This window comes from Pseudomonas sp. NPDC088890 (assembly GCF_044900155.1).
Lineage (GTDB): Bacteria > Pseudomonadota > Gammaproteobacteria > Pseudomonadales > Pseudomonadaceae > Aquipseudomonas > Aquipseudomonas urmiensis.
Map to the genome: position 1 here is coordinate 945371 of NZ_JBJDNG010000001.1, position 112484 is coordinate 1057854.

Annotated in this window: 100 protein-coding genes and 2 pseudogenes (2 of these 102 running past the window's edge); 45 read left to right on the forward strand and 57 right to left on the reverse strand. The window is 62.6% G+C overall.

The genetic code is table 11. The annotated features are described in order from the left end of the window. Positions 1–872, forward strand: a pseudogene (locus tag ACI2JX_RS04315) (LysR family transcriptional regulator); it begins 2 nt to the left of the window's first position. A gap of 76 nt (positions 873–948) precedes the next feature. On the opposite strand, the gene ACI2JX_RS04320 reads toward ACI2JX_RS04315, so the two are convergent. Both ACI2JX_RS04320 and ACI2JX_RS04325 read right to left on the reverse strand, forming a co-directional pair. Continuing rightward, the gene (locus tag ACI2JX_RS04320; protein ID WP_404689468.1) at positions 949–2235 is read right to left on the reverse strand and encodes a CitMHS family transporter; all 1287 of its coding nucleotides are present in this window, start codon (positions 2233–2235) and stop codon (positions 949–951) included. A 108-nt stretch (positions 2236–2343) separates the two neighbouring features. Beyond that, complete coding sequence (locus tag ACI2JX_RS04325) at positions 2344–3276, reverse strand: SMP-30/gluconolactonase/LRE family protein (RefSeq protein WP_264233550.1); 933 nt, start codon at positions 3274–3276, stop codon at positions 2344–2346. A gap of 390 nt (positions 3277–3666) precedes the next feature. Here ACI2JX_RS04325 and ACI2JX_RS04330 point away from each other — a divergent pair, with 390 nt between their 5' ends. The 4 genes from ACI2JX_RS04330 (at position 3667) to ACI2JX_RS04345 (ending at position 8205) form a co-directional block, all read left to right on the forward strand. Beyond that, positions 3667–4608: a hydroxymethylglutaryl-CoA lyase gene (locus ACI2JX_RS04330; RefSeq protein ID WP_404689469.1), complete on the forward strand. Its 942-nt coding sequence runs from the start codon at positions 3667–3669 to the stop codon at positions 4606–4608. Further along, positions 4605–5807 carry a CaiB/BaiF CoA transferase family protein gene (locus ACI2JX_RS04335; protein ID WP_404689470.1) on the forward strand — a complete coding sequence of 401 codons (1203 nt, stop codon included), beginning with the start codon at positions 4605–4607 and terminating at the stop codon, positions 5805–5807. Before ACI2JX_RS04330 ends, ACI2JX_RS04335 begins: the two co-directional genes overlap by 4 nt. Before the next feature lie 176 nt (positions 5808–5983). Beyond that, the gene (locus tag ACI2JX_RS04340) at positions 5984–7303 is read left to right on the forward strand and encodes an MFS transporter (protein WP_264233557.1); all 1320 of its coding nucleotides are present in this window, start codon (positions 5984–5986) and stop codon (positions 7301–7303) included. A 134-nt stretch (positions 7304–7437) separates the two neighbouring features. After that, a complete protein-coding gene (locus ACI2JX_RS04345) occupies positions 7438–8205 on the forward strand; it encodes an IclR family transcriptional regulator (protein ID WP_264233559.1) in 768 nt (255 codons plus the stop codon). Positions 8206–8361: 156 nt separating this feature from the next. Here the strand turns inward: ACI2JX_RS04345 and dkgB are convergent, their stop codons facing one another. Together dkgB and ACI2JX_RS04355 are read right to left on the reverse strand one after the other, a co-directional pair. Beyond that, a complete protein-coding gene (gene dkgB, locus ACI2JX_RS04350; protein ID WP_404689471.1) occupies positions 8362–9165 on the reverse strand; it encodes a 2,5-didehydrogluconate reductase DkgB in 804 nt (267 codons plus the stop codon). A 125-nt stretch (positions 9166–9290) separates the two neighbouring features. Continuing rightward, the gene (locus ACI2JX_RS04355) at positions 9291–9629 is read right to left on the reverse strand and encodes a hypothetical protein (RefSeq protein ID WP_404689472.1); all 339 of its coding nucleotides are present in this window, start codon (positions 9627–9629) and stop codon (positions 9291–9293) included. Positions 9630–9860: 231 nt separating this feature from the next. On the opposite strand from ACI2JX_RS04355, the gene ACI2JX_RS04360 reads away from it, so the two are divergent. Continuing rightward, positions 9861–10442, forward strand: a complete 582-nt coding sequence (locus ACI2JX_RS04360) for a flavin reductase family protein (RefSeq protein ID WP_186555182.1) — start codon at positions 9861–9863, stop codon at positions 10440–10442. A gap of 54 nt (positions 10443–10496) precedes the next feature. On the opposite strand, the gene ACI2JX_RS04365 is transcribed toward ACI2JX_RS04360, so the two are convergent. Genes ACI2JX_RS04365 through glcD form a run of 4 tightly spaced genes read right to left on the reverse strand, consistent with a single transcriptional unit; the run spans position 10497 to position 14685 of the window. Beyond that, positions 10497–10895 (reverse strand): heme-binding protein, encoded by a 399-nt coding sequence (locus ACI2JX_RS04365; protein WP_368972711.1) that lies wholly within the window; start codon positions 10893–10895, stop codon positions 10497–10499. Between the two features lie 2 nt (positions 10896–10897). Continuing rightward, positions 10898–12124: a glycolate oxidase subunit GlcF gene (gene glcF / locus ACI2JX_RS04370; RefSeq protein ID WP_404689473.1), complete on the reverse strand. Its 1227-nt coding sequence runs from the start codon at positions 12122–12124 to the stop codon at positions 10898–10900. A 9-nt stretch (positions 12125–12133) separates the two neighbouring features. After that, positions 12134–13186, reverse strand: a complete 1053-nt coding sequence (gene glcE / locus ACI2JX_RS04375) for a glycolate oxidase subunit GlcE (RefSeq protein ID WP_404689474.1) — start codon at positions 13184–13186, stop codon at positions 12134–12136. Continuing rightward, positions 13186–14685, reverse strand: coding sequence for a glycolate oxidase subunit GlcD (gene glcD / locus ACI2JX_RS04380; protein WP_404689525.1), 1500 nt, complete (start codon positions 14683–14685; stop codon positions 13186–13188). The genes glcE and glcD overlap by 1 nt, the downstream gene beginning before the upstream one ends. A gap of 228 nt (positions 14686–14913) precedes the next feature. On the opposite strand from glcD, the gene glcC reads away from it, so the two are divergent. Next, positions 14914–15678: a transcriptional regulator GlcC gene (gene glcC / locus ACI2JX_RS04385; protein ID WP_404689475.1), complete on the forward strand. Its 765-nt coding sequence runs from the start codon at positions 14914–14916 to the stop codon at positions 15676–15678. A gap of 8 nt (positions 15679–15686) precedes the next feature. On the opposite strand, the gene ACI2JX_RS04390 is transcribed toward glcC, so the two are convergent. The 3 genes from ACI2JX_RS04390 to ACI2JX_RS04400 are packed head-to-tail and all read right to left on the reverse strand — an operon-like array spanning position 15687 to position 18678. Continuing rightward, entirely contained in the window at positions 15687–16616 is a 930-nt protein-coding gene (locus tag ACI2JX_RS04390) for a 2-hydroxyacid dehydrogenase (protein ID WP_404689476.1), read from the reverse strand. After that, complete coding sequence (locus ACI2JX_RS04395) at positions 16613–17368, reverse strand: class II aldolase/adducin family protein (protein WP_368972707.1); 756 nt, start codon at positions 17366–17368, stop codon at positions 16613–16615. The genes ACI2JX_RS04390 and ACI2JX_RS04395 overlap by 4 nt, the downstream gene beginning before the upstream one ends. A gap of 14 nt (positions 17369–17382) precedes the next feature. After that, on the reverse strand, positions 17383–18678 hold the full coding sequence (locus ACI2JX_RS04400) for an MFS transporter (RefSeq protein WP_186555189.1): 1296 nt from the start codon (positions 18676–18678) through the stop codon (positions 17383–17385). Between the two features lie 160 nt (positions 18679–18838). On the opposite strand from ACI2JX_RS04400, the gene ACI2JX_RS04405 reads away from it, so the two are divergent. Beyond that, positions 18839–19822, forward strand: a complete 984-nt coding sequence (locus ACI2JX_RS04405; RefSeq protein ID WP_404689477.1) for a LysR family transcriptional regulator — start codon at positions 18839–18841, stop codon at positions 19820–19822. 22 nt (positions 19823–19844) lie between these two features. Here ACI2JX_RS04405 and ACI2JX_RS04410 read toward each other — a convergent pair whose 3' ends face one another. Together ACI2JX_RS04410 and ACI2JX_RS04415 are read right to left on the reverse strand one after the other, a co-directional pair. Then, the gene (locus ACI2JX_RS04410) at positions 19845–21077 is read right to left on the reverse strand and encodes a M20/M25/M40 family metallo-hydrolase (RefSeq protein ID WP_404689478.1); all 1233 of its coding nucleotides are present in this window, start codon (positions 21075–21077) and stop codon (positions 19845–19847) included. A gap of 188 nt (positions 21078–21265) precedes the next feature. Further along, complete coding sequence (locus tag ACI2JX_RS04415) at positions 21266–22057, reverse strand: SDR family NAD(P)-dependent oxidoreductase (protein WP_404689479.1); 792 nt, start codon at positions 22055–22057, stop codon at positions 21266–21268. 101 nt (positions 22058–22158) lie between these two features. Between ACI2JX_RS04415 and ACI2JX_RS04420 the strand changes: the two genes are divergently transcribed. Next, the gene (locus ACI2JX_RS04420; RefSeq protein ID WP_404689480.1) at positions 22159–23109 is read left to right on the forward strand and encodes a GlxA family transcriptional regulator; all 951 of its coding nucleotides are present in this window, start codon (positions 22159–22161) and stop codon (positions 23107–23109) included. A gap of 13 nt (positions 23110–23122) precedes the next feature. Next, positions 23123–24034, forward strand: a complete 912-nt coding sequence (locus ACI2JX_RS04425; protein ID WP_404689481.1) for a LysR substrate-binding domain-containing protein — start codon at positions 23123–23125, stop codon at positions 24032–24034. A gap of 261 nt (positions 24035–24295) precedes the next feature. On the opposite strand, the gene ACI2JX_RS04430 is transcribed toward ACI2JX_RS04425, so the two are convergent. The 3 genes from ACI2JX_RS04430 to ACI2JX_RS04440 form a co-directional block, all read right to left on the reverse strand. Then, positions 24296–25306, reverse strand: coding sequence for a zinc-binding alcohol dehydrogenase family protein (locus ACI2JX_RS04430; protein ID WP_264233581.1), 1011 nt, complete (start codon positions 25304–25306; stop codon positions 24296–24298). Between the two features lie 173 nt (positions 25307–25479). Then, positions 25480–25797, reverse strand: coding sequence for a DUF2388 domain-containing protein (locus tag ACI2JX_RS04435; protein WP_264233583.1), 318 nt, complete (start codon positions 25795–25797; stop codon positions 25480–25482). 160 nt (positions 25798–25957) lie between these two features. Beyond that, positions 25958–26485 carry a GNAT family N-acetyltransferase gene (locus ACI2JX_RS04440; protein WP_404689482.1) on the reverse strand — a complete coding sequence of 176 codons (528 nt, stop codon included), beginning with the start codon at positions 26483–26485 and terminating at the stop codon, positions 25958–25960. A 139-nt stretch (positions 26486–26624) separates the two neighbouring features. Between ACI2JX_RS04440 and ACI2JX_RS04445 the strand changes: the two genes are divergently transcribed. Beyond that, positions 26625–27245: a glutathione S-transferase family protein gene (locus tag ACI2JX_RS04445; protein ID WP_264233587.1), complete on the forward strand. Its 621-nt coding sequence runs from the start codon at positions 26625–26627 to the stop codon at positions 27243–27245. Between the two features lie 101 nt (positions 27246–27346). On the opposite strand, the gene ACI2JX_RS04450 is transcribed toward ACI2JX_RS04445, so the two are convergent. After that, the gene (locus tag ACI2JX_RS04450; protein ID WP_404689483.1) at positions 27347–29461 is read right to left on the reverse strand and encodes a TonB-dependent receptor family protein; all 2115 of its coding nucleotides are present in this window, start codon (positions 29459–29461) and stop codon (positions 27347–27349) included. 537 nt (positions 29462–29998) lie between these two features. Here ACI2JX_RS04450 and ACI2JX_RS04455 point away from each other — a divergent pair. From ACI2JX_RS04455 to ACI2JX_RS04490, 8 genes are all read left to right on the forward strand, one after another. Continuing rightward, on the forward strand, positions 29999–32098 hold the full coding sequence (locus tag ACI2JX_RS04455) for a TonB-dependent receptor family protein (RefSeq protein ID WP_404689484.1): 2100 nt from the start codon (positions 29999–30001) through the stop codon (positions 32096–32098). Positions 32099–32109: 11 nt separating this feature from the next. After that, positions 32110–33819, forward strand: coding sequence for an ABC transporter substrate-binding protein (locus ACI2JX_RS04460; protein ID WP_404689485.1), 1710 nt, complete (start codon positions 32110–32112; stop codon positions 33817–33819). After that, positions 33816–34748, forward strand: coding sequence for an ABC transporter permease (locus ACI2JX_RS04465; RefSeq protein WP_186555201.1), 933 nt, complete (start codon positions 33816–33818; stop codon positions 34746–34748). Before ACI2JX_RS04460 ends, ACI2JX_RS04465 begins: the two co-directional genes overlap by 4 nt. A 22-nt stretch (positions 34749–34770) precedes the next feature. After that, positions 34771–36021 carry an acyl-CoA dehydrogenase family protein gene (locus ACI2JX_RS04470; RefSeq protein ID WP_404689486.1) on the forward strand — a complete coding sequence of 417 codons (1251 nt, stop codon included), beginning with the start codon at positions 34771–34773 and terminating at the stop codon, positions 36019–36021. A 14-nt stretch (positions 36022–36035) separates the two neighbouring features. Beyond that, entirely contained in the window at positions 36036–37385 is a 1350-nt protein-coding gene (locus tag ACI2JX_RS04475; protein ID WP_264233599.1) for an LLM class flavin-dependent oxidoreductase, read from the forward strand. 113 nt (positions 37386–37498) lie between these two features. Further along, positions 37499–38554, forward strand: coding sequence for an NADP(H)-dependent aldo-keto reductase (locus tag ACI2JX_RS04480; RefSeq protein WP_404689487.1), 1056 nt, complete (start codon positions 37499–37501; stop codon positions 38552–38554). Between the two features lie 13 nt (positions 38555–38567). After that, on the forward strand, positions 38568–39440 hold the full coding sequence (locus ACI2JX_RS04485; RefSeq protein WP_264233602.1) for an ABC transporter permease: 873 nt from the start codon (positions 38568–38570) through the stop codon (positions 39438–39440). After that, a complete protein-coding gene (locus tag ACI2JX_RS04490) occupies positions 39437–41089 on the forward strand; it encodes a dipeptide ABC transporter ATP-binding protein (RefSeq protein ID WP_404689488.1) in 1653 nt (550 codons plus the stop codon). Before ACI2JX_RS04485 ends, ACI2JX_RS04490 begins: the two co-directional genes overlap by 4 nt. A gap of 208 nt (positions 41090–41297) precedes the next feature. Here ACI2JX_RS04490 and ACI2JX_RS04495 read toward each other — a convergent pair whose 3' ends face one another. The 3 genes from ACI2JX_RS04495 to ACI2JX_RS04505 all read right to left on the reverse strand — a co-directional run bounded on the left by ACI2JX_RS04495 (position 41298) and on the right by ACI2JX_RS04505 (position 43835). Then, on the reverse strand, positions 41298–41909 hold the full coding sequence (locus ACI2JX_RS04495) for a cell wall hydrolase (RefSeq protein ID WP_264233605.1): 612 nt from the start codon (positions 41907–41909) through the stop codon (positions 41298–41300). A gap of 48 nt (positions 41910–41957) precedes the next feature. Next, positions 41958–42875: an AEC family transporter gene (locus ACI2JX_RS04500; RefSeq protein WP_368972079.1), complete on the reverse strand. Its 918-nt coding sequence runs from the start codon at positions 42873–42875 to the stop codon at positions 41958–41960. Between the two features lie 93 nt (positions 42876–42968). Continuing rightward, entirely contained in the window at positions 42969–43835 is an 867-nt protein-coding gene (locus ACI2JX_RS04505; RefSeq protein ID WP_264233607.1) for a LysR family transcriptional regulator, read from the reverse strand. Between the two features lie 237 nt (positions 43836–44072). Here ACI2JX_RS04505 and ACI2JX_RS04510 point away from each other — a divergent pair, with 237 nt between their 5' ends. Next, positions 44073–46025 carry a S8 family serine peptidase gene (locus ACI2JX_RS04510; protein ID WP_404689489.1) on the forward strand — a complete coding sequence of 651 codons (1953 nt, stop codon included), beginning with the start codon at positions 44073–44075 and terminating at the stop codon, positions 46023–46025. On the opposite strand, the gene ACI2JX_RS04515 is transcribed toward ACI2JX_RS04510, so the two are convergent. Continuing rightward, positions 46026–46781 (reverse strand): methyl-accepting chemotaxis protein, encoded by a 756-nt coding sequence (locus ACI2JX_RS04515; protein ID WP_372353286.1) that lies wholly within the window; start codon positions 46779–46781, stop codon positions 46026–46028. Between the two features lie 102 nt (positions 46782–46883). Further along, positions 46884–48170 (reverse strand): annotated as a pseudogene (locus tag ACI2JX_RS04520) (HAMP domain-containing protein); the annotation flags it as partial. 282 nt (positions 48171–48452) lie between these two features. Here ACI2JX_RS04520 and ACI2JX_RS04525 point away from each other — a divergent pair. Then, positions 48453–49772, forward strand: coding sequence for a Na+/H+ antiporter family protein (locus tag ACI2JX_RS04525; RefSeq protein WP_264233611.1), 1320 nt, complete (start codon positions 48453–48455; stop codon positions 49770–49772). Between the two features lie 14 nt (positions 49773–49786). Here ACI2JX_RS04525 and ACI2JX_RS04530 read toward each other — a convergent pair whose 3' ends face one another. Both ACI2JX_RS04530 and xthA read right to left on the reverse strand, forming a co-directional pair. Then, the gene (locus tag ACI2JX_RS04530; RefSeq protein ID WP_404689490.1) at positions 49787–50788 is read right to left on the reverse strand and encodes a FecR family protein; all 1002 of its coding nucleotides are present in this window, start codon (positions 50786–50788) and stop codon (positions 49787–49789) included. Positions 50789–50959: 171 nt separating this feature from the next. Then, complete coding sequence (xthA, locus tag ACI2JX_RS04535) at positions 50960–51772, reverse strand: exodeoxyribonuclease III (RefSeq protein ID WP_186555214.1); 813 nt, start codon at positions 51770–51772, stop codon at positions 50960–50962. Positions 51773–51935: 163 nt separating this feature from the next. On the opposite strand from xthA, the gene ACI2JX_RS04540 reads away from it, so the two are divergent. The 3 genes from ACI2JX_RS04540 to ACI2JX_RS04550 are packed head-to-tail and all read left to right on the forward strand — an operon-like array spanning position 51936 to position 58053. Continuing rightward, positions 51936–52586, forward strand: coding sequence for a GNAT family N-acetyltransferase (locus ACI2JX_RS04540; RefSeq protein WP_404689491.1), 651 nt, complete (start codon positions 51936–51938; stop codon positions 52584–52586). Positions 52587–52639: 53 nt separating this feature from the next. Then, a complete protein-coding gene (locus tag ACI2JX_RS04545) occupies positions 52640–54382 on the forward strand; it encodes an autotransporter assembly complex family protein (RefSeq protein WP_404689492.1) in 1743 nt (580 codons plus the stop codon). Beyond that, positions 54379–58053: a translocation/assembly module TamB domain-containing protein gene (locus ACI2JX_RS04550; protein ID WP_404689493.1), complete on the forward strand. Its 3675-nt coding sequence runs from the start codon at positions 54379–54381 to the stop codon at positions 58051–58053. The genes ACI2JX_RS04545 and ACI2JX_RS04550 overlap by 4 nt, the downstream gene beginning before the upstream one ends. 83 nt (positions 58054–58136) lie before the next feature. Here ACI2JX_RS04550 and ACI2JX_RS04555 read toward each other — a convergent pair whose 3' ends face one another. Further along, positions 58137–58517, reverse strand: a complete 381-nt coding sequence (locus ACI2JX_RS04555) for a Mor transcription activator family protein (RefSeq protein ID WP_264233619.1) — start codon at positions 58515–58517, stop codon at positions 58137–58139. A 460-nt stretch (positions 58518–58977) separates the two neighbouring features. On the opposite strand from ACI2JX_RS04555, the gene ACI2JX_RS04560 reads away from it, so the two are divergent. After that, positions 58978–59166: a hypothetical protein gene (locus ACI2JX_RS04560; protein WP_186555218.1), complete on the forward strand. Its 189-nt coding sequence runs from the start codon at positions 58978–58980 to the stop codon at positions 59164–59166. A gap of 36 nt (positions 59167–59202) precedes the next feature. Here the strand turns inward: ACI2JX_RS04560 and ACI2JX_RS04565 are convergent, their stop codons facing one another. Beyond that, positions 59203–59577: a fe2+ zn2+ uptake regulation protein gene (locus tag ACI2JX_RS04565; RefSeq protein ID WP_368972075.1), complete on the reverse strand. Its 375-nt coding sequence runs from the start codon at positions 59575–59577 to the stop codon at positions 59203–59205. 199 nt (positions 59578–59776) lie between these two features. On the opposite strand from ACI2JX_RS04565, the gene ACI2JX_RS04570 reads away from it, so the two are divergent. Next, positions 59777–62092 (forward strand): acylase, encoded by a 2316-nt coding sequence (locus ACI2JX_RS04570; RefSeq protein WP_368972074.1) that lies wholly within the window; start codon positions 59777–59779, stop codon positions 62090–62092. A gap of 74 nt (positions 62093–62166) precedes the next feature. On the opposite strand, the gene ACI2JX_RS04575 is transcribed toward ACI2JX_RS04570, so the two are convergent. After that, entirely contained in the window at positions 62167–62721 is a 555-nt protein-coding gene (locus tag ACI2JX_RS04575) for a lipocalin family protein (protein ID WP_264233624.1), read from the reverse strand. An 84-nt stretch (positions 62722–62805) separates the two neighbouring features. Then, the gene (locus ACI2JX_RS04580; RefSeq protein ID WP_404689494.1) at positions 62806–63876 is read right to left on the reverse strand and encodes an AbrB family transcriptional regulator; all 1071 of its coding nucleotides are present in this window, start codon (positions 63874–63876) and stop codon (positions 62806–62808) included. 105 nt (positions 63877–63981) lie between these two features. Between ACI2JX_RS04580 and ACI2JX_RS04585 the strand changes: the two genes are divergently transcribed. Further along, on the forward strand, positions 63982–64884 hold the full coding sequence (locus ACI2JX_RS04585; RefSeq protein ID WP_368972072.1) for a LysR family transcriptional regulator: 903 nt from the start codon (positions 63982–63984) through the stop codon (positions 64882–64884). 60 nt (positions 64885–64944) lie between these two features. Here the strand turns inward: ACI2JX_RS04585 and nikE are convergent, their stop codons facing one another. Genes nikE through nikA form a run of 5 tightly spaced genes read right to left on the reverse strand, consistent with a single transcriptional unit; the run spans position 64945 to position 69895 of the window. Then, positions 64945–65766 (reverse strand): nickel import ATP-binding protein NikE, encoded by an 822-nt coding sequence (gene nikE / locus ACI2JX_RS04590; protein ID WP_404689495.1) that lies wholly within the window; start codon positions 65764–65766, stop codon positions 64945–64947. Continuing rightward, positions 65763–66533: an ATP-binding cassette domain-containing protein gene (locus ACI2JX_RS04595; protein ID WP_368972070.1), complete on the reverse strand. Its 771-nt coding sequence runs from the start codon at positions 66531–66533 to the stop codon at positions 65763–65765. The genes nikE and ACI2JX_RS04595 overlap by 4 nt, the downstream gene beginning before the upstream one ends. Continuing rightward, the gene (gene nikC / locus ACI2JX_RS04600) at positions 66534–67379 is read right to left on the reverse strand and encodes a nickel ABC transporter permease subunit NikC (RefSeq protein WP_404689496.1); all 846 of its coding nucleotides are present in this window, start codon (positions 67377–67379) and stop codon (positions 66534–66536) included. Continuing rightward, positions 67376–68317 (reverse strand): nickel ABC transporter permease subunit NikB, encoded by a 942-nt coding sequence (gene nikB, locus ACI2JX_RS04605; RefSeq protein ID WP_404689497.1) that lies wholly within the window; start codon positions 68315–68317, stop codon positions 67376–67378. Before nikB ends, nikC begins: the two co-directional genes overlap by 4 nt. Positions 68318–68320: 3 nt before the next feature. Next, positions 68321–69895, reverse strand: coding sequence for a nickel ABC transporter substrate-binding protein (nikA, locus tag ACI2JX_RS04610; RefSeq protein WP_404689498.1), 1575 nt, complete (start codon positions 69893–69895; stop codon positions 68321–68323). Between the two features lie 88 nt (positions 69896–69983). On the opposite strand from nikA, the gene nikR reads away from it, so the two are divergent. Further along, positions 69984–70391: a nickel-responsive transcriptional regulator NikR gene (gene nikR, locus ACI2JX_RS04615; RefSeq protein ID WP_404689499.1), complete on the forward strand. Its 408-nt coding sequence runs from the start codon at positions 69984–69986 to the stop codon at positions 70389–70391. A gap of 137 nt (positions 70392–70528) precedes the next feature. Here the strand turns inward: nikR and ACI2JX_RS04620 are convergent, their stop codons facing one another. Next, a complete protein-coding gene (locus ACI2JX_RS04620) occupies positions 70529–71008 on the reverse strand; it encodes a GNAT family N-acetyltransferase (protein WP_264233638.1) in 480 nt (159 codons plus the stop codon). A 133-nt stretch (positions 71009–71141) separates the two neighbouring features. On the opposite strand from ACI2JX_RS04620, the gene ACI2JX_RS04625 reads away from it, so the two are divergent. From ACI2JX_RS04625 to ACI2JX_RS04670, 10 genes are all read left to right on the forward strand, one after another. After that, the gene (locus tag ACI2JX_RS04625; RefSeq protein ID WP_392464500.1) at positions 71142–71516 is read left to right on the forward strand and encodes a hypothetical protein; all 375 of its coding nucleotides are present in this window, start codon (positions 71142–71144) and stop codon (positions 71514–71516) included. Beyond that, the gene (locus ACI2JX_RS04630) at positions 71513–71716 is read left to right on the forward strand and encodes a helix-turn-helix transcriptional regulator (protein WP_368972065.1); all 204 of its coding nucleotides are present in this window, start codon (positions 71513–71515) and stop codon (positions 71714–71716) included. The genes ACI2JX_RS04625 and ACI2JX_RS04630 overlap by 4 nt, the downstream gene beginning before the upstream one ends. A gap of 100 nt (positions 71717–71816) precedes the next feature. Beyond that, positions 71817–72437 (forward strand): LysE family translocator, encoded by a 621-nt coding sequence (locus tag ACI2JX_RS04635; RefSeq protein WP_264233640.1) that lies wholly within the window; start codon positions 71817–71819, stop codon positions 72435–72437. Positions 72438–72459: 22 nt separating this feature from the next. Continuing rightward, complete coding sequence (locus tag ACI2JX_RS04640) at positions 72460–73332, forward strand: alpha/beta fold hydrolase (protein ID WP_368972064.1); 873 nt, start codon at positions 72460–72462, stop codon at positions 73330–73332. Between the two features lie 229 nt (positions 73333–73561). Next, complete coding sequence (locus tag ACI2JX_RS04645) at positions 73562–74413, forward strand: STAS domain-containing protein (RefSeq protein WP_368972063.1); 852 nt, start codon at positions 73562–73564, stop codon at positions 74411–74413. Between the two features lie 4 nt (positions 74414–74417). Beyond that, positions 74418–74780: an STAS domain-containing protein gene (locus ACI2JX_RS04650; protein ID WP_264233645.1), complete on the forward strand. Its 363-nt coding sequence runs from the start codon at positions 74418–74420 to the stop codon at positions 74778–74780. Then, positions 74777–75181, forward strand: a complete 405-nt coding sequence (locus tag ACI2JX_RS04655) for an ATP-binding protein (RefSeq protein ID WP_186555236.1) — start codon at positions 74777–74779, stop codon at positions 75179–75181. Before ACI2JX_RS04650 ends, ACI2JX_RS04655 begins: the two co-directional genes overlap by 4 nt. Continuing rightward, positions 75172–76188 (forward strand): ATP-binding protein, encoded by a 1017-nt coding sequence (locus ACI2JX_RS04660; protein ID WP_404689500.1) that lies wholly within the window; start codon positions 75172–75174, stop codon positions 76186–76188. Before ACI2JX_RS04655 ends, ACI2JX_RS04660 begins: the two co-directional genes overlap by 10 nt. Continuing rightward, entirely contained in the window at positions 76181–77056 is an 876-nt protein-coding gene (locus tag ACI2JX_RS04665) for a sensor histidine kinase KdpD (RefSeq protein ID WP_264233651.1), read from the forward strand. The genes ACI2JX_RS04660 and ACI2JX_RS04665 overlap by 8 nt, the downstream gene beginning before the upstream one ends. After that, positions 77046–78998, forward strand: coding sequence for a response regulator (locus ACI2JX_RS04670; RefSeq protein ID WP_404689501.1), 1953 nt, complete (start codon positions 77046–77048; stop codon positions 78996–78998). Before ACI2JX_RS04665 ends, ACI2JX_RS04670 begins: the two co-directional genes overlap by 11 nt. Before the next feature lie 164 nt (positions 78999–79162). On the opposite strand, the gene ACI2JX_RS04675 is transcribed toward ACI2JX_RS04670, so the two are convergent. The 5 genes from ACI2JX_RS04675 to ribBA all read right to left on the reverse strand — a co-directional run bounded on the left by ACI2JX_RS04675 (position 79163) and on the right by ribBA (position 84394). Then, positions 79163–80311: an ABC transporter ATP-binding protein gene (locus tag ACI2JX_RS04675; protein WP_264233654.1), complete on the reverse strand. Its 1149-nt coding sequence runs from the start codon at positions 80309–80311 to the stop codon at positions 79163–79165. 19 nt (positions 80312–80330) lie between these two features. Further along, entirely contained in the window at positions 80331–81140 is an 810-nt protein-coding gene (locus ACI2JX_RS04680) for an ABC transporter permease (RefSeq protein WP_264233656.1), read from the reverse strand. A 6-nt stretch (positions 81141–81146) separates the two neighbouring features. After that, complete coding sequence (locus ACI2JX_RS04685; protein WP_404689502.1) at positions 81147–82064, reverse strand: ABC transporter permease; 918 nt, start codon at positions 82062–82064, stop codon at positions 81147–81149. Then, the gene (locus ACI2JX_RS04690; RefSeq protein ID WP_186555242.1) at positions 82061–83086 is read right to left on the reverse strand and encodes a polyamine ABC transporter substrate-binding protein; all 1026 of its coding nucleotides are present in this window, start codon (positions 83084–83086) and stop codon (positions 82061–82063) included. The genes ACI2JX_RS04685 and ACI2JX_RS04690 overlap by 4 nt, the downstream gene beginning before the upstream one ends. Positions 83087–83272: 186 nt before the next feature. Then, positions 83273–84394, reverse strand: coding sequence for a bifunctional 3,4-dihydroxy-2-butanone-4-phosphate synthase/GTP cyclohydrolase II (ribBA, locus tag ACI2JX_RS04695; RefSeq protein ID WP_186555243.1), 1122 nt, complete (start codon positions 84392–84394; stop codon positions 83273–83275). 77 nt (positions 84395–84471) lie between these two features. Between ribBA and ACI2JX_RS04700 the strand changes: the two genes are divergently transcribed. After that, entirely contained in the window at positions 84472–84762 is a 291-nt protein-coding gene (locus ACI2JX_RS04700; RefSeq protein ID WP_264233660.1) for a DUF1330 domain-containing protein, read from the forward strand. A gap of 133 nt (positions 84763–84895) precedes the next feature. Next, on the forward strand, positions 84896–85780 hold the full coding sequence (locus ACI2JX_RS04705; RefSeq protein ID WP_404689503.1) for a LysR family transcriptional regulator: 885 nt from the start codon (positions 84896–84898) through the stop codon (positions 85778–85780). Between the two features lie 107 nt (positions 85781–85887). Here the strand turns inward: ACI2JX_RS04705 and ACI2JX_RS04710 are convergent, their stop codons facing one another. Together ACI2JX_RS04710 and ACI2JX_RS04715 are read right to left on the reverse strand one after the other, a co-directional pair. Further along, positions 85888–87300: a purine-cytosine permease family protein gene (locus ACI2JX_RS04710; RefSeq protein WP_404689504.1), complete on the reverse strand. Its 1413-nt coding sequence runs from the start codon at positions 87298–87300 to the stop codon at positions 85888–85890. 344 nt (positions 87301–87644) lie between these two features. Beyond that, complete coding sequence (locus tag ACI2JX_RS04715; RefSeq protein ID WP_264233666.1) at positions 87645–88097, reverse strand: Lrp/AsnC family transcriptional regulator; 453 nt, start codon at positions 88095–88097, stop codon at positions 87645–87647. 111 nt (positions 88098–88208) lie between these two features. Between ACI2JX_RS04715 and ACI2JX_RS04720 the strand changes: the two genes are divergently transcribed. Next, positions 88209–88823 carry a LysE family translocator gene (locus tag ACI2JX_RS04720; RefSeq protein WP_404689505.1) on the forward strand — a complete coding sequence of 205 codons (615 nt, stop codon included), beginning with the start codon at positions 88209–88211 and terminating at the stop codon, positions 88821–88823. Positions 88824–89003: 180 nt separating this feature from the next. Then, complete coding sequence (locus ACI2JX_RS04725) at positions 89004–91214, forward strand: ATP-binding protein (RefSeq protein ID WP_404689506.1); 2211 nt, start codon at positions 89004–89006, stop codon at positions 91212–91214. On the opposite strand, the gene ACI2JX_RS04730 is transcribed toward ACI2JX_RS04725, so the two are convergent. The 10 genes from ACI2JX_RS04730 to ACI2JX_RS04775 all read right to left on the reverse strand — a co-directional run bounded on the left by ACI2JX_RS04730 (position 91194) and on the right by ACI2JX_RS04775 (position 100993). After that, the gene (locus tag ACI2JX_RS04730) at positions 91194–93389 is read right to left on the reverse strand and encodes an ATP-binding protein (protein WP_404689507.1); all 2196 of its coding nucleotides are present in this window, start codon (positions 93387–93389) and stop codon (positions 91194–91196) included. The two genes, ACI2JX_RS04725 and ACI2JX_RS04730, sit on opposite strands and share 21 nt — an antisense overlap. A gap of 96 nt (positions 93390–93485) precedes the next feature. Then, a complete protein-coding gene (locus ACI2JX_RS04735; RefSeq protein WP_404689508.1) occupies positions 93486–94049 on the reverse strand; it encodes an NUDIX hydrolase in 564 nt (187 codons plus the stop codon). 2 nt (positions 94050–94051) lie between these two features. Then, entirely contained in the window at positions 94052–94804 is a 753-nt protein-coding gene (locus ACI2JX_RS04740) for a GntR family transcriptional regulator (RefSeq protein WP_186555251.1), read from the reverse strand. A gap of 90 nt (positions 94805–94894) precedes the next feature. Then, positions 94895–95284, reverse strand: a complete 390-nt coding sequence (locus ACI2JX_RS04745; RefSeq protein WP_186555252.1) for a carboxymuconolactone decarboxylase family protein — start codon at positions 95282–95284, stop codon at positions 94895–94897. 318 nt (positions 95285–95602) lie between these two features. After that, on the reverse strand, positions 95603–96088 hold the full coding sequence (locus tag ACI2JX_RS04750) for a flavin reductase family protein (protein ID WP_186555253.1): 486 nt from the start codon (positions 96086–96088) through the stop codon (positions 95603–95605). Positions 96089–96102: 14 nt separating this feature from the next. Beyond that, on the reverse strand, positions 96103–97584 hold the full coding sequence (locus ACI2JX_RS04755) for an aldehyde dehydrogenase (RefSeq protein WP_264233699.1): 1482 nt from the start codon (positions 97582–97584) through the stop codon (positions 96103–96105). Continuing rightward, positions 97581–98414: an alpha/beta fold hydrolase gene (locus tag ACI2JX_RS04760; RefSeq protein ID WP_264233700.1), complete on the reverse strand. Its 834-nt coding sequence runs from the start codon at positions 98412–98414 to the stop codon at positions 97581–97583. Before ACI2JX_RS04760 ends, ACI2JX_RS04755 begins: the two co-directional genes overlap by 4 nt. A gap of 60 nt (positions 98415–98474) precedes the next feature. Continuing rightward, a complete protein-coding gene (locus ACI2JX_RS04765; protein ID WP_003256068.1) occupies positions 98475–99071 on the reverse strand; it encodes an amino acid synthesis family protein in 597 nt (198 codons plus the stop codon). Between the two features lie 297 nt (positions 99072–99368). Then, on the reverse strand, positions 99369–100412 hold the full coding sequence (locus ACI2JX_RS04770; RefSeq protein ID WP_186555256.1) for an LLM class flavin-dependent oxidoreductase: 1044 nt from the start codon (positions 100410–100412) through the stop codon (positions 99369–99371). Between the two features lie 95 nt (positions 100413–100507). Beyond that, the gene (locus ACI2JX_RS04775; RefSeq protein WP_186555257.1) at positions 100508–100993 is read right to left on the reverse strand and encodes a flavin reductase family protein; all 486 of its coding nucleotides are present in this window, start codon (positions 100991–100993) and stop codon (positions 100508–100510) included. Positions 100994–101312: 319 nt separating this feature from the next. On the opposite strand from ACI2JX_RS04775, the gene ACI2JX_RS04780 reads away from it, so the two are divergent. Further along, entirely contained in the window at positions 101313–102716 is a 1404-nt protein-coding gene (locus ACI2JX_RS04780; RefSeq protein WP_368973247.1) for a cytosine permease, read from the forward strand. Positions 102717–102771: 55 nt separating this feature from the next. On the opposite strand, the gene ACI2JX_RS04785 is transcribed toward ACI2JX_RS04780, so the two are convergent. The 4 genes from ACI2JX_RS04785 to ACI2JX_RS04800 form a co-directional block, all read right to left on the reverse strand. Further along, a complete protein-coding gene (locus ACI2JX_RS04785) occupies positions 102772–103737 on the reverse strand; it encodes a ribonuclease Z (RefSeq protein WP_368973248.1) in 966 nt (321 codons plus the stop codon). Positions 103738–103779: 42 nt separating this feature from the next. Beyond that, complete coding sequence (locus ACI2JX_RS04790; RefSeq protein WP_264233712.1) at positions 103780–105543, reverse strand: L-lactate permease; 1764 nt, start codon at positions 105541–105543, stop codon at positions 103780–103782. A 205-nt stretch (positions 105544–105748) separates the two neighbouring features. Continuing rightward, positions 105749–106471: a UDP-2,3-diacylglucosamine diphosphatase gene (locus tag ACI2JX_RS04795; RefSeq protein WP_186555261.1), complete on the reverse strand. Its 723-nt coding sequence runs from the start codon at positions 106469–106471 to the stop codon at positions 105749–105751. Continuing rightward, positions 106468–106971: a peptidylprolyl isomerase gene (locus ACI2JX_RS04800; RefSeq protein ID WP_186555262.1), complete on the reverse strand. Its 504-nt coding sequence runs from the start codon at positions 106969–106971 to the stop codon at positions 106468–106470. Before ACI2JX_RS04800 ends, ACI2JX_RS04795 begins: the two co-directional genes overlap by 4 nt. Positions 106972–107231: 260 nt before the next feature. Between ACI2JX_RS04800 and ACI2JX_RS04805 the strand changes: the two genes are divergently transcribed. Further along, a complete protein-coding gene (locus ACI2JX_RS04805; RefSeq protein WP_368973250.1) occupies positions 107232–108935 on the forward strand; it encodes a glutamine--tRNA ligase/YqeY domain fusion protein in 1704 nt (567 codons plus the stop codon). 9 nt (positions 108936–108944) lie between these two features. Beyond that, positions 108945–110327 (forward strand): cysteine--tRNA ligase, encoded by a 1383-nt coding sequence (cysS, locus tag ACI2JX_RS04810; protein ID WP_186555264.1) that lies wholly within the window; start codon positions 108945–108947, stop codon positions 110325–110327. A gap of 133 nt (positions 110328–110460) precedes the next feature. On the opposite strand, the gene ACI2JX_RS04815 is transcribed toward cysS, so the two are convergent. Continuing rightward, positions 110461–111843, reverse strand: a complete 1383-nt coding sequence (locus ACI2JX_RS04815; RefSeq protein WP_264232444.1) for a HAMP domain-containing sensor histidine kinase — start codon at positions 111841–111843, stop codon at positions 110461–110463. After that, positions 111821–112484: the 3' portion of a response regulator transcription factor gene (locus ACI2JX_RS04820; RefSeq protein ID WP_186555266.1), read on the reverse strand. It continues 17 nt past the right edge of the window; only the last 664 of its 681 coding nucleotides appear in the window; the start codon falls outside the window, past its right edge; the stop codon is at positions 111821–111823. The genes ACI2JX_RS04815 and ACI2JX_RS04820 overlap by 23 nt, the downstream gene beginning before the upstream one ends.

Genomic DNA, 112484 nt, shown 5'->3' on the forward strand with positions numbered 1-112484 from the left:
GGAACTCGTCTGGCTAGAGGACTTCATTGCGTTGGCTGAGAACGGAAGCTTCGTTCGCGCGGCTGACGCACGTCATATCACCCAACCGGCGTTCAGCCGCAGAATCCGTTCGCTGGAAAGCTGGATGGGGGTGGAGTTGTTCATCCGCACGCCTCAAGGCGCGACGCTGACAGAGGCAGGCAAGCTAATCTTGCCTGGTGTGCTCGATGAGGTGGGCAGACTCTATCGAATCCGCTCCGAAGCCCAGGAGGTAGCCGGCAAGGTAGCCAAGGTGCTGCAGTTTGCGGCTACTCACTCCCTGTCATTCACGTTCTTCCCAAGGTGGATCAGATGTGCTGGTCGGGGCGCCCATCGAGGCCGTGCGGCTACATTCCGACAGCATGGCCAGCTGTGAGCAGATGCTCATGCACGGCCAGGTGCAATTCCTGCTTTGCCATGGCCACCCCGAGGTGCCGGCGCTGTTGCCGCCCGATCAATACGTCAGTAAGAAAGTCGACGATGACATCCTGATTCCTCTAGCAAGCCCGGCAGCCAGCATCGATCCTTCGCACTCGGCTATCCCTTATCTTGCCTACACCGACGAGTCGGGACTGGGGCGTATCGTTAACCATCGCTTGCGCGGCAAGCACGCCAACCTGAAGTTGCAACCGGCGTTCAGCAGCCATCTCGCCGCAGTTCTGATGTCGATGGCTCTTGAGGGTAAGGGGGTGGCCTGGCTTCCAAGAAGCCTGACGGAACAGGAGGTGGTAGATGGTCGATTGGTAAGGGCGCTGGATGCCAGCTGGGACATACCTCTCGATATCAACCTCACACGCCCACTTGCATCCATTAATCCATTTGCCGAGGCATTTTGGCGTCAGTTGCAGCAATAGCGGGCTCCATTAACGAAGCCGACTTCAAGCGCAGGTGTGCTTGCCCACCTGCGTCTTGCGCGGTTGAGCAAGACCCTCAGTTGAAAACGTCGATGGTGCCAATCGCGATAGCCGCGACGAACATTACCAGGCACGTACCGATGCTCCATCCGATGGATGCTCGCTGGTTGTCGCCGTAGTCCAGATCGAGCAGCCCACAGAGAAGGTAGGTTGAGGCAACTAGCGGGCTGAGCAGATGGACTGGCTGCCCGATCAAGCCGGCGATGGCCATCTCTTTTGCACCAATGCCGTAATGGCTCGCGGTTTCGGCCAGGATGGGAAGGATCCCGAAGTAGAAAGCATCGTTGGTCAGCACGTAGGTGAAAGGCATGCTGAGGAACGCAGTGATGACCGACATGAAATGACCAGCGGATTCAGGGATCACATGGATCAGGCTTGCCGAGATCGCTTTGATCATTCCTGTGCCGGACATGATCCCGACGAAGATGCCGGCGGCGAAGATCAGCAGGGTGACCGCCATGACGTTGTCGGCGTATTTACCGACGACTTCTTTTTGGTCTTTGACGCTTGGGAAATTCACCAATACGCCCAGGCCGAAGGCGAGCATAAAGAGGATCGGCAGGGGCATGAGGCTGAGCATCATCATGGTGATCAGCGTGATGGTGAGTACAGCGTTGAAGAGGAAGCGCCAGTCGGTCAATTTGAACTCGGTGAAATGGCTCATGACCTCATCGTGATCGAGTTGCACGACACCCAGACGACGGCGCTCCCGACTACCCAGATAGAACGCCGCGAAAATCACCCAGCCCACACCCGCGATCATCAGTGGCAGCATCTCGATGAACAGTTCAGTGATGTCTACGTGCATGGCGCTTGCCGCACGCGAGAAGGGCCCCGCCCAAGGGAGGATGTTCATCACTCCGTTGGTCAGCAACAGAACGGTGGCCAGAACCTGCAGGCTCATCCCTGTACGTCGGTATAGCGGAAGGAGTGCTGCGGTGGTGATGATGTAGGTCGTGGCGCCGTCGCCGTCCAGGCCCACGCAAATTCCGAGCACAGCGGTGCCGATGACAATCTTCAGCGGATCGCCTTTCACGCATTTGAGGATCAGCTTGATCAGCGGGTTGAACAAGCCTGCATCGGTCATCATGCAGAAGTAGAGGATCGCGAAGGTCAGCATGATCCCGGTCGGGGCCAGCATCTTCACGCCATCGAACATCATCGGGCCAAGCTGTGTTGCAAACCCGCCTAGGCTGGCGAATGCAACTGGCACCAGGATGAGCGCCACCAGTGGTGACAGCCGTTTGCTCATGACGAGGTACATGAAGCAGACGATCATTGTGTAGCTCAAGAGCGTGAGCATGTTTGCCCTCTTATTATCTGTTTTGTATGAGTTCTATGGCTCGCCAGGCTCTTTTGAGGTGCGAGCAAGGTCCGTGCGCCATGTGCACAGGGCTGCAGTACGAAGTAGTTAGGCTGGCGCGTGCGAGAACATTCGCTTCCCTGCGTGGCCGGGGTCAGCCCTCAATATGTGACCTGTCGATGAGTCAGTAATGAATAGGCCGCGATTACCTTCGCCACCAAAGGCGAGGTTGGTAAGAGTGCGACCTTCAGTGCATGACTTGAATCGATAGAGCGGCACGGCGTGGGAGTCGAATGCCCACACGCATCCATTGCCTGCATCGCAGACATACAGGTTTCCTGACTCATCCAAGGCCATACCGTCAGCGCCACTCACGCCCCCGGCCATGGCGGTGAAGACACCCACTTTGGAAGTAGTGCCATCGGGCTGTAGTGGGAGTCGCCATACTGCGTTTGCGCGAGTCATCGCTACCAGCAGCGCTTTTTCTTCAAGATCCAGCACCAGGCCATTAGGGCTAGGGCCGTTATCCACCAAACAATCCAGGCGTTGTTGCTCCAGGTCGTAGCGGAAAACTCGACCCGATGGATCGTGCATGCCTGTCTGACCTTGGTCGGTGAAGAAGAGGTGCCCTTGGCGGTCAAAAAACAGATCATTTACACCCTTGAAGCTTTCACTCCGGCGATGCGTCAGGAATGGCTCGATGCGTTTGCTGATCGGGTCGAGAACGAGGATACCGTTCTTGTAGTCGGCAATGAAAATCCGACCGTCACGATGGATTTTTAAACCATTGGGCCAGCCGTCGTATTCAATAACCAGCTCCCAGTCACCCTGTGGGGAAACCCGGAAGACTCGGCCATATGGGATGTCAGTGACATAGAGATTGCCGGCCTGGTCGAAGGAGGGCCCTTCCAGGAAACTCGCGACTTGCTGGCCTGCTTTATTGGCTCTCACCCAGTCGGAATCCCCATCACGCCAAAACTCTTTCGGCAGTCTGCTGAAGACTTCGGTTGGGCGTTCCTCGGGAGGGGCATACAGGCTCATGGCAAATCTCCATGTAAAAACAGGCGCCAGACGCTGAGGCTCAAACGGCAGGGTTGGGCCAATCTCATCAGTGTACGTTGCCTGGGATATCTTGTTGTTTCGAGCAATCGTTCTGTTAGATGGAACGATATTGCTCTTGGTAGAACACTTTCCAAGCTATTTTCTTTGCTGTCAAGTCTCGCTGGAAGCGCTCCCTCTCTTTCGAAAGCCAGCCGAAAAGGCAACCACCTCCGTTCATCGTCAGCCTCATTGACAGATGCGGAAATGTGGGGAGATACTGAAACAGAACGCAATTCTGCCTGACAGAACAATCATAAAAACAGCGCTCCGCCTTGTTGCTGCACTGCATGAATGTTCGGGCAGGCTCTCCCCAGCTACAGGAGAACCTCCGTGAAAAAAGCGACAGATATCGACATCCTCGTCAGCGAAGTCGGGCCCAGAGATGGCTTACAGAGCGTCAAGGCCAGCATGCCCACCGAGTTGAAGCTGGAGTGGATTTCGGCTCTGGCGGGCGCCGGTTTGAGAGAAATCGAAGTCGGGTCATTTGTATCGCCAAAGCTGCTGCCGCAGATGGCAGATACTGCCCAGGTAGTAGCCCACGCCCTGACTCTGCCAGGTCTTTTCGTCACTGCGCTGGTGCCGAACCTCAAGGGTGCCGAAGCCGCTTTCAACGCGGGTGTGCACAAGATCACGCTGCCCATTTCCGTGAGCGAGCAGCACTCGCTGTCAAACATCCGCAAGACACACGCTCAAGTCTTTGATGAGGTTCAGGCGGTGGTTGCCTTGCGTAATGAGCGCTTCCCGAATGTCCTGATCGAAGCCGGCGTTTCGACAGCCTTCGGATGCACACTTAAAGGTGTTGTAACTGACGACGAGACCATGGCGATTGCCTTGAAAATGGCGGAACTGGGAGTAGACGAGGTCGGCCTTTCAGACACGGTCGGCTACGCCAACCCGGTTCAAGTGCGTCGACTGTTCACTCGCCTGTTCCAAGAGCTCGGCGCGCTCGCAGGCAGCGCCCACTTCCACAACACTCGCGGCCAGGGGCTGGCCAACGTCGTCGCCGCTCTGGAGGCAGGCGTGAAGACCTTCGATGGCTCCCAAGGCGGCTTGGGTGGCTGTCCATACGCACCGGGGGCCTCGGGCAACATCGTCACTGAAGACCTGGTGTATCTCCTGGAGTGCATGGGCCTGAAAACCGGTGTGGACATTGATCGCTTGGTTGCGGCGCGTGAAGTGCTTCGCCGTGGGCTACCAGGCGAACCCGTGTACGGCTTCATTCCAGATGCCGGTGTCGGCAAGAATTTCATCTATGCGAAGGAGGCCGTATGAGCCAGCAAGAAGTGCAGTCTCTGCCCCTGGCAGGTATTCGCGTAGTCGAGTTTGTTCACATGGTGATGGGCCCAACCTGCGGGTTGCTGCTTGCCGATCTCGGTGCCGAGGTCATCAAGGTAGAACCCGTTCCAGAGGGTGACAACACTCGCCGTCTGATGGGTTCTGGCGCCGGCTACTGGATGACCTACAACCGCAACAAAAAAAGTTTTGCGGTAGACATCAAGTCCGAAGAAGGCATGGCTGCGGTGAAGAAACTGCTCGCCACGGCAGATGTCGTTACAGAGAACTTCCGCCCTGGCGCCATGGAGAAATTGGGCCTGGGCTATGAGCAGGTCAAGGCCATCAAGCCGGACATCATTTACAGCTCGATGAAGGGCTTCCTGCCAGGCCCCTACGAGAAGCGCACGGCGCTCGATGAGGTCGTACAGATGATGACGGGCTTGGCTTACATGACGGGGCCTGTCGGGCGCCCATTGCGCGCCGGAGCCTCTGTCAACGACGTGATGGGCGGTATGTTCAGCACTGTCTCTATTCTTGCTGCCCTGCTGCAGCGCAAAGAGACTGGCCGTGGTCAGTTCGTACAGACCGGTCTGTTCGAAAACTCGGCATTCCTTGTCGCTCAGCACATGATGCAGAAAGTCGTGACTGGTAAAGCGGCGGCACCAATGCCGAGCCGAATTTCGGCGTGGGCCATCTATGACGTGTTCGAGACTGCCCAGGAAGGTGAGCAGGTCTTTATGGGCGTCGTCAGCGACAGTCAGTGGGTCTCTTTCTGCGAAACCTTCGACTTCCCTGAACTTGGAAATGACGCCGGCCTGCGCCGGAACAACCAGCGGGTTTCAGCCCGGGATCGAATAATCCCTCTGGTGCGGGAGCGCTTGTCTGGCATGGATAAGCAGACCGTGATGGCGCTCTGTGAGAAAGCCGGCTTGCCGTTTTCCCCCATCCAACGACCGGAAGACATGTTTGAGGATGAGCACCTCAAGCAGTCTGGCGGTTTGGCAGAGCTGACGTTGCCAGATGGCGAGCAGGTGAAGGTGCCGATGCTGCCTTTGGAGATGAACGGCCAGCGTTTCGGGGCTCGTCTCAATGTCCCGAAGCTAGGCAGCCATTCGAGGGAGCTGCTTGCACAGCTGGGTTACGACGACGACCAGATCATTCAGCTCGAGTCTACCGGCGCGATCAAAACCGCTTGATCGGATTCGGTGCGGGTCTGCTTTGAAGACCCGCTCCAGATGACTTTTACGTCGTGCTCGAAATGATTCTCGGGCGAAATCAGCAGCACTGAAGGTACGGGACGTACCACCGGTCTGCGCTCACCGATGGCCCATCCAGCCACGGTATTCATAACAACAAAACCGAGGATACAGTCATGGCTAATGTCACGACCCCGGATACCCATTTGTCCATGCCGCTGCCTGAAGCCACATCTGCGTTGCAGCAAAGAGCAATGAAGAAGGCCGCTTGGCGCCTGATTCCATTGCTGGCACTGGCCTATTTCTTCAACTACCTGGATCGCACCAGTGTTGGTTACGCAGCCCTGCAGATGACCGACCAGCTCGGGCTTACTGCCGCTCAGTTTGGCCTAGGTGCAGGGATCATGTTTGTGGGCTATTGCCTCTGCGAAGTACCCAGTAACCTGGCTATGTACCGGTTCGGCGCACGCCTCTGGATGGCCCGAATCATGATCACCTGGGGGCTTGCCGCAGCAGCCACGGCATTCGTTATCGGCCCCTATAGTTTCTATGTTGTTCGCTTCCTTTTGGGGGTTGCCGAGGCCGGCTTCTTCCCTGGCGTAATCTTCTTCCTCACCCTCTGGTTCCCAGCCCAATACCGTACTCGGGTACTGGCTTGGTTCACGGTTGCAACGCCGATCTCTTTCCTTGTGGGGGGCCCACTTTCTATCTACCTGCTGCAAATGCACGGTGCTTGGGGGCTCGCGGGTTGGCAATGGATGTTCATCATTGAGGGTTTGCCAGCTTGTGTGCTGGGGTTCATCACTTTGAAGGTGCTTGCAAACCGGCCTAGTGAGGCCAAGTGGTTGTCCCAGGAAGAGAAGGATGCTCTCACCGGTATGCTGGAGAAGGAAAAGGCCAATACCCAAAAAAGCCACGGCTTCGCTGCAGCACTCAAGGATCCGCGAGTGTGGATCCTGAGCTCCATCACCTTCAGCTTCACCATCGGCACCTACGGTATCGGTATCTGGCTGCCGCAGATGCTGAAGGCGCAGGGTGTAGAAATAAGCTTGATCGGATGGGTCGCTGCAGTACCGTACTTCTTCTCAACCATCGGCCTATTGTTCTGGGCCAAGCATGTCGACCGGAGCGGCCGCGGGATCTTGAACCTGATCATTGCGCTGGTACTGGCCGGTCTTGCCTTGATCTTTGCGCTGAACATGAACGCCCTGATCCCAGCGCTGGCAGGCATCACCCTGGCCTTGGTGGGAACAATCTCGGCGAAAACGATCTTCTACACGTTGCCGGCGAAGTTCCTGAGTGGCCAAGCCGCTGCTGGGGGTATTGCTCTGATCAACTCTATCGGTGCCTTCGGCGGATTTGTCGGGCCCTACCTAATGGGCTTCCTGAAGGACTACACCCAGTCTTTCACGGCGGGCCTAATGGTCATGGGATGCATCCTGTTCTTTGCTGCATTGATGGCGTTGTCCCTGCGACTGTTCATGCGCGATGCCTGATGCGCAAGTTCTTCCAGTAGAACGGTGTTCTGGAGAATGGACTAGCTGCCAACCGTACTCACAGGTAAGGTATCAGCCATCTGAACGGCCCCTTTGAGGGGCCGCTTTTTCATGATTGCGCCGAGAATAAGCCTATGTCGCCAAAAGATGAGCCAGTGGTAGCCGATGCTTCCAAGAACAATGCTGACGGTGGGGTGGCGGCGGTTGATAGAGCTTTTGCGATTCTCGGGGCTTTCGAGCCTGATCGAAGCACTCTCCCGTTAGCTGAAATCGCTCGTCGCACGGGGTTGTATAAAAGCACCATCCTTAGGCTCATGAGTTCTCTGGAGAGGGCTGGATTTATCAGGCGACTGGCTGATGGACAGTATGCTGTGGGTCATGAGCCCTTGCGCCTGGCTCAGATTTACCAATCTTCCTTCCGGCTGCGAGACACGATTTACCCGGTGCTCGAAGCGCTCACTGAGGAGAGCGGCGAGACCTCGTCCTTCTACGTGATCGAGAACGATATACGGGTGGTGCTGTTCCGTGTTGAACCTAAACGCGCAGTACGCTTTAGCATCCATGAGGGTGATCGATTTCCGCTGCATGCCGGGGCTTCCGGGAAGATCCTCAGGGCATTTGGCCCGCCAGCGGATCGCGCTTTGGCTGAGGTGCGGGAGCAGTTCTGGGCAACCTCATTTGGGGAGCGTGATCCCGAGACATCGTCGATCTCTGCCCCTGTATTTGGTGTCGACCATGAGTTTAAAGGGGCTTTGACGTTGTCTGGCCCATCCGAGCGATTCAACAAGGATCAGCTACAAGCAGCCCGGCTAATGCTGTTGAAGCGTGCCGCCCAGGCGACGAGCCTGATCGGGGGAAGCAATCGAGAGCTCCTGGCTGCACTAGAGCGGTGTGGAGTTTAATCACGCCATCGGTACTCATTGTAAGTTCTGCCCAATACCTGGGATGCCTAGAACAGTCACGGCGCTCAGGCGTAATGTTCAGCAAGGCCAGAGCGTCTGAATTCCCTGGTCGTCTAGGTCAGCGTGTGTTGGGGCCGCATGGCGGCCCCAGGGCTTTCAGTCCCAGGCAGGCGCCAGGCTCTCTGGGCTGACCAGGCGTTCAGCCCGCTCCAGTGCGGCGATTTGCGCCATGTCTGCATCGCTCAAGCGCAATGCGCCAGCTTTGAAATTGCCGGCCAGGTTTTCCCGCTTGGTGGAGGAGGGGATGACCGCGTAACCCAACTGCATGGCCCAGGCCAGGGCTACTTGCGCGGCAGTGGCGCCGTGCTGCTGGGCGATAGCCTGGATCACAGGATCGTGCAGCACCTTGCCGTAGCCCAGGGTCATGTACGAGGTCACGCCAATCCCGTGCTGCTGCATGAAGCCCACCAGCTTGCGATTCTGCAAATAGGGGTGCAGCTCGATCTGATTGGTAATGATCACGCCTTCGCCGACGGTGCCGATGGCTTGCTGCAACAAGTCGATGGTGAAGTTGGACACGCCGATATGCCGGGTCAGGCCTTGTTTCTGCGCTTCTACCAGGGCACCCATGAATTCGGCGACCGGTACTGCGCCTTTGGGCGATGGCCAGTGAATCAGGGTCAGGTCCAGATAGTCGGTGCGCAGCTTGCTCAGGCTTTCCTTGAGGCTGGGGATCAGCTTGTCGGCGCCCAGATTTTCGGTCCAGATCTTACTGGTCAGGAACAGCTCGCTGCGCGGCACGCCGCTGTCGGCGATGGCTTGGCCGACCTCGGCTTCGTTGCCGTAGATCTGCGCGGTATCGATGGCCCGGTAGCCAAGCTCCAGAGCAGTGCGCACCGAATCGATGACCACCTGGTCTTTGAGCCGGAAGGTGCCGAGGCCGAGGGCAGGGACAGTCATAGGGTGAACTCCTTGCTGAGGTACGAGAGAAGAGCTTCAGTATGGCTGCCCTGAGCGCCGGTGAAATAGCCACAGCGGCGCATTTGTTCTTTGACTTCACGGCAACAATCAGTGTGTTTGGCCTTTCAAAACCGCGCTGTACTGACGGTGATATAGCCCTTTTCCGGCAGGGCAATACGGATCACCGTCTCGTCTTGTGGCGCCTTGCGCTTTTGCTTGATCCGCACACCGTCCACTGCGGCGGCGCGCATCCGTTCACGAATGACCCGGCCCGAGGGGTCAAAAAACGCCTCGCTGGCCAGCAGTTCGATACGCTCGACCAACTGCCGGGTCTGCTCGTCGGTGGCACAGAAAAACAGCACGCCGGATAAGTGCGGGTCGTCTTCCGGGTTGCTTATATCGTGAGCAAGCAGTTGGCGTAGGGTGTGGCGAAGCTCAGTGGTGCAGCGACGTTGTGAGAGCACGGGGAGACCTCCTGGAAAGTGTGCGCCTTATCTCGACTGAAGCGTGACTGTGGGATCATGTTTCTGAGTGGCCCTACCCACAAGTAAGGCATTTCCGTGTTTCGGGTAGGACTTTTCCTTGTTCGTGGCCTTCGCAACCTGAGCCGTCCCTGAGGCCAGACTGGCTGGCAGGGATGTGAGCCGTTCGGCACAATTGCTGTTACGTCTACCGTGCAGTCCCTAGGAGTCTCAATGAACAGCCATTTTCAGCCTGTCGACCTGAACAAAGCCTATCGCTTGCTCAATCATGGTCCGACCGTACTGGTGTCGGCAGGGCACGCGGGGGTTGAGAATGTCATGGCCGCCGCCTGGGCCTGCGCGCTGGACTTCGCCCCGCCCAAGGTCACCGTGGTGCTCGATAAAAGCACCCGCACTCGGCAATTGGTGGAGGGCAGTGGCTGGTTCGTGCTGCAGCTACCCACCGCCGCGCAAGCGCGCCTGACCCATCAGGTTGGTACCCGCAGCCAGCTCGACGACCCCGCCAAGCTGGCGCGCATTGGTGTGCAGTTGACGCGTATCGAGGGCTATCCAGCGCCTTTGGTCAATGATTGTTCAGCCTGGCTGATGTGCCGGGTGATCGACGAGCCGCACAACCAGAACACCTATGACTTGTTCATCGCTGAGGTGGTCGCGGCCTGGGCAGACGATCGCGTGTTCAAGGATGGCCACTGGCGTTACGAGCATGCCGACGCCAGCCTGCGCAGCTTGCACTACGTTGCAGGCGGGCATTTCTACACCATCGGCGAGCCGCTGGTGATCGACGAGCGGGATTGATTACGCCGATCCCAGGCAGCGATGGGCCGGTACTGCGGGGTGGCGGCCATAGTGTCACAACGCCGCCGCACCGGCTTTGGCCACTTGGGCATCCTGCTCGGGCTTGACCCCGGAAACGCCAATCGCGCCCACTACCTGGCCATCGACCCGCAGCGGCACGCCGCCTTCCAGGCTGGTCAACATAGGCGCGGTGACGAACGCCGTGCGCCCGCCATTGACCATCTGCTCGTAATCGCGTGTTTCGCGTCGGCCAAGCGCCGCGCTGCGGGCCTTTTCCACGGCGATGTAGGCGCTGGCCGGGGCGCAGCCATCCATACGCTCCAGGGCCAATGGATGACCGCCATCATCGACCACCGCGATGGTCACCTGCCACTGATGAATCTGCGCGTCCTGGCGGGCCGCGGCGAGCAGCCGGGCGACCTCCGCCTGGCCCAATACCGACTTGCTGTGCATGGTCAAATCTCCTGATTGAGGGCTGCTTCGACGATTTCGATCCAGTGCCGTACCGGTGTCCTCCCAGCGCCATCGAGGTGGGTCTGGCAGCCGATATTGGCGGTGGCGATGAGTTGCGGTTTGCCACTCTCAAGGGCATTGAGGCGGTTGTCGCGCAACTGCCGCGACAGCTGCGGCTGGGTCAGCGAGTAGGTTCCGGCCGAGCCGCAGCACAAGTGGCCGTCGGGCACTGCGGTGAGGGTGAAGCCGAGTCGGCGCAACAGCCGCTCCACTTCACCGCCAAGCTTGAGCGCATGTTGCAGGGTGCACGGGCAGTGGAAGGCCAAACGCTGTTCGGCGCACACGCCAAGGTGCTCGACGGGCTCGTCGCGCAGCACCTCGACCAGGTCGCGGGCCAGGGCGCTGACTCGTGCTGCCTTGGCGGCGTAGTGTGGATCGTGCTCCAGCAGATGGCCGTATTCACGCACGAACGCACCGCAGCCACTGGCGGTTTGCACAATGGCCTCGGCGCCGGCCTCGACCGCCGGCCACCAGGCGTCGATATTGCGCCTGGCGCGCTGCAGGCCTTGCGCCTGGGCGTTGAGGTGGTAGTCGACCGCGCCGCAGCAGCCGGCCTGGCGGGCCGGTTCGACGCTGATCCCCAGGCGGTCGAGCAAGCGCGCGGCAGCAGCGTTGGTATTGGGCGAAAGCGCCGGCTGCACGCAACCTTCGAGCAGCAGTACGCGACGTGCATGGCGCGCCTGCGGGCGCTGGCCGGGAGCGACTACCTGCGCCGGCAACTTGGCCTTGAGGCTGGCCGGCAGCACCGGCCGCAGGGCCTGACCGGTGCGGGCCAGGGCTTTGAACAGGGCCGGACGCGGCACCACTGCGCGCAGTCCTTCGCGCAGCAGGCGCTGGGACAAGGGCCGCGGCACCTGCTGCTCGACCACTGCGCGGCCGATGTCCAGCAGGTCGTGATACTTGACCCCCGACGGGCAGGTGGTTTCGCAGTTGCGGCAGGTCAGGCAGCGGTCCAAGTGCAGCTGGGTGCTGGCGCTGACCGGTTCACCTTCAAGCACTTGCTTGATCAGGTAGATCCGTCCGCGTGGCCCATCCAATTCGTCGCCGAGCAATTGATAGGTGGGGCAGGTGGCCGTGCAGAAGCCGCAATGCACGCATGAGCGCAGGATGCTCTCGGCCTCTTCAGCGCGGGCCAGGCGCTTGCTCGATTCACTCAGAGTGGTTTGCATGGCGTGGCCTCACAGGTCTGGGTACAGGCGGCCAGGGTTGAAAATGCCCTGGGGATCGAGTTGCTGCTTGAGCGCGCGGTGATAACGCAGCAACGCCTCTGTCAGCGGCGCCGTGCTGTCTGTGCCGGCGGCATAGCCGGTGACATGGCCGCCGACCTCGGCCAGCTGTGCGCGGATCTGCGCAGCTGGGGCTGAAGACTTCAGCCAACGCTGGGCGCCTCCCCAATCGATCAGCTGGCGCCCGGGCAGTTGCAGTTCACCGGTGGCATGGGGCACAGACAACCGCCACAGCGGTTCTGGTGCCTGGAAAAACGCCAGGCGTTGCTCACGCAGGTCGCTCCAGAAACGGTTGTCGAGGGTCTCGCCACCCAGCCGCTGGCGCGCTGACAGCACCGAGCCTTCACCGCCTTCAAGGCGCAGGTACAGCGCCTCGCCATCGTGGCAGGCGGCGCTGATCGGCAGCGGCTGTTGGCCCCACTCGGCCAGCTCGGCCAGGGCCTGATGACTGTCCATTACCAGGCGCAGGCTCAAGGTTTGCCGCGGCCGCGGCAGCACCTTGAGTGACACTTCGGTGAGCAGCCCGAGGCAGCCGAAACTGCCCACCATCAACCGCGAGACATCGTAGCCGGCAACGTTCTTCATCACCTCGCCGCCAAAACGCAACAGCTTGCCGTGGCCGGTGATCAGCCGCGTGCCCAGTACATAGTCACGCACTGACCCAGCCCAAGGCCGACGTGGCCCGGACAACCCCGCCGCAACCATGCCGCCCAGTGTCGCGTTGGGCCCCAGGTGCGGCGGCTCGCAGGGCAGCATCTGCCCGGCTTCATGCAACGCGGCTTCGATTTCCAGCAATGGCGTCCCGGCGCGGGCGGTGAGCACCAGCTCGGTCGGGTCATAGCTGACGATGCCGCGATGGCCGCGGGTATCGACGATCTCGCCGGCCACCGGATTGCCGAGCATGGCCTTGCTGTTGCCACCCTGAATGCGCAGTGGGTTGCCAAGGTTCAGGGCCTGGTTGACCTGTTCGAGCAGGTCCTGGCTGAGGTCGCGGTCCATGCTCATCAGAAACGCTCCAGGTCAGGGAAGGGCAGTTGGCCGTGGTGCACGTGCATCGCGCCGAATTCAGCGCAGCGGTGCAGGGTCGGGATGTTCTTGCCGGGGTTGAGCAGGCCTTGTGGGTCGAACGCGGCTTTGACCGCGTGGAACAGGGTGATCTCGTCATTGTTGAACTGGGCACACATCTGGTTGATTTTTTCGCGCCCCACGCCATGCTCGCCGGTAATGCTGCCGCCAACCGCCACGCACAATTCGAGGATCTTGCCGCCGATCGCCTCGGCCCGCTCCAGCTCGCCCGGCAGGTTGGCATCGAACAGGATCAACGGGTGCATGTTGCCGTCCCCAGCATGGAAGACGTTGGCCACCCGCAGGCCATGCTGTTCGGACAGCTCGGCAATGCCCTTGAGCACCCGTGGCAGCTCGCGGCGAGGGATGGTGCCGTCCATGCAGTAGTAATCCGGCGAAATCCGCCCCACGGCCGGGAAGGCGTTCTTGCGCCCAGCCCAGAAGCGCACGCGCTCGGCCTCATCACAGGCCAGCCGGACCTTGCTGGCACCGGCCTGCTCGAGCACCGCCTGCACCCGTTCGCAGTCGTCCTGTACATCGGCCTCGACGCCATCGAGCTCGCACAGCAGGATCGCCGCAGCCTCGACCGGATAGCCGGCATGAATGAAGTCTTCAGCGGCGCGAATCGCCAGGTTGTCCATCATCTCCAGTCCACCCGGGATGATCCCGGCGGCGATGATCTCGGCCACCGCCCGGCCCGCGTCCTCGACCCGCTCGAAGCTGGCCAGCAGCACCCGCGCTACCTGCGGCTTGGGCAGCAGCTTGACGGTGACTTCGGTGACGATCCCAAGCATGCCCTCGGAGCCAGTGAACAACGCCAACAGGTCGAAGCCTGGGCTGTCCAAGGCATCGCTGCCCAGGGTCAGGCGCTCGCCCTCGATGGTGAGGATTTCCACCTTGAGCAGGTTGTGCACGGTCAGGCCGTACTTCAAGCAGTGCACGCCACCGGCGTTCTCGGCGACATTGCCGCCGATCGAACAGGCGATCTGCGACGAGGGATCAGGCGCGTAGTACATGCCATAGGGCGCTGCCGCCTGGGAGATCGCCAGGTTACGCACACCTGGCTGGACGCGGGCGTAACGCCCTTGCGCATTGACCTCAAGGATATGGTTGAAGCGCGCCATCACCAGCAAGATGCCCTTGCTCAGCGGCAAGGCGCCACCCGACAGGCCGGTGCCGGCTCCGCGAGCCACTACCGGCACCCCGCGTTGATGGCAGAGCTTGAGCAAGGTTTGTACCTGTTCCAGGCGCTCGGGCAGTACCACCAGCAGCGGCACCGTGCGGTAGGCCGAGAGGCCATCGCACTCGTAGGGCTTGAGGTCTTCGTTGCGGTGCAGAATCTCAAGGTCGGGCAGGGCATCGCGCAGGGCCAGCAGCAGCTGTTGCTGGTCGATAGCTGGCAGGGGCCCATCTACGCGTTCGTCGTAGAGGATATTCATCAGGTTCACTCGCCAAGATTCTTGTAGTTGTCCAGGCCGCCAAGGGCCCGATTTCCGGCATAGCTGTGACCATTCCAGCGTGCGCGCGTATGGCGCTGTGGTCGAGCGATTACGTAACTGGTCCTACCAGTTTTTTCAAAACTGCTACCTTGAAATAGGGCGATATCTAGCCCGTTGAGGCTGAGGTCCGTGAGCTGATACCAGTGGTCCTACCAGTTGGAGCGGTGCATGAGCGTAGAACGCAAAACTCAAGTCGCCGATCAGGTGGCTGAGAAGGTGGAGAAGTTGATCGTCGATGGCGTGCTCAAGGTCGGCCAGCCCCTGCCTTCGGAGCGGCGCTTGGTGGAAAAGCTTGGCTGCTCGCGCTCAGCGCTGCGTGAGGGCCTGCGCATCCTGCGCGGGCGCGGCATCATCGATACCGAACAGGGCCGCGGTTCGTTCGTCGCCCAGCTCAGCGGTCGTGACAGCCTTAGCCCGCTGATGCACCTGTTCAGCTCGCAGCCGCGCACGCTGTTCGACCTGTTGGAAGTGCGCGCGCTGCTGGAAGCTGAATCCGCGCGCCTGGCAGCGCTGCGGGCGACCGATGTCGACCGCCTGCTGATCCGCCGCCGCTACGAAGACATGCTGGCCGCGCATGCTTCCAGCGACAGCCTCGACCCGCGAGAGCATGCTCGCCGCGACCATGCTTTTCACCGCGCCATCAGCGAGGCGTCGCACAATCCGGTGCTGGTACATACCCTGCAATCACTCAGCGACTTGACCCTGAGCACCGTGTTCGCCTCGGTCAACAACCTCTACTGCCGCCCGGCGCAAAAGCGCCAGATCGATCGCCAGCATGCGCGGTTGTACCAGGCGGTAATGGAGCAGTTGCCCGAGCAGGCGCAGCGTGCGGCGCGCGAGCATATCAACGGCATTCGCGACAGCCTGCGCGAGATCGAGCAGGAGGAGCAGCGCTTGGTCAGGGCGACCATGCGCATGGATGGCTGGGGCTGAACTGCCCTTCAGTAACCAAGCGCCGGGTCCACCCGGTTCAGCAAGGGCTCTGCACCGGCCAAGCGTCGCGCATTCTCCGCCACCTGCTGGGCAATGCAGTCGTGCGAGGCGCAGGAGGCCATGTGCGGGGTGACGACAATCCCTGGCGTGCTCCACAGCGGGTTATCCGCGGGCAGCGGCTCTTGGTCAAAGACGTCCAGTAACGCACCACGCAAGCGACCACTAGCGACCGCTGCGATCAGGTCTTGCTGGTGCAGATGCTGGCCGCGCCCACAGTTGATCACGGCCGCCCCCGGGGCCAGCGCTTGAAAGGTTTGTCGGCAGAGAATGCCACGGGTCGACCCGGTCAGCGGCAGCAGATTCACCAACAGGTCGAGGCCGTCGAGAAAGCCGTTGAACTCAGCGCTGCCAGCGAAGGTGCGTACCCCTGGCAGCTGTTTTTCGCTGCGCGCCCAGCCACGTACCGCATAGCCCGCCGCTGCCAGCTCGGCAGCAATCGGGCCGCCCAGCGAGCCCAGCCCCATCACGCCGATATGAAAATCAGCAGCCGGCCGCTGCGGGTGACGCAGCCACAACTGGCGTCGCTGCTGGGCCATGGCCAGGTCGAAATCGCGATGATAGTGGATCACCGCCCAGCGCACGTATTCGGCCATGCCCTGGCGGTGCGCCGGGTCGACCACCCGGCACACCGGCAGGGCAGGTTGACTGGGGTCGCTGGCCAGGTGGTCGACGCCCGCCGCCACCGAGTGAATCAGTTTCAAGTTGGGCAAGCCGCCCAGGCTGCCTACGGGTGGAAACCAGCAGGCGGCCACCTGCGCCTGTTCGGCGAGGGGGTCGTCAGCCAGTACCACTGGCAGTTGGGGGGCGTTGCGGGCGAACGCCGCCTGGAGCTGGCCAAGCAGGGTTTGATCGGTCGACAGCAGAACCAGCGGTTTCATGAGCAATACGACTCGCGTTGGTGTTCGATGAGGGTGAGGGCGGCGTTCCAGCTCAGGCTGATGATCTGCGCCGCATCGTCGCGGGCAAACTGCTCGGCGGTGTGCCGGCAGACCTGTTCGCTGGGATACACCAGCTTGCCACCCCCAGCCAGGGCTTGCACCTGCGCCTGGCAGGCGCGCTCGAGGAAGTGGATCTCATGAAACGCCTCGGCCACGCTTGCCCCCCCGACCAGCAGGCCGTGGTTGCGCAGGATCATCGCCTTGTGCGGGCCGAGGTCGGCGATCAAACGCTCGCGCTCGTCCAGCGACAATGCGATGCCCTCGTACTGGTGGTAGGCCAGCTTGCCGTAGAACTTCAGCGCATGCTGACTGATCGGCAACAGCCCTTGCTCCTGGGCCGAGACGGCAATGCCCGCGGCGGTATGGGTGTGGATCACGCAGTGCAGGTCAGGCCGCGCGGTGTGGATCGCCGAATGGATGACGAAGCCTGCGGCATTGATCCGCCGCTCGCCGAACGCCTGGTCGACGACGTTGCCGTGTTGGTCGATGCGCACCAGGTCACTGGCGCACATGCGGTCGAACAGGACCCCGTAGCGGTTGATCAGAAAATGCTGCTCAGGGCCTGGGATGCGCAAGGTGATGTGGGTGTCGATCAGGTCGGTCATGCGAAAATGCGCGACCAGCCGGTACAACGCGGCCAGTTCGCAGCGTGCCTGCCATTCGGTATCGCTGACGGCGTGTGGTTTGCTCATGGAAACTCCCGGTTTTAGCGAGCGATGACGGCGCTGGGTTGTTCAATCTCGCCACGCAGGCGAGCCAGGCCACAGACACCGATCAAGGAAAGGGCGGACAGCGCGGTGAAGAACAGCGCCAATGGCATCCACTGGCCCGCGAAACGATCTGCCAGCAGCGTACCGATGATGGGTGTGCTGCCACCGGCCAAGGCGCAGATCAGTTGGTAGGCCAGCGAGATCCCCGAATAGCGCAGGTGGGCTGGGAATGCCTGGGACATGTAGCCGGCGATCACCGCGTAAAGGGCCGACAAGGTCACCACCGCCAGGGCAATGCCCAGGGTCATCAGCACCAGGTTCTGGGTGCCCACCAGCAGGAACATCGGGTAGGGCACAGCCATGCACAGCAGTGCCACCAGCTTGAGGAAGCGGCCCTCGCCGATCCGCTCGGCAAGCAACGCCGCCAGCGGCTGGGTCAGAAACTGCAGGATGGTCACCAGGAACAGACAGTCAAGAATGGTTGAGCGGGCGATGCCCTGGTAGGTGGTGACGTAGGTGATCATGAAGGTGTTGGTGAAGAAGAAGCCGGCCGAGCCGATGGTCACCGCCAGTGCCGCGAACAGGATCTGCCGCCAGCAGTCGCGCACCACCTCCAATACCGGGTATTTGACCACCTCGTGCTTGGCTTGCGCGGCCTTGAACTCAGGCGACTCATCGACGCCAAAGCGAATCGCCAGGCCGACCATCATCAGCACCCCACTGGCCAGGAACGGCAGTCGCCAGCCCCAGTTGAGGAAGTCGTCCTGATCGAGCATCGACACCAAGCGAAAAGCAATCAGCGCCAGCAGCAAGCCGGCCGGGCTGCCCAATTGGGCGAACGAAGCATAGAACACCTTGCGCTTGGCGGGAGCGTGTTCGCTGGCCATCAGCACTGCGCCGCCCCATTCCCCGCCCACCGAGATGCCTTGCACGATGCGCAGCGCGATCAGGCCGATCGGTGCCCAGATGCCTGCGCTGGCATAGCTGGGCAACAGGCCGATGCCGGTGGTGGCCAGCCCCATCAGCAGCATGGTCATCAGCAGCATCTTCTTGCGCCCAAGGCGGTCACCCAGATGGCCGAACACCATGCCGGCCAGCGGCCTTGCGACAAAGCCCACGGCAAAGGTGCCGAACGCCGCCAGGGTGCTCAGCAGCGGGTCGCTGCTGGGGAAGAACACCTGGCCAAGCACTAGCGCTGCGGCGGTGGCGTAGATGTAGAAGTCGTAGAACTCGATGGTAGTGCCGACGAATGCGGCCGCCGCCGCGCGACGCGGCTGTTTTGAGGTGTGCATGCAAAGCCCTTCTTTTATGTGCTTGTTATAGGCAGGGTGCGGATCTGGCTAAGCCGGGCGCGCTCTGTGGCGCTTTCGGGTTTTATCGCCTTGGGGCTATGATTAGTCAATTTGCTAATTCTTATCCGTCGTATTAGCAGCGCTACTAATAAGGATTGAGATGAACCCACCGACGTCGCGATCTGCTGCACTGGTCAACAAATGGGAAGGACGCCGGTTTCTCAACGACCGCCTGGACTGGAACCTGCTGCGTACCTATTTGGCGATTGGTCAGGAAGGCAGCATCAGCCGCGCCGCTGCGCGCCTGCACATCACCCAGTCGGCGGTCAGCCAGGCGTTGCGCCGGCTGGAAGAGCAACTGGAGTGCCCGCTGATCCTGCGCCGTGGGCCACGCTTTGATCTGACGGCCGCGGGCGAGGAGGTGCTGCGTATCGCCAGCGATATCTACGCCGACGTGTCACGCATCAGTGCCGCCGTCGAGCAGCGCAGCGATGCCGTGGTGGGCAAGGTTAGGCTGTTGACCATCAGCCGCGTGCATTCGGCGCTGTACGATGAGTTTCTCGGCGACTTCCACCAAGCCCACCCCAAGGTCGAGCTGGAGATCGAAGTGCTGCGCAGCGCCGACATCATCAGCTCGCTGTTGCAAAAGACCGCCACCGCCGGCCTCGGCCTGTGTCGCATCGCCCAACCCAAGCTTGAACAGCGTCAGTTGCTGCGCCAGCGCTTTGCGTTCTTCTGCGGCAAGCGTCATCGCCTGTATGGGCGCAGTGATGTGGCCCTCGACGAACTGCAAGGCGAGAGCTTCGTCAGTTTCGTCAGCGACCAGTTGGGCGGTAACTTGTCGCCTCTGGCGATGTTCCGCGATCAACATGGGTTCACCGGGCGGATCGTCGCTTCCTCCTCCAGCTTCGAGGAAATTCACCGCCTGGTGTGCGCAGGCTTTGGCATTGGTTGCCTGCCCGAGCACCTGTTGGAAAAAGATCTCGCGCAGGGCCTGCTGTGGCGCCTGCCACCGGCCGAAGGCATCGTCGATGTCGATTTGCTTTTGCTGTGGAACCGCGAGCAGAAGATGACCGTGGCCGAGAGCGTCTTTCTGGAGCGTTTCCAGCATCGCCTGGCAACCCTGGAAGCGGCCGGCCTTTGAGGCCGGCCAAGTGCGGCAAGGGTTACTGGGCGAGTTTTCTGATCATCGCCACGGTCAGGTACAAGCGTGGCGCCACGCTGTTCAACTCGATGTATTCGTCATCGGCATGTAGCCCGGCGCCGACCACGCCCATGGTCTCCAGCACTGCCGGCTTGGCACTGTCGGGCACGTAGGCGTAGCCGGCATCGGTGCCAAAGCGCATGGCGATCGGTTCGATCTTGCGGTCGATCTGGCTGTACAGCTGCCTTGCGGTTTCGGCCAACTGGGTCGAGCCCTCGTTGCGCGCCAAAGGCGGGCGGCCTTTTTCCACGGTAACGCTGGTCTGGGTGTCGGCGATCAGTGGTTTTTGCACGATGCGCTTGGCATCGGCCGCCACTCGATCGGTTTCGCTCAGGTCCGAGTAACGCATATCGGCTTCAGCGGTGGCCAGGGCTGGGATGATGTTGGCCTTCTCGCCCGCCTTGGCCAGGGTCCAATTGACCGTGGTGCCTTTGCTGGCATCGCCCAGGTCTTTGAGTTGGAGGATCTGGTGCGAAAGTTCCGTCAGTGCGTTGCGGCCTTCTTCCGGGGCGGAACCGGCATGGGACGAGCGCCCTTTGACTTGCAGTTTCAAACGGTTGATGCCGTTGGTGGCGACGGTGACCGCGTCCTTGTCTGGTGGCTCGTAGGAGAAGACGTAGTCATGCTTGCGTGCCAGCTCGGCGATGATCTGCTTGGAGCCTGCCGAACCCATTTCCTCGTCTGGGTTGAACAGCACGGTGAGCGTGCGGTAGCCCTTGAACTGCTGATCCTGCAGCAGTTTGAGCGCGTGCAGGATCATTGCCACACCGCCCTTGGCGTCGGCAACGCCGGGGCCGTAGGCACGTTCGCCTTCGATCCGAAATGGCCGCTTGGCCACGGTGCCGGGGACGAACACGGTGTCGTAGTGGACCATCAGCAGGAAGTCCTTGCTGCCCGTGCCCTTGAACGTACCGACGATGTTGTCGCCCACCGACGGCTTGGCCGGATGGGTCTGAACCTCGGCGCCGAGGGCCTTGAGGCGCTTGACCAATTCACCGCTGACTTGGCGCAGGCCCGGCTCGGTGCCTGTGCCGGTGTCGACCGAGACCAGGGTCTTGAGGGTGTCGAGGTAGTGCGCTTGTTCGGCCTGGGCCTGCTTGAGCAAATCTTCAGGGCTGGGGTCGGCGGCGAGTGCCGGGGAGCAGGCCAGGCACAGCGCCATGGCCAGGGCGAAGGGAGGACGGGACATCGGCATTGGGCTGCTTTCCTTATTATCGTGAAAGCATGAGCCTAGACCCTCAGCGCCCTACGGCAAGCCTTTGGGTGTCAATGCGGGCCTCTTCGCGGGCAAGCCCGCTCCCACAGGTACGGCATTGAGCTTCAGAGCGGTGCGGTCCCTGTGGGAGCGGGCTTGCCCGCGAAGAGGCCCTATTCATCAATCCATCAAGGCGCGCTATACCGCGCCGGCAACTGCTGATTGGACAACTGCCCCAGCAAGCCCTGGCGACTCGCCTCAAACGCTTCATAGCGCTCGAACGCATGCAGCGACGGAATCGAAATCAACCGCCGCGCATCGAAATCTTCCAGCGCCGCGCGCACCAGATCCTCAGCCGACATCACCATCGCCGGATCAAGGTTCTCCACGGGTAGCCCGCCGGTGGCCCAGAACTCGGTCGCCGTTGCCCCAGGCAACACCGCCTGCACTTGTACCCCCTGATCAGCCAACTCACGATTGAGCGACTGGCTGAAGGCTGTGACATACGCCTTGCTCGCTCCATAGACACCGTTGAGCAACTCCGGCGCCAGGCTCACGACCGACGAGATGTTGATCACTGCCCCCTGGCCGCGCGCCACCCAGCCCGGTACCGCCGCGTAGGTCAGGCGGGTGAGGGCGGTGATGTTCAGCGCGATCATCTGGGCCATGTGCTCGACGTCGCTTTCCAGCAGCGGCGTATGGGTGCCGATCCCAGCATTATTGACCAGCAGCGTGATGCTGGCGTCTTGCGCGAGCCGCGTCTCGATACTCGCCAGATCCTGGGCATCGCCCAAGTCCGCGGGCAGCACCTCGATGCTGCGCTGGGTGAGGGTGGTGAGGCGGTCGGCCAGCTGGTTCAGGCGCTGGCGATTGCGCGCCACCAAAATCAGGTCATAGCCGCGGCGCGCCAGCTGTTCGGCGTATACCGCGCCGATGCCGGAGGAAGCGCCAGTGATCAGTGCAGTGCCTGGATGGGTCATGGTTGTGCTCCGTTGAGGGGGGGGCAGCCATGATGCGGTGCTTTGCGGTTGGCGCAAATGACGCATATAGTACGCTTTTAAGACATAGCGAGAGCGTTGCCATGCACCGCGTTGGCTACCTGTTGTGCGAGGGCTTCCAGGTCATGGGGCTGGCCTCGCAGTCGGTGTTCGAGTTCGCCAATCTGCTGGTGGGCGAGTCGGTCTATGTGCTCGGCAACTACAGCGTCGCCGGGGGCGTGCTGCGCTCATCGCTGGGCCTGCAACTGCAAACCGAGGCGGTCGACTCGCCGGGGCATGCCGATACCTGGCTGGTGGCCGGCACGCTGACGCCGGTGCAAACCCCGCCCAGCGCAGCCGAGGTCGAGCTGGTGCGCGCGCTGGGCCAGCAGGCACGGCGCATGGCCGGCATCTGTACCGGCGCCTTTATCCTGGCTGCCGCCGGCCTGCTCGATGAGCGTCGCGCCACCACCCATTGGGCCTATGCCAAGGCCATGCAGCAGTGCTATCCGCGCATCCGCGTGGAAGAGGATCGCATCTTCATTGCCGACGGCAACCTATGGACTTCGGCCGGGATGACGGCCTGTATCGACATGGCCCTAGGCATGGTGGAAAAAGATCTGGGCGCAGATATCGCCCGTGCGGTAGCGCATCGGTTGGTGATGCAGCAACGGCGCACCGGTGGCCAATCGCAGCATTCGCAGATGCTTGAGCTGGCGCCTAAATCCGACCGTATCCAGGCCGCCCTGGAGTACGCTCGGCAGCATCTGCAGCAGCCACTTGGGGTCGAGGAGTTGGCTGGCGTGGTGCACTTGAGCCCGCGCCAGTTCAGCCGCGTGTTCACCGCCGAAACCGGCCAGTCGCCGGCCAAGGCGATTGAGCGTCTGCGTCTGGAAGCGGCGCGCCTGCTCATCGAGCAAAGTCGCCACAGCCTGGATGTGGTGGCGCGGGAAACCGGTTTTCGCGACCGCAGGCATTTGCGCGAAGCGTTTTTGCGTGGCTTTGGCATCCCGCCCCAAGCCGTGCGCCGCGATGTGCGCCAGCTCAACTCATGAGGAAACACCGGCAATGAAAAAACTCGTGCGCATGGACGACCTGCAGGTGTTCGTGACCACCGTCGAGGCCGGCAGCTTTTCCGCCGCGGCCCGCCAACTGGACATTTCCCCCGCCCTGGCTAGCGGCGCGGTACAGCGCCTGGAGCGTAGCCTGGGCATTCGCCTGTTCGTGCGTTCGACGCGCAAACTGCGCCTGTCGGATGACGGCCAGCGCTACCTGCCGCATGCCCGTCAGGTGCTCGATGCCCTGACTGAAGGTGAAATGGCCCTGGAGCATGGCCGCGAGGAAATCGCCGGCCCGCTGCGCTTGTCGATGCCCTCGGACTTGGGCCGAAATGTGTTGTTGCCGTTGCTCGATGAGTTCCAGGCAGCACATCCGCGGATCGAATTGCAACTGCGCTTTAGCGATCAGATCGCCGACTTTTTCAGTGATCGGCTGGATGCAGGCATCCGCTATGGGCAGCTGGCGGATTCGAGCCTGGTATCGTTGCCGCTGGCCCCGGGCAATCGCCGTATCCTCTGCGCCGCGCCCGCCTACATCGCCCGCCATGGTGCACCGAGCACGCCTGAAGAGTTGAGCCAGCACAACTGCCTGCGCTACATGATGGGCGAGCTGACCCACGAGCGCTGGAGTTTCCATACCCCGCAGGGCGTAAAAGCGGTGGTGGTGGCGGGCGATCGCACCAGTGACGATGCCGATGTGGTCAGGCGCTGGGCGGTGGCCGGGTTAGGCGTGGTGTACAAGTCGCAGCTCGATGTACGCGATGATTTGCGTGCAGGCCGTTTGCGGGAGCTGTTCCCCCGGGAGTGGGGGCAGCCGACGCCGTTGCAGATGGTTTGCGCGCACCGCCAGTCGCTGACCCCATTGGTGCAGCAGTTGCGGGCGTTTCTGCTGCAACGACTGGAGCGACTGGCCAGTGATTGACCTGGGCTTTTCAGGGGTAAGTGCCGGCCTCTTCGCGGGCAAGCCCGCTCCCACAGGGACAGCACCGATCAACGCTCAGTGGTGACCCTGTAGGGGCGGGCTTGTCCGCGAAGAGGCCAGTACAGCCGATATAAAGTGGCCAGATCACACTTCTTCGCACAGCTACAGCACTAGGTTTCAGAGCGGCGCGGCCCCTGTGGGAGCGGGCTTGCCCGCGAAGAGGCCATTGCAGGCCATGCATTGGCCGGATCAAACAGACATTCAGAAACCTTCCAGCACAATCTTGCCCTTGGCCTTGCCACTTTCGATCAGCGCATGCGCCCGCCGCAGGTTCTGCGCATTGATCGCGCCAAAATGTTCGCCCAACGTCGTCCTGAGCACACCTTGGTCGATCAACTCGGCAACCCGATCCAGCAGTTGGTGTTGCTTGATCATGTCCTCGGTCTGGTACAGCGAGCGGGTAAACATCAGTTCCCAATGCAGCGACAACGACTTGCGCTTGAGTGGCACCACATCAAGGGTGGCAGGATCGTCGATCAATGCCAGTCGCCCCTGTGGACGCAGGACCTCGATCAATTGGGCAAAGTGTCGGTCGGTGTGCGTCAGGCTGATCACCAGGTCCACCTGGCCGTCGCCGATTTGCGCCAGCTGCGGCGCCAGTGGCTGGCTATGGTCGATCACGTGGTGCGCCCCCAGCTCCTTGACCCACTGCTGGGTCTCTTGGCGTGACGCGGTGCCAATCACCGTCAGGCCGGTCAACGTGCGCGCCAATTGGGTCAGGATCGAACCGACGCCGCCACCGGCACCGACAATCAGCAGGCGTTGCCCCTCGCCACCGCCTTGGGCTACGCCAAGGCGGTCGAACAGCAGCTCCCAGGCGGTGATCGAGGTCAGCGGCAATGCGGCGGCGCTGGCAGCATCGAGGCTGCGCGGCTTGTGCCCGACGATGCGCTCGTCCACCAGATGAAACTGGCTGTAGCTGCCGGGGCGGTCGATGGCGCCGGCGTAGTACACCTCATCGCCTGGCTGGAACAGCGTGACTTCTGCTCCGACTTCACGCACGACTCCCACCGCGTCCCAACCCAACACTTTGGGTTGGCCGGTGCTACCAGAGCCTGCACGGATTTTAGTGTCGACCGGGTTGACCGAAATGGCCTGGACTTCCACCAGCAAGTCGCGCGCGCCAGGGATTGGGCGCGGTAGTTCGCTGTCGAACAGCGCTGCCGGATCGTCGATGGGCAGACCGTGCTCGGTGAAGACAATGGCTTTCATGGTGTCGCTCCAAACTCAGGTGGAATGCGACAACCTTAGCGGGATTTGGCAGCAGTAAAAATGCCGCCAGGGCAGGAAGACTTTCGTCATTTTTTTGAGAATCGCGCTGATATAGCCCGCGCGCCCCTCGCGGCTTGAATCCGCGAAAGGCTGCAGCGGGTGTGAATGATCTATCAGTTGTCGGTCAGCGGATCATCTTGAGACAGGATTGCCCGGGCCAGCTCTTCATCACTCGCCTGCAGCCCAGGATTGTTCTTGCGCGCCTGTTCCAGTGCCGACTCGGCATAGGCGCCACGAATCGCGCCGCCGCTGGCGACGAAGGCCGACAGCTCATCTCGGGCAGGAATGATTCGTTTGTCATCCTTGAAGGTCGAGTACAGCGAGGCGGAAACCCCTGCCGAGGTGGCGACATCACCCGCATCGACGCGGGCCATGGCAGAACCGGCAGGCAACAGCACCAGCAGTGAAGAAACGATCAGCAATCGACGCATGGCGAAACCTCCAGAAGGGTGAAGCCCAGGGGAATGTCTGCATGATGTTAAGAACCCAGGGGCTACTTGTAGTTCCCTGCCATCGGTCTTGGGCACATTGAGCGGGGGTGCGCACTGGCGGTGGAAGCCCGATGAGTTGCAAGCATTCGGAACCTGGCCATCACCCACGCCGATAGAGCAACCCCTGCGTCGCAGGATCATTCGGCCTGGGCGCCTCGCCAACCCGGCTGAATCCTGCACGCTCAGCCAAGCGCTGGCTGGCGGTGTTGTCCGTAGCGGTCGTCAGCCAAACCGCTGCATCCACAGCGTCGAGCAGCGTGTTCAGGGCCTCGCGCATCAGCCCTTTGCCGGCGAACCCCTGGCTGACCCAGTAACCCACTTCATACTCTTCAGCCCTGGGCGTCAGGCCGATGCAGCCGATCAGCTCGCCGGTGTTGGGTTCGAGCACGAAGTAGCGCTTTTCCCCTGTGGAGGTATGAAAATCGGCCTGGCTTTCTTCCAGGCCTTGCTCGATTTGTTCCAGCGTCCAATCCGGCTTGGCCCAGATCAGGAAGGGCTGGTGCAGGGCATAGCTGGCCAGCAGTGCCTGGTGTAGGTGTGGCGCCAAGGCCAGGTCTGGGCGACAAACGTGCAGGCGGGGGGTGGTCAGGGTGTGGGGCAGTTTCGCGGAACAGGTAGGGTTGGCCATGGAGCCTCCTTGCTCGATGATGTGGGTGTTGGCTGTTCGATAGTGGCCATGCTCTACTGGCTTCATCGCGGGCTTGTGCTGCGATGGGCTGCAAAGCAGCCTTCTGAACACGCCATTCAAAGGACTATGAAGGTCAACCATGCCTCAATACAAGCTGCATTGCTTCGGCGAATCCGGCAACGCCTACAAAGCCGCGCTCATGCTCGAACTCACCGGCCAAGACTGGCAACCGGTCTTGGTCGACTACTTCCACGGCCAGACCCGCACCGACAGCTGGCGCCAGCAGATCAACGAGCAGGGCGAAGTGCCGGTGCTCGAGCATGACGGGCAGACCTTCACCCAGTCGGCGCTGATCCTCGACTACCTCGCCGCGCAGACCGGTCAATTTGGCCCGCAGAGTGAAGAGGAGCATCGCGAAATCTGGCGCTGGATGCTGTTCGACAACCACAAGTTCACCAGCTATTACGCCACCTTGCGCTTTCTCTACGGCCTGAAGAAAACCGGCGAGACTGACGTGACCAAATTCTTCCGTGAACGCGCCACGGCGGCCTATCAGGTGGTGGATCAGCACCTGAGCCAAACGCCGTTCATGGTTGGCGGGCGTTTGACCATTGCCGATCTGTCATTGGCTGGGTATGTGTTCATGCCTGAGGAGACTGGCATGCAGTTGACTGACTTCCCTCACATCGAGGCGTGGAAGGCGCGGATCAAGGCAGTACCGGGTTGGAAGGCACCTTATGAGCTGATGCCCAGGGCTTGAGTTTCTCTTGAGGTCGTGGGGCCGCTGTGCGGCCCGTCGCCGGCTTCGCCAGCTCCTACAGGCATTGCGCCGGGTGTAGGAGCAGGGAAACCTCCAACCAATCAGTACCTCAGCTCAACCCCGACATAAGCGCCAATCCCATCGCCCGGCCAGAACGCCGCCGTATCCTGGCCACGGGCGTTGTACACCGGCGTCACCGCCGTCACGTAGGCCTTGTTGGCCAGGTTCTTCAAATCCAGCGACACCTTCCAATTGCCCTTGGGCGCCTCATACCCAAGGTTTGCGCCCCAGATGGTGTACGACGGCGCATACAGGGTATTGGCGTAATCCGCCGCGGTGCGTGAAGCCGACTGCACGTTGACCCCGCTGTACCAGCCGCTGTGGTGCTGGTATTGCACCTCGCCCTGGTAGATGTGCTTGGGAATGCCGGGCAGTTGATTGCTGCCGAAGGTATCGTCGTTGCGGTAGTAGAAGTCGTTGTAGGTGTATACCTGGCGCCAGCGCACCTGGTCGCCCTGGGCGTTCTCCCACAGGCGGGTGTTGAGGCCTGCTTCGATGCCTTGGTGGATGGTCGGCGAGGCGTTGAATGCACCGGTGACTGCGGCAGCGGTGGAGGTGGCGGGGATGATCTGCACGTTGAGCAGCTCGTTGTGAATCCACGAGCGATACAGCGCCAGGCTGCCGTCGAAGATGCCATGCGAGCCTTTGATGCCGACCTCGAAGGTATTGCCTTTCTGCTCCACCAGCGGGCGGATGTAGGGCAGGCTCGGGCCGGAGCCGGAGTACTCCCACGAGGCCGGTGGGTCGATGCTGCGGCTGACGTTGGTGAACACTTGCAGGTTCGGCGTGAACTCGTAGCGCAGGCCGATGCGTGGGGCGATGCTCCAGTTGTCGTAGTCGACGTGCTGGGGGAAGTCGGTGCGGTTGGGGTTGACTGCGTAGTCGATGTCGACCTTGCGCCGCACGTTGACGAACGACACACCGCTGGTCAGCCACAGGCCATCGACCAGGTTGAGGTCGTTGCCCAAAGAAAACACCCGGTCGAACGAATCCTGGTAGTCGACCTTTTTCAGCGAAACCTTGTCGCCGGTGGCCGAGTTGACCCCGCCGCGCAGGTGCTGGGTCGAGGTGAAGGCCAGGCTGCTACGGCTCTCGTGGCCGAACAGGCTGTCGATGCGGTCATAGCCAAGCAGCAGGCCGAGGTCGTGCCAGTCCCAGTAGCTGGGGTTGCTCGGGCTGCGCGGGTTATTGGTGTGGCGGTAGTCGTGGTACGACAGGCCCACGGTCAGCCGGGCATCGTCATCGAAGGTGTAGGTGGTCTTGCTGCCCAGCCAGATGCTACCGGGGCGCCGCGCGCCGGCGCCGCTGCTTTCGGCGGTGGCACTGGCGCGGCGCGGGTGGTGCTTGGCATTGGCCAGGGTGGTGGCGCTGGGGTCGTTGTGGAACTCGTCGCGATAGCGCAGCAGCAGGCGTGTCTCAAGCTTGGGGCTGAAGCGGTAGCCGGCGTTGGCGACGATGCCCGAGCTGCGCGACAGGCTGAAATCGCGCGAGCCGTGGTTGCGGTAGTTGTCGGCTTGCAGGTAGTAGTCCAGATCGCCTTCGACGCCGCCGACACTGACGGTTTGCTTCTGGTAGCCATAACTGCCGGCTTCGGCGCGCAGGCGCAGGCCGGGGGCGCTGTAGCCGGTGTGGTTGACGAAGTTGACCGCGCCACCCAGGGTCAACGCGCCGTACTGGAAGGCGTTGGCGCCGCGCAGGATCTCCGTGTAGTTGACCCCCGAGGCATTGAGGAACTCGTAGGGTGTACCGCCCGGGCCGGTCAGTGGCAGGCCATCGAAGAGGAACTTGATCCCCTCACGGAAGTAGCCAGGCGAGGTGTTGGCACCGGAGCCGCGGATGGAGATCTTGGCGGCGTCATTGCCGCCGGTGGACTGCACGAACACGCCGGGCTGATAACCGAGGGTGTCTTGTAGGGTGGCGGTGCGGCCCTTGGCGACTTCTTCGCTGTCGACCACGCTGGTGCCGCCGGGTACTTCCGCCAGCTGGCTCTGCGCGGCTTGCGCGGCGGTTTGCCTGGCGCCTTGAACCGTGACTGTACCCAGGGTCTGGTCGGCCTCGGCGGCAACCGCCGGGGCGAGCAGGGCAGAGCTAAGGGCTGTGGCCAGGGTGGCGTGGCGCACGGCCAGGCGCAGTCGATTGGGTTGCATCACATGCATCGGTGTATTCCTTGAAGTTCATCGAAAGTTACCTCGGCGTTCTATGGGTATAGTCAAGCCAGTCGCTGGGGATAGAGCAGGTTTTGTGCCAGATGGCAAAGGGCCTGGTGGCCGTAGACTTTGCCTTTGTTTAAATGAATTAGATGAACATTAGGACAACTTTTGTTGAAGCGGTGTTGTCGTTCGGACAGCGCCGGTTATATGCAAATTACCAAATTAACAATGCACATTTAGTGGCGGCGATTGATGTTTCAAGTGATGGCTTCTTCGCGGGATAAGCCCGCTCCTACAGGATAGCGTAGATCCGTGGGAGCGGGCTTGCCCCGCGATGAGGCCGCTACTGACACCCTGAAATGTTGATACAGCAACAGGCGCCAAACAGTTTGTATGGCATTCAAGCTTTTAATCGGCTCAATGCCCAATAAAGACGAGAGAAAAAGGCTGGCACGACAACTGCAATAACCTTCCTGAAGCGGTCAGGCGAAGGCGGCGCTACGGCGTAGAACTTCGACCTTATATATAAAGGGAGTATGTGCAGTGCGTGCGAAAGTTAGACTTACCGGTTACTCCCTGGGCAATGCCGCCAGCGTTGCGGTAATGATGGCCCTGCTCAGCCCAGCGGTGTTCGCCGCAGAAGACTCCACCCTCGACACGGTAACCGTCACCGGCGCTGCCGCCACTGGCGCGCAGAAGGACCAGAAGCGCCTGCAAAAGGTCGCGGGCAACACCGCAGTGATCGACAACCGTCAGGTCGAGCAGGGCAGGGCGTCCAATGCCGAGGATGTCCTGGCCCTGCAACCCGGCGTTTTCGCCCAGGGCACCAGCGGTACGGCTGCGAACAAGATTTCGATCCGCGGCTCGGGCTTGAACACCTTCTACCAGGGCTATGTGCTGGGCACCAAGTTCCTCTTCGACGGCCTGCCAATCACCGGCCCCGGGGGCACCCAGGAAGACTTCCTCGACATGCAGGGGATCGACCACACCGAGGTGCTCTACGGTGCCAACGCTTCGGAGTACGCCGCGCTGTCGCTGGGCGGCGCGATCAATTTCGTCAGCAAGACCGGCCGCACCGACCCTGGCAACTACGCCCGCTTCGAAGTCGGCAGCTATGGCTATCGCAAGCAGCAACTGAGCACTGGCGGGGTGGTTGGCGACACTGACTACTACATCAACGTCCTGCACAACGAACGCGATGGCTATCAGGACGACGCCAACAACGAAGGTCGCGGCCTTGCGGCCAACTTCGGCCATGTGTTCAGCCCCAAGCTTGAGACCCGCCTGTTCGTCAAGTACCGCGAAGAGCAGCTCACCAACGGCAACACCCTGACCCGCCAGCAGCTCAAGCACGACCCACGCAGCAACCTCGCCCCGACCGGGCGCCGTAAAGACGGCACCACCTTCATCGGCAACAAGACCACCTACACCTTCGATGACGGCAACAAGCTCGAAGTTGGCGCTTCGTACAACAACTACCCGCTGCTCAACGGCTGGCGCTACTCGCCGACCCCACAAGACTGGCGCTCCAAGGACATCAACCTGACCTTGCGCTACTTCCGTACCGGCGATCGTTTCTTCGGCCTGCCCAGCGACAGCAGCATCATCTTCAGCAATACCCGCGCCTATCTGGCCGACGTCAAGTCGCACAGCCGCGCCACCGGGGCGAAGATCCAGGAGACCAACTACACCGGCTCGCGCGACACGGTGCTGACCTTCGGCAACGAGCTGCAACTGAGCGATGACCTGTGGCTGTCCTCGGGCCTGTCGTTCGTCAACATCCGCCGTAAGGCCGAGATCGAATCGACCACGCTGACCACCGCCAACCCAAGCAACCTACCCACCAGCGTCGAGTACGTGGAGAACGACCTGGCCCCGCGCCTGGGCCTGCGCTACCAGATCAACCCTGAATTCCAGGTGTTCGGCAACGTCAGCCGCAGCATCGATCCACCGGTGACCTGGCAGCTGGGCAGTACCGGCAACCCGTTCCTCTACGATGTGCGGCCACAGAAGGCCACCACGTTCGAGGTCGGCGTGCGCGGCAGCCACGGCATCTTCGATGGCAGCCTGACCTTGTACCGCTCCTGGGTGCAAAAAGAGCTGCTGACCGTGGTCGTGCGTCAGGCCAGCGCCACTCAAGACCAGCTCACCGCCACCTCCAACGCCAGCCCGACCCTTCACCAGGGCATCGAGGCAGGCCTCAACGCGCTGCTCTGGAGCGGCGCCAACGGCGATACCATCGACCTGCGCCAGGCCTACACCCTCAACGACTTCAAATACCGCGACGACGACACCTTCGGCGGCAACGAGTTGCCCAGCCTGCCGCGCCAGGTCTATCAGGCCGAGCTGGCCTACCGCCAGGCCAGCGGCTTCTATGCTTCGCTCAACCTGCGCACAGCGTCAAGCTACTACATCGACTATGCCAACACCTGGCAGGCGCCGTCGTACGTGCTGTGGGGCGCCAAGGTCGGCTATCAGGCGCCGAGCAAGAAGTGGGAGGTGTTCGCTGACCTGCGCAACCTCACCGACCAGCGCTACGCCAGCGCGGCCAACACTGCCTACAACGCCAATGGCCGCGACTCGGCCAACTTCTATCCGGGGGACGCCTTCTCGGTGACCACTGGCGTGGCGTTCCGATTCTGATGGCCGCCGTCATGCATAAGCGACTTCGGCCGTGCCTGTTGGCCGCCGCGCTGCTGCTCGGCGCCTGCTCGCCACCGCCGCCTGGGCAAACTGCAGGCACGCTCAAAGGCGAGGCGGTGAGCGAGGTGAATGGGGTCATGCGCTATCCGGCCAGCGATTTTGTCGAGCAGCGCGAGGGGATGCGCGGCGGCACCTTGCGGGTGTCGGCCGCCAGCGATTCGGGCAGCTTCGATATCCATGCGCTGTCGCACGGCAACATGCAGTGGCTGGGCAGGATTCTGTTCGATTGCCTGGTCTACCAGGCCGAGGACGGCACCCTGACGCCGTGGCTGGCGAAAAGCTGGGAGATCAGCGCCGATGGCCTGACCTACACCTTCCACCTGCGCGACGATGTCCACTTCAGCGATGGCGAGCGGTTCAACGCCGAGGCGGTGCGGGTCAACCTTGAGCACATGCGTGATCCGGCGACCAAGTCGCCGTTGGCCGCGGCCTATATCGCGCCGTTTCTCACGGGCCGGGTGGTGGATGAGTTCACCTTCGAGGCGACCCTGCGCACGCCCTATGCGCCGTTTCTCGATGTGCTGTCGCAGGCCTGGCTGGGGATGATTTCGCCCAAGCAGATCCGCGAGGCGCCGCGCACGATCGCTACCCGGCCGATTGGCAGCGGGCCGTTCGTGCTCGACAGCTATGTACGCGATCAGGGCGCGACGTTTTCGCGCCGGGAGGATTACCACTGGGCGCCCACAGCGATCAATCATCAGGGCGCGGCTTACCTGCAGCGCATCGAGCTCAGTTATGTGCCCGAGGCGATGATCCGCTATACCTCGCTTGAGGCCAACGACAGCGACATGGCCCTGGACGCGCCGCCCCAGAACGCCGCGGCGATTCGCGCCAATCCAGACCTGACCCTGCGCAGCCGCATCCGCAAGGGCAACCCGGCGCGCAGCATCACCTTCAATGTCGAGCGCGTGCCATTCGACGATGTGCGGGTGCGCCAGGCCGTGGCCAAGGCCATCGACCGCGATGGCCTGGCGTGGATCTCGGGGTTTGGTGAGTTCCTGGCCAAGGGCGACTTCCTCGCCGTGAACACCCCAGGCTATGACCCGATAGCACGTGATGCGCTGGCCTTCGACCCGGTACAAGCCAACCACTTGCTGGATGCTGCTGGCTGGACCGGGCGCGACGCCGAGGGGTATCGCACCCGCGCCGGCCAGCGCCTGCAAGCGACCTTGCTGACCTATGACAACCCGGCGTTCCCAGCCAACGTCTCGGTGGCGGTGCAGGCCGACTTGCGCAAGATCGGCTTCGACATGGTGATCGAAGTGTTGCCGCTCACGCGGGTGATGGAGCTGCGCTATGCCGGCCGTTTCGATGCCATTGGTGGCGGCTACTGGCACACCAATACCGCCGATGGGCTGTTCATCCTCTATCACAGCCAGGCCATCCCCAGCGCGCGGATGATCGGCCAGAACGTCGGTCACTTTCGCGATGCGCTGCTCGACCAGTACCTGGGCCAGGCGCGGCAGAGCACTGATGCGCAGCAGCGGCGCACCCTGTATCGCCAAGCGCAGCAGCGCCTGGGCGAAACCGTACCAGCGGTGCCTTCGGTGGAGAGCCAGATGCTGTTGGCTTATCGCAAGGCAGTCGGCGGGGTGCTGTTCGATGGTTCGCACAATGTCCCTCTGTTCACCAGCGTGTGGCTGGCCAAGGAGCAACCATGAAACTTCTGGCACTGGTGCTAAGGCGCCTGCGTGACGGCCTGATCGTGCTGTGGGCGGCTGCCAGCCTGACGTTCCTCGGCATGCAACACAGCGGTGGCGATACCGCACTGGCGATTCTCGGTGGCCCGGACGCCATGCCCACGCCGCAGATGCTCGCCCAGGTGCGCGCCGAGTACGGCCTCGATCAGCCGCTGTGGCAGCAATACGGCAATTACCTGGCGCGCTTGGCCCAGGGTGATCTGGGCGAGTCGTATCGCCTGCGCATTCCGGTCGGCCAGGCGATCGGCGAGCAACTGGGCGCGACCTTGGCCCTGGCCAGCAGTGCGGCAGTCCTGGCGGTGCTGCTCGCGCTGACTTCGGCGCTGCTGACTGCCAACCGTGGGCGGCGTCTGCGGGCGTTGGTGTCGGGCATCGAGTTGGTGCTGTCGGCAGCGCCGAACTTTGTCATCGGCACCGTGCTGTTGCTGGCCTTCGCCTTCTACTTCCACCTGTTGCCGCCATCGGGCTCGCGTGGCTGGCAGTCGCTGGTGCTGCCGAGCCTGGCCCTGGGCTTGCCGGTGGCGGCAGTGCTGGCCCAGGTGCTGCGCCAGTCGCTTGAGCAGGTGCTGGAACAACCCTTCATCACCCAAGCCCGCGCGCGCGGCATGTCCGATACCGGCGTCCGCCTGCGCCATGCCTTGCGCCATGCCCTGGTGCCGTTGGTGACCCTGGCCGGCTATGTGTTCGCCAGCCTGCTGGGCGGCGCCGTGGTGCTTGAACTGCTGTTCGGCCGCCAAGGCATTGGCCGTCTGATGCTCGACGCAACGGCTAACAAGGACGTGCCACTGGTGCTCGGCGTGACCCTGCTGGCCGCCGCCATCTACGTGCTGGTCAACCTGGTGGTGGATGTACTGACCCAGGCCATCGACCCGCGCACCGCGCACAACTGAAATCCCCGTGAAAGGAACTTACATGAGTCAACAAGCAAGCATTACCGACGCCGAACTCGATGCCCGTTTCGCGCCAATCTTTACCCGTATCGCCGCTGGCGCGGTTGAGCGCGAGCAGCAACGCACGCTGGCCCATGAGCCGGTGGCGTGGCTGCGCGAGGCCGGTTTCGGCGCGCTGCGTGTGCCGCAAAGCCATGGCGGGCTGGGTGCCAGCCTGGCGCAACTGCTGCGCCAGCTGGTGCGCCTGGGCCAGGCAGACTCCAACCTGCCGCAGATCCTGCGGGCGCATTTCGGTTTCGTCGAAGGGCGACTGTCCTCCAACGATGCTGCGTCGCAGGACTACTGGTTCGCCCGGGTCGTGGCAGGCGAGCTGTGGGGCGCGGCCATGGCTGAGCGTACCGACAGCACCGGCAATACCGTGCAACTGACCCAGAGCGAGGAGGGCGATTACCGCCTCGACGGCGAGAAGTATTACTGCACTGGCACGCTGTATGCCGATTGGGTCGCGGCGGTGGCCAACCACGGCGACGAATTCGTCAGCCTGGCCGTGCCAACCCGCGCTCCTGGGGTCGAGGTGGTGGACGACTGGGATGGTTTTGGCCAGCGCCTGACCGGCAGCGGCACCACCCGTTTTCGCCAGGTGGCGGTGCCGCAGCGGCATGTGCTGCGGCGCTTCGCCAAGGGCGAGCTGCGCGCCGAATCCTATTTGACCGCGTTCTATCAGGCGGTGCACCTGGCCACCCTGGCCGGCATCGCCCGTGCCGTGCTGGCCGATGCAGTTGCTTTCGTCCAGGGCCGTACCCGCGCCTTCGGCGTGCCCGGCCAATCGAAGCCCAGCGATGACCCACTGGTGCAGCGAGTGGTCGGTCGGCTGTCGAGTCTGGCCTTTGCAACCGAGGCGCAGGTCAGTGCCGTGGGCCATAGCCTGCAAGGGGTATTCGAGGCGGGCCAGGCTGGGGAGGTCCCTGAGCAGTTGTACACCGATGCCGAAGTACAGGCCTTCCAGGCCCAGCAGATCGTCCTGGCGCAAGTGCTTGAGGCCACCACCTTGCTGTTCGAGGTCGGCGGCGCTTCGGCGACCAGCAATGCCCGACGCCTGGATCGGCACTGGCGCAATGCGCGCACCTTGGCCTCGCACAACCCGGCGATCTACCGCGAGCAGGCGTTGGGCGACTACTACCTCAATGGCGTCAGCCCCGCCGCCGCCTGGCGGGCCAAACAGGCTGCGGCCAGTGCAGGACAGGGCGCAGGCGATGAAGCCAGCGCAGTCTGAATAGGAGAACGCACATGACACAGCAAAAGCAGATGAGCCTGGGCATGAATATCTTGGGTTTCGGCTCGCACTCCGGCGCCTGGCGCCAGGGCGAGGCCGCGATCGACGCCTATATCGACGTTGATTACTACCGCAACATCGCACGCATCTCCGAGCGCGGTTGCCTGGATGCGATCTTCCTCGCCGACGGCCCGGCGCTACCGCCGGATGTCGCCAGCCAGGCCGGTGGCCGTCTGGAGCCGACCATCCTGCTCACCGCCGTGGCTGCCGCCACCGAACGCATCGGAGTGATCGCCACGTGCTCGAGCACTTACAACGAGCCATTCAACCTGGCCCGACGGATAGCCTCGCTGGACCACATCAGCGGTGGCCGGGCGGCCTGGAACGTGGTGACCAATGCCGGTGACGCCGCCGCGCAGAACTTCGGCTACGCCGGCGCGCCACTGCATGTCGACCGCTATGGGCGGGCCGAAGAGTTCGTCGATGTCACCCTCAAGCTGTGGGACAGCTGGGAGGACGACGCGATCATCGGCGACCGTGCCAATGGCCGCTTCGCCGACCCAAGCAAGGTGCATACCCTGGATTTTCACGGCAAGCACTTCCAGGTCAAAGGCCCGCTCAACCTGCCTCGCTCGCCGCAAGGCCGGCCGGTGCTGGTACAGGCGGGCTCCTCCGAAGGCGGCAAGGCCTTGGGCTCGCGTTATGCCGATGCGATCTTCACCACCCAGACCACCTTGCCCGACGGGCTGGCCTTCTACCGCGAGATGAAATCCCGGGCCAAGGCCTGGGGGCGTGATCCGCAGCATTTGAAAATCATGCCGGGGCTGTCGACGGTGATCGGCAGCACCGAGGCCGAGGCGCATGCCCGCTTCGACCAGCTCAATGCCTGGCATGGCGAGCATGGCTTGCTGCAGCAGGTGGCGGGGCGGATCGGTATCGATGCCAGCGAACTGGACCCCGATGCGCCGCTGCCTTGGGCACGGATTGGCGCGGTGGCGGATTTTGAGCGCGGCTCGCACGGTTTTCTGGAAGCGCAGCTGAACTTGGCGCGGCGCGAGAACCTGACCATTCGCGAGCTTTCGCGGCGCATCCTGGTGGGGCATCGTCTGGCGGTGGGCACGCCCGAGCAAGTCGCCGACACCTTGGCCGAGTGGTTCCTGGCCGGGGCAGGGGATGGCTTCAACATCATGCCGGACATGTTCCCGTCCGGGGCGCAGGTGTTCGTCGAAGAGGTGGTCCCGCTGTTGCAGAAACGCGGGCTGTTCCGCCGCGAGTATCAAGGACGCACCTTGCGCGATCACCTGGGTTTGCCCAAGGCCGAGAACCAGTACGCGCGGGCGCAGGCGGCTCAAGCGTCGGCCTGAACCGCTGCAAGCGCTTCAGGCACCGCGCCCCTTGTAAGCGCTGGCGTAGCCTGCGATGGGCTGCAAAGCAGCCCGAAACGCTCAAATCCAACCCATTACCCAAGGACCACCGCATGCTCTACCGCCCGCTAGGCCACACCGATCTCCACGTCAGCCTGCTCAGCCTAGGCACCATGACCTGGGGCCACCAGAACAGCGAACAAGACGCCCACCAACAACTGGACTCCGCGCTCGCTGCCGGCATCAACTTCATCGACACCGCCGAGATGTATCCCACTCCGACCCGCGCCGAAACCTGGACCACCACCGAGCGTTTCATCGGCACCTGGCTGGCCGCCCGCGGCAATCGCGACAAGCTCATCCTGGCCAGCAAGATCGCCGGCCCCTCGCGCGACCCCGCCGGGCAAACGCACATCCGCGACGGCCTTTCGCACCACGACCGACGCAACATCGTCGCGGCTCTCGATGGCAGCCTGAAACGCTTGCAGACCGACTATCTGGACCTCTACCAACTGCACTGGCCCGACCGCACCACCAACATCTTCGGCGCCCGCGAATACCCCTATGTCGACGACCACCCCGACAGCGCTGCCATCCAGGAAACCCTGGCGGTGCTCGATGAGCAGGTCAAGGCCGGCAAGATCCGCCACATCGGCGTGTCTAACGAAACCCCGTGGGGTGTCGCGCAGTTCCTGCGTCATGGCGAGGATCAGCGATTGCCGCGCATTGCCAGCATCCAGAACCCCTACAGCCTGCTCAATCGCCTGTATGAGAACGGCCTGTCAGAGTTCAGCCACCGCGACGGCGTCAGCCTGCTGGCCTATTCGCCGCTGGCGTTTGGCGCGTTGACGGGCAAGTACCTCGATGGCGCTCGCCCGGAGGGTGCCCGTTTGTCTTCGGTGTATCGCACCTTCAACCGCTACGACAGCGCCGAGGCCAACAGCGCCATCGCCAGCTACGTCGATATCGCTCGGCGGCGGGGCCTGAGCCCTGCGCAGCTGGCCTTGGCCTTCGTCATTCGCCAGCCCTTCGTGGCCAGCGCCATCACCGGGCAGACCACACTGCTGCAGTTGCAGGAAAACCTGGGTGCGCTCGACCTGCAACTGGACGACGAGCTGTTGGCCGAGATCCAGGCTGTGCACCGCCGTATTCCCAACCCGGCGCCATGAACCAGGAGGCTGGATGAACGCAATTGCTCCCGATCCTGCGCTTGCGCGCGTGGCCCTGGCGCCACCCTTGAGCCGTTGGCGGCCAAGCCGCCCAGGGTTGTGCCTGGCCTGGGCGGTGCTTGGCCTGTTGCTGCTGGCAGTGGCGCTGCCCGGCTGGCTGGCGCCTGCCGACCCGTTAATGGCCGATGCCCGTCTGGCCTATCAGCCACCGAGCACAGCGTTCTGGCTGGGCACCGATGAGAACGGCCGCGATGTGCTCAGCCGGTTGATTCACGGCGCACGTCCATCGCTGTTTATCGGTTTGGCGGCAACTGCGGTAGGCCTCGGCCTGGGCACTTTGCTCGGCTTGCTGGCAGGCCTCGCCCCGGCGTGGCTGGACAACCTGCTGATGCGCGCAGTGGATGTACTGCTGGCATTTCCCGACCTGCTGCTGGCACTGGTGATCATTACCCTGTTCGGCCAGGGCACCACCAACCTGATCCTCGCCGTGGGCATCGCCGCGGTGCCACGTTATGCACGCTTGGTGCGTGCGCAAACCTTGACCATCCGCCGCGCAGGCTTCGTCGAGGCGGCGCTGACCCTGGGGCGACGGCCACTGGCCGTGGTGCTCAGTCACGTGTTGCCCAATGCGGTACAACCGGTGCTGATCCTGGCCTGTATCGGCCTGGGCAGCGCGATCACGGCTGCCGCCGCCTTGAGCTTCCTTGGTTTCGGCGCGCCGCCTCCGGCGCCGGAGTGGGGCGCAACGATGGCGGTGGCGCGTAACTTCATGGCCAATGCGCCCTGGCTGATGGCCTGGCCGGCGCTGGCGATTACCCTGACTGTGATTTCCATCAGCGCCATCGGCCGTGACTGGCTGCGGCGCAGCGAGGGCAAAAGCCTATGAGCGGCTTGGACAACGTTTCACCGTTGGTAGACATCCGCGGCTTGCGGGTGAGCTTCAAGGGCGTGCCAGTGGTGCGCGGGGTCGATGTGCAGGTGCGTGCTGGACAGTGCGTGGCGCTGGTGGGGGAATCGGGTTCGGGCAAGAGCGTCACTGCGCGCACCTTGGTCGGCCTGACCGGAGCCGGTGCACAGGTTCAGGCGCAGCGCCTGGCGTACGCTGGCCGCGACTTGGCCGGTTTGGATGAGGCCAGTTGGCAGCGCCTGCGCGGCGCACAGATCGGCTTTGTCATGCAAGACGCCCTCGGCTCGCTCGATCCGCTGCGCCGGGTTGGCAACGAGATCGAGGAGGCGTTGTTGCTGCACACCCACCTTGGCCCTGAAGCGCGCCGCCTGCGGGTGCTGGAGCTGCTGCGCGAGGTCGGCGTGCCAGAGCCCGAGGTGCGTGCCCGGCAGTATTCCTGGCAGCTGTCCGGCGGCTTGCGCCAACGTGCCCTGATCGCCTCGGCGATCGCTTGCACGCCACGCCTGCTGGTCGCGGATGAGCCCACCACTGCACTGGATGCCACGGTACAGGCGCAGATCCTCGCTTTGCTTGAGCAACTGCGCGGCGAGGACAACAGCCTGCTGATGGTCAGTCATGACTTGGCGGTAGTCGCCCGCCTGGCCGATTGGGTCGTAGTGATGCGCCAAGGTGAAGTGGTGGAGCAGGGCAGCGCCGAGCAGATTCTGCAAGACCCTCATGATCCCTACACCCAACGCCTGCTGACAGCTGCGCGAGCGGTGCATTTCCAGCGCCCGGCCACGCCCGCGCTGGCCTTGGTGGAGCCTGCCGTGAACACAGCTGAACAACCGGTCTTGCTTGAGGCGCGCAATTTGAGCAAGGCGTTCATTGGCCCCGATGGGCGTGCGCGCGAGGTGCTGAGCGATGTTTCGCTGCAGCTGCGGGCGGGGCAGACCCTGGGCGTGGTCGGTGAGTCGGGGTCAGGCAAGAGCACCCTGGGGCGGATTCTGCTTGGCCTGGAGCGTCCGGACCAAGGCCAGGTGCAGTTTGCCGGGCAGGACTGGTTGGCCTTGTCCAACGAGCAGCAGCGCCTGGCGCGCCAGGGTATTCAGGTGGTGTTTCAAGATCCCCTGGCGTCGTTCGATCCGCGCTATACCGTGCTGCGGGTGCTGGCTGAGGCGTTGGCTCAGGCAGGAGTACCGCGGGCCTTGCAGCGTACTGAGGCGGTGGCATTGCTGGAGCGGGTGCAACTGCCTGCGGGCGTGCTCGAACGCCGGCCGCTTGAGCTGTCGGGAGGGCAGCGTCAGCGCATCGCCATTGCCCGGGCGCTGGCGATGAAGCCGCGGGTGTTGGTGTGTGATGAGCCAGTGTCGGCGTTGGACGTGTCGGTACAGGCGAGAATTCTGGTGCTGCTGGCAGAGCTCAAGGCTGAGTTGAACCTGGCGTGCCTGTTCATCTCGCATGACCTGGGGGTGGTAGAGCAGGTTAGTGATCAGGTGCTGGTGATGCAGGGCGGGCGGGTGGTGGAACAGGGTGAGGCGGGGCAGGTGCTCGGTCAGCCGCGTCATCCCTATACCCGTGCGCTGCTGGATGCGGTGCCGGGGTTGCCAGCGGCGCAGCCGCTGTGGGTGCGGCGGATTGCGGTGTGAGGTGAGAATTGCAGGGGGCCGTGCTGGCCTCTTCGCGGGCAAGCCCGCTCCCACAGGGATCGCAGTGAGTAGGAGATTGGTGTAGAGCCAGCCCTGGGCACAGGCGTATCGCGGGCCTTGTGAACGGCGCAGTACCTGTGGGAGCGGGCTTGCCCGCGAAGAGGCCTGAACTGACACAACAACGCGCCCCGGGGCCGCTCGGCAAGCCTCAGCGGGCCAGCGCCGGATTCGGCTTGTAGAACAGAAACAATTTGGTCTCGGCGGTCTTGCGGTAGGCCTTGGCCCAGTCCGGCCGCACGCTGCGGTCGTGAAAATACAGGGCACCTCGGGTGGGGTCCTTGAGCTGCTGGTTGAGCGCTTTGCGGGCGATCTCTTTGGCAACGTCATAGCGCTGCTTTTCCTCGACCTGATCAGAGCGCCCGTCGCACCACCAGGAGAACTGGCAGCTCTTGGTTTCCACCCCTTGCTTGACCACCCCGCAGATAGTGTCCGGGAAGCCATCGTGGCCCAAGCGGTTGATCACCACGCTGGCCACCGCACTCATGTCGCGGGCATCCGCCTCCTTGGCTTCCCAATAGATGGTGCGCGCCAGGCAAGTGATGCTGTCGTCCATCGGCGATTGGCCTGCGGGATCGACCGCTTTGACTTCACTGGGGCTTAAGGTCTCGCTCTTTTTCGGCGGTGGCGCCTCTTCGACCACCTTCTCTTCCAGGGCTTGGGCCTTGTCTTCAGCGACCGCGGCCTTGGCGCTGTCAGCGGCATTGAGTGGGCCTGCAAGCAGGGTCAGGGCCAAGCCGAACAGCAGCGACGATAGGCGCATGGTCAAGCTTCCGAAATGTGAGCTGAATCTCAGTCTAGCTGCGCCTTTTCAACTCAGCGTCAGGCTTAGCATCACCGGCAGGGTCAAGGCGGCAGCGACCGTCTGCAAGGCGATGATGGTCGCCATCAACGGCGCGTTGCCGCCCATTTGCCGGGCCATTACATAAGACGATGAGGCGGTCGGTAGCGCCTGGAACAACACCGCTACCACTGCCGCCTGGCCGCTCAGGCCGAGTAGGCGGCACAAGCCCCAGGTCGTCAGGGGGAGTACCAGAAACTTGAACAGCGACGCCGCCAGCAGCGGCCGGACCTGTTGCCCCAGGCGCGCACCGCCCAGCGCTGCACCGACACACAGCAGCCCCAGGGGCAGGGCCGCCTGGCCGAGCGCCTTGATGGTCGGCTCCAGCCCCGCCGGCAAGCCCACCCCGGTGACCCGCAGCAATAGCCCGCCTGCACAGCCGATGATCAACGGGTTGGCGAAGATCGCCCGCAATACCGTGGCAGGTGAGCTGTGGCGGGCGCTGAATCGGGCAAACACCAGCACGCAGAGCAGGTTGACCAGCGGCACGATGGCAGCATTGGCCACGGCGGCCAGAGCGATCCCGGCGCTGCCGTAGATACCGGCGGCCAAGGTGGCGCCAATATAGTTGTTGAAGCGCACACCGCCTTGGAACACCGAGGTGAAGTCGGCGCCGTCGTGGTTCACCGCGCCCTGATACAACACCAGCAAGGCCGCACCCAGCAAAGTTGAAAGCATCAGTACACCCACCATGCCCAGCACCGGTACACCATCGAGGTTGGCAGTGGCCAGGCCGTGCAGAAACAGTGACGGCAGGAGCACGTAGTAGCTCAGGCGTTCAGCGCCAGGCCAGAAGCTTTCAGCGAGAAAACCGCGTACTCGCAGCCAGGTGCCAAGGGCAATCAGCAGGATGATCGGCACCAGTGTGGTCAGCAGCAGCTCAAGCATGGGCGGGGTTCCGTGGTCGGGTACCGGAGCAGCCTACTGCGTGCAGTCAGCAGAAAAAAACGTTGTTTTCTGCATCCACCGTTGAGAAAAACTTCATGTAGCGTCCAGAGCGGTCTTGAGCACTGCACTCAGGTGCCGCCGTTGGCTCTTGTCATGTTCCAGCAATACCATGCGCCGGGTCAGTTGCGGCTCGCCGAATGGCAGCCGGGTTGCAGCGGGCAAACGCTCCAGATCATCATCGGCAATCGGGATGATGGCCACACCCAGGCCCATCGCGGCCATGCGTGCCAGGGCCTCCTGGCTGTCCAATTCCATTTGCTCGTTAACCTGAAGGTGCTGCTTGCGCAGCTCTTGTTCGATCTGGCGGCCGGCCCAGGCGCGCTTGTCGAAACGCAAGAACGGCTGGCTGGCGAGCAGTTGCGGCAAACTTTGGCCTGCCAGTTCGGGGCTGGCGATGGCCCAGAAACGGTCTTCAAACAACGGTATATAGCTCAGGCACTGCGGATACGGGCTGACCGGTTCGGTGGTGATCGCCGCATCCAGCTCGCCGTCCTCGACCCGCCGGGCAAGCTCGGCCGACATGCCCGAGACCACGCTGACATGCAGCTGCGGGTGATGGGCCTTGATCCACAGCAGGGCCTTGGGCAGACGCCGGGCCAGCACGGTGTGGATCGCGCCAATGCGCAGGCGCCCGCGCAGGCTGGGGCCGCTGGCCAGGGTGTCGGCCAGTTCGTCATAGGCGCTGAGGATGCTCTCGGCGCGCGCCACCGCCAGTTGCCCGGCTTCGGTCAGCATCACCTGGCGGCGGCTGCGGTCGAACAGCGCCACCTGCAGTTCATCCTCCAGGGTCTTTATGTGCAGGCTGACGGCCGAGGGGGTGAGGCTGAGCAGATCGGCGGCGCGGGCGAAGGTGCCGTGGCGGGCGATGGTCACCAGGGTGCGCAGGGCTTTGAGGGACACGGGGTAGTGCTCCGGCAGCGGGGGTGGGGCAACGCTACAAGCTTGCTATGGTGGGTCGCAAGCTTTGCGGGTGTGTCAGCACTGGCCTCCTCGCTAGAGTGGATCGGATCGGGCCTGTGGTTGCTTGGCCAACGGCCAGGGAATGGCTTCAGGCTGCATGCCTTGACTGGTCGCCTGAGAGGATAGCGCCATGGGTGCCCTTGCTGGGTACACGTGCAACCAGTTAAGGACTAACTGATGAATCTTGATGTGCACTTTGTCTATTACCGCAACTTCCGCTTCGACGGCAAATTCCACGTGCGCTGTATCGGAGCTGGTCTGGAAAAGGTCAAGAGCATTCGCTACGAGCTGGAAAAGAGCGGGCCTGATGGACCACGACAAGTCGATGCAATGTCGGTTTATTCCCAAGCCCAAAGTGGTGTGCTGAGCGACCATGGCTGCCCTGCGCTCTTGCGCTGCGACGTGGCAGCCGGTACCTACACGATCAAGCCGCGTGTCACGCTGCGCGAGGGGGTGGCAGATGTGACTGTCGATGGCAGTGGTGCGCTCGTAGTGGCAGCGTTGCAGGTTGTTATCGATGAGGGCGAGCTGAGCAGGGGGATACTCGACTCTGTTTCTCTGCCAGGTACAGCGTCCAGGCGGCGGCGTTCGGTTGCCGATGAACCGGCTATCGATCTGGCGAGCGAGGCGCCCAGGGTGGTCGACCCATACGCTGAAACGCTGGAGCCGTTTCCTGATTTGCCGCCCGGCACGTCTTATCCGACGTTACTGGTCAACTTTGTCGAGGGCGGCTTCGAACGACTCCTGGCTGAGCTGGAGCCAGGCTCAAGCTCGCGATTGGTCGGCCTGTGGCCAACACTCAAGTCAGTGATCGAGCTGCAGCCTTTGCTGGCCCCGCAGGAGCGCAATGACGACAAGCTGCAGGCACTGCGCAATTACTACTACCTTGAGCAACCCGCAAGCATGCTCAACGATACCTATGCCGCTTTGCTCAAGACCCTGGCGGCGCTTGAGTACGTCGAGACGCTGCACTTCGTCCCGGCGGCTGTAGCTTCTGCAGGGGTGTTGCTCGCCGGCGCTGCGGCTGCGTTGGCAACCTTGATTACTGGGGCTGCAGTAGTGGCGGGCAATCGGGCTTTTGACGATGCACAACCGACTCCAGACTTTGAGCCGTTGCAGCACTATCTGGATGAGCCCGGCCCGCGCTATCGGGGTATGAATATCCGCAAGGCATGGGACAAGCAGGTAAATGGAAAGGGTGCGCGTGTGCACTTTTCTGATGGCGGCCTGTTCCCTAACCACGAAGACCTCAAAGGCAACCCTAACCTGAAAATTGTCACCCTGCAGCCTAACGGGGATCCCCGTCATGGAACCAAATCAGTGGGGGTTTTGCTCGCTAGCCCTAATGGCTTTGGCATGACCGGCATTTGCCACGCCGCTGAGTTGTACCTGTACAACAATTACGCCAAAGACGAATTACAACGCCTCCAGACCCCGAAAGATCTGCTGCGTCACGTCGAGCCCGGCGATATCGTGGCGATCAATCGCCATTCGGCACATCTTGATGCGCTGGGCGTTTTTCTACCTTCGATCCATGAGCGCGCGTGGTGGGACGTGGCCAAAGCATTGACGGAGCGCGGTGCGGTGGTGCTCTTCGCCGCTGGAAACGGGAGTAATGAGACCGATATCAAAAAAGGAGTGACGAGAGGTTATGGAGTCGATCTCTCGCAATGGCGCTATTTTCATGAGCATGGAGAGGCGAATGCAATTCTGGTTGGGGCCAGCCAGTCATGGGATGGCAAAGCCCATCAATACTCGAATTTCTCCTATCCCTACCGGATGCTCAATTCCTGGGGCGACAGCGTGGCCACCCTCAGTGGTGGCGACCTGCAAGACAAATCGGCTGATGAGCGTGACTACAGCAGCAATTACGCTGGCACCTCGAGCGCTACGCCGTTGGTCGCAGGGGCGCTGAGCTTGATTCAGTCGTATGCGATGGAACAGCATCATGTCTATCTCAATGCCGACCAAATGCACCTGCTGGTCATGGCTTCAGGCCACAAGGATGCGACCTTGCCGCACAGCGATGTCCTGCCCATGGGCGCACGGCCCGATGTGCAGCGCGCCTTGCAGTTGCTCGATCGCATCCTCGGCGGCGGGCGCTTCCATGCGCCCAGGGATGAGCTGTAATCAAACCCTGAATTGATCCATCAGCCCTTGCTGTTGGTTGGCCAGGCTGTTGAGCGACTGACTGACCCGTGCCGACTCGTTGGCCTGGCCTGACAGCGATTCGGTGACATCGCGGATGGTCGCCACGTTACTGTTGATCTCCTCGGCCACCGCGCTTTGCTCTTCGGCGGCCGAGGCGATTTGCAGGTTCATGTCGGTGATTACCGTCACCGCCTGGCCGATGCGCTGCAGTGCGGTAACCGCTTGGCCAACCTGTTCGACACCGCCTTGGGCCTGGCGGTAGCTGCTGTCCATGGCACCGACCACTTCCTGGGTGCCAGCCTGCAAAGCTTCGATGACCTGGCGGGTTTCTTCCACCGACTCCTGGGTGCGGCGGGCGAGGTTGCGCACTTCGTCGGCGACCACGGCAAAACCGCGCCCGGCCTCACCGGCACGGGCCGCTTCGATCGCGGCGTTGAGTGCCAGCAGGTTGGTCTGCTCGGCGATCGAGCGGATCACTTCGAGCACCGAGCCGATCTTCTCGCTGTTTTGCGCCAGGCCTTCGACCTGGCCCATGGCACTGCTCATGTCGGCGGCCAGGGCATCGATGCTGCTGGTGGTGCGGTCGATCACTGCCAGGCCGTCGCGGGTTGCCTGGTCCGCTTCCCGGGCGGCTTGGGCGGCCTGGGCGGCGCTGCGGGCGACGTCCTGGGCAGTGGCGCTCATCTCGTGCGAGGCGGTAGCCACCTGGTCGACCTGGCGATACTGCTGCTCCATGCCGGCGCTGGTCTGGCTGGCGATCGCCGCCGACTGGTCAGCAGTACCTCGGGCAGCTTGCACCGAGCGCTTGACCTCGGCGATGGTCGGTTGCAGTTTGTCGAGGAAGCGGTTGAACCAACCGGCCAGCTCACCCAGCTCATCGCGCTTGTCGTATTGCAGGCGGCGGGTCAGGTCGCCTTCGCCGCTGGCAATGTCCTTGAGCATGGCAGCCACGCCAAGGATTGGTCGGGTTACGCCACGGGCCATCAGCCACACCAGCAACAAACCGGCAATCGCCGCGGCCAAGCCCAGGCCCAGTTCCAGCAGGGTGCCGCTGGTATTGAGGGCATCGAGTTCGGCTTTGAGCGTCTCGGCAGGGCCGGTGAGGGCGCTTTCCGGTACATCGAGCAGCACCCCCCACGGCTTGGCATCCGGGATCGGGGTAAAGGCGGCCAGCACTTTCAGGCGTTGTTGATCGTGGAGGATCTGCAACTTGCCCTCGGCCAGCTTGCGTACCAGCTCTGCGCCTTGGCTGCGGTCGACCTGGTCGAAGCGCTGGGCCAGTTTGCTGGCATCGGCGCTGTAGCCAGCCAGCAGGCCCACCGGGCTGAGGATGCCGACGGTGGTGCGCCCTTCATAAAGGTTGCGGCTGGCGTCCTGGCTGAGCGCTTGCAAGCTGTTGAGGTTGATGTCGATGGACAGGGTAGCGATGACCTTGCCCTTGACCGACAGCGGGAAGACGATGCTGGTCATCAGCACTTGCTGGCCGTCGATGCTATAGAAGTACGGCTCGACCACGCACACCTTGCCGGTGCTGCGCGGGCATACCCACCAGGTGTTGGCCGGCTGACCGCTGGGGCCGACTTCGGTGTTGGCCATGTCCGCTTCCGGCAGGGCCATGGCCGTCAGCTGACCGGCGCGCGGCTGCGACCAGTAGAGGGCGAAGCGTCCGGTTTCGTTGCTGCCCAACTCGCTCTGGCCGGCGAACAGGCTGTCTTTGCCGTCCAGTGCACCGGGTTCGAACACCAGCGACAGACCGAGCAAGTCCGGGTTGGCCTGCAGCGCCGCGCGCACTTGGGCGGTCATGTCCTGGCGCAGGTCAAAGGCGTCGAGGAAGCGTTTTTCCGCCTGCTCGCGCAGGAACAGGACCTGGCGGGCGAAGCCTGCGCCGTACTGGTAGGCATCCATGAACTGGCGGCGAATGTTCAGGGCTTGTACTTCGCCCTGCGACTCGATGCGGGCTTGGGCCGATTCGGAGAGCATCTTCATGCTGCTCGCCTTGACCAGGTCGGAGCTGTGGTCCATGCGGTACAGCGAGAGGCCGACCAGCAAGCTGACGATGCCTGCCAGGCACAGGCCGGCGAGCAGGGTGATCTTCCACTGGATAGACAGTTGGCGCAAAGGCATTGGCAAATCCCTTCTAATAATTCTGGGGCTGCCGACTGTGTCGGCGTTTGCCCGTTTTTCTTTATTCAAACGTTCAATATAAAAGTCGTATTGCCAAGCGACGCCGATCTACCGCCAATCGAAATAGTTACAAGCGGCCACCTTGAGCGCTTTGACAAGCGCGCACGGCTGCTTCAGAGTGTGCGCCCTTCATAACAATATCCCCTGGTCCGGCCACTGCTTTGGGCAGCTTGTCGCCGGAACCGTCGCTTTTTGTCTGTCGTAAACGAGGTAAGCCACACCATGAATGCAGTCATTGCCGCGGTCGGCATCATGCTGATATTGAGCCTGTCCCGCGTGCATGTGGTCATCGCCCTGATCATTGGCGCCCTGACCGGTGGCCTGGTCGGCGGCCTGGGTATCGAAGGTACGCTCAAGGCGTTCAATGGTGGCCTGGGTGGTGGAGCGACGGTGGCCCTGTCTTATGCGCTGCTCGGCGCGTTCGCCGTGGCCATCGCCAAATCAGGCCTGGCCCATGCCTTGGCTGATCGCGCTTTGGCGATGATCGATCGGCAAGGCCACCGCAATGGCGGCAAGGTCAAGTGGCTGCTGATCGGCCTGATGCTGGTGGTGGCGATTTCCTCGCAGAACATCCTGCCTATCCACATCGCGTTCATTCCACTGCTGGTACCGCCGCTGCTGTATGTATTGACGCGCCTGCGCATCGATCGACGCTTGATCGCCTGTGTGATCACCTTCGGCCTGATCACCCCTTACATGTTCCTGCCGGTCGGTTTTGGCAACATCTTCCTCAATGAAATCCTGCTGGCCAACGTCGCCCGTGCCGGTGTCGATGTCAGTGCGGTCAATGTCACCCACGCCATGGCCATTCCCGCGGCCGGCATGCTTGCCGGGTTGTTGCTGGCGGTGCTGTTCAGCTATCGCAAGAAGCGTGATTACGATTTGGCGAAAATCGAGCAGGTCGAGCAGGTCAGCGTCAGCTACAACCCCCTGACCCTGCTGGTCGCGCTCGGGGCCATCGGTGCGGCGTTCATCATCCAGCTGTGGTTGGACTCGATGATCATCGGCGCCATGGTCGGCTTCTTGATCTTCTCGCTGTCAGGCATCGTGCGCTGGAAAGACACCGACGACCTGTTCACCGAGGGCATGAAAATGATGGCCATGATTGGCTTCATCATGATTGCCGCTTCAGGTTTCGCTGACGTGATGAAAGCCACTGGCGAAGTCAAAAGCCTGGTGGAAACTTCAGCGCAGTGGATCGACCACAGCAAGGGCATCGGTGCCTTGCTGATGTTGTTGGTGGGCTTGCTGGTGACCATGGGCATCGGTTCATCGTTTTCCACCGTGCCGATTCTGGCCGCGATCTTCGTACCGCTGTGCGTGCAACTGGGCTTCGACCCGATCGCCACGGTGTGCATCGTCGGCACTGCCGGCGCCCTGGGCGACGCGGGTTCACCGGCATCGGACTCGACCTTGGGGCCTACTTCGGGGTTGAACGTCGATGGCCAGCACCACCACATCTGGGACACCGTGGTGCCGACGTTCATCCACTACAACCTGCCGCTGCTGGCCTTTGGCTGGATAGCAGCGATGGTGCTGTAAGGTTTAAGCGAGCGTCAGCCTTTGTTGCTGAACGGTGAGATGCGGTTAAGGACGGTACTGCCGTCCTTGCTGCGGGTCAGGTAGACCGGTAGCACCTTGGGCAGGTTGTCTACCAGGCGGCTGACTTCGCGGGTGTTGTAGACACCGCTGACACGAATCGTGCCGGTGCTTTCATCGGCCAGCAGCAATGGTTTGTCCAGATAGCGGTTGATCACCGGCAGGGCCTGCGACAGGCTGAGGTTATCCAGGATCAGCTTGCCGTTGCGCCAGGCCAAGCTGTTGTCGTAGTCGTCGCTTTGCGCCAACTGCGGCTCGAAATCGCCCAAGTGATAGCTGGCCTGCATGCCGGGGCCAAGACGATAGCCACCCTCGGCGCCGTTGCTGCTGACCAGCACCGAGCCTTCCACCAACGTCACTTTGACCTGGTCCTGATACTTCCACACGTTGAACTGGGTGCCAGTGACCCGGGTTTGGCCGTGACCTGCACGGACAATGAACGGGTGGTTGCTGTCGTGGCTGACCTTGAAGAATGCCTCACCCTTGATCAGGGTGACCTGGCGTTGGTCCTTGAAATTGAAGTAACGCAATTCGCTGTTCAGGTTCAACTCGACCACGCTGCCGTCACTGAGCTTGACCTGTTGCTGGCGGTCGCTGGCCTCGAAGTGCTGATAGTGATTGGGCAGCCAGCCTTGTTCCCAGCCGACCCAGCCGGCCAGGGGCAGCGCCAGCAAGGCAAGCGCAGCGGCCGAGGCCAATGGCCGCCAACTCCGGCTGGGGCGAGGGCGGCGTGCAGCAAGGTCGAGCACTGGCGGATGGCGCGGCAGCAGGTCGGCGGTGCACCAGATGTCTTGCATCGCCCGGTATTCTTCGACGTGCCGAGGGTCGGCCGCCAACCACTGAGCGAAGGCCTCGCGCTCAGCCGCCGTGCAGTCTTCGGCGTTCAGGCGCATGCACCAATGCGCGGCGGCATCGGTAATGGCATCTTCTTCATTGGGGCTGAGGCGGTCTTGGTTCATTGCGGCTCCCGGTTTTGCGCATTCTACCCTTGCAGGGGGGGTGGCGAGAACCGAGATAATGGCGAATGACTATCAGATACGAGTTTTTTCGTCGGTTTTATGGGTGTTTTCCAACCGCGTGATGAGTGCTGGACGGGTTACCAGCACTCATTGTGTTTGCGTATTGCAGGCTTAGCCCAGTTCCAGCCAGATCGGCGCATGGTCTGACGGCTTTTCCATCGCACGCAGGTCGTAATCCACGCCTGCGGCTTTAAGTCGCGGCAGCAACCCCTGGGAGGCCATGATCAGGTCGATGCGCAGGCCGCGTTTGGGCTCGTCTTCAAAACCGCGGCTGCGGTAGTCGAACCAGCTGAAGCGGTCGTCGACGTCCGGATGCAGGTGGCGGAAACTGTCGATCAGGCCCCAGCCCTTGAGGCGTTCCATCCATTCGCGCTCTTCAGGGAGGAAGCTGCACTTGCCGGTCTTCAGCCAGCGTTTGGCGTTGTCGGCACCGATACCGATGTCGCAGTCCTGCGGCGAGATGTTCACATCACCCATCACCACCAGTGGCTGCTGGTTGTCGAACTGGCTTTCCAGTAGCGTCTGCAGATCGCTATAGAAGCGTTGCTTGGCGGGGAACTTGGTGGGGTGGTCGCGGCTTTCGCCCTGCGGGAAGTAGCCGTTCATGATGGTGATGGGCGTGCCATCGGCATCAGCGAAGGTGCCCCAGATGAAGCGGCGCTGGGCATCTTCTTCATCGCTGGCAAAACCTTTGACTAGAGACAGCGGCGCTTGGCGCGAGAGCAAGGCGACGCCGTAGTGGCCTTTCTGGCCATGGAAATGCACGTGATAGCCCAGGGCCTGGACCTCAGCCAGGGGAAACTGCTCGTCACTGACCTTGGTTTCCTGCAGGCCGATCACATCGGGTTGATGCTTCTCGATCAGTGCCGCCAGCTGGTGCGGGCGGGCGCGCAGGCCGTTGATGTTGAACGAGACGATCTTCATGGCAAGCCATTCCTGGTAAAAGCGGCGATGCTAGCCGACATCGGCCGCCGCCACCAGCATGGCGGCCAATGGTGGACACTGCTAACGTGCTTGGTGAGGTGAACCAAGCAGTGCTGATGCACCTCCAAGGCGCGTATGCCTAATTCAAGGAGGAGTGTCCGCAATGCCAGATCAAACCCCTGTTGCGGCCCGCATTTGTCAGCTCGACGAGTGCTACAGCCGCGAAGTGCGCTCGCTGCTGTATCACGCCTATCGACACGAGCCGACCTTTGCCTACCTGTTCGAGGCGCAGCGCCCCGGCTACGAACGGCGTCTGCGAGTCATGGTGCGTGAGTGGGTACGCCAGCACTTTTATTTGAAGCTGCCAGCCATTGGCTTGCTGATCGAAGATCGCTTGGCGGGTGTCGCGCTTATCGTCCCGCCATTGCGCCGCTTGGGCGTGGCTGACAGTTGGCTGTGGCGCCTGCGCATGATCCTTGGCACCGGGGTGCGTTGCACGCGGCGGTATCTGGATTACCAGGCGGCGCTGGCGGCGTGCCTGCCTTCTGAGCAAGTGCATGTGCTGCCTTTGCTGGGCGTGCATCCCCAGTTCCAGGGCCAGCACTATGGTGAGCAATTGTTACAGGCCGTGCATGATTGGTGCGCCGACGATCCGCAGACCCAGGGCGTAGTGCTCGACACCGGCAACGCCCACTACCTAGCGTTCTATCAACGGCAGGGCTATCAGGAGATTGGTGAAATTGCTGTAGGACCAATCCGAGAAAGAGTGTTCTTTCACCCGAATCCTTTGTCATCAAAGTCAGCAATTGCCTGACCTGCAGCCGCAGGCGGCTCCCTTGACGGCCGGGCTCTGGTAGCATGCCCCGCATGACGTATTCAGGACGATTAAGCTGGGGCCTGCTCTTGTTGGCCGCCAGCAGCACAGTATGGGCGCAGAGCGAGTTGCTGGTGCGGGTGAAACCGGCCAACAAGGCGCTCAAGGCCAATATCGAAGGTTATATCGGTAGCCTTGGCGAGCGCGATGAAGAGGCCTTGCTGCGTTTCAGTCGTGGCGCCGAGGAGCAGGCACGCAAGGCCGCTCAGGCCTTGGGCTACTACCAGGCGCAGATCGATACCGAGGTCAAGCCGCCAACCGATCAAGACAAATCCCCGCAACTGATCATTCGCATCGAGCCCGGCGAGCCGGTGCGCTTGCGCAACGTGACTGTGCGCATCGAGGGGCCGGCCACTGAACTCAAAGCCTTCCGAATCCCCAGCAGCAGCGCCTTGCGTGCTGGCGAGCCGCTCAACCATGGGCACTATGAAGATGCCAAACGGCTGATCCAGAACCAGGCCTCGCGCTACGGCTTTTTCAGGGGGCAATTTACCCAGCAGCAACTGGCCGTCGACCCCCAGGCGGGAGTGGCGGACATCGACCTGGTCTACCAAAGCGGGCCCCGCTATCGCCTGGGGGCTGTCACCTTCAGTGGCGATTCACCGCTGGACGATGACCTGTTGCAGCGCATGGTGTCGTTCAAGCCCGGTACGCCTTATGACTCGCAGCTGATCGCTGAACTCAACAATGACCTGCAATCGAGCGGCTATTTCGAAGGCGTGCGGGTCGACGCCGCACCTACCGCTGCGGTGGCCGAAGACATTCCGGTGGCGGTTCAACTGGAAATCCGCAAACCTCGGACTATGGGCCTGGGCCTGGGCTTTTCGACCGATGTCGGCCCACGTGGCAAGGCTAATTGGACCCGTCACTGGGTCAACCCGCAAGGTCATAGCTATGGCTGGGAAACCGAGCTGTCGGCGCCACGCCAGAACGTCGGCCTGTGGTACGACGTGCCGCTCGATCCGCCCCTGACCGACAAACTGCGCTTCGCCGGCGGCTATCAGAATGAAGAAATCGCCGGCACCGACACGCTCAGCAAACTTTTGACGGTAGGCCCTGAGTGGCATAGCAAACTACCAAGCGGTTGGCAGCGGGTGATCTCGCTCAAGTACCAGCGCGAAGAATACAAGCTGGGCGATGACTCCGGGCTGAGCAATTTGCTGATGCCAGGCGTTAGCTTTTCCTACCTGCGCAGTGACAACCGCATTGATCCGCACAATGGCTATCGCTTGCAGTTCGACTTGCAAGCAGCCAAGGAAGGCCTGGTGTCGGACACCAACCTGCTGCACGGTAACGTGCTACTCAAGGGGCTGACCACGCTGGGCGAGAATCACCGCTTCCTCGCCCGGGTGCAGTTCGGTGGCAGTGCCACCAACGGTTATCAAAACAACATCCCCCCGTCGCTGCGCTTCTTCGCCGGTGGCGACCAGAGCGTGCGCGGCTACGACTATCAGAGCCTGTCGCCAAAAAATAGCGATGGCGACCGTATTGGCGGCCGCTACATGGTCGCTGGCAGCGCCGAGTACCAGTACTCGCTGACCGAAAAGTGGCGAGTGGCGACCTTTATCGATCAGGGCAACTCGTTCAATTCGCTGGAGCTGCCGAGCCTCAAGACCGGTGTCGGCTTTGGCGTGCGCTGGGTTTCGCCGGTTGGGCCGTTGCGCCTGGACCTGGCCAAGGCGTTGGATGACGACGGTGGTATTCGCCTGCACTTTTCCATGGGGCCTGAGCTGTGACGCGTGTTTTGAAATATTTGTCGTTGACCTTGCTCGGCCTGGTGCTGCTGATCATCCTGGCGCTTGGCCTCGTGCTCGGCACCCAGGCCGGCAGCCGCTGGGTGCTGGGGTTGGTGCCCGGGCTTGAGGTCACAGACTTTGAGGGCCGCCTGGGCGCAAACTGGCAGGCCAGCCGCTTGAATTGGGTCGAGGGTGGTAGCCGGGTTGAAGTCCTGGCGCCACACCTGGCGTGGTCACCGGCGTGCCTGCTGCGCGCGACCTTGTGTATCGACAGGCTGCAGGTAGAGCGCGTCGACATGGCGTTCGCTCCAAGTGAAGCGCCGGCGGACAGCGGCCCGATCCAACTGCCCGGTCTGCGCTTGCCGTTGGCGATCGAGCTGGGCGAGGTCAAGCTGGGCCAATTACGCCTGGATGGCAGCGACCTGCTGGGCGACTTGCAGCTGGCCGCGCACTGGACAGCCAGCGGTTTGCGTATCGACAGCCTACAGGTGCAGCGCGAAGAGCTGCACCTGAGCCTGCAAGGTGATTTGCAGCCTGAAGGTGACTGGCCATTGCAGCTTAATGGCAGCGTGCAGTTGCCAGCGGTAGAAGGTCAGGCCTGGCAGCTGGCACTGACCGCCAAGGGCGAGTTGCAGAAAACCCTCAACCTCGACGCCACCAGCAGCGGCTACCTGAACGCCCATTTGACGGGTGAGTTACAAGCGCTGGCCGAGCACTTGCCGGCGAAATTGAGCATCCGTTCCGACGCGTTCAAGCCTGCCAGTTCATTGCCTGACACCCTGCAGCTAGATCAGCTGCGCCTGGATGCCAACGGCGACTTGCTCAAAGGGTACCAACTGACAGGTTCGGCTAATCTGCCCGCCGAGCAGGGCCCTATAGCCCTGGTCCTGGCTGGGCAGGTGGATGCCAAAGGGGCACAGCTTGCCGCCCTTGACCTCACAGCCAGCGAGACTCAGCGGGTCAAGCTGCAAGCCAATGCCGACTGGCAGCAGGGGCTGGTAGCTGATGCGCAGATCGACTGGGTGGATTTCCCCTGGCTGCGGCTCTACCCACTGGAAGAGGCGCCGCAAGTTACCCTCAAGCGCTTCAATGCCCAGGTGAATTACCGCGATGGCAATTATCAGGGCTCATTCAAGGGTGATCTCGACGGGCCGGCAGGTGCCTTCAACCTGGTCAGTCCGTTCGAGGGAGATCTGACTCAAGTGCGCCTGCCTCAGCTGGCCCTGAGCGCAGGGCAGGGCAAGGCTGCCGGCAGCGTGGCGGTGCGCTTCGCCGATACCTTGGCCTGGGATGTCGACCTGCAGCTATCGGCGCTCGATCCCGCTTACTGGCTCGCCGAGTTGCCAGGCACGCTGGCGGGGCCATTGCGCACAAAAGGCGAGTTGAACAACCAGCAATTACAGCTGCAAGCGCAACTGGACCTCAAGGGGCGCCTGCGCGGTCAGCCGGCTGTGCTCAAGGCCGAGGCCCAAGGCGCCGGTGAAAGCTGGACCCTGGGCACGCTGGCGGTGCAGTTAGGTGATAACCGCATCAATGGCAGTGGCAGCTTGCAGCAGCGCCTGGCTGGGCGTATCGACCTGGATCTGCCGCGCCTTGGTCAGCTCTGGCCACGCTTGCAAGGGCAGGTCAAAGGTCGCCTGGACCTGGCCGGCACCCTGGCGGCGCCGCAAGGTACCCTGACCCTGCAAGGTCAGCAGCTGGCTCAAGCCGACAACCGCCTGCAGCGGCTTGACCTGGATGCACGCTTGGACAGCGCCCAGCGCGCGCAGATCAGCTTGAAGGCCGGCAACATCCGCCTGGGTGACACCTCGCTGGGCAACCTGGATGTCGCGGGTAAAGGGGATATCCGCCAGCAGGCTGTGACCCTGGCGCTCAATGGCCCTCAGCTCAAACTCGACCTGGCCGCAGACGGCCAGTTGGCCAAGGGGGACTGGCGCGGCAGGCTGGCCAGTGGGCGCATTCAGGCCGGGGGCCAGGACTGGCAACTGCAAGCCCCGGCACGCCTGCAGCGTTTGGCCAGCGGCCAGCTGGACTTCGGTGCGCACTGCTGGCGTGCCGGTCAGGCCAGCCTGTGCGGCGAGGATCAGCGCCTGGCGCCGGAGCCGCGCTTGCGCTATCACCTCAAGCAATTCCCGATCGAAAGCCTGGCCCAGTGGTTGCCCAAGGATTTCGCCTGGCAGGGCCAGCTGAATGCAGACATCAATTTGGATATCCCTGCCAGTGGCCCCAAGGGCAGCATTCGTGTCGATGCCAGCGGCGGCACCTTGCGGGTACGTGACGGTGAGCGTTGGCTCGATTTTCCTTATCAGGTACTGCGCCTGGACAGCACCCTCAATCCTCGTCGGGTCGACACTGTGCTGAATTTCCGTGGTGAGCGCCTTGGCGAACTGGCCTTGTCGACCCGACTTGATCCGCTGGGCAAGAACAAACCGCTGTCAGGTGATTTCCGTCTGTCGGGCCTGGATCTGTCGATCGCCCGGCCATTCGTGCCGATGGTCGAGCGCCTTGCCGGGCAGCTCAATGGCAGTGGTCGCTTGTCCGGTTCGCTGCTGGCGCCCCAGGTCAATGGCAACCTGGCGCTCACCGGTGGTGAGGTGAGCGGCGCAGAGTTGCCGGTCAGTCTCGAAGATTTGTCGCTGCAAGCATTGATCGCCGGCGAGCAAGTGCAGTTGCAAGGTGGCTGGCGCAGCGGTGCGGCGGGCCGTGGCCAGCTCAGTGGCAACCTCACCTGGGGCCAGGCGCTGAACATGGACCTGCGCCTGCAAGGCCAGCAATTGCCAGTGACGGTCGAGCCTTACGCCGCGCTCGAGGTGGCGCCAGACCTGACCATTCGCTTGGCAGGCGAAAAACTGGCGGTCACCGGCAAGGTGCATGTGCCAAAAGGTAAAATCACCGTGCGCGAGCTGCCGCCTTCGACGGTCAAGGTCTCCGACGATACCGTGATCATCGGTCACCAGACCGAACAGGGTGCGCCCCCCATGGCAGTGGCCATGGACATTGACGTCGAGGTGGGTCGGGAAAAACTCTCCTTCAGCGGCTTCGGGCTCACCGCCAACTTGCTTGGCCACGTTCATATTGGTGACAACATGGACACCCGCGGCGAGCTCAGCCTGGCTGATGGTCGCTACCGCGCCTATGGCCAGCGCCTGACCATCCGCCGCGCCCGGTTGTTGTTCGCAGGGCCTATCGACCAGCCTTATCTGGACATCGAAGCTATTCGCCAAGTCGATGACGTTATCGCCGGTATTCGTCTGAGCGGCAGCGCCGAGCAGCCAACTACTCAGGTGTTTTCAGAGCCGGCGATGAGCCAGGAACAGGCCCTGTCTTACCTGGTTCTCGGACGGCCGCTGGGTAATACCGGTGAAGACAACAACATGCTTGCCCAGGCCGCATTGGGCTTGGGCCTGGCGGGCAGTGCGGGGATTACCGGCAGCTTGGCCTCGGGCCTGGGTATCGAGGATTTCCAGCTCGACACCGAAGGCTCGGGTAACAGCACCAGTGTAGTCGCCAGCGGCAATCTGACTGAGCGTCTGAGCCTACGCTATGGGGTGGGGGTGTTCGAGCCAGCCAACACCATCGCACTGCGCTACAAGCTGAGCAAGAAGGTGTATCTTGAAGCTGCCAGTGGTTTGGCCAGCTCTTTGGATATCTTCTACAAGCGCGACTTCTGACCAACACCTTGAAAATGCACTCAGCCCGCCTGGATAACAGCATCGTTATCCAGGCGGGCTGAGTGCGCCTGTCTGAACGCGCCTTAGCGCGCGTGCGCTTCTTGGCGACGAATGTTGCCGATCTGGCGCAGGCTCAGGCCGTACTTGTCAGCCAGCAGGCTGCGCGACAAGCCATTGGCACTTTCCTTCTGGATCTGCTGGTTGCGCAGTTGGCGCAGGAAATGATCGGCCTTGGGAATCTCCAGGGCCACGCCGGCAAAACGCTTGATCAAGGCGTCCAGCGCTGCGGGTGGCAGTACGTCGGCCAGCTTGGTGCGTTCTCGGTGCTTGGGAATGTACTTTGGCCGTCCACCATAGGCGCAGGTCAATTGGTAGGCGTTGTCGATGCCGATACAGTCGATCAGGGCCTGCAACGAATGCGGCAGTTGGGTGACGTCGATGCAAGTCAGGTTTGGAAATTCCATGTGAGGCTCCCTCAGAATTGTTGTGGTGGCGCCGCGCTTGGGCATCCAGGACCGGTAGAGCGATTGCCACTGGCCTTGGCCGTGGCTCGGTTCGATTGTCGGTGAGCGTCAAACTCGGCCGCTAGGCGACAAGCGAGCCAGACGCTGTAGCCTGAGTGAATGCAGCGTGAAGGGAATGAGGGAGCCCTATGTAGGACAACTCCACGGCACCCTGCTGCAGGCCTTGATTTTCGGTGCATGCATTGGACGGTGGTGCTCATGGGTAGCACTACCCTCCGGCAGCGGGGGCGCTCGCCAGCCAGGGGCAAAGTGGCGTAGGGGTTGTGCAGGGTGACAATCGCACGCAGCTGCTAAGCAGCAGGCACGTTCAGCAGGAAATACACGCCTGTGGCCAATGGCGTTGTATCATTGCCGCGGCTCGTTGCGAGCCACATGTCCCTGATGTTGCAAGGAACTTTCCATGACACACGTGCAGCGCCTTAAATATTCGATCCTGATCATCCTGGTGGTATTGGGGCTGATGCTGGGTCTGTCCCATCTGCAAAAGCAGGGGACGATCAGCGAGCAAACCTTCCAGTACCTGGCGATTGCCATCGCGGTAATCGTGGTGGTGATCAATGGGATCTTGCGGCGCAAGGTCAAGCCCTGAACCTGGCCGGCCGGCCTACCTTGGCCGGCCATGCGCTCAGCGGGCGGCGGGCTGTTCCAGCACGGCGCGGGCCTGGGGATTGAGGCTGTAGCATTTATCCGAGCCGAGGGTAATCACGCCTTCGGCGCACAGGCGCTTGAGCACTTCACGGACGCTCAGAAACGACAGCGGAATATCCAGCTGCTCAAGTTGCGCGTGAATGCCACGCACGCCAATGCTGCGGCCATTGCGGTCGGCCGAGTGCAGGGCATCGATGACTTTGAGCCTGATCAGGCTGGTGCGCAGGCCATAGGCGCGCAGCAGTTCGCGAATCTGCCCGTTACCGACGCGCTCTTCGCCCTCGACAAGCCGCGCCGCGCCGACGTTGCCAGGGCCGTGAGCGGTCTGCAGTGACGCTTGGGGGTTGTACATGTGAATGCTCCTTTTCGTGGACTGTCCCGAATTCATGGGTGCCTCACTTATAAAGACGAATGAGATTGGCAAAACTGCAGTCCTGGATGAAAAAAAATCCAACGCGCCTAGATGAAGACGTTCCAGGGCCTCGCCAGCCGTAAAATTTTCATCCGGCCATTCGTCTGAACGGGATGACTCCAGAATCCGAGGATTGCCCGTGTACCCACTTTCGCGTCCCTTGACTCACCTCTGCCTGGCGGCTGCCCTGGTGGCCAGCAGCATCGCCGTCCACGCTAGGGAAGCCGCAGGCGATGCCAGCGCGCAGATCCGCCGCACCAGCTTTGGGGTCCCGCATATCCTGGCCGACAACGAACGCGGCCTGGGTTACGGCATTGGTTATGCCTATGCCCAGGACAACCTCTGCCTGTTGGCCAATGAAGTGCTGACCGTCAACGGTGAGCGCTCACGTTTCCTTGGCGCGCAGGGCAAGACGTTCGAGCAGCGCGACAATCTCGATAGCGACCTGTTCTTCACCTGGTTGAATACGCCCATTGCGGTCAGCGGCTTCCTCCAGGCGCAGCCGGCGCCGGTGCGCGATTTGCTCGAGGGGTATGCCAGCGGCTTCAACCGCGCCCTGGGCGAACGCAAGGCCCAGGGCCTGCCCGCCGAATGTGGCGCAGGCGATTGGGTGCGGCCGATCACCAGCCTTGACTTGGTGAAGTTGACGCGCCGGTTGCTGGTAGAAGGGGGCGCCGGTCAGTTCGTCGAGGCGCTGGTCGGCGCTGCGCCGCCCAAACTTGCCGCGCAACGTCAGGTAAGCGACTTCAGCCTGGCCTTGGAGCGCCAGCAGCGATTCGCCTCGGAACGTGGCAGCAACGCAGTTGCGGTGGGCTCGCAGCGCTCGGCCAATGGTCGCGGCCTGTTACTGGCCAACCCGCACTTCCCATGGATGGGCGGCATGCGCTTCTATCAAATGCAGTTGACCATTCCAGGTAAGCTCGATGTCATGGGCGCCGCGTTGCCGGGGCTGCCGCTGGTGAACATCGGCTTCAATCGTCATCTGGCCTGGACCCACACCGTCGACACTTCCAAGCACTTTACCCTGTACCGGCTGGAACTCGACCCGAACGACGCGACCCGCTATCTGCTGGACGGCAAGTCGTTGCCGCTTGCTCGCCAGACCTTGACTGTCTCGGTCAAAGGCCAGGACGGCACGCTCAGCCAGGTCGAGCGCCAGGTCTACGCGTCGAGTTTCGGTCCAGTGGTGCAGTGGCCAGGCAAGTTGGACTGGGACAATCGCCATGCCTACAGCTTGCGCGATGCCAACCTGGACAACACGCGGGTGCTGCAGCAGTGGTATCAGATCAACCGTGCCGACAGTCTCCAAGCGCTGAAAGCCTCCGTTGCGCAGCTTCAGGGGATTCCCTGGGTCAATACACTGGCAGTGGACGAGGCTGGCCAGGCGCTGTACCTGAACCAGTCGGTGGTCCCGTTTGTCGACCAAGACCTCCTTGCCCAGTGCAGCAACCCAGCGCTCGCAGGCCCTGCGGTGGTCTTGGACGGTTCGCGCAGTGCCTGCCAATGGAAGATCGATCCGCAGGCAGCGCAGCCCGGCATCACCCCAGCACATCTGTTGCCGAGCCTGGAGCGTCGCGATTTCGTGCAGAACTCCAACGACCCGGCGTGGATGGCTAATCCTGCGCAACCGCTGACTGGCTTCTCGCCGCTGATCAGCCGCGATGATCAAGCGTTGAGCTTGCGTGGCCGGTTTGCCCTGCAGCGCTTGCAAGGTAAGCAAAAGCTCGGCGTGCAACAGCTGCAGGACATGGTGCTCGATGATGAGGTATACGCCGCAAGCCTGCTGTTGCCCGATCTGCTGGACTGGTGCAAATCAGCCGAGGCTGACGTGGCGGCGCTGTGTGCCAGCCTGAACGCCTGGAATGGCAAGGCCGATCTGGATGCCGGCATTGGCTTGTTGCACTTCCACAACCTGTTTGCCGCGCTTGCCGAGCATCCACAAAGCTGGCGCGTAGCCTTTGATCCGGCTGATCCGCAGCACACACCACGCGGCCTTGCGGTTGAGCAGGCGGCGGTGCGCAAGCTGCTGCATCAAGCGGCATTGGACTCTTTGCAGCAACTGGCCGAGGCCGGTGTGGGCAATGACAGTCGCTGGGGGCAGATCCAGCATTCGCTCGACGGTACGCCGGTGCCCGGCGGCCCCCAGGCGCTTGGGGTGTACAACGCGATGTACAGCGTCGCGCAAGGGCAGGGCAAGCGCCTGGTGGTCAGCGGTACCAGCTATTTGCAGGTGGTCAGCTTCACTGAGCAGGGGCCGCAGGCCCGAGGCTTGTTGGCGTTCTCCCAGTCCAGCGAGGCGGGCTCGGCGCATTCTGCCGACCAGACACGTGCATTCTCGGCCAAGCAGTTGCCGCCAATTGCGTTTACCGAAGCGCAGATCAAGGCCGATCCGCAGTACCGTCAGTACGTGATCAGCGAGCGAGACAAGGCGGCACTGGCCAGTTCTACACGCTAGTCAGGTAGCAGCGATGGCCTCTTCGCACTCAACCGCAGCGGCGAAGAGGCCAGGCTACCTGTAATGAACCCTGGTTATGGCTTGTCTGCCTGCCGCCACACCAGCTCCGAAGTGTCGTAACCCTGCTCACGGGCAATCGCCAATAGTTTGTCTCGAGTTTCACCGCTGACTGTCGGGGTACGCGACAGCAGCCAGAGGTACTCGCGATTGGGATGGCCAACCAGCGCCACGCGATAATCCTGATCGTGGTACAGCACCCAATATTCGCCCTTGGTCAACCCTGGCGCCAGGCGGCTGAACCAGTTGTCGAACCTGACCCAAAGCTTGTCGGTCTTGCCCGCTTGCTGCGGCTCGGCGACGCCTTGGGCCTCATTCCATTGGCCATCGGCTTCCCGGCAACGGTTGTCGACACCGATCCGTCCATCCTCGCGCAGGCTATAGCGCGCCTCGGACTGTACGCAGTTGCGCTGGAAGAACATCGGCAAGCGCGCCAGTTCGTACCAGGTGCCCTGGTACTGCTGCAGGTCTACCTGCATGGTGCTCGGCGGTTTCGGGTCATCGCTTGAACTTGCGCAACCCACTAAAGCCAGGGTTAGGCATGAGAGCAGCAACGTGGTTCGCATCGACATCGGCAACCTCCTGGAATGGTCTGAGCTGAAAAAAGACCCAGTGTCTGTTGGACGGGGCCTGATGGCAAAAAGTTGTATCGAACGTCAAGCGCGGGTGAAACGGATGATCTGCCTGGCACAATAGGCACCTGTCACAATGACCCCAAACAAGCGCAAGGTTTGCATGGCCAGCACCAGGCCGACGTCAGCATGGGTTTCCACGGCAATGATCGCCATCGCATCCAGCCCTCCGGGACTGGTCGCCAGGTACATCGAGAGAAAGTCGCTGCCGGTCGCCCGCGCCAACAGCCAGGCGCAGCCGGCGCACAATATGATCAGCACCACTGCCCCGGCAATCATGCTCGGCAATCGACTCCACACGTAGCGCACCGTTGGCCGGTCAAAGCGTAGGCCGATATAGCAGCCGATCGCGCCATAGGCGCAAGCCAGCAACCAGGCGGGCAGGGTGATCAGCAGCAGCCCGCTCAGTTGCAGTACTGCACCGAGCACCAGCGGCACTAACAGCGCCCCAGCCGGTAGCTTGGTGCCGAGGGCCACGCCCAGCACAACGACCCCCAGGCTCAGCAGTAGTTGGCCTACTTGCGGCCCCGGCAGGCTGGCGCCAGTGCTGGCTGCAACGCCCGCGCCGCTGGTTGCGCCGAGCAAGTGGCTGACCAGTGCGCCGATCATGACCACGCACACCACCCTGACGTACTGCATGGTGGCGACCACCCGTGCATCGGCACCGTTCTCTTCGGCCATCGACACCATCGCCGAGGCTGCGCCGGGTGCGGTACCCCAGGCGGCGGTAGTAGCCGAGATGCCGCCATATCGCACAGTGCCCAAGCCGACCAGCGCGCTCAGCAGCACAGTGAGCGCGGTGGCCAGCAGCATGACGTGCCAAGACTGCGCCAGCGAAGCCAACACGGTCCAGGTTACCGAGTGAGCGACCATCAACCCTACGCAGCCCTGGCTTAAGCGAAACACTTGCCGGTGCAAGCGTAGTTGCGCGCCAGACACGCCAAAGGCAATCGCCACCAGCATCGGCCCGAGGAACAGACCGGCTGGCACCCCCAACGTATGCAGCAACTGGCCGACCCCGCCGGCGCAGACGATGAGCGCGAGCCAGAGCAGGATTCGTGAAGGGGAGGCCAGGCCAGCTAAGAAGGTCTGCAAGGTCGATATGCTCCAGAACGCGTTTGACGGAGAAAATTATCGACGGGTCAATCGATCAAGTCTATTTTCTACTTTCGATGAATCGATAACCGAAATTCATGAATCATGGATCTACGCGACCTCACTTATTTTGAAACCATCGCCGAACTGGGCCACCTTGGGCGGGCTGCCGAGAAGCTCAACCGCAGCCAGCCGGCGTTGAGCAAGAGCATCCAGCGCCTGGAGGAGTCGCTGGGCACACGGCTGTTCCAGCGCGATGGTCGGCGCATCAAGTTGACCGACGTCGGCCAGCTGTTGCTCGAGCGCGGCCGGCAGTTGCAGCTGAGCATTGCCGAAACCGAACGAGAGGTGCGCGACTTCGCCGGTGGCCTGGTCGGTAACATCCGCCTGGGCTGCGCCGCGAGCATGGCCGAATACTTGCTGCCACAGCTCACCGAATCGTTGCTGCAGCGCGCGCCGCAGTTGACCTTGCAGCTGTCGATCGCTCAAGACGATGTGCTGCGCGAATCTCTGCGCACCGGCCGCCTGGATGCGATCATCTGCCCGCTAATCGTCGATGACCCGCAATTTCGCAGCTACCCCATCCTGGAGGATGAAGCGGTAGTGGTCGCCAGTGCCGATCACCCGGTATTCGGCACAGCGATTGCCCTCAAGGATCTGTGTCAGTACCGCTGGGTGCTGCCAGGCAGCACGGTGACCTCCCGGCGCTGGCTCGACAATGTGTTCATCGCCCGCCACCTGCCAGCGCCGCAGGTGCAGATCGAGACCAACACGGTCTCGCTGCTGCCACGTCTGATCGCCCGTACCGGGCTGCTCAGTTTCGTCGCCCGCGAAACCCTGGAGCATGGCCAGGGCATGTCGCGCTTGCGCGAAGTGCCGCTGTTGGAAACCACCATGAGCCGTACCGTCGCGGTATCGGTACGCGCCGAAGGCTATCTGCCGCCTGCTGCTGGGGCGATGGTCGACCTGCTGCGCGATAACGGCCGCAGCTTTTTCAGAGAGGATTGATCCGCCTAGGGCTGTCCAGGCGGCCAATGGGTAGCCCTACGGATCGATGAAGGTGCAATCTTACGCTTGCGCAGTGGCTGCCTGCGCAGCTGGCAAGCGCTGCTTAGGGCGCTCTGGCAGCATGGCGCGTTGCAGCTGTTGGCCCACGGGATGCTCGAACGCCAAGGCCTGGTCAACCGGGCGATCCTCGACGATCCGGCCCTCGCTCATCAGCACGACTCGCTGGCAAAAATAGCGCACCAGGCTCAGGTCATGGCTGATCAGGACAAACCCAGTCCCGGTTTCACGACGCAGTACGTCAAGGCGTTGCAGCAACTGCAACTGCAGCACTCGATCGAGGTTGGACAGGGCCTCGTCGAGCACCACCCACTGCGGCGAGATGGCCAAGGCTCGTGCGATGTTGGCGCGTTGCAGCTGACCGCCACTGAGTTGGTGCGGCAAGCGCTCGGCATGTTCGGCGCGCAAGCCCATCTGCTCAAGCAACTGCAGCACCCGTTGGCGCTGCGCCGCTTCCTTCATCTGGCTCAGGTGACGCAGTGGTTCGGCGATGCTCCAGGCAATCGAGCGCTGAGGGTTGAAGGCGCCTGGCGCATCCTGCAACACCAACTGCACCGCCCGTTGGAATTCGCGGGCCGGTTCGCCGCGGAGCTGGCTGACATCCTGCCCGGCAAACCGCACCTGACCTTGGCGCGGTTTTTCCAGACCCAGCAACAGTCGGGCGAGGGTGCTCTTGCCGCTGCCGCTGCTGCCCAGCAGACCGACCGATTGGCCCACTGACAACGTCAGGTCGATGCCATCGAGTACCTGTAGCCAGCCACTTCGGCGCAACAGGCCACCGGTGCGGTAGCCATGGGCGACTTGGCAGATATCGAGCTGGCTCATGGGTGTCTCCCGCTGAGTATTTGATGGGCTTCAAGCAGGGTGCGGGCGCTGCTGCTGGCTGGGCTGTCGAACAAACCCTGCACGCTCTGGCGCTCAACGATGCGCCCAGCCTCCATCACCGCCACACGATCAGCGCAGCGTGCCACCACCCCCATATCGTGAGTGACCAGCAAAACGCCCAGTGCATGCCGTTCTACCAGCTCCATCAGCAGGTCGAGAAAGCGCGCCTGGCTCAGCGCGTCGAGGTCGCTGGTGGGCTCGTCGGCTAGCAGGAACGGTGTTTCAGCCATCAACGCCAGGGCAATCATCATCCGCTGGAGCATCCCGCCACTGAGTTGGAAGGCGAATGACTGTAATACCCGCTGGCGCTCGCACAGGCCCACGGCGTCCAGGCATTCGTCCAACCGCTGGCGCGCGGCGGCGCCGGTGATCCCGCGCAACTTGAGGGTTTCCAGGCCATGGCTGGCCATGTCGCGCACCGGGTTGAAGGCGCTGCGCGGGTTCTGCAGGACCAGGCTGGCCAGGCGTCCGCGTACCTGGTTGGGGTGCAGTGGCTGGCCGTCCAGCGATAGCTGACCCTGCCTGCGAACCAGCCCGCCAGGCAGTAAATCAAGCAGTCCCAGACAACTAAGCGACTTGCCCGAGCCGCTGCTGCCGACCAGTGCACAGACTTCGCCGCGGCGCAGTTGCAGGTCGACGTCATCGATCAATAGGCCGCTGCGACCCTCGATGCACAGCCCACGCACCTGCAGGATTGAGCCCACCATCTAGCGCGTCTCCAGAGTCGGATCGAGGCGGTCGCGCAGGGCATCGCCGAGCAAGTTGAAGGCCATCACCGAGAAGAAGATCATCAGCCCCGGCAACAGTAACAGTTGTGGATGGGTCCAGATGAACTCCTTGGCGTCGTTGATCATCACCCCCCATTCGGCGGTTGGCGGCGTCACCCCAAGGCCGAGGAACGACAGGCCCGAGACATGTAGCATCATGTGGCCGATATCCAGGGTGGCGAGTACCAGCAATGGCCCGGCAATATTCGGCAGCACATGCTGGCGCAGGCGCATCCAGCGCGAGGCGCCAGCCAGGCGCGAGGCCAGCAGGTATTCGCGACCGCGCTGGGCGATCACTAGGCCGCGAACCATGCGCGCATACCAGGCCCAGTGGGACAGGGCGATGGCGACGATCACATTGCTCAGGCCGGTACCCAGCAACGTCACGAAAAAGAACGCCAGCACCAGGGTCGGGAAGGTCATGAACATATCGCACAGGCGCATGATCAGCAGATCGAGCTTGCCGCCGACAAAACCTGCCACGCCACCAATTACGATGCCCAGCAGCAGCACCAGCGCCAGGGTCAGCATCACGCTGCCCAGCGACAGTCGGGTGCCGACGATCAGTCGCGAGAGCAGGTCGCGACCCAGGTGGTCGGTGCCTAGCCAGTGACGGGCGTCGGGTGGCAACAGGCGCTGGCTGAGGTCGACCAGATCGGGGTCGTGCGGCGCCAGCCACTGGCCGAAAATCGCCAGTAGTGCCAGCAGGCCGACCAGCACCACGCCCAGGACCAGGCTGTAATTAAACGACAGCGCGGGGCGGCGTAGCAGCGACAACGTATTCATGCGCTCACCCCTTGCAGGCGGCTGCGTGGGTCGAGCCAGGCGTAGCAAACATCCACCAGCAGGTTACAGAGCATCAGCAACGCGGTGAGCAGCAAGGTGAAGCACTGCATCACTGGGAAGTCGCGATTGAGCACCGCCGAGACGGCAAAACGGCCGACCCCGGGCCAGGCGAAAATGGTCTCGATCACCAACGCACCGCCGATCAACTCGCCGACATGCATGCCGGTGGCGGTGACCAGCGGCAGCCAGGCATTGCGCAAGATATGATCGCGCCACACCTGGCGCTCGCCCATGCCACGGGCGCGGGCATAGGTGACGTGACGTTGGCCGCTGGCTTCCAGTAGGCTTGCGCGCAGCAAGCGGGCGTTGATCGACATCGACATCAGGGCGATAGCCAGCACCGGCATCACCAACTGGCCAGCGCTGCCACGCCCCAGCGGCGGTAGCCAGCCGAGCCACAGCGAGAACAGTGCGATCAGCAAGAACGCCAGCCAGAAGTTCGGCATCGACACGCCGAGAAAGGTTACTGCACGCACCGCATGATCGGGCCACCGCCCCTGCCAGCGGGCCGCCAGCAACCCCAGCGGCACCGACAACACCAGCGTGCAGACCAGGGCCAGGCCGCCCAGTTGCAGGGTTGCTGGCAGGTAATAGAGCAAGTCGTCGAGCACTGGGCGACCGGTCAGGTAGGAAATACCGAAGTCCAATTGCACGGCCTTGCCCAGCCAAGTCAGGTACTGCGCATACAGTGGCTGATCAAGCCCCAGGGTATGTCGGACCTCGGCAATGGCCGCGTCGGTCGGTGGGATATGCGACAAGCGCAGGTAGTCCAGTGCAGGATCGGTGCTGCCCAGATGCAGCAGGAAAAACACCAGCAGCGACACCCCAAGCATGACCGGTAGCAGCAATAGCAGGCGCAGGCAGATATAACGCAGCATCGATCAGTGCTCCTGGGTTGGGGTCATGGCTTCGAACGGCACATCGAACAAGGTGCTGCCGAACTGCACGTTGGCCACCGATGCGCGCCGAACGCTGATCGCGGTGAGGTAAGAAATCGGCAGGTAGACCGCCTGTTCGTGCAACGTGGTGAGGATGAACCGGTACTGCTCGGCGCGCTGCTGCTCGTCGGTGCTGGCCAGCACCTGGGCGATGCGTCGGTCCAGTTCGTCCTTGATTGCCAGGCCGCGTTGCGCCATGTAGTCGGCGTGGCCGGCGTAGCGCATGGAGCTGACGAACGAGTGCGGATCGTAAGGCGCGCCCCAGGTGTCGGCGAAGATCATGCCGAAGTCGCCGTCGCGCTGGCGGCGTACTAATGCGCCGTCTTCCACCGCGCGCAGGGCGATGTGGATGCCAAGCTTGGCCAGCTCACCCTGGAACACTTCGGCCAGGCTTTTTTGCAGCGCACTGGTGCCGAGGAACACCAGCTCAATCGACAGCGGCTCACCGGCCTTGCTGCGCACGACTGCGCCCGGGGCCAGGGTCCAGCCGGCAGCCTCCAGTTGGTTGACGGCCACGGCGGGGTCGTAGGCGTAGGGTTTCAGGCCGAGGTCGGCGTAGGGCATGTTGCGCGCGAACAGGGTGTCGGCACGCGGCTCCAGGCCGTAGAGGATCTTGTCGATGATCGCCTGCTTGTCCAGCCCGTGGTTGATCGCCTGGCGCACTGCCAGTTCACGCGTCGGGCCGCGGCCGGTGTTCATCGCCAAGGTCCTGGTGGCCAATGGCGCCGACAGCGCAGTGGCGAAGCCTTGATCGCGCAGGCGCACGAAGGTGCCGGCGGTGATCTCGCCGGCGGCGCCCTGAATCAATTGCAGTTCGCCAACTTGCAAGGCCAGCGCGCGGCTGTTCGGATCGGGGATAACCTTGACCACGACTTGGCTGTAGGCAGGTTTTGCTCCCCAGTAATTGGGGTTGCGGGCGAAACGGTCGAACTCTCCCAACCGGCTTTCGACCCGCATCCACGGGCCTGTGCCCACGGCCTGGCCGGGTTTGGCCTGCGGTGAGGCGAAGCGCAATGGGCGTACCTGGGCCAGTTCCATGAGGGTCGGGTAATACGGATGCTTGAGCACCAGACGCAGGGTGAGTCGATCCGTGGCCTCGACATGATCGAGTGTGCTCACCAGCTGCATCCAGCGGTGACGCTGGGGGTTGGCCAGCACCGCATCCAGGTTGGCCTTGGCTGCGGCGGCGTCGAACGGCGTACCGTCGCTGAAACGCACCCCGTCGCGCAGGGTGAAGGTGTAAGTCTTGCCGTCTTGCGAGACCTGCCAGGCGGTGGCCAACCAAGGTTCCAGGGTTCCCGAGGCGTTGTAGCGCACCAGCGGCTCGTAAACCATGGCCTGGGCATACATCTGATTAGGCGAATAACCGCGCGGGTCGAGGGGGCCAGCGTTGACCGGCCAGGAGTAGCTCAGCGTAGGTCCAGGGTCGGCGTCGTTGCCCGCCTGCGCGCAGAGGCTGACGGCCAGTAGCAACACGCCCCAGCGGGCGAGCTTTCGTTTACCTGGCTGCTGCTTCACACTGCGTCCCCCACTTCAACGGAGGCGCTAGCCTAGAGAGATGGTGGGTATGATGTCTAGGCTAAATGATCTTACTGGAAGTAACAGAATGCAACGGATCACCATCACGCTGGACGAGGCGTTGCTCGAGGTCATCGACCGGCGGGTGGCTGAGCATGGTTATCAAGGCCGCTCCGAGGCCATTCGCGACCTGCTGCGCAATGGTTTGCTCGAGTCTGAGCCGCTGGCAGAGGCTGCTCCGTGCGTGGCGGTCGTCAGCTACCTGTATGACCATGACACCCGTGAGCTGCCCAAGCGTCTGAACCAAACCTTTCACGCCCACCACACCCTGACCCGCTCGACCCTGCATGTGCACCTCGATGCTGGGCATTGCCTGGAAGTATCGGTATTGCAGGGGGCCAGCGGCGAGGTGGTCGAACTGTCGCGTCAGCTGATGGCTGAGCGTGGCGTGGAGCATGGGCATGTGCAGGTGATGCCAGCGCCGGAGCCCAACTGACCGCGGCGAGCTCAGGCAGTCGCTACGGCGGCTGATGGCAGCCCTTGCACAAAGCTGCAATCTGCCAGCTGCCGCGCAAGCGGATGAGCGCAGTCTTGGCGCCGAGCGCGGCGCTTGAGCGTTTTGCCAACGCCAGCCTAGCCCTGGGCGAACGCCGCCAGCCGCTCACCTTCCAACCGATAACGCACCCACTCGTCCTGCGCCTGCGCCCCGAGCGACTGGTAAAAACCAATCGCCGGCTCATTCCAGTCCAGCACGCTCCATTCCAGCCGTCCGCACTGGTTGGCCACCGCTTCCCGAGCAATAAAGCGCAGTAACTGGCGCCCGGCGCCATCGCCGCGTTGCTCTGGGGTGATGTACAGATCCTCCAGGTAGATGCCGTTGCGCCCCAGCCAGGTCGAGTAGCTGTAGAAGTACACGGCAAAACCAATCGCCTGGCCATCGCGTTCACAGATCAAGCTGCTCACCGTGCTGTCTTCGTCGAACAGGCTGCGCTCGATATCAGCCAGGCTGGCCACCACCTCATGGCGGGCCCGTTCGTAGTCGGCAAGCTCGGTGATGAAGGCCAGGATCTGCGCGGCATCGCTGCGCACGGCGGGGCGGATGGTCAGGCTCATGCTAGGGTTTCCTTGGGTTGGAGATGCTCATCTTACGCGGCAAGGGCAGGGCTTGCCGAGATGTAAAGGTAGCTTGACATGGCGTGCGCGATCGCCTTCAATGTCAAGCACACTTTACATCGAGGGTCCGACCATGGCGCAACGACGCTTCCTGGGCAATTTCATCCTGACGCTGCTGGCTTATGCCGGCTGCGTGCTGGTCAGCAGCCATTACCTGCCGAGTCTGCCTGCGGGCGCTGGCAAAACGGCGTTGGCCCTGCTGCCGGTGCCGGCGATGCTGATGATGGCCTGGGTGGTCATTGAGCACCTGCGCAGCCTGGATGAGCTGGCCCGGCGCATCCAGCTCGAAGCCCTTGGCTTGGCGTTCGTGGGCACCGCGCTGCTGACCTTCAGTTACGGCTTCCTGGAGACGGCAGGCTACCCGCGTTTGTCGATGTTCATGGTCTGGAGCCTGATGGGCTCGCTGTGGGCAATCGGCGCGGTGATTGGGGTGAGACGCTACCGATGAACAATCACATCCGCGCCCTGCGCGGCGAGCAGGGCTGGTCGCAGGCCGAGCTGGCCGAGCGCCTGGGTGTCTCGCGCCAGACTGTCAACGCCATCGAAACCGGCCGTTACGATCCCAGCCTGCCGCTGGCTTTTACCATCGCCAGGGTGTTTGGCCGGAGCATCGAAGAAATCTTCCAGCCAGAACAATCGGTACAGTGATGTGTATCTGCAAAATATAAGGTAACTGTACTGGTGGTTGGCAGGCACTACTCCGCTACTGTGGTTGCACGATAACTACTCCACGCTGCGGAACAACGCCATGCTTGCCTCTCTCGACCTGCTGACTGCCTTTGTGCTTTTTGCCTTCGTTTCCTCGATCACCCCGGGGCCGAACAACACCATGTTGCTTGCCTCGGGGGTGAATTTTGGGGTGCGTCGTTCGATTCCGCACGCCATGGGCATCAGCATCGGCTTCATGGTCATGGTGCTGGCGGTAGGCTTTGGCCTGGGCGAAGTGTTCAAGGCCTGGCCGCCGCTGTACACCATCTTGCGCTACGTCGGTGCTGCATACTTGCTGTATCTGGCCTACAAGATCGCCACTTCTGGGCCGATGTCTGCCAGCGGCAACGGTTCGGCCAAGCCGATGAGCTTCTTGGGCGCGGCGGCGTTCCAGTGGGTCAACCCCAAAGCCTGGGTGATGGCCGTTGGGGCGATTACCACCTACACGCCGGCGCAGGGCTATGTAGTCAATGTGATCGTCATCGCGGCGCTGTTCGCCCTGGTCAACCTGCCCAGCGTCGGGATTTGGGTGATGTTCGGTAGCGCCTTGCGCAACCTGCTGCAAAATCCACGTTGGCTGATGCTGTTCAATGTCCTGATGGCCCTGCTGCTGGTGATTTCGCTGTACCCGCTGCTGTTTGTAGAATCGGCGTTTTCCTGATTCCGATGAGCGCAGCCGCCTGATGCAATTGATCCCTTGGTCCCATGATTGCCCTGAAGGCTTCACCCTGCGCGGTTGGCGCTCGCCCGCCAGTGGCCGGCCACTGCTGCACTTTCTTCACGGTAACGGCTTTTGCAGCCTGGCCTACCAGCCGCTGCTGATGCGTTTGGGCGAGCATTACGACCTGTGGTTGAGCGATGTGCAGGGCCATGGCGACAGTGACCATGGCGGCGCATTTCGTGGCTGGAACCGCACGGCTGCGTTGGCCGTGGAGGCCTTCGAGGCGGGTCGAGGCGAGTATGGCGATGTCCCCAGGTATGCCCTTGGGCACAGTTTTGGCGGGGTGCTGACTGGGTTGATCCTGGCCAATGAGCCGCAGCTGTTCGAACGCGCGGTGTTGCTCGACCCGGTGCTGTTCAGCCGGCGCATGCTCGGAGTAATGGGCGCTGCCGCGCTGGTTGGCCTGCACCGCCGACACGCCTTGGCGCGCAAGGCGGCCACGCGGCGCAGCCACTGGCCTGATCGCGCGGCGGCCCACGCCTCGCTGCAGGGGCGGGGCATCTTCAAAGGCTGGAGCGACGAGGCGTTGCAGGCCTATGTCGAGCATGCCATTGGCGACTGCGGTGAAGCGGTGGTGCTCAAATGCCGGCCTAGCCGCGAAGTGGAGATCTTCAGCTCCTTCCCCGAGCGAATGTGGACCCAGCTGGGCCGAATCCGCACGCCCACGCGGATTCTCTACGGGGAGCAGACCTATCCCTTCGTGCCTCACTCGGTGCGTCGCCTGGCGGCGCTCAATGCGAGCGTGACGGCGCAGCAGATGCCGGGCGGGCATTGCTTCATGCAAGAAGCCCCAGCATTGGCCGCTGAGCAGGTAATGGCTTTTCTCACGCCCTGACCTCGTTCATCGCGTTGTTGTGCTGTGCCGTTGCCGCACTGCTGCTACGTAGTCGCTGAGTCGCTGTCTGCCACGGACCGGGCGATCTTGACCTAGAGTTAGCAGCACGCGGCTGGCCCGATGCAATTATCGGGCGGTTGCCACAACTATTTTCACTGGCGGATGTCCTTTTTTGCGGGCCGGTAATTTCTATCGGGCGCCGGCAGACTTTTTCAGGAGAACAAGGCACATGGCAGCACTGCAGAACAGTACGTTGGAGGCAATTGCCAGCAACCAGTCCCGGCTGATCGGCGATTGGATCGCAGCACTGGAAGCCAATGGCGCCGCCCGCAATATCAAAGAGCAGGACTTGCGTCAGGAAACCCGTGATTTTCTCCAACTGGTAGTCGATGGCCTGCGCAGCGAAAGCGGCGGTAACATTGCCGCAGCAGGTTGGGAAGAAACCCGCCGCTTCCTGGAAAAACTCTCCACCAGCCGTGCCCAGGCGGGCCAGGAGTCGCACCAGACCGCCTATTTCATCTTTGCGCTCAAAGGCCCGCTGTTCACCCTATTGCAAAGTCACTACCGCGAGCAGCCGGCGCTGTTGGCCGAGCAACTGTGGGAAGTCTCCGAGCTGCTCGATGCCTTTGGCCTGCACACCATCCGCACCTATCAGAAAACCCGAGAAGGGGTGATCAAGCGCCAGCAGGAAGAGCTGCTAGAACTGTCCACCCCGGTGGTCAAACTGTGGGATGGCGTACTCGCCTTGCCGCTGATCGGCACCCTCGACTCGCAACGCAGCCAGACCGTCATGGAGTCACTGCTGCAGCGTATCGTCGACACCGGCTCGGAAATCGCCATCATCGACATCACCGGCGTGCCCACGGTCGATACCCTGGTGGCCCAGCACCTGCTCAAGACCGTTACCGCCATCCGCCTGATGGGCGCCGACTGCATCATCAGCGGCGTGCGTCCGCAGATTGCCCAGACCATCGTTCACCTGGGCCTGGACCTGGGCACGCTGACCACCAAGTCCAACCTCGCCGATGCCCTCAAGCTGGCCCTGACCCGTCTAGGCACCCGCCCAGACGAGCGAGTGTGAGGCGATGGAGCGTATCCCTATCTTGCAGATGGGCGAGTTCCTGCTGGTGACCATCCAGGTGGACATGCACGACCAACTGGCCTTGCGCCTGCAGGACGACCTCACCGCGCGCCTCGACCACACCTCGGCGCGGGGCGTGTTGATCGATATCTCGGCGCTGGACATGGTCGACTCGTTCATCGGCCGGATGATCGCCAGCATCTCCAGCTTGTCGCGGATCATGGACGCCGAAACCGTGCTGGTCGGCATGCAGCCCGCGGTAGCCATTACCCTGGTCGAACTCGGCCTGACCTTGCCGGGGGTGAGCACTGCGCTCAACGTTGACCGCGGGATGAATCTGCTGCGTCAGCGGGTAGGGCGACCATGAGCATTCGCGACAGCGGCAGCCAACCGGTGCGACTGGAGCAGGACGTGGTACTGGCCCGACAACTGGCGCGCAGGATTGCCAGCGACTGCGGCATGCGCCTGGTCGACTTGACCAAGCTGGTCACGGCGGTCAGCGAACTGGCCCGTAACACCGTGGTGTATGGCGGTGGCGGCGATATGGACTGGCAGGTCATCGAGGACGCCGGCAGGGTTGGCTTGCGCCTGGTATTTCGCGATGAAGGCCCCGGTATCGCCGACGTCAAGCTGGCGTTGACCGATGGCTGGACTTCTGGCTCAGGCTTGGGCCTGGGGCTGACCGGCGCGCGCCGGCTGGTCGATGAATTCGAACTCGACACCGCTCCCGGGCAAGGCACCCGGGTAACGATCACCCGATGGACATGAACCTTGCCGCCAGCCTGACCCAGGTCTTGCGCCTGGATGATCACAGCCAGGTGGGCCACGCCCGCCGGGTGGTGCAGAAACTGGCCGAACAGCAGGGTTTTGCCCCTGCCGATGCCGGCCGAGCGGCGCTGGTCGCAACCGAGCTTGCCAGCAATGTGCTCAAACATGCCGGGCGCGGCGAGTTGCACTTGCGGGTGCTGCCTCATGATGGCGGGCACGGTCTTGAGCTGCTGGCAGTGGATCGCGCCAAAGGTTTCGATGTACATGCTTGCCTGGCCGATGGCTACTCGACCGGCGGCACCCAGGGCATTGGTCTGGGCGCGGTCAGTCGCCTGGCCCAGGTGTTCGATGTGCATGCCGATGAGCGTGGCGCAGTGGTCTTGGCGCGGCTGTACAGCGAGGACGCCAGTGGGCCGGATGTGCGGGTCGGGGTCAGCCAGCATTCCCTGCATGATGACCCCGCCTGTGGTGATACGTGGCACGTGACCCTGGGTAAGCAACGACTGAGCGCACTGCTTATAGATGGTCTGGGTCACGGTGAGGAGGCGGAGCGAGCCGCCAAGGCCGGGGCCCAGGAGTTTGCCAGCAACCCGTTCAGTGAGCCGCAAGGCTTGCTTGGCGAGCTGCACCACGCCATGGCTGGTACCCGCGGCGGCGCGGCGGCCATCGCTCAGTACGATGCCAGCGCCGACAGCCTGGCGTTCATTGGTATCGGCAATATCGGCGCCACCTTGGTGGGCGGCGAACGGCCGCGGGGCCTGGCCTCGCACCCCGGCATCGTCGGTGGTCAATACCGCAAGGGCCAGGTGTTCGACTACGCTCACGTGAAGGGAAATCTGTTGATCATGTTCAGCGATGGCCTGCAATCGCGTTGGAACCTTCAAGCCTACCCTGGCCTGGCCTCGCGCCACCCGGCCGTGATCGCCACCGTGCTGCACCGCGACTTCTGCCGCGGGCGGGACGATGTCACGGTGCTGGTTATCGACCTGGAGACTGTGCATGCCTGAGCCGTCGCCCAACACCACCGCCGAGCAGGCCGCCCTGGTGGCGCGCTTGCAGGCGGAAAACCAGGCCTTGCGCGGCGAGTTGGAAGAAACCAACCAGGGCGTGCTGGCGCTGTATGCCGAGTTGGATATCCAGGCTGAGCAACTGCGCCAGGCATCGGACCTGAAAAGCCGCTTCCTTTCCTACATGAGCCACGAATTCCGCACGCCGCTGGGCTCGATCCTGAGCATTACCAGCCTGCTCGCCGACGAAGTGGACGGGCCGCTGAGCAAAGAGCAGCAATTGCAGGTGGCGTTCGTCAGCACCGCGACTCGCGAGCTCAGCGACATGGTCGATGACCTGCTGGACCTGGCCAAGATCGAGGCTGGGCGCATCACCATCTCGCCGGCCTGGTTCGACATGCTCGACCTGTTCGCCGCCTTGCGCGGGATGTTCCGGCCGATCGTCGACACCGGGTCTGTCGATCTGATTTTCGAAGAACCACAGGGCCTGCCCCAGCTGTATACCGACGACAAGAAGCTGACCCAGATTCTGCGCAACTTCATTTCCAATGCCCTGAAGTTCACCACCCGTGGCGAAGTGCGGGTGTCGGCCCAGTTGCATGGCAGCGATCAGATTCGCTTCGCCGTTACCGATACCGGCATCGGCATCGCTCCAGAGTTGCTCGAAGGCCTGTTCGAAGACTTCGCCCAGCTCGACTCTCCTCTGCAAAAGCGTCTGCGCGGCACCGGCCTGGGGTTGTCGCTGTGCAAGCGCTTCGCCGCCTTGTTGGGGGGCGAGGTGGGAGTGGACAGCGTGCCAGGAGTGGGGTCTTCGTTTTTTGTGATCATTCCGTTGGCCATCGCCCAGGAGAGCGTCGATGAACCCTGACATCCGCCTGCTGATCGTCGACGACAACGCCGCCACGCGTTACGCGCTGCGCCGGCGGCTGGCGCTGCACGACTACCAGGTGCTGGAGGCAGGCACCGGTGGCGACGGGCTGGCGATGATCCGCAACGAGCAGATCGATGCGCTGATCCTCGATGTCAACCTGCCGGACATGAGTGGGTTCGACATCGTGCGCCTGCTGCGCGCCGATCCGGCAACTGCGTTGCTGCCGGTGATCCACGTGTCCGCCGCGTCGATCCAGACCGGCGACATTATCACTGGCCTGGAAGCTGGCGCCGACGCCTACCTGGTCCACCCGGTCGATCCGGACGTGCTGCTGGCGACCCTGCGCACCTTGCTGCGAGTGCGCGACACCGAGCGTGCCCTGCGCGAGAGCGAAGCGCGTTTTCGCGAGATTTTCAGCAATGTTTCAGCACCGATTGCAGTCTTGGACGCCACCCTCAAGGTGCACGAGTGCAACCAGGCCTTCGCCCAGCTGATCCAGGACAACCGCCACCCGGAAACGTTGCGTGAGTGCTTTGCCAGCGACCAGCAAGGCGAATTGGCGCTGTTGCGCCAGCACCTTGCCGATGGCCAGCGCTGGCGTGGCACCTTGGCCATGACCGTGCAAGGCCTGCCGCGGGATACCGAGTGGCAGCTGTCGCCTTATCGCGCCCCCGGCTTGTGCCTGGTGTTCGTCGAAGACGTCACCGAGCACCGCCATCGCGAACGTTCGCACCTGGCCCGCTTGGATGACGCCAACACCCAGCTGGCCCATGAAGTCGCCCAGCGTGCGCGCAGCGAAGCGCAGTTGTTGCAGTTACAGAAGATGGATGCGCTAGGTAGCCTCACCGGCGGTATCGCCCATGACTTCAACAACCTGCTCACCGGCATCATCACCAGCCTGGAACTGATCCGCAAACGGGTTGCAGAAAACCGTGTGGAGAAGGTCCCAAGCTACGCCGAGGCCGCCTTGAGCTCGGCGATGAGCGCGGCATCGCTGACCCATCGTCTGCTGGCCTTCGCCCGCCAGCAGCCACTCGATACCCGGCCGGTGGATATCAACGAACGGGTGCGCTCGCTGGAGGAGTTGATTACCCGCACCATCGGCGAGCGCATCGAACTACAACTGCAGCTCTCCAGCCGCCCGGCGATTGCCCTGGTCGATCCGATCCAGCTGGAAAGCGCAGTGCTCAACCTGGTGATCAATGCCCGGGATGCCTTGGTCAGGGGCGGGCATATCTGGGTCAATACTGCCGCGACCTGGTCGCATGGCGACCCCAACTTGCAGGACGGCCCCTATGTGGCGGTGACGGTGCGCGATGATGGCAGCGGCATCGAGCCGGAGTTGCTGGAAAAAGTCTTCGATCCATTTTTCACCACCAAACCGGTCGGGCAAGGCACCGGGCTTGGTTTGTCGACCATCTATGGGTTCGCTCGCCAGTCTGGGGGGCATGTGGCAATTCGAAGCCTGCCAGGGCAGGGCACCGAAGTGACCCTGCTGCTGCCGGCCAGTACCCAACAAGCGTCCAGTACTGGATGCGCACCCCAGGTCGACCAGAAAGGCGCCGGCGAGCATGTGCTGATCGTCGAGGACATGGCTTCGGTGCGTCTCTCGGTAGCCGAGGCGTTGGCCGATGCCGGCTATCGCTGCACCTTGGCCGAGACCATTGAACAGGCGCTGGACCATTTGCGCGAGGACGCCGGGATCGAGTTGTTGTTGACCGATGTCGGCTTGCCAGGGATCAGTGGCCGGGAGCTGGCGGACATGGCCCGCATCTACCGACCGGGGCTGCCGGTGCTGTTCATGACCGGCTACGCCGAGACCGCGTTGGATCGCCAGGCGTTTCTTGGCACGGGGATGGATATGCTGATCAAGCCGTTCCAGATTGGTGAGTTGCTGGACAAGGTGCGGCGCAGCTTGGGGCAGCTGGCCGCAGGATGAAACGTTGTACTTGCTGGCCTCATCGCGGGGCAAGCCCGCTCCCACGTTGCTTGATTGCCACGCCCTCTGGCGCCTAGCCAAGCGTGGCGCCCATGCTTGGCTGCCAGGTTCTTCGCCTCATGAGCCAAGCGTGGGAGCGGGCTTGCCCCGCGAGAGGTGGCCGATCAGTGCGCCCCAGCGGCCTTGCTCAGATCGCTCTCGGCCCACTCGGTATAGATACAGGCATCGGCCACCGCCCAGCGCACCTTGACCGTTTCCCCAGGCAGCATCGGCATCCCCGCCGCCGACAAGGCCTTGACCGTCATCTCAGTGCCGCCGGCAGTGACCACATGGCACGTCTGGCTCTCACCCAGGAACAACACCTCAGCGACCTTGGCACTGACCTCGTTCCAACCCGCCGGGCGTGGCTCGCGCGCGGCTTGCTCGGCACTCAAGGCCAGGGCTTTTTCCGGCCGCACCATGATCAACGCGTCCTGTTCGGCGACCAGCCCTGGGGTCAGGCGAATTGCCAGGGCTTGCCCCTCGAAGCTGCCGGCACCATTGCTGTTGGCCTTGATCCGCAGGAAGTTGGAGTTACCCAGGAACGACGCAACGAAGGCATTCGGCGGGTTTTGGTAAAGGTCATAACCACTGCCCAGCCCGACGATCTTGCCGTGGCTGAAGATGGCGATGCGCTGTGACAGGCGCATGGCTTCTTCCTGGTCGTGGGTGACGTAGACGATGGTGATGCCCAGCCGGCGATGCAGCTGACGCAGTTCGTCCTGCAGGTCTTCGCGCAGTTTTTTGTCCAGCGCGCCGAGCGGTTCATCCATCAACAGGATCCGTGGCTCGTAGACCAACGCCCGGGCAATTGCCACCCGCTGCTGCTGGCCACCGGAGAGCTGGGCGGGGCGGCGATGGGCGAACGGCTCCAGTTGCACCAGCTTGAGCATCGCATCGACCCGCTTGGCGATTTCGCCAGCGCTGAGTTTGCGGATCGCCAGGGGGAAGGCAATGTTGTCGCGCACCGACAGGTGCGGGAACAGCGAATAGCGCTGGAACACCATGCCGATGTCGCGCTTGTGCGGCGGGACGTTGACCAGCGACAGCTGATCGACCAGGATCTCGCCGCTGCTGGGCGTCTCGAAGCCGGCCAGCATCGACAGCGTGGTGGACTTGCCCGAGCCGCTGGAGCCGAGGAAGGTGAGGAACTCGCCATCCTGGATGTCCAGGTTGATGTTGTCCACGGCGGTGAATTCGCCGTAGTGCTTGTTCAGGTTGCGCAAGCTGACCAGAGTCTGGTTGGGCGCGTTGTCTTTGCTCACTGCACTCATTGTTATTGTCTCCGGGCGTTCAGGCGCTGGCTGGGTTGCGCCGGCGCAGGGCGGCGGCGATGAGCATGACCAGGATCGACAGGCCGATCAGCAGCGTCGAGGCCACCGCAATGACGGGGGTCAAGTCCTGGCGCAGGGTGGTCCACATCTTCACCGGCAGGGTCTGCAAGTTGGGGCTGGCCATCATCACGCTCAGCACCACTTCGTCCCACGACACCAGAAAGGCGAACAGGCCACCGGCGATCATCCCTGGGCGAATGGCCGGGAAGGTCACCTTGAAGATCGCTTGCAGCCGCGAGGCGCCGCAAATGACTGCGGCGTCTTCGATTGACTGGTCGAACAGCTTGAGCGAGTTGATGATCGAGATGATGGTGAATGGCAGGGCGACGATCACATGGCTGACCACGAAGGCGAACAGCGTGCCGGTGTAGCCAAGCTTGAGAAACAGCGCGTACACCGCCACGGCGATGATCACCAGCGGCACGATCATCGGCAGGGTGAACAGCCCGTAGAGCATCTCCCGGCCAGGAAAGCGCCCACGCACCAGGGCGAAGGCGGTCGGCAGGCCCAGCGCCACTGCGCAGACGGTGGTCAGCACGGCGACCTTGAGGCTGGCCAGGGCGGCCTCCATCCACTCAGGGTTGGAGAAGAACTGGCCGTACCACTTGAAGGTCCAGCCCGGCGGCGGGAATACCAGCCACTGCGACGAGCCGAACGACAGCAGGACGATGAACAGGATCGGCAGCAACAGGAAGGCTGCGATCACCCCGGTGGTCAGGTACAGGCCAACCCGCAGCGGGCGGCCCATGGCATTGGGCGTCAGGAGCATGGCGGCTTACCTCGCGTTACCAACCGGCGATTCCGGTTGCAGCTTCAGGTACAGGTAGAAGAGCACCAGGGTGATCAGCACCAACAGGGCGGCAGCGGCGCTGGCCAGGCCCCAGTTGAGGAACGACTGCACCTGCTGGACGATGAACTCAGGCAGCATCATGTTTTGCGCGCCGCCCAGCAGGGCCGGGGTGACGTAGTAACCGAGCGACATGACGAACACCATCAAGGCACCGGAGAACAGCCCCGAGCGGCACAGCGGCAGGAACACTTTCCAGAAGTTGGTCCAAGGGCTGGCGCCACAGATGGAACCGGCCTGCAGCACCATCGGGTCGATCGCGTGCATGGTCGCCTGCAGCGGCAGGACGATGAAGGGGATCATGATGTAGCTCATGCCGATCACCACGCCCGTGAGGTTGTGGACCATTTCCAGCGGCGCATCGATGATCCCCATGGCCATCAGCGCCTTGTTGATCACCCCCGAGGCCTGCAGCAACACCAGCCATGAGTAGGTGCGCGCGAGCAGGCTGGTCCACATCGACAGCAGTACGATGCTCAGCAGCCAACGGCCCCAGCCCTTGGGCACCAGGGTGATCGCCCAGGCCAGCGGGAAGCCCAGCAGCACGCTGATCAGGGTCACCAGGCCGGCCACCGAGAAGGTGTTGAACAGCACCCGCGCATAGGCCGAGTTGGCGAACAGCTGCTCGTAGTTACCCAGCCCCGGTACTGGCTCCAGTACCCCGCGCAGCAGCAGGCCGATCAGTGGGGCGAAGAAGAACAGGCCAAGGAACAACAGCGCTGGCAGCAGGTTGCGGCTGCCACGCCAGCGTTGGCTCAAGCTCGGACGGTGCATGGCCGCTCCCGGTGCGCCGCTGCCGCTGGCGGCAGCTTGCGCGTTGTGCAGGGCGTTGATGGCGACTTTCATTTGACCAGCCACTCATTCCAGCGGGCAGCGATGGCCTGGCCGTTCTTCGCCCAGTAGGCGAAGTCCAGCGTCACCTGGTCTTGAGCGTAGGCGGTCGGCAGGTTGGAGGCGAGCTCGGGTTTGAGCTGGCTGACGCTGTCCAGGTTGACCGGGGCGTAGGCCGTCAAGTTGGCGAACTCGGCCTGGCCCTTGGCGCTGGCGGCGTTGGCCAGGAACTTCATGGCCGCATCCTTGTTCTTGGCGCCTTTGGGAATGACCAGGAAGTCAGCCATGACCAGGTTCTGCTTCCAGCTCACCCCCACCGGCGCACCATCTTGCTGCAAGGCGTACACCCGGCCGTTCCAGAACTGCCCCAGCGACGCTTCACCCGAGGCCAGCAGCTGTTGCGACTGCGCGCCGCCGCCCCACCAGACGATGTCTTTCTTGATGGTGTCGAGCTTGTTGAAGGCCCGGTCGAGGTCCAGTGGGTAGAGCTTGTCGGGCGCCACGCCGTCAGCCAGCAGCGCCAGCTCCAGCACGCCTGGGCTTGGCCATTTGTACAGGGCGCGCTTGCCAGGGTAGGTCTTGGTGTCGAACAGCGCTGACCAGTCCACCGGCTTGTTGGCGCCGAGCTTGCCTTCGTTGTAGCCCAGGACGAAGGAGAAGAAGAACGAGCCGACGCCGTGGTCGGAAACGAAGCGTGGGTCGATGCGCTCGCGTTGGATGGTGTTGAAGTCCAAAGGTTCGAGCAGGCCCTCGGCGGCGGCGCGCAGGGCGAAGTCCGCTTCTACATCGACCACGTCCCATTGCACGTTGCCGCTCTCGACCATGGCCTTGAGTTTGCCGTAGTCGGTGGGCCCGTCTTGTACGACCTTGATGTTGCTGGCTTTGGAGAAGGGCTCGGCCCATGCCTGTTTTTGCGCATCCTGGGTCGTTCCGCCCCAGCTGACGAAGTTCAGGCTGTCGGCGGCTTGGCTGGCCTGGCAGGCCAGGGTCAGCAGGCTGGCGGACAGCACTGCGGTTACACGTTTGCTCAACAGCATGGTTACGCCCTCGTTACTTTTGTTATTCGAGGCGGGTCTGTCACCCGCCATGTGTTCGGGGAGCAGCTATTTCAACGATGTCGTGGGGCCGATTGTGAGTTTAGGATGCGGCCGATAATTCAAGGTCTACGGGATATCATATTATGGTATTCCAAGATTTTGGCAAGCACTCTGGGCGACCGGCCATCACCCTGTAATCGCGGGCTCGAACGGGATGCTCTGCACCACCTCCAGCTCATACCCTGCCAGCCCCGCGTACTTGAGCGGTGGCCCCAGGTGACGCAGCTTGCCCACGCCCAGGTCCTGCAGAATCTGCGCCCCGGTGCCGACCTCCGAGTACACCTTCGATTGCCCACGCTGATACGCGCGCACCGGCTGGGTCAGCTGCGGCACCCGCTCCAACAGCGCTTGGGAAGACTCGTGATTGGCCAGGATCACCACCACCCCCGCACCCTCGTCGGCGACCTTCTCCAGCGCCGCCCACAGGGTCCAGTTGGCCGGCCCGGCGTACTCGGCGCCGACCAGGTCACGCAGCGGGTCGATCACATGCACGCGCACCAGGGTTGGCTGCTCGCGACGGATCTCGCCCATCACCATGGCCATGTGCACCCCACCCTCGATGCGGTCCTCGTAGGTCACCAGGCGGAACGTGCCATGCACCGTCGGCAGTTCACGTTCGCCGATGCGCTTGATGGTCTGCTCGGTGCTCAACCGGTAGTGGATCAGGTCGGCGATGGTGCCGATCTTGATTCCGTGTTGGGCGGCGAACACTTCCAGGTCCGGGCGGCGGGCCATGCTGCCGTCATCGTTGAGCACCTCGACGATCACCGAGGCCGGGCTGAAACCCGCCAGGCGGGCCAGGTCGCAACCCGCTTCGGTATGCCCGGCACGGGTCAGTACGCCGCCTTCACGGGCGCGTAGGGGGAAGATATGCCCCGGCTGGACCAGGTCTTCAGGCCGCGCATTGGGCGCCATCGCGGCAGCCACGGTGCGGGCGCGGTCGGCCGCCGAGATGCCGGTGGTGACGCCGCTGGCAGCCTCGATCGACACGGTAAAGGCGGTGCTGAAGGCGCTGCCATTGCTTGGCACCATCTGCTCCAGGCCCAGCCGCTGGCAGTGCTCGTCGGTCAGGGTCAGGCAGATCAGCCCACGCGCCTGGCGGGCCATGAAATTGATGGCGGCGGCGTCGCAGTGTTCGGCGGCGATCAATAGATCGCCTTCGTTCTCACGATCTTCGTCATCCACCAGCAGGACCATCTTGCCTTGCCGGTAGTCCTCGAGAAGTTCTTCGATGCTGTTGAAAGCCATGCTGCACGCTCGCTGTGGTGGTTTGATTTTTATGGTATACCATAATACACAAATACCTGAAGACAGGAGAGCAGCGAATGAAGGCCTATTGGATTGCCCATGTCGATGTGACCGACCCTGAGCAGTACCAGCAATACACCCAGCGCGCACCGGCGGCGTTCAAGGCGTATGGCGGGCGGTTTCTGGCGCGTGGCGGGCGCAGCGAAGCGCTGGAAGGGCGACCGACGCCGCAGCGCAGTGTGGTCATTGAGTTCGAGTCGTATGAACAGGCGCTGGCCTGCTACCGCTCGGCCGAGTATCAGCAGGCCTGCAGCCATCGCCAGGGGGTGGCGACGGCGCAGGTGATCATTGTCGAAGGGATAGATTGACTCGCTACTCGCCATGCCGTCGAGGTGGTTTGCTTAGCGTTAGGGCCATCGCTGCAAGCTGTGCATGGATCAGGCAGCTGCCTTGCTGGGGAAAAGCCGGTATAAAGCGTTCACTGTCAACTGGATAGCGACAATGAACCCTTACGAAGACATGCGTATTTTTGCCCAGGTCATGGAAGCCGGCAGCTTCACCGCCGCCGCCGAGCGCCTGGGGCTGTCCAAGCAGTTCGTCAGCCGCCGCGTGATGCAACTCGAAGAACGCCTGGGCGTGCGCCTGCTCAACCGTTCGACGCGGCGCCTGGATGCCACGCCATTGGGCCAGCAGTATTACCAGTCGGCCTTGCGTTTGCTCAGCGAGGTGCAGCAGGTCGAGCAAGACATCAGCGGCCCGACCCAGGCGTTGCGTGGCACCTTGCGCTTGAGTGCGCCGCTGTCATTCGCCATGAGCCATCTGGGCTGTTTATTGACGGAGTTCTTGCAACTGCATCGGCAACTGGACGTCGAAGTCGATCTGAGTGACCGGGCGGTGGATCTGATTGGCGAGGGCTATGACCTGGCACTGCGCATTGGCAGCTTGGAGGATTCCAGTCTGATCGCGCGGCGGATTGCCGATATCGAGCGGGTCTATTGCGCAAGCCCCGATTATTTGGCGCGACGCGGCACGCCAGCAGTGCCCGAAGCGCTGCGTGAGCATGACTGTCTGCCTTATGGGCATGCACGGCAGGTGCAGTGGCAGTTCAAGCATCAGGGCAAGGTCCAGGCCATTGCGGTGACGGGGCGAATGCGCGCCAACAATGGCGAGCTGCTCAGGGATGCGGCGATTGCCGGGATGGGCATTACCTATCTGCCAGCGTTCATCGTCGCGCGGGCATTGGCAGAGGGCAGGTTGGTCGCACTGCTGGAGCCGTGGACACCGCCAGCGCTGCAGCTGTCGGCGGTGTACCCACAGCACCGGCAAGTGGCCCGGCCGGTACAGGCGTTCGTGGCGTTTTTGCGTGAGCGCTTGGGGCGGCTATAGGTTGCCTGTGGCGGCCTCTTCGCGGGCAAGCCCGCTCCCACAGGGGCCCCGTCGTGCGCTGTGGCGTGTCAGAGCGGGGTTGTGGGAGCGCGTAGGGGCTGTCTCTATCAGGCTGCCGCTGCCAGCTTGGCGCTGGTTTGCCGACGGCGATAGACACTGTCGCGGCTGGCCAGCCACCAGTACAGCGGCGAGGTGATCGCCAGGCCCACCAGCCACGACAGATCGGCGCCGTTGATGTGCTCGGATACCGGGCCGACATACAACGGCGTGTTCATGAACGGGATCTGCACGATGATGCCCACGGCGTAGGCCAGCAGTGCCTGCGGGTTGTAGCGCCCGTAGATGCCGCCATCGACCTTGAAGATCGAATCGATGTCGTAGTCACCCTTGTGGATCACATAGAAGTCGATCAGGTTGATCGCCGTCCACGGCACCAGCACGACCAGCAGCACCAGGACCATATCGACGAAGTGGCCGATGAAGTCCGCCGAGGCGAACACCGCCACCACGCAGCAGGCGGCCAGGACGATCAGCGATAGCACCGCGCGGCTCTTCGCGGTAGGGATCCAGCGGTAAGCGAAGGTCTGGATCAGGGTGATGATCGACAGCACTGCGCCATACAGGTTGAGGGCGTTGTGGCTGATCACACTGAGCAGGAACAGCACCAGCATCAACGGCCCAATTGCGCCGGTGGCGAGTTTGACGGCGTCCATGGTGTCCATGCCCGCCGGGATCGCCAGCACCGCCACGGCGCCGAACACGAACGACAGGCTCGAACCCAGGGCCGAGCCCAGGTACGTGGTCCAGAACGTCGACGACACTTTCACGTCTGCCGGCAGGTAGCGCGAGTAATCCGACACATACGGCGCGAAGGCGATCTGCCACAGCGCCGCCAGCGATACGGTGGCCAGCCAGCCGGCGAGGTTGAAGCCGCCACGGGTGAGGAAATCATCGCTCTGGACATGGCTGAAGATGTAGCCAAAACCGACCACGATGCCCACCCCCAGGACCCAGGTGCCAATGCGGTTGAGCACGTGGATGAAGCGGTAGCCGATGATGCCGATGATGCCCGAGCCCAGCGCGCCGATCACGATGCCGACCGGCACCGGAACCGACTCGGCGACCCCATGCAGCGACTTGCCGGCCAGGACGATGTTGGAGGCGAAGAAGCCGATGTACATCACGCCGGCGATGACCACCACCAGCAACGCGCCGAGCGAGCCGAACTGGGCGCGGCTCTGGATCATCTGGGGAATGCCCATCTGCGGGCCTTGCGCCGAGTGCAGCGCCATCAGCACGCCTCCGAGCAGATGACCGACCAGGATGGCGACGATGCCCCACACCAGGTTCAGATGAAACAACTGCACGCCCAGGGCGCCAGTGACGATGGGCAGGGGCGCGATGTTGCCGCCGAACCACAGGGTGAACAGATCTCTTACCTTTCCATGGCGGTCTTGCGGGGGCACGTAGCCGATCGTGTGTTTTTCTATTAGAGGTGCCGAGTTGGCTGCACTGGTCATGACTGACTCCAAGGCAAGGTGGGGCACGGCGGAGTGCCCGGGTGCGTGCCGGCAAGGGGCGACGCGTTCTTGTTGGAGGGATGATGCGGGGTGCGCAGGGATCGAGAAATTAGTAAATATGTGCTCATGAACCTTAAAAAACCTAAGGCTGACAAAAGGTTAAGAGATCGCTGGCAGCAAGGAACGGGCCATCGGGCTGAAGGCCCCGGGGTTGGGGCTTCAAGGGGGTTGGCGTCAGCACGCAGTGAGCCGTGTTGGTGCGCACTGCACGCTCAGAGGGCGAGTAAAAAGCGGGTTTGGACGGGCCCGTCGCTGGCAGTCGACACAAGCCGTGCAGCTGCCAACTACATTGGCAGCAACCGATCCTGAATCACTTCTTTCATCACCAGTGTCGAGCTCAGCCGCTTGACGTTGGGGATGCTGGTCAACTGCTCGTCATAGAGTTTCTGAAACGCCGGGAGATCACGCGCTACCACATGCAGCAGGTAGTCCGGATCGCCAAACAAGCGTTGCGCCTCGACGATCTGCGGAATTTGCGCCAGCGCTGCTTCAAAGTCCGCCACCGGCTGGCGGGTGACTTCGCGCAAGGTCACGAAGACCAACGCGGCGAAGTTCAAGCCTAGCGCCGCCGGCGCCAGGCGTGCGTGATAGCCAACAATGGCGCCAGACTCCTCCAGCGCTTTCAAGCGTCGATGGCACGGCGAGAGGCTCAAGCCGACGCGCTCGGCCAGTTCGGTCACCGATAAGCGACCGTCTTGTTGCAGCTCGGCAAGGATCTTGCGATCGGTTCTATCCATTTGGGAAGAATCTTCCAGTAATTGTTCGCAGGGAGGGAATATACGAAAGAAAATCCCTTCGCGATATCCGTAATCTTTCTTCATCCAAAGCTGATCTGAAGGAAGACTTACGTGGCTATCAGTGTGTTGGCGGCGTTCTGGGCCGTATCGTTACTGTTTGTCATTACCCCGGGCGCCGATTGGGCCTACGCCATCTCGGCCGGTATGCGTGGGCGCTGGGTGATGCCTGCGGTAGCTGGCATGCTCTCGGGGCACTTTCTCGCGACACTGGTGGTGGCCGCCGGGGTCGGTAGCCTGATCGCCGGGCATCCGCTGGCCCTGACGCTGCTGACCTTGGCTGGCTCCGCTTACCTGCTGTGGTTGGGCGGTAATCTGCTATTGCGCCCGGCAACGCCCGAAGCGGCCCAGGCCGATGAAGCAGGGTCGGGGGCACGCTGGGCGCTCAAGGGGTTTTGTGTCAGCGGTCTGAACCCCAAAGTATTCTTGCTGTTCCTGGCCTTGCTGCCACAGTTCACCGATCCATCCTCGACCTGGCCACTACCGCTGCAGATTTTGTTGCTGGGGTTGGTCCACCTGTTCAGCTCGCTGGTGGTCTACCTGCTGGTGGGCTACGGCGCCAAGGCTGTATTGCGCAGCCGCCCGGCGGCGGCGAGGCGGGTCGGCAGGGTGTCGGGTTTGGCGATGATGGTGATCGGGGTGAGTTTGATAGCTGGGCAACTGATCTAATCGTAGGCGCTGACGCAACCTGCGATGGGCTGCAAGGCAGCCCCCTGGGGCGACATCTTTCGATGGCGTATTGGCTGTCTACAACTATGTGTCGAGCCCAGCGGAACGTCTGGCGTTCTCTGATTTCTTATCCATCAGGTAGATGGCACTGTGCCTAGGGCAACCGATGGTCAGGATGAAATGAAATCAGTTTCGGACAACGACGCAAACTCCCCGCATGGCGCGATGCCAAGCTTCTTGTACGGTGGCGGCACGGTCAGCACCTTGCTGCAGTCGTTGGACTGGGACGCCTCGCCATTAGGGGCGCCGGCCGATTGGTCCGCCAGCCTGAAAACGCTGATGGCCACTATTCTTCCGGCCAAGGCGCAGATCGTGTTGTTCTGGGGCGCCGACTACGTAGCGCTGTACAACGAGGCGTATGCACCGACTATCGGAGCCAAGCACCCACGTGCCCTGGGCCGACCGGGGCAGGAGAACTGGAGCGAGCTGTGGGACGATCTTGAACCGCTGCTGCGCGGCGTGCGCGAAACCGGCGAAACCTTTTCGGCCACCGATCGGCCGTTCTATATCGAACGCCGTGGCCTGGGTGAAACGGCCTACTTCGATGTCTCCTACTCAGCCGTGCGCGAGGCCGACGGCAGCGTTGGCGGCGTACTCTGTATCGTTACCGAAACCACCGAACGGGTGCAGTTCCAGCGCCGCCAGGCTTTTCTGCTGGAACTGGGGCAGGCGTTGCCGGGCATGGATCAGCCTGAGGCCATCGAAGCCTACGCGCTGCGCCGGTTGGGCGAGGAGCTAGGCGCCTCACGGGTATTTTTTGGCGAAGATCTCGGCGATGGTCAGCACCTGCGGGTTGCCCGCGACTGGGTCGATGGCGTGACATCGCTGACCGGTGAGCAGAACTACCAGGCCTTCGCTGCGCGATTGCACGAGCGACTGGCCAGCGGCATGCGCGTGCAGAGCGATTTCCCCGCGGGCACTTCGGCCGATCTGTGCGCCAGCTTGCATGTGCCGGTGCTGCAGGCGAGCGGTTTGGAGGCGATGCTGACGGTGCAATTTCACACCCCTCATGTGTTCGTCGAGGACGAATGCCTGTTGGTCGAGGAAACCGCCAAGCAGATCTGGAAGGCCATCACCCACGCCCGCGCCGAGCGGGCCTTGCGCGCCAGTGCTGCACACCTGGAGGCGACCTTTGCCGAACTGATGGCGCTCAATGAGAGCCTGGAAGAGCGCGTCGCCAGCATGCTCCGCGAGCGCGAAGCGGCAATGCTGCAACTGCACGAAGTGCGCAAGATGGAGATGATCGGCCAGCTGACCGGGGGCATCGCCCATGACTTCAACAACATGCTCACCCCGATCATCGCTTCGCTTGAGCTGATCCGCCGGCGCCCGGACGATATCGGCCGCTCGACCCGACTGATCGATGGGGCGCTGCAAGCGGCGGATCGCGCGCGCAACCTGGTCGGTCGTCTGCTCAGCTTCGCTCGCCGGCAGACCCTCAAGCCCCAGGCAGTGTCACTGGCCATGCTGGTCGGCGACATGCGCGAGTTGATTGCCCGTTCCCTGGGGCCAACCATCGAGGTGGTGGTGCAGATCGATGCGCGACTGCCCAGCGTGCTGGTCGACCCGCACCAGTTGGAGCTGGCAGTGCTCAACCTGGTGGTCAATGCACGCGATGCGATGAACAGTGGCGGGCGTCTGCTGATCTGCGCCGGTGGCGCCGACACAGGCCCGCCCCGACCAGAAGGCGTGACCGGACAACAGCTGTGGCTGCAAGTGGCCGATAACGGCTGTGGCATGGATGAAGAAGTCCTGGCTCGCTGCTTTGAGCCGTTCTACTCGACCAAGGGTGTCGGCAAGGGGACGGGGCTCGGCCTGCCGATGGTGCAGGGTTTGGCAGGGCAATCGGGTGGCGGTTTTGCCATTCATTCGCGCCTGGGCGAGGGCACCCAGGCGACGCTCTGGCTGCCGCAGGGAGAGCCGCAAGTGGTCGATGCGGCCAGCCCAGCTCAAGAACCGCCACGGGCGCGTGAGGCCACGCGGGTGCTGCTGGTAGATGATGAAGAGATCGTGCGTCATGCCACCGCCCTGCAATTGCGCGACCTTGGCTATGAGGTGAGCGAGGCAGCCAGCCCGGCGCAGGCAAGAGCCTTGATCGCTCAGGGGCTGGTCATGGATGTGCTGGTCACCGACCAGATCATGAGCGATGAGACCGGTGCCCAGTTCGCCCATCAGCTACGCCAGCTGAACCAGGACCTGCCAGTGTTGATCATCACCGGCTACGCCAACCTCTCGCCGCGTGAGCTGTACGGTTTCGAGGTGCTGCGCAAACCCTTTCGCCGCGCAGAGCTGGCTGAAAGCCTGGCGCGGCTACTGCGGCTCAGCGCCTGAGACTCGCGCGGCCCCCAGCACTTTTTCCAGCAGTTGGCACACCTGCTCGGCCGAATAGGGCTTGGCCAGGAACGCGAAGCCCTGATGCCCCCCTTCAGCCATGGCCTCGTTGTAGCCAGAGGTGAGGATCACTGGCGTCTGTGGGCGGCTGCGACGCAGTTCCTTGGCCAAGGCCAGGCCGCCCATGCCGGGCATCACTACATCAGAAAACACCGCATCGAACTGTCCTTGGGCGCCGCTCAATTGCGCCAGGGCATCCTCGGCGCAAAGTGCCAAACTGACCTGATAGCCATGATCCTTGAGCATCTGGGTGGTGCAATTGCCGACATCGGCGTTGTCCTCGACCACCAGGATGCGCCGTTTGCTGCTGTCGGCCAGGGCCTCGGGGGCACTGCTCGGCAGCGCGGTTTGCGGCGAATCTGCCGAGTTTTCCTGGGGCAGGTACAGGGTAAAGGTGGTGCCCTTGCCGGCAACGCTGCTCACCTGCACATCACCACCAGATTGCTTGACGAAGCCGAACACCTGGGACAAGCCGAGCCCCGTCCCTTCGCCCGCTGCCTTGGTGGTGAAGAACGGATCGAAAATGCGCTCCAGCAGCTCGGGTGCAATCCCCACGCCACTGTCGATCACCGAAATCGCTGCAAAGCGGCCGGGCATGCCGGGCATGCGGTGGTCGGCGACCAGGCGCAATTGCAGGGTGCCTTCGCCGGCCATGGCATCGCGGCCATTGATCATCAGGTTGATGAGCGCTGTTTCCAACTGGCCAAGGTCGGCGCGGATGTAGCAGGGCGACTCGGGCAGTTCCAGGCTGACCTGGATGCGCGCCCCGGTGGCGGTATCGAGCATTTCCGCCATGCCTTGCAGCCTTGGCCCGGCGTCGAACACTTGCGGGCTGAGTGCTTGGCGGCGGGCGAAGGCGAGCAACTGACCGGTGAGCTTGGCGCCGCGATCGACGGTGTCGGAAATGGTCTTGAGATAGCGCTGGCGGCGGTTGTCGTCCAGATCCGGGCGCTGCAAAAAGTGCAGGGATGAGCGGATGATGGTCAGCAGGTTGTTGAAATCATGGGCAACGCCGCCGGTCAGTTGGCCGATGGCTTCCAGCTTCTGGGTCTGGCGCAGCATCGCTTCGGTGTGCAGCAACTGCTCGGTGCGCTCCTGCACGCGATGTTCCAGGGTGGCGTTCAGCGCCTCCAGCGCAGCTGCCGTCTCGCGCACTTCGGCGTAGGCCTGGACGCGTTGGATATGCGCCCAGCAGCGCTCGGTCACTTCGCTGATCAACGCTTGTTCATAGGCAGTCCACTGGCGCGGTACGCGGTCATGGATGGCCATTAGTGCGGTCAAGCGACCCTCCTTGATCAGTGGCATGCAGATGGTCGCGGTGATGCCGATGGCCTGGAAGGTCGCCGCTTCCTGCGGTTCGAGCTGATTGAGGTTGTCGTTGATCACCAGCGGCAAGCCGGCGCGCAGTTGCTTGACCGCCAGGGTGCCGAAATCGGCCAGGCGGTATTGGCCGACCAGACGTGGTGAGCCTGGTGCCACCGCGTCACCACAGATAGTGAAACCGTCCTGGTCGGCGTCCATTACCGCGTAGGCGCAACTGGACAGGCGCAGGTGCTCGACCAGCATACTGGTGGTGGTGGCCATGATCCGATCGGGGTCATTGGCGTCGGCCAGGGCGCGGCTGAGATTGTCGAGGAAGTTCAGGCGCTGGTTGGCAACTACGGTGGCAGTGGTTTCCGTTACCGTGTCGATCATGCCGACGATCTGCCCATGCTGATCGCGGATGGGGCTATAGCAGAAGGTGAAATAGGCCCGCTCAGGGCCATCGCTGCGGTTGATCAGCAGCGGGAAATTCTCGATGAATACCGCTTCGCCTGCCAGCGCGCGGTCGGCCATCGCCTCGATGTCGCTCCAGGCTTCCTGCCACACCTTGCTGAACGGACGCCCCAGGGCCAATGGTTTTTCGCCGAGGATCACGCTGAAGGCATCGTTGTGCAGGGTGATCAGCTCATCGCCCCAGAGCACGGCCTGCGGAAAATGTGAGCCCAGGCACAGTGCCACGGTGGTCTTGAGCACGTCTGGCCAGGACTCGAGCGGGCCGAGCGGGGTGGATGCCCAGTCGTGGTTGCGGATTCGCTCGGCCATGGATCCGCCGCCTTCCAACCATTTCGCCATGGGGTTTGCTGGTCCTTTCATCAGGGAGTAATAAGGGTGCCCTGAGATTGGCTTGCTGGCGAGAAATTTGTGTTGGCAGTGCGGGCAGTGCACAGATCAGCGAATGAAATGCACCTTGCCGGTGTCGTCATTGCCCATGTAGATCCCGTACACCCCCGCCTGCCGCTCGAGAATATAGCGCTCGAGGATTTGCCGAATCGCCGGGTAGTAGATCTCATCCCAGGGGATCTCATTAGGTTCGAAGAACTTGTAGGCAAGCGTCTCCGGCCCGAACTGGCCGGTCTCCTGGGTGGCGATGGCGCGAAAGATGATGTACACCTCGCTGATCTTGGCCACGCTGAAGATCGAGTAGGGCGAAACGATCTCGGCGTGCACACCGCTTTCTTCCCAGACTTCACGCAGCGCCGCCTGTTCGGTGGTTTCACCCGCTTCCATGAAGCCCGCCGGCAAGGTCCAGGTGCCAGGGCGCGGGGGGATGGCCCGCTGGCACAACAGGTACTTGCCATCGCGTTCGATGATGCAGCCGGCGATGATCTTCGGGTTGATGTAGTGGATGTAGCCGCAGCCAGTGCAGTGCAGGCGTTCGTGGGTATCGCCAGTGGGTACGCCCCGGGCAAGCTCTGTGGTGCAGTGCGGGCAATAGCGCGGGGCGTTGGGCATGCTTAGCGGCCTATGCGAGGGTCCTTCAGGACCAGGGGCTCGATGATTTCGCGCACCTTGGCGTTGTCATCCTGCTTCTGGCGCAGGTAGTCCAGCGCGACCTTGGCGGCGGCGCGTACGTGGTCGACCGAGGCTTGGTGCGCCGCTTGCGGGTCGCCGCTCTTGATCGCCGCGACGATCTTTTCCATTTCCTGGTTGCTGGCACCACGACGATTGGCCTGCGACACGGAGGTGGCGCGCAGGTAGCTGATGCGTGCTTGCAGTTGACGCAGCTGGGTGGCGGCGACGCGGTTGCCGGAACCTTCCAGCAGCACGTCATAGAAGCCTTGCACCGATTCGAGCACTTGCTGCAGCTCGCCTTCTTCCAGTGCCTCGCGGTTCACCTCCAGGGCGCGCTCCAGGGCGCGGATGTCCTTGGCCTTGGCATTGAGGGTGAACAGCTGGACGATCAGCCCTTCGAGCACGCAGCGCAGCTCGTAGATGTCGCAGGCGTCTTCCAGGGTGATGATCGCCACGCGCGGGCCTTTGGCGTCGGCGAATTCGACCAGGCCTTCGGATTCCAGGTGGCGCAGGGCTTCACGCACCGAGGTGCGGCTGACGCCGAGGCGGTCGCAGAGGTCGCGCTCGACCAGGCGGTCGCCGGGCAGCAGGTGGAAGTTCATGATCGCCCCGCGCAGTTTATCGAGCACGATTTCACGCAGGGTGACTGGGTTGCGGTTGACCTTGAAGCTGTCGTCGAGTGGCTGGCGTTTCATCAGGTGCGCTCTTTATGAGGCTGTTGCGCCAACCCGCAGGGCACTCCCGAACCGGGCGCTGCTCCTTGCGGTGGTTCGAACAGCCCGTTGTTAACGGGTTGACTCCGTGTCGGCTTCGGCGAACGCTTCGCGGGCCAGGCGGAAGCTGTCCACCGCCGCGGGCACGCCGCAGTAAATGCCGACCTGGAGCAGGATCTCGCGAATCTGTTCTCGGCTCAGGCCATTGCGCAGTGCGCCGCGGATGTGCAGCTTGAGCTCGTGGGGCCGGTTGAGCGCGGAAATCATGGCCAAGTTTATCATGCTGCGCTCTTTGCGCGACAAGCCATCGCGGCCCCAGACATGGCCCCAGCAGTACTCGGTGACCAGCTCCTGGAGCGGCTGGGTGAACTCGTCGGCATTTTCGATCGAGCGCTTGACGTAGTCCTCGCCCAGCACCTGGGTGCGGATCTGCAGGCCTTTCTCGTACTTTTCGTTGCTCATTGTCTAGCTCCGAATCAAAACAGGGGCAGCAACCATTGGTGAGAGGGTAGCGCGGCCCCTAAAAACAGGGTCATCGGCGGTGGTTTCTTCGCGGGCAAGCCCGCTCCCACAGGTACTTCACAGAAATTGGGATCTGCGTGATCCCTCCCACAGGTACTTCACAGAAGTTGGGATCTGCGTGATCCCTCCCACAGGTACTTCACAGAAGTTGGGATCTGCGTGATCCCTCCCACAGGTACTTCACAGAACTTGGGACCTGTGCGATCCCTGTGGGAGCGGGCTTGCCCGCGAAAAAGCCACCGCCGACTCAAAGGACTATCAGCCAAGTGGGGGCAGGGCGCCCAGCTTGCCCTTGTGGTAGACCATCGGCGTCACCGGCTCGGCCGGCAGCACCAGGTTCTTCACCGCGCCGACGATGATCGCGTGATCACCGCCGTCGTACTCGCGCCACAGCTCGCACTCGATGATCGCCGTAGCCTTGCTCAGCAGCGGATTGCCCAGCTCGCTCAGGTGCCATTGAACGCCTTTGGCCTTGTCCTTGCCCTTGCCGGCAAAGGCATAGGCCTCGGCCGTCTGTTCGGCAGACAGCAAGTGGATGGCGAACTGCTTGCTGTCGCGCAGGATCGGGTAGGTGTCCGAGGCGTAATTGGGGCAGAACAGCACCAGCGCCGGCTCGATCGACAGCGCGCTGAAGGCGCTGGCGGTGATGCCGACGATGCCGCCGTCGGCGTCCAGGGTGGTAACCACGGTGACGCCGGAGGGGAAGGAGCCCATCACGTCTTTGTAGATGCCAGGTTCGATCATCTTGGCAGGCCCTCTTAGCGCATCACGAAAGGATCGGGCATCGGCGCGGTGGACAGGTTGATCCACACAGTCTTCAGCTCGGTGTAGGCGAGCACCGAATCGATGCCGCTCTCGCGGCCATAGCCGCTGTTCTTGAAGCCGCCAATCGGCGCCATGGCCGAGACTGCGCGGTAGGTGTTGACCCAGATGATCCCTGAACGTACATCGCGGGCCAGGCGATGAGCGCGGCCCAGGTCACGAGTCCAGATGCCAGCGGCCAGGCCAAACTGCGAGTCGTTGGCAATCGCCAAGGCCTCTTGCTCAGTCGTGAAGCGAATCACCGCCGCGACCGGGCCGAACACCTCTTCCTGCATGATCTTCATCGAGTTGCTGTCGCACTCGAACAGGGTGGGCTCATAGAACCAGCCTTCACCTTCGACCTCGGCACGCTTGCCGCCCATGCGCAGCTTGGCGCCCTCGGCGTTGGCCGCCGCGACCAGGCCTTCGACCACGGCCAGTTGCTGGGCGGTGGCCATCGGGCCCATTTCGCTGAGCTCATCCTGCGGGTTGCCGATGCGGATGCGCTGCGCGCGTTCGATCAGCCGCTCGACGAATTCATCGAAGATCTCGTCTTGCACCAGCAACCGCGAGCCGGCCACGCAGCTTTGCCCGGAGGCGGCATAGATGCCGGCTACGGCGCCATTGATGGCGCTGTCCAGGTCCGCGTCGGCGAAGATGATGTTCGGCGACTTGCCGCCCAGCTCCAGCGACAGCTTGGCGAAGTTCTCGGCGCTGCTGCGCACCACGTGACGGGCGGTGGCGGCGCCGCCCGTGAAGGCGATCTTGCGGATCAGCGGGTGGCGGGTGAGGGCAGCGCCGGTGCTTGGGCCGTAACCGGTCACCACGTTGACCACACCCGGCGGGAAGCCGGCTTCCAGTGCCAGGCGGGCCAGCTCGAGGATGGTCGCCGAGGCGTGCTCGGACGGCTTGAGGACGATGGTGTTACCCGCTGCCAGGGCCGGGGCCAGCTTGATCGCGGTCAGGTACAGCGGGCTGTTCCAGGGAATGATTCCGGCAACCACGCCCATTGGCTCGTGCACGGTGTAGGCGAACAGGTCGGGTTTATCCAGCGGCAGGGTGCCGCCTTCGAGCTTGTCGGCCAGGCCTGCGGTGTAGTGGAAGAACTCTGGCAGATAACCGACCTGGCCGCGGGTTTCGCGGATCAGCTTGCCGTTATCGCGGCTTTCCAGCTGGGCCAGGTGCTCCTTGTTTTCGGCAATCAAGTCACCCAGGCGGCGCAGCAGCTTGCCCCGTGCCGTCGCGCTAAGGCCACGCCAGGCTTGGCTGTCGAAGGCGCGTTGGGCCGCTTGTACGGCCAGTTCGACGTCGCCTTCATCGGCATCGGGCAGTTGCGCCCAGGCCTGGGCGGTCGCCGGGTCGAGGCTGTCGAAGGTCTTGCCGCTCTGGGCATCGCGCCATTGGCCGTCGATGCACATCTGGAAACGAACGAGGGTCATGCAACAATCCCCTTGGCGGATTCGGTGAGGGTGCGGGCTTGCCTGAGGAAGTCCAGCAGCATCTTGTTGACTTCGCGCGGCGCTTCTACCGGCATCATATGCCGTTGTTCGGCGAGGACCACGCTGTGCGCACCGGGAATGCGCGCGGCGAGCTGGCGGGTCATGGCCGGGGTCGAACCTTGGTCGAGCTCGCCGGTAGCGATCAGGGTCGGCACCTGGATCGTGGACAAATCGTCTGCGCGATACATGTCCTGGGTGGCGAACAGCGAGTAAGTGGTGTGGTAACCCTGGGGGTCGTTGCTGGCCAGGACCTGGCGAATCGCCGCGACCTGGGCCGGGTTGGCGGCCTTGTATTCGCGGCTGAACCAGCGGTCCAGGGCGGCATCGACGTTGGCGTCCGGCCCTTGTTCAGCCGCCTGGGCGGCGCGGGCGATAACCCCGGCGCTCTGCTCTGGGGTGCGGTTGAACACGCTGTTGAGCACTACCAGTGCGGACAATCGCTGCGGGTAGTTCAGGGCAAAGGCACGGGCGACCAGGCCACCCATGGAAAAACCGATCACGGTGGCTTGAGCAATCTGCAAATGATCGAGCAATTCGGCCAATTGCGCGGCGTAGCCTTCCAGCGGTGTGTCGGCGGCAGGCAGGTGGCTCTGGCCGTGGCCGAGCATGTCGTAGGCGATGACTCGGTAATCGTTGGCCAGGCCGACGAACTGCCCACCCCACATTTCCTTGTTCAGGCCCACGCCGTGGATCAGCACCACAGGCTGGCCCTGGCCTTGGCTCAGGTAACTGGTCCCGGCCGGTGTACGTTCAGCAACAGGCTGAATCATGGTGGGGCGCTCCTTGAAGGCCGGGGCTTGCAGGCAATGCCCCAGCGCTTCTGGTTGTTGTTATTGAGCGTTGGCCTTCTCGGCGGCCAGTTCTTCCAGGTCGATATAGCGGTTGCCGATGCGCGGGTGCAGGCGGCCGCCGTCAGCGGCGCCCAGGACCACGACGATTTCGTCGGCGCGCGGTGCGTCTTCGATCTGCATTTCCAGGGTGATGTAGTGCGAGCGCAGGCCTTCGTCATCCTTTTGCATCATCGGGATCTGGATCGAGGTGCCAGGGCCGCCGCGCTTGTTGGTGAAGCTCAGGTAGCTCTTGGCCTGGACCGCTTCGCGGTAGTGGTTGCCAAAGCGCAGGGTGTGGATCACCGCCGAGGCGTGTTCGATTTCGCCGTCGGCGCCGACCACCGCCGCCTTGCCGTAGGCCTCGATCTTGTCGGCACCGCCGATGGCAGCGGTCAGGCGCTCGACCATCAGGGCACCCAGCTCGGAGCAGTTGGCGCGGATTTCCGGCTTCAGATCTTCAACGAACCCGCGGCCAGCCCACGGGTTCTTGATCACCACGGCCAGGCCGACCATGGTCACCGGTTTGTCGGTGGCCTTGCCGCCTTCGATGCGGGTCTCTTCGGAGTAGGTGACGATCTTGCGAATTTCGAAACTCATGGGCAGCTCCTGTGGAGGGTTATCAGGTCTTGTTGTCTGATGGTATACCATAATATTTGTTGTGCAAGAGGCGGGCGGAAATTTCTCTGCCCAGAGGATGAAAGGTGCTTTGTCAGCTCGCGCCTTTTCGCGGGCAAGCCCGCTCCCACAGGGATAGCGCGCGGGACCTGTAGGAGCGGGCTTGCCCGCGAAAAGGCCACCGCCGCTGTCACCTTGCAGCGCCAAGCAAGCAAAAAAATGCCCGCTCCTGCAGCAGCCGGAGCGGGCGCTTCCCGCAATCAATCAGGCAATGGGAATTCAGTTGAACGCCGGCACCACTTCCTTGATGAACAGTTCCAGCGACTTCTTCTTCTCGGCATGCGGCAGGCTGTTGTCACACCAGAAGCTGAACTCGTCGACGCCCAGTTCCTGGTAGTACTTGATCCGCGCGATGATTTCTTCAGGGGTGCCGATCATGGTGTTCTTGCGAATGTTTTCCAGCTCGAACGCGGGCACTTCGGCGAATTTCGACTCCGGGCTCGGCTCCAGGAAGCCATTGACCGGGGTGGTCTTGTTGCCGAACCAGGCATCGAAGGTGCGGTAGAAGCGCGAGATGGCTTGGGCGCCGATCTTCCAACCGTCTGGCTCCGCCGGGCTGTGCACGTGGGTGTGGCGCAGCACCATCAATTGCGGGCGGGGCACGTCCGGGTTGTTGTCCAGCGCGGCCTGGAACTTGTTCTTCAGGTCCAGCACTTCTTCGTCACCCTTCATCAGCGGGGTGACCATGACGTTGCAGCCGTTTTTCACGGCAAAGTTGTGCGAATCCGGATCGCGTGCGGCGATCCACATCGGCGGCATGCCTTTCTGTACCGGCTTGGGCACGCTGGTGGAGGTGGGGAACTTGTACACCTCACCTTCAAAGGCATAGTCGCCTTTCCACAGTTCGCGCACCGCCGGGACCATCTCGCGCAGGGCCTTGCCGCCGTCGGTAGCCGGCATGCCGTTGGCCATGCGGTCGAACTCGAACTGGTAGGCGCCACGGGCCAGGCCGACTTCCATCCGACCGTTACTGATCACATCGAGCAGGGCGCATTCACCGGCCACCCGGATCGGGTTCCAGAACGGCGCGATGATGGTGCCGGCGCCCAGGCGGATGTTTTCGGTGCGCGCCGCCAGGTACGCCAGCAATGGCATCGGGCTGGGCGAGATGGTGTATTCCATGGCGTGGTGTTCGCCGATCCACACGGTGCTGAAACCGCCGTCCTCGGCCATCAAGGTCAGTTCGGTGAGGTCTTCGAACAGCTGGCGGTGGCTGACCTGTTCATCCCAACGTTCCATGTGCACGAACAACGAAAATTTCATGGGGCTTTCCTCGAAGCTTGAATGTCGCGCCTGCCAGGGCAGGCGCCAGAAACCACGACAGGCGCGCCCGGCACCCATCGACAGGATAGGTGCGCTCAGGCGAAGGCGGGCAGGCTGGCCATCTTGCCGCGGCAGTAGATCATCGGCAGTGGCGCTTGCTCGGGGACGATCAGGTTCTGCACCTTGCCAACCATGATGGCGTGGTCGCCACCTTCATATTCACGCCACAGCTCGCACTCGATGATGGCGGTGGCATTGGCCAGCAGCGGGTTGCCCAGCTCGCTCAAGGTCCACTCGATACCGGCGGCCTTATCCTTGCCTTTTTTGGCGAAGGCATAGGCTTCGGCCTGCTGTTCACCGGAAAGCAGGTGAATGGCAAAGCGCTTTTTCTGCATCAGTACCGGGTAGGAGTCGGAGCTGTAGTTGGGGCAGAACAGCACCAGTGGCGGGTCCATCGACAGCGAGGAAAAGGCGCTGGCGGTCAGGCCGACGATCTGGCCGTCGTCGTCCAGGGTGGTGATGACAGTGACGCCGGAAGGGAAGGAACCCAAAACGTTCTTGTAGACGGTTGCGTCGATCATGAAGTGATCCTCTTCGCAGGAGCAGCGGTGGTCCGCTTTTTATCGTTGATGTGTCTGATGGTATACCGTAATACTCGATTTGCAAGCGGAATTTTCCGCCTGGTGAAAATCACGATAAGCGGCGCAAGGCCGCGTAAAACGTGGCTTAGCTCAAGAATCACGCTCAGCCGGGGGGCTGCTGAACCGGATCAGTTAGGTTATTTTCGAGCGGAGCAGTGTTGTCAAAAGTTTGGAATACCATAATATGGTCCGCAGCTGAGAGGCCGCCCAGAGCGGTTTCCTACAACGATAAAAAACGACCCTTTCGAGCTGAAATCCTATGTCCCAACCGTCGTCGCAACACCAGTTTGTCGAGAATCACACGGTCGATTACGTCCCACCTGCCGAGCGCCATGGGAAAGCGCGCGACCTGTTCACCCTCTGGTTCAGCACCAACATTGCGCCACTGCCTATCGTCACCGGTGCCATGGTGGTCCAGGTGTTCCACTTGAACCTGCTGTGGGGGCTGATTGCCATTGTGCTTGGCCACATGCTGGGCGGGGTGGTCATCGCCCTGGCTTCTGCGCAGGGGCCGCAGCTGGGCATTCCGCAGATGGTCCAGAGCCGTGGCCAGTTCGGCCGTTATGGCGCGTTGCTGATCGTGTTCTTCACCGCGCTGATCTACATCGGCTTCTTCATTTCCAACATTGTCCTGGCTGGCAAGTCGATCCATGGCATTGCCCCCAGCGTACCGATGCCGACGGCCATCGTCATCGGCGCCTTGAGCGCTACGGCGATTGGGGTGATTGGCTATCGCTTCATTCATACCCTCAACCGCATCGGCACCTGGGTGATGGGCTCGGCGCTGTTGGCTGGCTTCATCATGATGTTCGTCCAGGACCTGCCGGCAGACTTCTTCAGCCGGGGCAGCTTCAATCTGTCGGGCTTTATCGCCACGGTGTCGCTGGGCACCATCTGGCAGATCAGCTTCTCGCCTTACACCTCCGACTATTCGCGCTACCTGCCGCGTGAAATCGGGATCGCCAAGCCGTTCTGGGCCACTTACCTGGGGGCCACCCTGGGCACCATCCTGTGCTTCAGCTTTGGTGCCATTGCCGTGTTGTGCGTGCCGGAAGGCACCGACGCCATGGCTGCGGTCGAGCAGGCCACAGGCTGGCTGGGGCCGATTCTGATGGTGCTGTTCCTGCTCAACATCATCAGCCACAACGCCCTCAACCTGTATGGCGCGGTGCTGTCGATCGTCACCGCGATCCAGACCTTCGTGGCCCAGTGGACGCCGAGCATCAAGCTGCGGGTAGTCCTCGCAGCGGTGATTCTGCTCGGTTGTGGCCTGGTCGCGTTGAACGCGTCGGCGGATTTCATTGGCCAGTTCATCGGCTTGATCCTGGCGTTGCTGCTGGTGCTGGTGCCGTGGGCTTCGATCAACCTGATCGACTTCTACCTGATCAAGAAGGGCGTGTATGACATCGCCTCGATCTTCCGCGCCGATGGTGGGATCTATGGCCGGTTCAACCCGCACGCGATCATTGCCTACGCCTGCGGCATCCTGGTGCAGTTGCCGTTTGCCAATACCGCGCTGTATGTCGGGCCGTATTCGAACCTAGTGGAAGGGGCGGACCTGTCCTGGTTATTTGGCTTGTTGGTGACGTGCCCGCTGTATTACTGCCTGGCGACGCGTGGCCGCAGCGAAAGAGCGGCGCGCGCCTTAAGTGTGAATGAGTAAGCAGATCAGGGGCCGCGTTGCGGCCCTTGGTGGTCGTGGCTGTTAGCGAGGCCCCTCAAAGGCTGGCTATCGGCTGCAGTCGGCCTTCCCGGTCCAGGTGGTAACGCTGTAGATCCCGCGCCAGGATCAGCTGCCCGCTGTAATGGGCCAACGCCTCGGCACGCACATCATCGATCGAGGGGCTGCGCTGTGGATTGTCCTGGTAGCGGGCACTGAAGTGGGTCAGCACCAGGTTTGGCACCCCCGCAGCGTGCGCGAACTGTGCGACAGCGGCGGCAGTGCTATGGCCAAAGTTCGACTGTGCACGTGCCAGGATGGGCTGGGTGAAGGTCGCTTCATGCACCAGCACATCGGCACCTTTGGCGACCTCGGCCAACAGCTGCGGCGAATCGTTGTCGCCACAGACGATGACGCGTCGTGGCGGGCGCGAGGGCTTCAGGTAATCCTGCGCAGCGAGCTGTTGGCCGGCGTGCTCGACCGAGCGGCCCTGGGCCAACTCACCCCACAGCGGCCCACGGGCAACGCCATCGGCCAATAGCTTGTCGGTATCCAGGCGCGGCTCTGGATTGATTTCGCTAAACACGAAGCCATAACTGGGCACCCGGTGCGACAGCTCGACAGTGCTCACCTGCACCTGGGCGCTGCTCCAGTGCTGGAGGGTTTCCACGGCCTGTAGGTGCAGCTCGAAGGGCAGGTAGGTCTGGCTCACGGCCAGGCTTTGGCGTAGCCAGTCGTGCAAGGCCAGCGGCAGGATCATCGGCAGTGGTTCGCTGCGCCCAGACATGCCGGCACTGGCCAGCAAACCGGGCAGGCCATAGCAGTGATCGCCATGCACATGGGTGATGAAAATGGCGCGCAAGTCGCGCATCGACAGCGGGGTGTGCAGCAGTTGGTGTTGCGTGCCTTCGCCGCAATCGACCAGGTACCAGCCTTTGCCGGATGCCTCGATCACGGCCGTGGCGCTGACATTGCGGGCCTTGGTGGGCACCCCGGAGGAGGTGCCCAGAAACTGCAGGTCCATTGCAGGATCCTCTACGGATAAATCGGCATTTTACCCAGACTTTCAGCCGCCGCCGACCACCATCGCCGTGAACGGCGCCACGTACGCCTGCAAGGTCACCAGCCCGCCGACCAAAATCGCCAGGATCACCGAGTGGAAGAACACATAGCGCAGGATCTCGCCTTCATGCCCATACCAGCGGGTCGCGGTGGAGGCGACCACGATCGATTGCGCATCGACCATCTTGCCCATCACCCCACCCGAGCTGTTGGCCGCAGCCATCAGTACCGGGCTCAGGCCAAGTTGCTCGGCGGTCACCCGCTGCAGCCCGCCGAACAGCACGTTGGAGGCAGTGTCCGAGCCGGTCAGGGCGACCCCCAGCCAGCCCAGCAGGGTGCCGAACATCGGGTAGAAAATGCCGGTGGCGGCAAACGCCAGGCCCATGGTCGCATCCAGCCCTGAGTAGCGCGTGAGAAACCCCAGGGCGAGCATCGCGACGATGGTGATCAGCGAATAACGCACCACCCAGATCGTGCGCAGGTACTGCTTGGCCAGGGCTAGCGGCGAGTAGCCCATCAGCAGGCCGCCGACAATCGCCGCCAGCAAGATCCCGCTACCGGTCGAGGTCAACCAGGTGAACTTGTACACCGCGTCCTCTTTTTTCGGCGTGGGCACAACAGGCGGGACTTTTTCGATCTGCTGGTGGATGGCCCCGAACGTGATGCTCGGGGCGAAGATCGGGTTGGCTTCACGCAGCGGCTTGCCCTGCGCGTCCATCATCACTACGCCTGTGGCAGGGTCCAGCGCGGGGCGGGTATCGAACAGGTTCTTGAAGCTGGCCGTGCCCCAGGCGAAGACGAATACCGTGAGGATGATCCAAGGCATCCACGCCCGCAGCACCGTGCGCCGGTCCGATTGGCTGAAGGCCAGGGTATCGCCAGCGGGCGCCTTGGGGTCGGCTTCGACCTTGGAATTGTCCACCCGCCCGGTGAGTGCCGCAGAGGTGTGCACCGTGGCCGGTTTCCACACCCGCAAAAAACCGGTCAGGCAGGCCATGGAGATCAGTGCGGCGATCACATCCACCAGCATTGGCCCGTGGTAGTTCGACACCAGAAACTGCGGAATGGCGAAGCTGACCCCGGCCACCAGAATCGCCGGCCATATCTCGATCGTCTTGCGCCAGCCGGCAAACGCCCAGATCAACCAGAACGGCACGATCACCGAGAAGAACGGCAGCTGTCGACCGACCATCATCGACAGCTCCATCTCATCCAGGCCGGTGACCTTGGCCAGGGTGATGATCGGCGTGCCCAGAGCGCCGAAGGCGACGGGCGCGGTGTTGGCGATCAGCGCCAGGCCCGAGGCGGCCAGGGGCGAAAAGCCCAGGCCGATCAGAATCGCCCCGGTCACCGCTACCGGCGTGCCAAAGCCCGCCGCACCTTCGAAGAAGGCGCCGAAGCAGAACGCGATCAGCAACAACTGCAGGCGGCGGTCGTCAGTGATGCGTGCAAGCGAGTCCTGCAGCACTTTGAACGAGCCGTTTTCGGTGGTCAGGCGGTGCAGGAAGATGATGTTGAGCACGATCCAGCCAATCGGCAGCAGGCCGTTGGCCGCGCCGTACAACGCCGCAGAGCCTGCCATGTTGGCGGGCATGTCGAACGCCAGGATGGAGATCAGCAAGGCCGACGCCAGGGCGAGCAGGGCGGCGATATGCGCTTTGATGTGGAAGAACGCCAGTGCCGCCAGCATCACCACGACGGGGACTGCGGCCATGAGGGTGGAGAGCCAGGGGCTCCCGAACGGATCGTAGATCTGCTGCCAAACCATCTGCCACCTCGCTTGTTGTTATGGGAGGTATTGCATTGAATGGGCGGTCGGCACTGCAAGGACGCCAGATGCAGTATAGGAAGGATTTGTTCGCGTGCAGTTGCAGGGCAGCAATGTGCCGTTTGCATTCATTTGCGTTGGATCAGCCCTGGCTTGTTCGCGGGCAGGCCGCCAATCAAGCCAGGGCTGTGCAGCGACAAGCAGATCAGTTGAAGTCGAACGGGGCCAGCTGGAAGCCCTGTTCATCGACCTGCAACGCCCAGCCGCGGCGGTCCCAGTCGCCGAGCACGATACGCCGTGCTGGCTGACCATCGACCACCAGCTTGTGAATCGCCGGCCGGTGGGTATGCCCATGCACCAGCGTACGCACGCCGTGCGCAGCCATCACCAGGGGCACTTGCTCAGGCGTAACGTCGACGATCTCGGTGTTTTTCATGCGCGTTTGCGACTGGCTTTCGCTACGCAGCTTGCGCGCCAGCTTTTGCCGGGTGGACAGCGGCAGGTGCCGCAGGATCCACAGGCTCAGCGGGTTGCGCAGGTAGCGGCGCAGCTTCATGTAGCCCAGGTCGCGGGTGCACAAGGTATCGCCGTGCATCAGCAGTACGGGCTCGCCACCCAGCTCGACCACGCAAGGGTCGTCCAGCAGCGTGGCGCCAGCAGCCTTGCAGAAGTCCTGGCCAAGCAGAAAGTCGCGGTTGCCGTGCATCAGGTAGATCGCCGTTCCAGCGTCGCTGAGCTGGCGCAAGGCCTGGCAGATCGACTGCTGGAAAGGGCTCATGGCGTCATCGCCGATCCAGGCTTCAAAGAAGTCGCCCAGGATGTACAGCGCCTTGGCGTGACGCGCACGGCCTTCGAGCAGATCAACAAACGCCCGGGAAATGTCCGGGCGTTCTTCTTGCAGGTGCAGATCAGAGATCAGCAGAATCACTCAATGATCTCGGCTTTCTCGATGATCACGTCGTCTTTCGGCACGTCCTGGTGGCCGGCCTTGGAACCGGTAGCAACGCCTTCGATCTTGTCGACCACGTCCTGGCCTTCGGTCACTTTACCGAACACGGCGTAGCCCCAGCCCTGCACGTTCTTGCCGCTGTGGTTGAGGAAGTCGTTGTTCGAGGCATTGATGAAGAACTGCGCGGAGGCCGAATGCGGCTCCATGGTACGGGCCATGGCGATGGTGTACTTGTCGTTCTTCAGGCCGTTGTCGGCCTCGTTCTGGATGCTTGGCTTCTTGTCGCGTTTTTCGTTCATGCCTGGTTCGAAACCGCCGCCCTGGATCATGAAGCCCTTGATCACACGGTGGAACACGGTGTTGCTGTAGTGGCCTGCTTTGACGTATTCCAGGAAGTTGGCAACGGTCAGCGGGGCCTTTTCGGCATCCAGTTGCAGGACGATGTCGCCGTGGTTGGTGCTCAATTTGACTTTGGACATGCTGAAATTCGCTCTATCAAGGCATTTTGGAAATAGGGTGCACAGGTGCGCATATTGTCACCTGACGCAGGATCGGGCGAGCGCGACACAAGTGCGCAGCGGCCATTTTGCCGGATTACGCTACACCGTCGCGATAAACACTGCGATAAATCGTGCCACTTTGTCGGTGTCCGGCTGTCAGCAGCTTGACTGCTTCGGCTATGATAGGCCCTTTGATTCAATAGGCCTACCCAGGCCGAATACGTGCATTCAAGGATCCTATGAGCAAGCCCACTGCCGACAACGCGCCCAACGCCGCTGCCAAAGGCGCTCCCGCCGTCCCTGCGAACTTCCTGCGGCCGATCGTCCAGGCCGACCTGGACTCGGGCAAGCACACGCAAATCGTCACCCGCTTCCCGCCGGAGCCTAACGGCTACCTGCACATCGGCCATGCCAAGTCGATTTGCGTCAACTTTGGCCTGGCTAAAGAGTTCGGCGGCGTCTGCCACCTGCGTTTCGACGACACCAACCCGGCCAAGGAAGACCAGGAATACATCGACGCCATCCAGGATGATGTCAAGTGGCTGGGCTTCGAGTGGGCAGGTCCGGTGCGTTACGCCTCGCAGTATTTCGACCAATTGCACGACTGGGCCGTAGCGCTGATCAAGGCGGGTAACGCCTATGTCTGCGACCTGACGCCTGAGCAGGCCAAGGAGTACCGGGGCAACCTGACCGAGCCTGGCAAGAACAGCCCGTTCCGCGAGCGTAGCGTCGAGGAAAACCTCGACCTGTTCGCGCGCATGAAGGCCGGCGAGTTCAAGGACGGCGAGCGGGTGCTGCGGGCCAAGATCGACATGGCCTCGCCGAACATGAACCTGCGCGACCCGATCCTCTACCGCATCCGCCATGCCCACCACCACCAGACCGGTGACAAGTGGTGCATCTACCCCAACTACGACTTCACCCACGGCCAGTCGGACGCGATCGAGGGCATCACCCACTCGATCTGCACCCTGGAGTTCGAAGGTCATCGTCCACTGTACGACTGGTTCCTGGACCACCTGCCGGTGCCGGCCCATCCGCGCCAGTACGAATTCAGCCGGTTGAACCTGAACTACACCATTACTTCCAAGCGCAAGCTCAAGCAGCTGGTCGACGAGCAGCACGTGCATGGCTGGGACGACCCGCGCATGTCGACCTTGTCGGGCTTCCGCCGTCGCGGCTACACCCCGGCATCGATCCGCAACTTCTGCGAAATGATCGGCACCAACCGCTCCGACGGCGTGGTCGACATGAACATGCTCGAGTTCAGCATCCGTGACGACCTCGACCGCAATGCACCGCGCGCCATGTGCGTACTGCGTCCGCTGAAGGTGGTGATCAGCAACTATCCAGAAGGCCAGGTGGAAAACCTCGAGCTGCCACGTCACCCCAAAGAAGACATGGGCGTGCGCGTACTGCCGTTCGCCCGTGAGTTGTACATCGACCGTGACGACTTCATGGAAGAGCCGCCAAAAGGTTACAAGCGCCTTGAGCCAAACGGTGAAGTGCGCCTGCGCGGCAGCTACGTGATTCGCGCCGACGAGGCGATCAAGGACGCCGCTGGCAACATCGTCGAACTGCGCTGCTCGTACGACCCCGACACCCTGGGCAAGAACCCCGAGGGACGCAAGGTCAAGGGTGTGATCCACTGGGTACCGGCCGCCACCAGCGTCGAATGCGAAGTACGCCTGTACGATCGCCTGTTCCGCTCGGCCAACCCAGAGAAGACCGAGGAGGGCGGCAGCTTCCTGGACAACATCAATCCAGACTCGCTGCAGGTGCTGACCGGTTGTCGTGCGGAACCTTCCCTGGGCAACGCCCAGCCTGAAGACCGTTTCCAGTTCGAGCGCGAAGGCTACTTCTGCGCCGACCTGAAAGACACCCAGCCGGGCCGCCCGGTGTTCAACCGCACCGTCACCCTGCGTGACTCCTGGGGTAGCTAAGGAATCGCCGTGCTTAACATCTACAACACGCTGAGCAAGACCAAGGAAGCCTTCAAGCCGCTCGATGGCAACAAGGTGCGCATGTACGTCTGCGGCATGACCGTCTACGACTACTGCCACCTGGGCCACGGCCGCAGCATGGTGGCGTTCGACCTGGTCACCCGTTGGCTGCGTAAAAGCGGCTACGACCTGACCTACGTGCGCAACATCACCGACATCGACGACAAGATCATCAACCGCGCCAACGAGAACGGCGAGACGTTCGATGCGCTGACCGCCCGTATGATCGACGCGATGCACGAAGATGAGCGCCGCCTGAACATCTTGCCGCCCGATCAAGAGCCACGTGCCACCGACCACATCGCCGGCATGCACGCCATGATCCAGACCCTGATCGACAAGGGCTATGCCTACGCACCGGGTAACGGCGACGTGTACTACCGGGTCGGCAAGTTCGTCGGCTACGGCAAGCTGTCGCGCAAGAAGATCGAAGACCTGCGCATCGGCGCGCGCATCGAAGTCGACGAGGCCAAGCAAGACCCGCTCGACTTCGTCCTGTGGAAGGGCGTCAAGCCCGGCGAGCCGAGCTGGGAGTCGCCATGGGGCCCGGGTCGTCCGGGCTGGCACATCGAGTGCTCGGTGATGTCCACCTGCTGCCTGGGCGAGAGCTTCGACATCCACGGTGGCGGCAGCGACCTGGAGTTCCCGCACCACGAGAACGAGATCGCCCAGAGCGAAGCGGCCACCGGCAAGCAGTACGCCAACGCCTGGATGCACTGCGGCATGATCCGTATCAACGGCGAGAAGATGTCCAAGTCGTTGAACAACTTCTTCACCATCCGCGACGTGCTCGAAAAGTACCACCCGGAAGTGGTGCGCTACCTGCTGGTGGCCAGCCACTACCGCAGTGCGATCAACTACTCCGAAGACAGCCTGCGCGATGCCAAGGGCGCGCTGGAGCGCTTCTACCACGCGCTACGCGGCTTGCCGCGGGTGGCTGCGGCTGGTGGTGAAGAGTTCGTCGAGCGCTTCAGCGTGGCGATGAACGACGATTTCGGTACGCCGGAAGCCTGTGCGGTGCTGTTCGACCTGGTGCGCGAAATCAACCGCCTGCGCGACAGCGATCCGCAGGCCGCCGCTGGCCTGGCCGGTCGTCTGCGTGAGCTGGGCGATGTGCTGGGGGTGTTGCAGCTGGAGGCGGATGACTTCCTGCGTGCCGGTGCCGAAGGCAAGGTCGATGCAGCGCAAGTGGAGGCGTTGATTCAGGCGCGTTTGCAGGCACGTGCTGACAAGAACTGGGCGGAGTCTGATCGGATTCGTGACCAGATCACGGCCATGGGCGTGGTGCTGGAGGACAGCAAGGGCGCGACTACCTGGCGTCTGGCTGACTGATCTGGCATTTTGGGGCCGCTTTGCGACCCTTCGCGGGCAAGCCCGCTCCCACAGGGACCGCGCATGCCTAAGGGCGGCGCAGGCCTTGTGGGAGCGGGCTTGCCCGCGAAGGATCGCAAAGCGGCCCCAGGCTTCAACTGGCCAGCGGGCAGTGCAGCACCAACCTTGCCCCGCCTAGTTCACTCTCGCCAACCTCCAACCTAAACCCATGCAAATCCACGATCGCCGCCACGATCGACAATCCCAGCCCAAACCCCGGATGCCGGTGACCTTCGTCACTGCGATAAAACCGCTTCAACACCGCAGCCCGTTCCTGCTCGGGAATCCCCGGTCCACTGTCCTCGATGGCGATATGCACGCCCTCGGCATCCTGCCGGGCGACGATCCTCACCTGGCCACCCGCTGGGGTGAACTTGATGCCATTACCCACCAGATTGGCCAACGCCTCGAACAGCAGTTCGCGATCACCGTGCAGCGCCGCCAACTGCGCCGGCTGCTCCAAGCTCAGGCGAATGCTGCCATCCTCGGCCAGCGGCAGGTAGAAATCATGCAGCTCGACTAACAGTGCATGCGGATCGAGTTCGACGAACCCGGCCCGGCGCTGGCGGTCTTCCAACTCGCTGATGCGCAGCAGCCCACGGAAGCGTGCCATCAGCGTGTCGGTTTCACCAATGGCCTGGTCCAGCGCTTCGGCCTGCGGCGAATCATCGCCACTTTGCTGACGAATCCGGTAAAGCTGGGCGCGCAGGCGGGTCAGCGGTGTGCGCAGATCATGGGCAATGTTGTCGCACACACCCTTGACCTCGTGCATCAGCCGCTCGATGCGATCGAGCATGGCATTGACGATGGCGGCGAGCATGTCCAGCTCGTCGCGGCGTGCGGACAGCGGCAGGCGGTGGGTCAGGTCGCCGGCCACGATCAATTCGGCGCTGGCCTGCACTGCGCGGATGCGCTTGAGTGGGCGTCGGCGCAGTAGGTACCAGCCGGCAAAGCCTGGGATCAGGGTCAGCGAGATGCCCCAGAGCAGGGCGTCGAGGATGATCCGGGTGACCACGAACAACGAGCCATTATCGCGTAGCAGCACCAGCCAGCGGCCATCCTGAACCTTGATCGCCACGGCATCGCAGCTGTCGCTGAGCATGTGTGGGTCATCCGCGTCCAGGCAACGCTTGAGCTCATGGATCTTGCCGTCCAGCCCCAACTCCGGCGGTATGCTGCGGATCCGCCCGCCAATCGGGTTGAGCTGGGCGTCGAACAGCCCGTAGGCGTCAAAGCTACGCTCTTCGAAGGCCTGGCTGGCAATCAGTGCATCGTCCAGCTGCTTGCCGCTCATGTGGGCGAACAAGTGCTGGCGCTGCAGCATCGAGTGGCGGGTGAGTTTGTTCAGGTAGCTGGAGACCTCGAAGTACAGCACCCCCATGAGGATGCTGCTCCAGGCCACGAACAGAAAGCTGTACAGCGCCAACAGGCGGCTGGTCGAGGAGCTCCAGCCCTTAGACGGGTTCAGCAATGGCATAGCCCGAGCCCCGTACGGTACGGATCAGCGGCGACTGGCCGGGCGAGTCGATCTTCTTGCGCAAACGCCCAATGTGTACATCGATCAGGTTGGTGCCGGGGTCGAAGTGATAGCCCCAGACCTCCTCGAAGATCATCATCCGAGTGATCACCTGGCCGGAATGGCGCATCAGGTATTCCAACAGCTTGTACTCGGTAGGCAGCAGGTTCAGGGTCTGTTCGCCGCGGCGTGCTTCGTGGCTAATCAGGTCCAGCTCAAGGTCGGCGACCTGCAGGCGGGTCTGGGTCATGGGCACGCTGTTGCGCCGTAGCAGCACTTCGACCCGGGCGGCCATCTCGTCGGAAGCGAATGGCTTGGTCAGGTAGTCATCGCCGCCAGCGCGCAGGCCGCGCACCCGCTCGTCGACATCGGACAGGGCGCTGATCATCAGGATCGGCGTGGCGATCTTGAGGTTGCGCAAGGTTGTGACGATGGTCAGGCCATCGACCTCGGGCAGCATGCGGTCGAGGGTGATCAGGTCATAGCCACCGGCAATGGCCTTGGACAAGCCTTCCCGGCCGTTATCGGCCCAGTCCACCTCAAGGCCGTGGCTGGACAGTTCAGCGACGATTTCCTGGGCGGTGACGGCGTCGTCTTCGATG

What these genes read in the sequence shown, in the direction of transcription:
- ACI2JX_RS04320 (WP_404689468.1), bottom strand. Translation starts at nt 2,235, where the DNA reads ATGCTCACGCTCTTGAGCTACACAATGATCGTCTGCTTCATGTACCTC.
- ACI2JX_RS04325 (WP_264233550.1), bottom strand. Translation starts at nt 3,276, where the DNA reads ATGAGCCTGTATGCCCCTCCCGAGGAACGCCCAACCGAAGTCTTCAGC.
- ACI2JX_RS04335 (WP_404689470.1), top strand. Translation starts at nt 4,605, where the DNA reads ATGAGCCAGCAAGAAGTGCAGTCTCTGCCCCTGGCAGGTATTCGCGTA.
- ACI2JX_RS04340 (WP_264233557.1), top strand. Translation starts at nt 5,984, where the DNA reads ATGGCTAATGTCACGACCCCGGATACCCATTTGTCCATGCCGCTGCCT.
- ACI2JX_RS04345 (WP_264233559.1), top strand. Translation starts at nt 7,438, where the DNA reads ATGTCGCCAAAAGATGAGCCAGTGGTAGCCGATGCTTCCAAGAACAAT.
- dkgB (WP_404689471.1), bottom strand. Translation starts at nt 9,165, where the DNA reads ATGACTGTCCCTGCCCTCGGCCTCGGCACCTTCCGGCTCAAAGACCAG.
- ACI2JX_RS04360 (WP_186555182.1), top strand. Translation starts at nt 9,861, where the DNA reads ATGAACAGCCATTTTCAGCCTGTCGACCTGAACAAAGCCTATCGCTTG.
- ACI2JX_RS04365 (WP_368972711.1), bottom strand. Translation starts at nt 10,895, where the DNA reads ATGCACAGCAAGTCGGTATTGGGCCAGGCGGAGGTCGCCCGGCTGCTC.
- glcF (WP_404689473.1), bottom strand. Translation starts at nt 12,124, where the DNA reads ATGCAAACCACTCTGAGTGAATCGAGCAAGCGCCTGGCCCGCGCTGAA.
- glcE (WP_404689474.1), bottom strand. Translation starts at nt 13,186, where the DNA reads ATGAGCATGGACCGCGACCTCAGCCAGGACCTGCTCGAACAGGTCAAC.
- glcD (WP_404689525.1), bottom strand. Translation starts at nt 14,685, where the DNA reads ATGAATATCCTCTACGACGAACGCGTAGATGGGCCCCTGCCAGCTATC.
- glcC (WP_404689475.1), top strand. Translation starts at nt 14,914, where the DNA reads ATGAGCGTAGAACGCAAAACTCAAGTCGCCGATCAGGTGGCTGAGAAG.
- ACI2JX_RS04390 (WP_404689476.1), bottom strand. Translation starts at nt 16,616, where the DNA reads ATGAAACCGCTGGTTCTGCTGTCGACCGATCAAACCCTGCTTGGCCAG.
- ACI2JX_RS04395 (WP_368972707.1), bottom strand. Translation starts at nt 17,368, where the DNA reads ATGAGCAAACCACACGCCGTCAGCGATACCGAATGGCAGGCACGCTGC.
- ACI2JX_RS04400 (WP_186555189.1), bottom strand. Translation starts at nt 18,678, where the DNA reads ATGCACACCTCAAAACAGCCGCGTCGCGCGGCGGCGGCCGCATTCGTC.
- ACI2JX_RS04405 (WP_404689477.1), top strand. Translation starts at nt 18,839, where the DNA reads ATGAACCCACCGACGTCGCGATCTGCTGCACTGGTCAACAAATGGGAA.
- ACI2JX_RS04410 (WP_404689478.1), bottom strand. Translation starts at nt 21,077, where the DNA reads ATGCCGATGTCCCGTCCTCCCTTCGCCCTGGCCATGGCGCTGTGCCTG.
- ACI2JX_RS04415 (WP_404689479.1), bottom strand. Translation starts at nt 22,057, where the DNA reads ATGACCCATCCAGGCACTGCACTGATCACTGGCGCTTCCTCCGGCATC.
- ACI2JX_RS04420 (WP_404689480.1), top strand. Translation starts at nt 22,159, where the DNA reads ATGCACCGCGTTGGCTACCTGTTGTGCGAGGGCTTCCAGGTCATGGGG.
- ACI2JX_RS04425 (WP_404689481.1), top strand. Translation starts at nt 23,123, where the DNA reads ATGAAAAAACTCGTGCGCATGGACGACCTGCAGGTGTTCGTGACCACC.
- ACI2JX_RS04430 (WP_264233581.1), bottom strand. Translation starts at nt 25,306, where the DNA reads ATGAAAGCCATTGTCTTCACCGAGCACGGTCTGCCCATCGACGATCCG.
- ACI2JX_RS04435 (WP_264233583.1), bottom strand. Translation starts at nt 25,797, where the DNA reads ATGCGTCGATTGCTGATCGTTTCTTCACTGCTGGTGCTGTTGCCTGCC.
- ACI2JX_RS04440 (WP_404689482.1), bottom strand. Translation starts at nt 26,485, where the DNA reads ATGGCCAACCCTACCTGTTCCGCGAAACTGCCCCACACCCTGACCACC.
- ACI2JX_RS04445 (WP_264233587.1), top strand. Translation starts at nt 26,625, where the DNA reads ATGCCTCAATACAAGCTGCATTGCTTCGGCGAATCCGGCAACGCCTAC.
- ACI2JX_RS04450 (WP_404689483.1), bottom strand. Translation starts at nt 29,461, where the DNA reads ATGCATGTGATGCAACCCAATCGACTGCGCCTGGCCGTGCGCCACGCC.
- ACI2JX_RS04460 (WP_404689485.1), top strand. Translation starts at nt 32,110, where the DNA reads ATGCATAAGCGACTTCGGCCGTGCCTGTTGGCCGCCGCGCTGCTGCTC.
- ACI2JX_RS04465 (WP_186555201.1), top strand. Translation starts at nt 33,816, where the DNA reads ATGAAACTTCTGGCACTGGTGCTAAGGCGCCTGCGTGACGGCCTGATC.
- ACI2JX_RS04470 (WP_404689486.1), top strand. Translation starts at nt 34,771, where the DNA reads ATGAGTCAACAAGCAAGCATTACCGACGCCGAACTCGATGCCCGTTTC.
- ACI2JX_RS04475 (WP_264233599.1), top strand. Translation starts at nt 36,036, where the DNA reads ATGACACAGCAAAAGCAGATGAGCCTGGGCATGAATATCTTGGGTTTC.
- ACI2JX_RS04480 (WP_404689487.1), top strand. Translation starts at nt 37,499, where the DNA reads ATGCTCTACCGCCCGCTAGGCCACACCGATCTCCACGTCAGCCTGCTC.
- ACI2JX_RS04485 (WP_264233602.1), top strand. Translation starts at nt 38,568, where the DNA reads ATGAACGCAATTGCTCCCGATCCTGCGCTTGCGCGCGTGGCCCTGGCG.
- ACI2JX_RS04490 (WP_404689488.1), top strand. Translation starts at nt 39,437, where the DNA reads ATGAGCGGCTTGGACAACGTTTCACCGTTGGTAGACATCCGCGGCTTG.
- ACI2JX_RS04495 (WP_264233605.1), bottom strand. Translation starts at nt 41,909, where the DNA reads ATGCGCCTATCGTCGCTGCTGTTCGGCTTGGCCCTGACCCTGCTTGCA.
- ACI2JX_RS04500 (WP_368972079.1), bottom strand. Translation starts at nt 42,875, where the DNA reads ATGCTTGAGCTGCTGCTGACCACACTGGTGCCGATCATCCTGCTGATT.
- ACI2JX_RS04510 (WP_404689489.1), top strand. Translation starts at nt 44,073, where the DNA reads ATGAATCTTGATGTGCACTTTGTCTATTACCGCAACTTCCGCTTCGAC.
- ACI2JX_RS04515 (WP_372353286.1), bottom strand. Translation starts at nt 46,781, where the DNA reads ATGGAGCAGCAGTATCGCCAGGTCGACCAGGTGGCTACCGCCTCGCAC.
- ACI2JX_RS04525 (WP_264233611.1), top strand. Translation starts at nt 48,453, where the DNA reads ATGAATGCAGTCATTGCCGCGGTCGGCATCATGCTGATATTGAGCCTG.
- ACI2JX_RS04530 (WP_404689490.1), bottom strand. Translation starts at nt 50,788, where the DNA reads ATGAACCAAGACCGCCTCAGCCCCAATGAAGAAGATGCCATTACCGAT.
- xthA (WP_186555214.1), bottom strand. Translation starts at nt 51,772, where the DNA reads ATGAAGATCGTCTCGTTCAACATCAACGGCCTGCGCGCCCGCCCGCAC.
- ACI2JX_RS04540 (WP_404689491.1), top strand. Translation starts at nt 51,936, where the DNA reads ATGCCAGATCAAACCCCTGTTGCGGCCCGCATTTGTCAGCTCGACGAG.
- ACI2JX_RS04545 (WP_404689492.1), top strand. Translation starts at nt 52,640, where the DNA reads ATGACGTATTCAGGACGATTAAGCTGGGGCCTGCTCTTGTTGGCCGCC.
- ACI2JX_RS04555 (WP_264233619.1), bottom strand. Translation starts at nt 58,517, where the DNA reads ATGGAATTTCCAAACCTGACTTGCATCGACGTCACCCAACTGCCGCAT.
- ACI2JX_RS04560 (WP_186555218.1), top strand. Translation starts at nt 58,978, where the DNA reads ATGACACACGTGCAGCGCCTTAAATATTCGATCCTGATCATCCTGGTG.
- ACI2JX_RS04565 (WP_368972075.1), bottom strand. Translation starts at nt 59,577, where the DNA reads ATGTACAACCCCCAAGCGTCACTGCAGACCGCTCACGGCCCTGGCAAC.
- ACI2JX_RS04575 (WP_264233624.1), bottom strand. Translation starts at nt 62,721, where the DNA reads ATGTCGATGCGAACCACGTTGCTGCTCTCATGCCTAACCCTGGCTTTA.
- ACI2JX_RS04585 (WP_368972072.1), top strand. Translation starts at nt 63,982, where the DNA reads ATGGATCTACGCGACCTCACTTATTTTGAAACCATCGCCGAACTGGGC.
- nikE (WP_404689495.1), bottom strand. Translation starts at nt 65,766, where the DNA reads ATGAGCCAGCTCGATATCTGCCAAGTCGCCCATGGCTACCGCACCGGT.
- ACI2JX_RS04595 (WP_368972070.1), bottom strand. Translation starts at nt 66,533, where the DNA reads ATGGTGGGCTCAATCCTGCAGGTGCGTGGGCTGTGCATCGAGGGTCGC.
- nikC (WP_404689496.1), bottom strand. Translation starts at nt 67,379, where the DNA reads ATGAATACGTTGTCGCTGCTACGCCGCCCCGCGCTGTCGTTTAATTAC.
- nikB (WP_404689497.1), bottom strand. Translation starts at nt 68,317, where the DNA reads ATGCTGCGTTATATCTGCCTGCGCCTGCTATTGCTGCTACCGGTCATG.
- nikR (WP_404689499.1), top strand. Translation starts at nt 69,984, where the DNA reads ATGCAACGGATCACCATCACGCTGGACGAGGCGTTGCTCGAGGTCATC.
- ACI2JX_RS04620 (WP_264233638.1), bottom strand. Translation starts at nt 71,008, where the DNA reads ATGAGCCTGACCATCCGCCCCGCCGTGCGCAGCGATGCCGCGCAGATC.
- ACI2JX_RS04625 (WP_392464500.1), top strand. Translation starts at nt 71,142, where the DNA reads ATGGCGCAACGACGCTTCCTGGGCAATTTCATCCTGACGCTGCTGGCT.
- ACI2JX_RS04630 (WP_368972065.1), top strand. Translation starts at nt 71,513, where the DNA reads ATGAACAATCACATCCGCGCCCTGCGCGGCGAGCAGGGCTGGTCGCAG.
- ACI2JX_RS04635 (WP_264233640.1), top strand. Translation starts at nt 71,817, where the DNA reads ATGCTTGCCTCTCTCGACCTGCTGACTGCCTTTGTGCTTTTTGCCTTC.
- ACI2JX_RS04640 (WP_368972064.1), top strand. Translation starts at nt 72,460, where the DNA reads ATGCAATTGATCCCTTGGTCCCATGATTGCCCTGAAGGCTTCACCCTG.
- ACI2JX_RS04645 (WP_368972063.1), top strand. Translation starts at nt 73,562, where the DNA reads ATGGCAGCACTGCAGAACAGTACGTTGGAGGCAATTGCCAGCAACCAG.
- ACI2JX_RS04650 (WP_264233645.1), top strand. Translation starts at nt 74,418, where the DNA reads ATGGAGCGTATCCCTATCTTGCAGATGGGCGAGTTCCTGCTGGTGACC.
- ACI2JX_RS04655 (WP_186555236.1), top strand. Translation starts at nt 74,777, where the DNA reads ATGAGCATTCGCGACAGCGGCAGCCAACCGGTGCGACTGGAGCAGGAC.
- ACI2JX_RS04660 (WP_404689500.1), top strand. Translation starts at nt 75,172, where the DNA reads ATGGACATGAACCTTGCCGCCAGCCTGACCCAGGTCTTGCGCCTGGAT.
- ACI2JX_RS04665 (WP_264233651.1), top strand. Translation starts at nt 76,181, where the DNA reads ATGCCTGAGCCGTCGCCCAACACCACCGCCGAGCAGGCCGCCCTGGTG.
- ACI2JX_RS04670 (WP_404689501.1), top strand. Translation starts at nt 77,046, where the DNA reads ATGAACCCTGACATCCGCCTGCTGATCGTCGACGACAACGCCGCCACG.
- ACI2JX_RS04675 (WP_264233654.1), bottom strand. Translation starts at nt 80,311, where the DNA reads ATGAGTGCAGTGAGCAAAGACAACGCGCCCAACCAGACTCTGGTCAGC.
- ACI2JX_RS04680 (WP_264233656.1), bottom strand. Translation starts at nt 81,140, where the DNA reads ATGCTCCTGACGCCCAATGCCATGGGCCGCCCGCTGCGGGTTGGCCTG.
- ACI2JX_RS04685 (WP_404689502.1), bottom strand. Translation starts at nt 82,064, where the DNA reads ATGAAAGTCGCCATCAACGCCCTGCACAACGCGCAAGCTGCCGCCAGC.
- ACI2JX_RS04690 (WP_186555242.1), bottom strand. Translation starts at nt 83,086, where the DNA reads ATGCTGTTGAGCAAACGTGTAACCGCAGTGCTGTCCGCCAGCCTGCTG.
- ribBA (WP_186555243.1), bottom strand. Translation starts at nt 84,394, where the DNA reads ATGGCTTTCAACAGCATCGAAGAACTTCTCGAGGACTACCGGCAAGGC.
- ACI2JX_RS04700 (WP_264233660.1), top strand. Translation starts at nt 84,472, where the DNA reads ATGAAGGCCTATTGGATTGCCCATGTCGATGTGACCGACCCTGAGCAG.
- ACI2JX_RS04705 (WP_404689503.1), top strand. Translation starts at nt 84,896, where the DNA reads ATGAACCCTTACGAAGACATGCGTATTTTTGCCCAGGTCATGGAAGCC.
- ACI2JX_RS04710 (WP_404689504.1), bottom strand. Translation starts at nt 87,300, where the DNA reads ATGACCAGTGCAGCCAACTCGGCACCTCTAATAGAAAAACACACGATC.
- ACI2JX_RS04715 (WP_264233666.1), bottom strand. Translation starts at nt 88,097, where the DNA reads ATGGATAGAACCGATCGCAAGATCCTTGCCGAGCTGCAACAAGACGGT.
- ACI2JX_RS04725 (WP_404689506.1), top strand. Translation starts at nt 89,004, where the DNA reads ATGAAATCAGTTTCGGACAACGACGCAAACTCCCCGCATGGCGCGATG.
- ACI2JX_RS04730 (WP_404689507.1), bottom strand. Translation starts at nt 93,389, where the DNA reads ATGGCGAAATGGTTGGAAGGCGGCGGATCCATGGCCGAGCGAATCCGC.
- ACI2JX_RS04735 (WP_404689508.1), bottom strand. Translation starts at nt 94,049, where the DNA reads ATGCCCAACGCCCCGCGCTATTGCCCGCACTGCACCACAGAGCTTGCC.
- ACI2JX_RS04740 (WP_186555251.1), bottom strand. Translation starts at nt 94,804, where the DNA reads ATGAAACGCCAGCCACTCGACGACAGCTTCAAGGTCAACCGCAACCCA.
- ACI2JX_RS04745 (WP_186555252.1), bottom strand. Translation starts at nt 95,284, where the DNA reads ATGAGCAACGAAAAGTACGAGAAAGGCCTGCAGATCCGCACCCAGGTG.
- ACI2JX_RS04750 (WP_186555253.1), bottom strand. Translation starts at nt 96,088, where the DNA reads ATGATCGAACCTGGCATCTACAAAGACGTGATGGGCTCCTTCCCCTCC.
- ACI2JX_RS04755 (WP_264233699.1), bottom strand. Translation starts at nt 97,584, where the DNA reads ATGACCCTCGTTCGTTTCCAGATGTGCATCGACGGCCAATGGCGCGAT.
- ACI2JX_RS04760 (WP_264233700.1), bottom strand. Translation starts at nt 98,414, where the DNA reads ATGATTCAGCCTGTTGCTGAACGTACACCGGCCGGGACCAGTTACCTG.
- ACI2JX_RS04765 (WP_003256068.1), bottom strand. Translation starts at nt 99,071, where the DNA reads ATGAGTTTCGAAATTCGCAAGATCGTCACCTACTCCGAAGAGACCCGC.
- ACI2JX_RS04770 (WP_186555256.1), bottom strand. Translation starts at nt 100,412, where the DNA reads ATGAAATTTTCGTTGTTCGTGCACATGGAACGTTGGGATGAACAGGTC.
- ACI2JX_RS04775 (WP_186555257.1), bottom strand. Translation starts at nt 100,993, where the DNA reads ATGATCGACGCAACCGTCTACAAGAACGTTTTGGGTTCCTTCCCTTCC.
- ACI2JX_RS04780 (WP_368973247.1), top strand. Translation starts at nt 101,313, where the DNA reads ATGTCCCAACCGTCGTCGCAACACCAGTTTGTCGAGAATCACACGGTC.
- ACI2JX_RS04785 (WP_368973248.1), bottom strand. Translation starts at nt 103,737, where the DNA reads ATGGACCTGCAGTTTCTGGGCACCTCCTCCGGGGTGCCCACCAAGGCC.
- ACI2JX_RS04790 (WP_264233712.1), bottom strand. Translation starts at nt 105,543, where the DNA reads ATGGTTTGGCAGCAGATCTACGATCCGTTCGGGAGCCCCTGGCTCTCC.
- ACI2JX_RS04800 (WP_186555262.1), bottom strand. Translation starts at nt 106,971, where the DNA reads ATGTCCAAAGTCAAATTGAGCACCAACCACGGCGACATCGTCCTGCAA.
- ACI2JX_RS04805 (WP_368973250.1), top strand. Translation starts at nt 107,232, where the DNA reads ATGAGCAAGCCCACTGCCGACAACGCGCCCAACGCCGCTGCCAAAGGC.
- ACI2JX_RS04815 (WP_264232444.1), bottom strand. Translation starts at nt 111,843, where the DNA reads ATGCCATTGCTGAACCCGTCTAAGGGCTGGAGCTCCTCGACCAGCCGC.